The 114,901-nt window shown below is 63.4% G+C and carries 105 protein-coding genes; 59 read left to right on the top strand and 46 right to left on the bottom strand.

Annotated features, from left to right (window positions below):
* Positions 1 to 249: 249 nt before the first annotated feature.
* On the top strand, positions 250 to 624 hold the full coding sequence (locus K1177_RS11300) for a DUF779 domain-containing protein (protein WP_224703399.1): 375 nt from the start codon (positions 250 to 252) through the stop codon (positions 622 to 624).
* Between the two features lie 109 nt (positions 625 to 733).
* Positions 734 to 1,084 (top strand): carboxymuconolactone decarboxylase family protein, encoded by a 351-nt coding sequence (locus tag K1177_RS11295; RefSeq protein ID WP_224703398.1) that lies wholly within the window; start codon positions 734 to 736, stop codon positions 1,082 to 1,084.
* A 78-nt stretch (positions 1,085 to 1,162) separates the two neighbouring features.
* Here K1177_RS11295 and K1177_RS11290 read toward each other — a convergent pair whose 3' ends face one another.
* From K1177_RS11290 to K1177_RS11275, 4 genes are all read right to left on the bottom strand, one after another.
* Positions 1,163 to 1,651, bottom strand: coding sequence for a DUF2165 family protein (locus tag K1177_RS11290; RefSeq protein WP_224703397.1), 489 nt, complete (start codon positions 1,649 to 1,651; stop codon positions 1,163 to 1,165).
* A 96-nt stretch (positions 1,652 to 1,747) separates the two neighbouring features.
* Positions 1,748 to 2,398, bottom strand: a complete 651-nt coding sequence (locus K1177_RS11285) for a glutathione S-transferase family protein (RefSeq protein WP_224703396.1) — start codon at positions 2,396 to 2,398, stop codon at positions 1,748 to 1,750.
* A 3-nt stretch (positions 2,399 to 2,401) separates the two neighbouring features.
* Positions 2,402 to 4,120, bottom strand: coding sequence for a Rieske 2Fe-2S domain-containing protein (locus K1177_RS11280; RefSeq protein WP_224703395.1), 1,719 nt, complete (start codon positions 4,118 to 4,120; stop codon positions 2,402 to 2,404).
* 125 nt (positions 4,121 to 4,245) lie between these two features.
* Complete coding sequence (locus K1177_RS11275) at positions 4,246 to 5,148, bottom strand: aromatic ring-hydroxylating dioxygenase subunit alpha (RefSeq protein WP_396120155.1); 903 nt, start codon at positions 5,146 to 5,148, stop codon at positions 4,246 to 4,248.
* Positions 5,149 to 5,285: 137 nt separating this feature from the next.
* Between K1177_RS11275 and K1177_RS11270 the strand changes: the two genes are divergently transcribed.
* Positions 5,286 to 6,326, top strand: a complete 1,041-nt coding sequence (locus K1177_RS11270; protein ID WP_224703393.1) for an Ldh family oxidoreductase — start codon at positions 5,286 to 5,288, stop codon at positions 6,324 to 6,326.
* 6 nt (positions 6,327 to 6,332) lie between these two features.
* Here K1177_RS11270 and K1177_RS11265 read toward each other — a convergent pair whose 3' ends face one another.
* Positions 6,333 to 7,010 (bottom strand): hypothetical protein, encoded by a 678-nt coding sequence (locus K1177_RS11265; RefSeq protein WP_224703392.1) that lies wholly within the window; start codon positions 7,008 to 7,010, stop codon positions 6,333 to 6,335.
* 32 nt (positions 7,011 to 7,042) lie between these two features.
* The gene (locus K1177_RS11260) at positions 7,043 to 7,819 is read right to left on the bottom strand and encodes an SDR family NAD(P)-dependent oxidoreductase (protein WP_224703391.1); all 777 of its coding nucleotides are present in this window, start codon (positions 7,817 to 7,819) and stop codon (positions 7,043 to 7,045) included.
* A 185-nt stretch (positions 7,820 to 8,004) separates the two neighbouring features.
* On the opposite strand from K1177_RS11260, the gene K1177_RS11255 reads away from it, so the two are divergent.
* The 4 genes from K1177_RS11255 to K1177_RS11240 all read left to right on the top strand — a co-directional run bounded on the left by K1177_RS11255 (position 8,005) and on the right by K1177_RS11240 (position 17,604).
* Positions 8,005 to 9,207: an efflux RND transporter periplasmic adaptor subunit gene (locus tag K1177_RS11255; RefSeq protein ID WP_224703390.1), complete on the top strand. Its 1,203-nt coding sequence runs from the start codon at positions 8,005 to 8,007 to the stop codon at positions 9,205 to 9,207.
* Positions 9,204 to 11,153, top strand: a complete 1,950-nt coding sequence (locus K1177_RS11250; protein ID WP_224703389.1) for a MacB family efflux pump subunit — start codon at positions 9,204 to 9,206, stop codon at positions 11,151 to 11,153. The genes K1177_RS11255 and K1177_RS11250 overlap by 4 nt, the downstream gene beginning before the upstream one ends.
* A gap of 248 nt (positions 11,154 to 11,401) precedes the next feature.
* Complete coding sequence (locus tag K1177_RS11245; RefSeq protein ID WP_224703388.1) at positions 11,402 to 13,282, top strand: autotransporter assembly complex protein TamA; 1,881 nt, start codon at positions 11,402 to 11,404, stop codon at positions 13,280 to 13,282.
* On the top strand, positions 13,282 to 17,604 hold the full coding sequence (locus tag K1177_RS11240; protein ID WP_224703387.1) for a translocation/assembly module TamB domain-containing protein: 4,323 nt from the start codon (positions 13,282 to 13,284) through the stop codon (positions 17,602 to 17,604). Before K1177_RS11245 ends, K1177_RS11240 begins: the two co-directional genes overlap by 1 nt.
* Here the strand turns inward: K1177_RS11240 and K1177_RS11235 are convergent.
* Positions 17,601 to 18,296, bottom strand: coding sequence for a DUF1223 domain-containing protein (locus K1177_RS11235; RefSeq protein ID WP_224703386.1), 696 nt, complete (start codon positions 18,294 to 18,296; stop codon positions 17,601 to 17,603). The two genes, K1177_RS11240 and K1177_RS11235, sit on opposite strands and share 4 nt — an antisense overlap.
* A gap of 137 nt (positions 18,297 to 18,433) precedes the next feature.
* Between K1177_RS11235 and K1177_RS11230 the strand changes: the two genes are divergently transcribed.
* Positions 18,434 to 19,036, top strand: coding sequence for a class I SAM-dependent methyltransferase (locus K1177_RS11230; protein ID WP_224703385.1), 603 nt, complete (start codon positions 18,434 to 18,436; stop codon positions 19,034 to 19,036).
* 52 nt (positions 19,037 to 19,088) lie between these two features.
* On the opposite strand, the gene K1177_RS11225 is transcribed toward K1177_RS11230, so the two are convergent.
* From K1177_RS11225 to K1177_RS11210, 4 genes are read right to left on the bottom strand one after another with little or no spacing between them, the layout of a single operon-like run.
* A complete protein-coding gene (locus K1177_RS11225) occupies positions 19,089 to 20,936 on the bottom strand; it encodes an extracellular solute-binding protein (protein ID WP_224703384.1) in 1,848 nt (615 codons plus the stop codon).
* Positions 20,937 to 20,982: 46 nt separating this feature from the next.
* Positions 20,983 to 22,626 (bottom strand): ABC transporter ATP-binding protein, encoded by a 1,644-nt coding sequence (locus K1177_RS11220; RefSeq protein ID WP_224703383.1) that lies wholly within the window; start codon positions 22,624 to 22,626, stop codon positions 20,983 to 20,985.
* Positions 22,623 to 23,759: an ABC transporter permease gene (locus tag K1177_RS11215; protein ID WP_224703382.1), complete on the bottom strand. Its 1,137-nt coding sequence runs from the start codon at positions 23,757 to 23,759 to the stop codon at positions 22,623 to 22,625. The genes K1177_RS11220 and K1177_RS11215 overlap by 4 nt, the downstream gene beginning before the upstream one ends.
* On the bottom strand, positions 23,756 to 24,850 hold the full coding sequence (locus tag K1177_RS11210) for a microcin C ABC transporter permease YejB (RefSeq protein WP_224703381.1): 1,095 nt from the start codon (positions 24,848 to 24,850) through the stop codon (positions 23,756 to 23,758). Before K1177_RS11210 ends, K1177_RS11215 begins: the two co-directional genes overlap by 4 nt.
* A 230-nt stretch (positions 24,851 to 25,080) precedes the next feature.
* Between K1177_RS11210 and K1177_RS11205 the strand changes: the two genes are divergently transcribed.
* The 22 genes from K1177_RS11205 to K1177_RS11100 all read left to right on the top strand — a co-directional run bounded on the left by K1177_RS11205 (position 25,081) and on the right by K1177_RS11100 (position 46,290).
* Positions 25,081 to 25,314 (top strand): hypothetical protein, encoded by a 234-nt coding sequence (locus tag K1177_RS11205; protein ID WP_224703380.1) that lies wholly within the window; start codon positions 25,081 to 25,083, stop codon positions 25,312 to 25,314.
* A gap of 120 nt (positions 25,315 to 25,434) precedes the next feature.
* Entirely contained in the window at positions 25,435 to 26,037 is a 603-nt protein-coding gene (locus K1177_RS11200; protein WP_224703379.1) for an AprI/Inh family metalloprotease inhibitor, read from the top strand.
* A gap of 177 nt (positions 26,038 to 26,214) precedes the next feature.
* A complete protein-coding gene (zapE, locus tag K1177_RS11195; RefSeq protein ID WP_224703378.1) occupies positions 26,215 to 27,348 on the top strand; it encodes a cell division protein ZapE in 1,134 nt (377 codons plus the stop codon).
* A complete protein-coding gene (locus K1177_RS11190; protein ID WP_224703377.1) occupies positions 27,349 to 28,026 on the top strand; it encodes a hypothetical protein in 678 nt (225 codons plus the stop codon). It abuts the gene before it with no gap.
* A 151-nt stretch (positions 28,027 to 28,177) separates the two neighbouring features.
* Positions 28,178 to 29,140: a malate dehydrogenase gene (mdh, locus tag K1177_RS11185; protein ID WP_224703376.1), complete on the top strand. Its 963-nt coding sequence runs from the start codon at positions 28,178 to 28,180 to the stop codon at positions 29,138 to 29,140.
* A 99-nt stretch (positions 29,141 to 29,239) separates the two neighbouring features.
* Positions 29,240 to 30,433: an ADP-forming succinate--CoA ligase subunit beta gene (sucC, locus tag K1177_RS11180; protein WP_224703375.1), complete on the top strand. Its 1,194-nt coding sequence runs from the start codon at positions 29,240 to 29,242 to the stop codon at positions 30,431 to 30,433.
* A 25-nt stretch (positions 30,434 to 30,458) separates the two neighbouring features.
* Positions 30,459 to 30,962: a hypothetical protein gene (locus tag K1177_RS11175; RefSeq protein WP_224703374.1), complete on the top strand. Its 504-nt coding sequence runs from the start codon at positions 30,459 to 30,461 to the stop codon at positions 30,960 to 30,962.
* Between the two features lie 62 nt (positions 30,963 to 31,024).
* Positions 31,025 to 31,930, top strand: coding sequence for a succinate--CoA ligase subunit alpha (gene sucD, locus K1177_RS11170; RefSeq protein WP_224703373.1), 906 nt, complete (start codon positions 31,025 to 31,027; stop codon positions 31,928 to 31,930).
* Positions 31,931 to 32,163: 233 nt separating this feature from the next.
* Positions 32,164 to 35,166, top strand: coding sequence for a 2-oxoglutarate dehydrogenase E1 component (locus K1177_RS11165; RefSeq protein ID WP_224703372.1), 3,003 nt, complete (start codon positions 32,164 to 32,166; stop codon positions 35,164 to 35,166).
* 12 nt (positions 35,167 to 35,178) lie between these two features.
* Positions 35,179 to 36,462 carry a 2-oxoglutarate dehydrogenase complex dihydrolipoyllysine-residue succinyltransferase gene (gene odhB, locus K1177_RS11160; protein WP_224703371.1) on the top strand — a complete coding sequence of 428 codons (1,284 nt, stop codon included), beginning with the start codon at positions 35,179 to 35,181 and terminating at the stop codon, positions 36,460 to 36,462.
* Positions 36,463 to 36,513: 51 nt separating this feature from the next.
* Entirely contained in the window at positions 36,514 to 37,272 is a 759-nt protein-coding gene (locus tag K1177_RS11155; RefSeq protein ID WP_224703370.1) for an SDR family oxidoreductase, read from the top strand.
* A 122-nt stretch (positions 37,273 to 37,394) separates the two neighbouring features.
* A complete protein-coding gene (locus K1177_RS11150; RefSeq protein WP_224703369.1) occupies positions 37,395 to 37,832 on the top strand; it encodes a hypothetical protein in 438 nt (145 codons plus the stop codon).
* A gap of 72 nt (positions 37,833 to 37,904) precedes the next feature.
* On the top strand, positions 37,905 to 38,294 hold the full coding sequence (locus tag K1177_RS11145; protein ID WP_224703368.1) for an MAPEG family protein: 390 nt from the start codon (positions 37,905 to 37,907) through the stop codon (positions 38,292 to 38,294).
* Positions 38,295 to 38,366: 72 nt separating this feature from the next.
* Positions 38,367 to 38,999: a LysE family translocator gene (locus K1177_RS11140; RefSeq protein WP_224703367.1), complete on the top strand. Its 633-nt coding sequence runs from the start codon at positions 38,367 to 38,369 to the stop codon at positions 38,997 to 38,999.
* 18 nt (positions 39,000 to 39,017) lie between these two features.
* Complete coding sequence (lpdA, locus tag K1177_RS11135) at positions 39,018 to 40,427, top strand: dihydrolipoyl dehydrogenase (RefSeq protein WP_224703366.1); 1,410 nt, start codon at positions 39,018 to 39,020, stop codon at positions 40,425 to 40,427.
* 293 nt (positions 40,428 to 40,720) lie between these two features.
* Complete coding sequence (locus K1177_RS11130; RefSeq protein ID WP_396119997.1) at positions 40,721 to 41,701, top strand: TRAP transporter substrate-binding protein; 981 nt, start codon at positions 40,721 to 40,723, stop codon at positions 41,699 to 41,701.
* A 75-nt stretch (positions 41,702 to 41,776) separates the two neighbouring features.
* On the top strand, positions 41,777 to 42,304 hold the full coding sequence (locus K1177_RS11125) for a TRAP transporter small permease (protein WP_224703365.1): 528 nt from the start codon (positions 41,777 to 41,779) through the stop codon (positions 42,302 to 42,304).
* Positions 42,305 to 42,310: 6 nt separating this feature from the next.
* Entirely contained in the window at positions 42,311 to 43,597 is a 1,287-nt protein-coding gene (locus K1177_RS11120; protein ID WP_224703364.1) for a TRAP transporter large permease, read from the top strand.
* Positions 43,597 to 44,328: a FadR/GntR family transcriptional regulator gene (locus tag K1177_RS11115; RefSeq protein ID WP_224703363.1), complete on the top strand. Its 732-nt coding sequence runs from the start codon at positions 43,597 to 43,599 to the stop codon at positions 44,326 to 44,328. The genes K1177_RS11120 and K1177_RS11115 overlap by 1 nt, the downstream gene beginning before the upstream one ends.
* Positions 44,329 to 44,346: 18 nt before the next feature.
* The gene (gene kduI, locus K1177_RS11110; protein ID WP_224703362.1) at positions 44,347 to 45,189 is read left to right on the top strand and encodes a 5-dehydro-4-deoxy-D-glucuronate isomerase; all 843 of its coding nucleotides are present in this window, start codon (positions 44,347 to 44,349) and stop codon (positions 45,187 to 45,189) included.
* Positions 45,189 to 45,950, top strand: coding sequence for a 2-dehydro-3-deoxy-D-gluconate 5-dehydrogenase KduD (gene kduD / locus K1177_RS11105; RefSeq protein ID WP_224703361.1), 762 nt, complete (start codon positions 45,189 to 45,191; stop codon positions 45,948 to 45,950). Before kduI ends, kduD begins: the two co-directional genes overlap by 1 nt.
* Positions 45,951 to 45,954: 4 nt before the next feature.
* Positions 45,955 to 46,290, top strand: coding sequence for a cupin domain-containing protein (locus tag K1177_RS11100; RefSeq protein WP_224703360.1), 336 nt, complete (start codon positions 45,955 to 45,957; stop codon positions 46,288 to 46,290).
* Here the strand turns inward: K1177_RS11100 and K1177_RS11095 are convergent.
* On the bottom strand, positions 46,287 to 46,913 hold the full coding sequence (locus K1177_RS11095; RefSeq protein WP_224703359.1) for a hypothetical protein: 627 nt from the start codon (positions 46,911 to 46,913) through the stop codon (positions 46,287 to 46,289). The two genes, K1177_RS11100 and K1177_RS11095, sit on opposite strands and share 4 nt — an antisense overlap.
* Positions 46,914 to 46,993: 80 nt before the next feature.
* Between K1177_RS11095 and K1177_RS11090 the strand changes: the two genes are divergently transcribed.
* From K1177_RS11090 to K1177_RS11075, 4 genes are all read left to right on the top strand, one after another.
* Positions 46,994 to 47,608 carry a trimeric intracellular cation channel family protein gene (locus K1177_RS11090; protein ID WP_224703358.1) on the top strand — a complete coding sequence of 205 codons (615 nt, stop codon included), beginning with the start codon at positions 46,994 to 46,996 and terminating at the stop codon, positions 47,606 to 47,608.
* 83 nt (positions 47,609 to 47,691) lie between these two features.
* Positions 47,692 to 48,903, top strand: a complete 1,212-nt coding sequence (uxuA, locus tag K1177_RS11085) for a mannonate dehydratase (RefSeq protein ID WP_224703357.1) — start codon at positions 47,692 to 47,694, stop codon at positions 48,901 to 48,903.
* Positions 48,904 to 48,987: 84 nt separating this feature from the next.
* Complete coding sequence (locus K1177_RS11080; RefSeq protein WP_224703356.1) at positions 48,988 to 50,886, top strand: ATP-binding protein; 1,899 nt, start codon at positions 48,988 to 48,990, stop codon at positions 50,884 to 50,886.
* Positions 50,887 to 50,906: 20 nt separating this feature from the next.
* Entirely contained in the window at positions 50,907 to 51,302 is a 396-nt protein-coding gene (locus tag K1177_RS11075; protein WP_224703355.1) for a response regulator, read from the top strand.
* Positions 51,303 to 51,379: 77 nt separating this feature from the next.
* Here K1177_RS11075 and K1177_RS11070 read toward each other — a convergent pair whose 3' ends face one another.
* Complete coding sequence (locus tag K1177_RS11070; RefSeq protein WP_224703354.1) at positions 51,380 to 51,772, bottom strand: response regulator transcription factor; 393 nt, start codon at positions 51,770 to 51,772, stop codon at positions 51,380 to 51,382.
* 12 nt (positions 51,773 to 51,784) lie between these two features.
* Positions 51,785 to 53,134 carry an aminotransferase class I/II-fold pyridoxal phosphate-dependent enzyme gene (locus K1177_RS11065; protein WP_224703353.1) on the bottom strand — a complete coding sequence of 450 codons (1,350 nt, stop codon included), beginning with the start codon at positions 53,132 to 53,134 and terminating at the stop codon, positions 51,785 to 51,787.
* Between the two features lie 202 nt (positions 53,135 to 53,336).
* On the opposite strand from K1177_RS11065, the gene K1177_RS11060 reads away from it, so the two are divergent.
* Complete coding sequence (locus tag K1177_RS11060) at positions 53,337 to 55,736, top strand: putative bifunctional diguanylate cyclase/phosphodiesterase (RefSeq protein ID WP_224703352.1); 2,400 nt, start codon at positions 53,337 to 53,339, stop codon at positions 55,734 to 55,736.
* Here K1177_RS11060 and K1177_RS11055 read toward each other — a convergent pair.
* From K1177_RS11055 to K1177_RS11030, 6 genes are all read right to left on the bottom strand, one after another.
* The gene (locus K1177_RS11055; protein ID WP_224703351.1) at positions 55,733 to 56,875 is read right to left on the bottom strand and encodes a succinylglutamate desuccinylase/aspartoacylase family protein; all 1,143 of its coding nucleotides are present in this window, start codon (positions 56,873 to 56,875) and stop codon (positions 55,733 to 55,735) included. The two genes, K1177_RS11060 and K1177_RS11055, sit on opposite strands and share 4 nt — an antisense overlap.
* The gene (locus tag K1177_RS11050; protein ID WP_224703350.1) at positions 56,872 to 57,174 is read right to left on the bottom strand and encodes an MTH1187 family thiamine-binding protein; all 303 of its coding nucleotides are present in this window, start codon (positions 57,172 to 57,174) and stop codon (positions 56,872 to 56,874) included. Before K1177_RS11050 ends, K1177_RS11055 begins: the two co-directional genes overlap by 4 nt.
* A 5-nt stretch (positions 57,175 to 57,179) precedes the next feature.
* Complete coding sequence (locus K1177_RS11045; RefSeq protein ID WP_224703349.1) at positions 57,180 to 57,914, bottom strand: ABC transporter permease; 735 nt, start codon at positions 57,912 to 57,914, stop codon at positions 57,180 to 57,182.
* Positions 57,914 to 58,723 carry an ABC transporter permease gene (locus tag K1177_RS11040; protein ID WP_224703348.1) on the bottom strand — a complete coding sequence of 270 codons (810 nt, stop codon included), beginning with the start codon at positions 58,721 to 58,723 and terminating at the stop codon, positions 57,914 to 57,916. The genes K1177_RS11045 and K1177_RS11040 overlap by 1 nt, the downstream gene beginning before the upstream one ends.
* A 151-nt stretch (positions 58,724 to 58,874) precedes the next feature.
* Positions 58,875 to 59,627, bottom strand: coding sequence for a transporter substrate-binding domain-containing protein (locus K1177_RS11035; RefSeq protein ID WP_224703347.1), 753 nt, complete (start codon positions 59,625 to 59,627; stop codon positions 58,875 to 58,877).
* A gap of 53 nt (positions 59,628 to 59,680) precedes the next feature.
* Positions 59,681 to 60,478 (bottom strand): ABC transporter ATP-binding protein, encoded by a 798-nt coding sequence (locus K1177_RS11030; protein ID WP_224703346.1) that lies wholly within the window; start codon positions 60,476 to 60,478, stop codon positions 59,681 to 59,683.
* Between the two features lie 121 nt (positions 60,479 to 60,599).
* Between K1177_RS11030 and K1177_RS11025 the strand changes: the two genes are divergently transcribed.
* Positions 60,600 to 61,469, top strand: coding sequence for a YdcF family protein (locus K1177_RS11025; RefSeq protein ID WP_224703345.1), 870 nt, complete (start codon positions 60,600 to 60,602; stop codon positions 61,467 to 61,469).
* 51 nt (positions 61,470 to 61,520) lie between these two features.
* Here the strand turns inward: K1177_RS11025 and K1177_RS11020 are convergent, their stop codons facing one another.
* The 14 genes from K1177_RS11020 to K1177_RS10955 all read right to left on the bottom strand — a co-directional run bounded on the left by K1177_RS11020 (position 61,521) and on the right by K1177_RS10955 (position 79,136).
* Entirely contained in the window at positions 61,521 to 61,958 is a 438-nt protein-coding gene (locus K1177_RS11020) for a hypothetical protein (protein WP_224703344.1), read from the bottom strand.
* A gap of 8 nt (positions 61,959 to 61,966) precedes the next feature.
* Positions 61,967 to 62,320, bottom strand: coding sequence for a DUF883 family protein (locus tag K1177_RS11015; RefSeq protein ID WP_224703343.1), 354 nt, complete (start codon positions 62,318 to 62,320; stop codon positions 61,967 to 61,969).
* Between the two features lie 157 nt (positions 62,321 to 62,477).
* Positions 62,478 to 62,630: a DUF3309 family protein gene (locus K1177_RS11010; RefSeq protein ID WP_224703342.1), complete on the bottom strand. Its 153-nt coding sequence runs from the start codon at positions 62,628 to 62,630 to the stop codon at positions 62,478 to 62,480.
* Between the two features lie 336 nt (positions 62,631 to 62,966).
* Positions 62,967 to 63,845, bottom strand: coding sequence for a transglutaminase family protein (locus tag K1177_RS11005; protein WP_224703740.1), 879 nt, complete (start codon positions 63,843 to 63,845; stop codon positions 62,967 to 62,969).
* Between the two features lie 5 nt (positions 63,846 to 63,850).
* Positions 63,851 to 66,253, bottom strand: coding sequence for a circularly permuted type 2 ATP-grasp protein (locus tag K1177_RS11000; RefSeq protein WP_396119986.1), 2,403 nt, complete (start codon positions 66,251 to 66,253; stop codon positions 63,851 to 63,853).
* Positions 66,254 to 66,262: 9 nt separating this feature from the next.
* Positions 66,263 to 69,613 (bottom strand): transglutaminase family protein, encoded by a 3,351-nt coding sequence (locus tag K1177_RS10995; RefSeq protein WP_224703340.1) that lies wholly within the window; start codon positions 69,611 to 69,613, stop codon positions 66,263 to 66,265.
* 138 nt (positions 69,614 to 69,751) lie between these two features.
* Positions 69,752 to 71,338, bottom strand: coding sequence for an FGGY-family carbohydrate kinase (locus K1177_RS10990; protein WP_224703339.1), 1,587 nt, complete (start codon positions 71,336 to 71,338; stop codon positions 69,752 to 69,754).
* Positions 71,339 to 71,402: 64 nt separating this feature from the next.
* Positions 71,403 to 72,881 (bottom strand): mannitol dehydrogenase family protein, encoded by a 1,479-nt coding sequence (locus K1177_RS10985; RefSeq protein ID WP_224703338.1) that lies wholly within the window; start codon positions 72,879 to 72,881, stop codon positions 71,403 to 71,405.
* A 128-nt stretch (positions 72,882 to 73,009) separates the two neighbouring features.
* Complete coding sequence (locus K1177_RS10980) at positions 73,010 to 74,014, bottom strand: ABC transporter ATP-binding protein (protein ID WP_224703337.1); 1,005 nt, start codon at positions 74,012 to 74,014, stop codon at positions 73,010 to 73,012.
* Positions 74,015 to 74,025: 11 nt separating this feature from the next.
* Positions 74,026 to 74,856, bottom strand: a complete 831-nt coding sequence (locus tag K1177_RS10975) for a carbohydrate ABC transporter permease (protein WP_224703336.1) — start codon at positions 74,854 to 74,856, stop codon at positions 74,026 to 74,028.
* Positions 74,857 to 74,868: 12 nt separating this feature from the next.
* Positions 74,869 to 75,741 carry a carbohydrate ABC transporter permease gene (locus tag K1177_RS10970; RefSeq protein ID WP_224703335.1) on the bottom strand — a complete coding sequence of 291 codons (873 nt, stop codon included), beginning with the start codon at positions 75,739 to 75,741 and terminating at the stop codon, positions 74,869 to 74,871.
* A 134-nt stretch (positions 75,742 to 75,875) separates the two neighbouring features.
* Positions 75,876 to 77,186 (bottom strand): ABC transporter substrate-binding protein, encoded by a 1,311-nt coding sequence (locus K1177_RS10965; RefSeq protein WP_224703334.1) that lies wholly within the window; start codon positions 77,184 to 77,186, stop codon positions 75,876 to 75,878.
* Between the two features lie 157 nt (positions 77,187 to 77,343).
* A complete protein-coding gene (locus K1177_RS10960; protein ID WP_224703333.1) occupies positions 77,344 to 78,303 on the bottom strand; it encodes a sugar-binding transcriptional regulator in 960 nt (319 codons plus the stop codon).
* A 59-nt stretch (positions 78,304 to 78,362) separates the two neighbouring features.
* Entirely contained in the window at positions 78,363 to 79,136 is a 774-nt protein-coding gene (locus tag K1177_RS10955; protein ID WP_224703332.1) for a FadR/GntR family transcriptional regulator, read from the bottom strand.
* 389 nt (positions 79,137 to 79,525) lie between these two features.
* Here K1177_RS10955 and chvE point away from each other — a divergent pair, with 389 nt between their 5' ends.
* The 4 genes from chvE (at position 79,526) to K1177_RS10935 (ending at position 84,683) form a co-directional block, all read left to right on the top strand.
* Positions 79,526 to 80,602, top strand: coding sequence for a multiple monosaccharide ABC transporter substrate-binding protein (chvE, locus tag K1177_RS10950; RefSeq protein WP_318153290.1), 1,077 nt, complete (start codon positions 79,526 to 79,528; stop codon positions 80,600 to 80,602).
* 106 nt (positions 80,603 to 80,708) lie between these two features.
* Positions 80,709 to 82,241: a multiple monosaccharide ABC transporter ATP-binding protein gene (gene mmsA, locus K1177_RS10945; RefSeq protein ID WP_224703331.1), complete on the top strand. Its 1,533-nt coding sequence runs from the start codon at positions 80,709 to 80,711 to the stop codon at positions 82,239 to 82,241.
* A complete protein-coding gene (gene mmsB, locus K1177_RS10940; RefSeq protein ID WP_318153289.1) occupies positions 82,238 to 83,521 on the top strand; it encodes a multiple monosaccharide ABC transporter permease in 1,284 nt (427 codons plus the stop codon). Before mmsA ends, mmsB begins: the two co-directional genes overlap by 4 nt.
* A 334-nt stretch (positions 83,522 to 83,855) precedes the next feature.
* Positions 83,856 to 84,683 (top strand): hypothetical protein, encoded by an 828-nt coding sequence (locus tag K1177_RS10935; protein WP_224703330.1) that lies wholly within the window; start codon positions 83,856 to 83,858, stop codon positions 84,681 to 84,683.
* Here the strand turns inward: K1177_RS10935 and K1177_RS10930 are convergent.
* The 7 genes from K1177_RS10930 to K1177_RS10900 form a co-directional block, all read right to left on the bottom strand.
* Positions 84,680 to 85,216, bottom strand: a complete 537-nt coding sequence (locus tag K1177_RS10930; RefSeq protein ID WP_224703329.1) for a phosphoribosyltransferase — start codon at positions 85,214 to 85,216, stop codon at positions 84,680 to 84,682. The genes K1177_RS10935 and K1177_RS10930 overlap by 4 nt on opposite strands.
* 672 nt (positions 85,217 to 85,888) lie before the next feature.
* Positions 85,889 to 86,455 carry a GrpB family protein gene (locus K1177_RS10925; RefSeq protein ID WP_224703328.1) on the bottom strand — a complete coding sequence of 189 codons (567 nt, stop codon included), beginning with the start codon at positions 86,453 to 86,455 and terminating at the stop codon, positions 85,889 to 85,891.
* Positions 86,456 to 86,471: 16 nt separating this feature from the next.
* The gene (gene sseA / locus K1177_RS10920) at positions 86,472 to 87,305 is read right to left on the bottom strand and encodes a 3-mercaptopyruvate sulfurtransferase (protein ID WP_224703327.1); all 834 of its coding nucleotides are present in this window, start codon (positions 87,303 to 87,305) and stop codon (positions 86,472 to 86,474) included.
* Positions 87,306 to 87,363: 58 nt separating this feature from the next.
* A complete protein-coding gene (locus K1177_RS10915) occupies positions 87,364 to 88,425 on the bottom strand; it encodes an ABC transporter ATP-binding protein (protein ID WP_224703326.1) in 1,062 nt (353 codons plus the stop codon).
* A 12-nt stretch (positions 88,426 to 88,437) separates the two neighbouring features.
* Positions 88,438 to 89,229, bottom strand: a complete 792-nt coding sequence (locus K1177_RS10910; RefSeq protein ID WP_224703325.1) for an ABC transporter permease — start codon at positions 89,227 to 89,229, stop codon at positions 88,438 to 88,440.
* Entirely contained in the window at positions 89,226 to 90,104 is an 879-nt protein-coding gene (locus K1177_RS10905) for an ABC transporter permease (protein WP_224703324.1), read from the bottom strand. The genes K1177_RS10910 and K1177_RS10905 overlap by 4 nt, the downstream gene beginning before the upstream one ends.
* 213 nt (positions 90,105 to 90,317) lie before the next feature.
* Entirely contained in the window at positions 90,318 to 91,424 is a 1,107-nt protein-coding gene (locus K1177_RS10900) for an ABC transporter substrate-binding protein (protein WP_224703323.1), read from the bottom strand.
* A 418-nt stretch (positions 91,425 to 91,842) separates the two neighbouring features.
* On the opposite strand from K1177_RS10900, the gene K1177_RS10895 reads away from it, so the two are divergent.
* The 4 genes from K1177_RS10895 to K1177_RS10880 all read left to right on the top strand — a co-directional run bounded on the left by K1177_RS10895 (position 91,843) and on the right by K1177_RS10880 (position 96,864).
* Complete coding sequence (locus tag K1177_RS10895; RefSeq protein ID WP_396119976.1) at positions 91,843 to 93,108, top strand: imelysin family protein; 1,266 nt, start codon at positions 91,843 to 91,845, stop codon at positions 93,106 to 93,108.
* An 83-nt stretch (positions 93,109 to 93,191) separates the two neighbouring features.
* The gene (locus K1177_RS10890; protein ID WP_224703322.1) at positions 93,192 to 94,703 is read left to right on the top strand and encodes a di-heme oxidoreductase family protein; all 1,512 of its coding nucleotides are present in this window, start codon (positions 93,192 to 93,194) and stop codon (positions 94,701 to 94,703) included.
* The gene (locus tag K1177_RS10885; RefSeq protein WP_224703321.1) at positions 94,703 to 95,770 is read left to right on the top strand and encodes an imelysin family protein; all 1,068 of its coding nucleotides are present in this window, start codon (positions 94,703 to 94,705) and stop codon (positions 95,768 to 95,770) included. Before K1177_RS10890 ends, K1177_RS10885 begins: the two co-directional genes overlap by 1 nt.
* A 2-nt stretch (positions 95,771 to 95,772) precedes the next feature.
* Positions 95,773 to 96,864: a DUF1513 domain-containing protein gene (locus K1177_RS10880; RefSeq protein WP_224703320.1), complete on the top strand. Its 1,092-nt coding sequence runs from the start codon at positions 95,773 to 95,775 to the stop codon at positions 96,862 to 96,864.
* A gap of 15 nt (positions 96,865 to 96,879) precedes the next feature.
* Here the strand turns inward: K1177_RS10880 and K1177_RS10875 are convergent, their stop codons facing one another.
* On the bottom strand, positions 96,880 to 97,896 hold the full coding sequence (locus K1177_RS10875; protein WP_224703319.1) for a LacI family DNA-binding transcriptional regulator: 1,017 nt from the start codon (positions 97,894 to 97,896) through the stop codon (positions 96,880 to 96,882).
* 484 nt (positions 97,897 to 98,380) lie between these two features.
* On the opposite strand from K1177_RS10875, the gene K1177_RS10870 reads away from it, so the two are divergent.
* The 7 genes from K1177_RS10870 to K1177_RS10840 all read left to right on the top strand — a co-directional run bounded on the left by K1177_RS10870 (position 98,381) and on the right by K1177_RS10840 (position 105,213).
* A complete protein-coding gene (locus tag K1177_RS10870) occupies positions 98,381 to 99,649 on the top strand; it encodes an ABC transporter substrate-binding protein (protein ID WP_224703318.1) in 1,269 nt (422 codons plus the stop codon).
* A 91-nt stretch (positions 99,650 to 99,740) separates the two neighbouring features.
* On the top strand, positions 99,741 to 100,721 hold the full coding sequence (locus K1177_RS10865) for a carbohydrate ABC transporter permease (protein ID WP_224703317.1): 981 nt from the start codon (positions 99,741 to 99,743) through the stop codon (positions 100,719 to 100,721).
* Positions 100,721 to 101,566: a carbohydrate ABC transporter permease gene (locus K1177_RS10860; protein WP_224703316.1), complete on the top strand. Its 846-nt coding sequence runs from the start codon at positions 100,721 to 100,723 to the stop codon at positions 101,564 to 101,566. Before K1177_RS10865 ends, K1177_RS10860 begins: the two co-directional genes overlap by 1 nt.
* Before the next feature lie 12 nt (positions 101,567 to 101,578).
* Positions 101,579 to 102,586, top strand: a complete 1,008-nt coding sequence (locus tag K1177_RS10855) for an ABC transporter ATP-binding protein (RefSeq protein ID WP_224703315.1) — start codon at positions 101,579 to 101,581, stop codon at positions 102,584 to 102,586.
* A 240-nt stretch (positions 102,587 to 102,826) separates the two neighbouring features.
* Positions 102,827 to 103,609, top strand: coding sequence for a ThuA domain-containing protein (locus tag K1177_RS10850; RefSeq protein WP_224703314.1), 783 nt, complete (start codon positions 102,827 to 102,829; stop codon positions 103,607 to 103,609).
* Positions 103,610 to 103,759: 150 nt separating this feature from the next.
* Positions 103,760 to 104,803, top strand: a complete 1,044-nt coding sequence (locus tag K1177_RS10845; protein WP_224703313.1) for a Gfo/Idh/MocA family protein — start codon at positions 103,760 to 103,762, stop codon at positions 104,801 to 104,803.
* 158 nt (positions 104,804 to 104,961) lie between these two features.
* A complete protein-coding gene (locus K1177_RS10840) occupies positions 104,962 to 105,213 on the top strand; it encodes a GlsB/YeaQ/YmgE family stress response membrane protein (RefSeq protein WP_224703312.1) in 252 nt (83 codons plus the stop codon).
* A gap of 66 nt (positions 105,214 to 105,279) precedes the next feature.
* Here the strand turns inward: K1177_RS10840 and K1177_RS10835 are convergent, their stop codons facing one another.
* Positions 105,280 to 106,062, bottom strand: a complete 783-nt coding sequence (locus K1177_RS10835) for an SDR family NAD(P)-dependent oxidoreductase (protein ID WP_224703311.1) — start codon at positions 106,060 to 106,062, stop codon at positions 105,280 to 105,282.
* Between the two features lie 97 nt (positions 106,063 to 106,159).
* Here K1177_RS10835 and K1177_RS10830 point away from each other — a divergent pair, with 97 nt between their 5' ends.
* Positions 106,160 to 106,675 carry a MarR family winged helix-turn-helix transcriptional regulator gene (locus tag K1177_RS10830; protein WP_224703310.1) on the top strand — a complete coding sequence of 172 codons (516 nt, stop codon included), beginning with the start codon at positions 106,160 to 106,162 and terminating at the stop codon, positions 106,673 to 106,675.
* Between the two features lie 96 nt (positions 106,676 to 106,771).
* Here the strand turns inward: K1177_RS10830 and K1177_RS10825 are convergent, their stop codons facing one another.
* Complete coding sequence (locus K1177_RS10825; protein ID WP_224703309.1) at positions 106,772 to 108,379, bottom strand: bifunctional metallophosphatase/5'-nucleotidase; 1,608 nt, start codon at positions 108,377 to 108,379, stop codon at positions 106,772 to 106,774.
* Between the two features lie 310 nt (positions 108,380 to 108,689).
* Here K1177_RS10825 and K1177_RS10820 point away from each other — a divergent pair, with 310 nt between their 5' ends.
* From K1177_RS10820 to K1177_RS10810, 3 genes are all read left to right on the top strand, one after another.
* On the top strand, positions 108,690 to 109,151 hold the full coding sequence (locus tag K1177_RS10820; protein ID WP_224703308.1) for a GtrA family protein: 462 nt from the start codon (positions 108,690 to 108,692) through the stop codon (positions 109,149 to 109,151).
* Entirely contained in the window at positions 109,148 to 109,780 is a 633-nt protein-coding gene (locus tag K1177_RS10815; RefSeq protein ID WP_224703307.1) for a class I SAM-dependent methyltransferase, read from the top strand. The genes K1177_RS10820 and K1177_RS10815 overlap by 4 nt, the downstream gene beginning before the upstream one ends.
* 62 nt (positions 109,781 to 109,842) lie before the next feature.
* Positions 109,843 to 110,490 carry a ThuA domain-containing protein gene (locus K1177_RS10810; protein WP_224703306.1) on the top strand — a complete coding sequence of 216 codons (648 nt, stop codon included), beginning with the start codon at positions 109,843 to 109,845 and terminating at the stop codon, positions 110,488 to 110,490.
* Positions 110,491 to 110,508: 18 nt separating this feature from the next.
* Here the strand turns inward: K1177_RS10810 and K1177_RS10805 are convergent, their stop codons facing one another.
* Positions 110,509 to 111,147 carry a DUF1109 domain-containing protein gene (locus K1177_RS10805; protein ID WP_224703305.1) on the bottom strand — a complete coding sequence of 213 codons (639 nt, stop codon included), beginning with the start codon at positions 111,145 to 111,147 and terminating at the stop codon, positions 110,509 to 110,511.
* Positions 111,144 to 111,668, bottom strand: a complete 525-nt coding sequence (locus K1177_RS10800; protein WP_224703736.1) for a sigma-70 family RNA polymerase sigma factor — start codon at positions 111,666 to 111,668, stop codon at positions 111,144 to 111,146. Before K1177_RS10800 ends, K1177_RS10805 begins: the two co-directional genes overlap by 4 nt.
* Positions 111,669 to 111,863: 195 nt before the next feature.
* Here K1177_RS10800 and K1177_RS10795 point away from each other — a divergent pair, with 195 nt between their 5' ends.
* The 4 genes from K1177_RS10795 to K1177_RS10780 all read left to right on the top strand — a co-directional run bounded on the left by K1177_RS10795 (position 111,864) and on the right by K1177_RS10780 (position 114,857).
* On the top strand, positions 111,864 to 112,226 hold the full coding sequence (locus tag K1177_RS10795) for a pentapeptide MXKDX repeat protein (protein ID WP_224703304.1): 363 nt from the start codon (positions 111,864 to 111,866) through the stop codon (positions 112,224 to 112,226).
* 87 nt (positions 112,227 to 112,313) lie between these two features.
* Complete coding sequence (locus K1177_RS10790) at positions 112,314 to 113,162, top strand: cytochrome b/b6 domain-containing protein (RefSeq protein WP_224703303.1); 849 nt, start codon at positions 112,314 to 112,316, stop codon at positions 113,160 to 113,162.
* Positions 113,159 to 113,947, top strand: a complete 789-nt coding sequence (locus tag K1177_RS10785) for a molybdopterin-dependent oxidoreductase (RefSeq protein ID WP_224703302.1) — start codon at positions 113,159 to 113,161, stop codon at positions 113,945 to 113,947. Before K1177_RS10790 ends, K1177_RS10785 begins: the two co-directional genes overlap by 4 nt.
* Positions 113,948 to 113,975: 28 nt before the next feature.
* Positions 113,976 to 114,857 (top strand): hypothetical protein, encoded by an 882-nt coding sequence (locus K1177_RS10780; protein ID WP_224703301.1) that lies wholly within the window; start codon positions 113,976 to 113,978, stop codon positions 114,855 to 114,857.
* The last annotated feature ends 44 nt before the right edge of the window (positions 114,858 to 114,901 follow it).

Here is a 114,901-nt window from a genome sequence, read left to right as displayed (position 1 = left end):
GGGCTCTGCTCCGGCGACCATCTGGCGCCGTTTCCTGCGCTTCCGGTGCTCACGTAGCCTAAGCTACGCTGCGCTCCGGTTCTCGGGAACCACGCCATCTGGTTCGCCGGAGCGAGCCCCAGTGCGATTCCATCCGATCCTCGTCAGTAGGCGGGGACTTCAGTTCATTCCGGTGGGCGGCCTGACCTTCAACCCGTCTCTCCTCCTGCGGCGGGCGGCTCACCGGAATGGCGTTTTGGGAGACAAGCGATGGACGAGACTGTACCGCGTGTAGTGGCGACAGAGGCGGCCTTGGCGCTGATCGCCGAGATCGAGGCCCGGCACGGCAAGGTGATGTTTCACCAATCGGGCGGATGTTGCGATGGCTCGTCGCCGATGTGCTATCCGGTGGGCGATTTCATCGTGGGCGACCGCGACATCAAGATGGGCGAGATCGGCGGCGCGCCGTTCTATATGTCGCCCAGCCAGTTTGAATACTGGCAGCATACGCAGTTGATCATCGACGCCATCCCCGGCCGGGGCGGCATGTTCAGCCTCGACAATGGCACCGAGCGGCGTTTCCTGACGCGGTCGCGGCTGTTCAGCGACGAGGAGCATGCGCGGCGGGCGCCGATCGAGGCCTGACCGGCGGCGCGTTGATCTGCGTCAAGGCGCATCTCATATATATTAGATATTTCTAATGTTTGTGACAGGCCGCCACGGTGGTGGCGCGGTCAGGCATTGGAGAAGACGCATGCAAAGCTGGAACGACCACATCAAATCCCTCTCCCCGGCCCTCAAGGAATTGCGCATGGGACAGGGCGACGTGATGAAGGGATTTTCCAGCCTGGCGCAGGCTGCGCTCAAGCCGCAGGCGCTGGATACCAAGACCAAGGAGCTGATCGCCCTGGCCATATCGGTGGCAGTGCGCTGCGACGACTGCATCGGCTTTCATACTAAATCGGCGCTGGAGCAGGGGGCCTCGCGCGATGAAGTGCTGGAGACGCTGGGAACGGCCATCTATCTGGGGGCCGGGCCGGCGGTGATGTATGCCGCCCATGCCATCGAGGCCTTTGACGAGTTCGCCAAGCCGGCTGAGGCGTAAGAGGCCGAGTGAGGGGGGAGTGGTCCCTGGACGGTTCCGGGACCTCCCCTCCATCCCTCCCATATGGGGAGGAAGGCGCTAGCCGATGTAGAGCAGGACCAGGACCAGCGCGCCCCAGAGGGTGAGCTTGAGATGCGTGTGCTGGGCACCCTCGGCACCGGCCCAGTAATGCACCCATTGGCCGCCCACGAGGAAGGCCGACCAGATCATGCAGAAGCCCAGCATGCCAATGGCGGCGAGGACGCGGGCGGGTTCTAGACCGACAAGGCCCAGGGCTGCCAGCAGCAGGGCCAGCGTGCCGGCGACCATGACCAGCGCGACAATGGTCTCGGCGGTGACGATGGCGGCAAAGAGCAGGCGATGGAGACGCTGTGACTCGATGCGGTTGCGGCCGAGCACGGCATAGAGCTCGGGGAACTGGTCGCGCATGAGGCGCATGGCCAGCACATCGGCCACCATATTGCCATTGGCTGCGGGCGCGCGGATGTTTTCAAGCGCCCCCAGCACCAGCCAGAGCGTGGGCATGAGCACCATGAAAAGCTGAATCCACACCAAGAGTTGCGTCATCAAAATCACCCCGTTTTCATGAGGTTGGCATGGCGCTGGCGGGGATGAGAAGCGCGGCCAGCGGGGGCTGGCCATGCGCAATATGGGGCCAGGGCGTCAGGCTGCGGGTAGTGCCGGGCCGGCGGGGAAAATGCCGGACATGACGATAAATCCGGGGATGCGGCGAACGCGATCGGTCCAGCGGCGCAGGGCCGGATAGTCCTGGCGGGAAATGCCGCCTTCTTCGCTCAGCATCACATAGGGGAAGCAGGCGATATCGGCGGTGGTGGGATGGGCGGGGCTGGCCAGCCAATCGCGGCCGGACTTTTCGCCGAACCAGAGATGCTCGTCGATGATGCGGAAGATGCGATGGGCGCCAGCCTGGGTCTTTTCGAGATCGAAGGGATAGTCAAAGCCCAGGGCAAGGCGGGCGGCCGAGGCGGTGGCGGTGATGTCATCGGCCACGGCATGCCAGCGCAACACTTCGGCAGTGACGGCCGGATCGTCCGGGAACCATTGGCCCGAGGCGTCGTAGCGGCGGGCGAGATAGGCGAGGATCGCGCCAGAATCGGACAACGTCAGATCGCCATCCTGCAAGACCGGCAGTTGGCCGAAGGGATTGAGGCGCAGGAAGGCATCGGATTTGTGCTCGCGGCCGGGGAAGAAATCGACCGGGACGATGTCGTAGCGCAGCTGGAGGATGCTCATCAGCAGGCGCAGCTTGTAGCAATTGCCGGAGAGTTCGAAGTCGTGAAGGGTGATGGTCATGGCTCAGATATCCAGCACGAGGCGGGCCGACTTGGCGCGGGAGACGCAGGTCATCATGCAGGTGTTGGCGGCCTTTTCGCTGTCGTTGAGATAGACGTCCTGATGGTCGACCTCGCCCTCGATGACGGTGGTGAGGCAGGTGCCGCAGGCGCCCTGTTCGCAGGAACTGGGGACAGTCAGCCCGGCGTCGCGCATCACTTCGAGAATGGTCTTGCCGGCCGGGACATGCAGCGTCATGGCCGAACGCGCCAGTTCGACATCGAAGGCGGAGCTGTCGTCGATGGGCTTGTCGTTCTTGAAGTATTCGAAGTGGATGGCTTCATCGGGCCAGCCTTGCGCCGCCGCGGTGGTGCGGACGGATTCGAGCATGGCCGAGGGGCCGCAGACATAGACATGCTGGGCTTGGCTCCAGGCGCCCAGGGCGGTGGAGATGGTGGTGCCGATCTCGGCGCGCGGCAGGCCGGTGTGGATCAGCACGGTGCCATGCAGGGCTTCGAGGTCGCCGCGGAAGGCCACCTGCTCGCAGGCGCGGGTGAAGTAATGCAGCTCATAGGGCAGGCTCGACTTGTCGAGGAAGCGGGCCATGGAGAGCAGGGGGGTGATGCCGATACCGCCGGCGATGAGCACGGTGCGGGTGGCGTCGCGGCGCAGCGGGAAATTGTTGCGCGGCTCGGAAATGGCCAGCATGTCACCCTGGCGAACGGTCTCCACCAGCACCTTGGAGCCGCCCTTGGAGGCGCTCTCCTGCTTGACGCCGATGATGTAGCTCATCAGCTCGCCGGGGCCATTGGTGATGGAATATTGCCGGATGAGCCCATTGGGCAGGTGCACATCGATATGGGCGCCGGGCTGGAAGGTGGGCAGATGCCCCTCGCGCGCGGCGAGCTCAAAGCCAATGACGCCATCGGCGCTGGTCCATTTGCGCTTGACCACCACCGGGATGGTGTTGCCGCGCGGTATGGCAATGTCGGGCATGGTGGCCAGATCGGCCGAGACCTTGTCGAAGGCGGGCGCCAGCGGCTCCGGCGCCGGCTTCTTGGCGGCGGCGCGCTCGAGGCGGTCGCGCAACTTGGACAGCATTTCGTTGTAGTGGCGCAGGGCCTGGGTGGCGTCGGCGGGCGTGCTGGGCAGCAGGCCCCGGATCACGGCGCGGCCGGCATCGACCGGCTGGACGAAATAGACCACATCGCCCAGGCGCAGGGCGAGGCCCGGCAGGCTATCGGCCGGCCGATCGTCGGGCGCGAGGGTGGCCAGACCCGCCAGCACATCCTCGGGCGCGGCATTGACTGGCATGGGGCGCAGGGGGAACCACTGGCCAGACTCGGCGCCGGGGAAGGGTGCGAAGGGGCGCTCGATATTGTCGCTGTCCTGCGCGGCGGACCAAACTAGGCCAAAGGCCTCGGCGACCGGATAGATCTTGTTCTGGATGCGGCGAGCGGGGGCATCGGCGGGATGGGCCGGGATATAGGTGCAGCCGGCAGAGCGATTGGCATAGCGCCAGCCATGATACTGGCACTTGAGCTCTGCGCCCTCGTTGATGCCGATAGAGAGGCGCACGCCACGATGGAGGCACCGGTTTTCCCAGACGTTGACATTGCCATCATCGGCGCGCCAGACGGCCAGTTCGCGGCCGAGAAGCTGGCCCTGATAGACATGGCGGAAGGGCAGATCGTCACTGGACGCGATGGGATACCAGGCGGGGTCGGAAAGCGAGAGCGTCATGCGGTCATCCGAAGACTATTGGGATCGCGCCACGATCGGATGAGGTCGGTTCGACTGCCGCCCTGGCGTACGGGGCGACATGGTGGCCACGGCTCCAGGCGGGAGCGTGGCCACGGGCAAAGCCGTCAGGACGCCATTGGGATGACGCCATAGGTGATGCCCTTCTGGCTGAGCCAGCGGCGATAGGCGATGGCCGATTTGTCGGCGCGGATGGGGGTTTCGGCGCGCGGATCAAGCGGCAGGCGCTTGGGATACTGATTTTCCAGGATCGGCTTGTCCTGGCCGAAAATGGTCTGCTGGAAGCGGCGCAGGTCGGTGATGGTGGAGGTGCTATCAATCATGGACTGCAGCAGATGGGCGCGGCAGCGATCTTCGCTCACCGGCTGCAGGAAAATGGCGATGACATCGCGGCGGTTCTCGTCTTCGGGGCAGGATTTGTAGAGCACCGAGCAGAAGGGATGGGGCACGCGATAGACATACTCCACCTCCATGGCGTGGGTGGCCGATTTGGCGGCGCGCGGTTGCATGAAGCGGCAGCGCGTGGCCAGCACCTCGTCGCGCTCCTCGGAGACCTCGACGTCGTATTCCTTGACCTCGGTATGCGGCTCGGCACCCAGGATGTCGGTGTGGACATAGGGGAAATGGCCCATGTCGAGGAAGTTCTCGACGGCGCGCGGGGCCGAGACATGAATGCCGATGGAGCCACAGCTCATGTTCTTGCGGTCGGCCTCAGCATACTCCGGAATGGGGAACAGCGCTGCACTGGGCGTGCCCAGGCTGGTCCAGACAAAGCCATAGCCGGTGGTGACGGGCAGGCGATCGAGGATGTTTTCCGGATCGACATCGTCGCCGGCTTCCTCATCGCTGCGGCGCCAGACCACAGGCAGGCCGGCTGAGTCTCTGGTCATGGCCAGGGGGACGTCGAGCAGGGTGGTGCGCTGGATCTGCCCGACGGGCAGTTCGTCGGTAGCGGCAATAACCTGCCAGAGGTCGCGGGTGATGGGATCGATGTGATCGATGGGATCGATGGATGGCATGGATGGTCTCAACTTTGCGACCAGCATAATCCGCTCACCGATGAGTGCCAGAGCAAAGTTGCGTCTGGGGGTATGAGCGCGGGACATTGCTGCTAAAGTCCGGGCCCAGAGGCAGGGCAGGAGATGGCATGGCAATCGAAGGTGATGCACAACGCTTTGCAGCGGATCTGCTGGAGGACCGTGCGGCAGGCAGGTTGCGGGAGGCCGGCGCGAGCGAAGAGTCGCTGCAGGCCGCCGTGCGGGCCATGCTGCACGCCTCGCTGGTGGGTGTGGACAGCCATGGCGTGCGATTGACGGCGCATTACTGCGCCATGCTGGCGGGCGGGCGGATCAACAAGACGCCAAAGCTGGTCGTCGATATCCGCGGCGCGGGCAGCGCGATGATCAGTGGCGACGACGGCCTGGGCCATTATGCCGCCTACAAGGCCGTCGAGGTGGGGATCGACCTGGCGCGAGTTGCCGGCGTGGGCGCCGTGGGGATCAACCACTCGTCCCATCTGGGCGCGGCGGGCGCCTATGCGCTGGCGGGCGCGGAACAGGGCTTTGTCACCTTCGCCACCACCAACACCGATTCCATGGTGACGTTGTTCGACGGGGCGGCGAAATTCCACGGCACCAATCCGCTGGCCTTTGCTGCGCCGGTGCCAAACGCCGAGCCCTGGCTGCTGGACATGGCAACGTCTTCGATCCCGCTCAACCGCGTGCTGCTGCACCGGTCCCTCGACAAGGCATTGCCGCCGGGCGTGGCCGCCGATGCGCAGGGCGTGCCGACGCAGGACCCGCATGAGGCCGATCTGCTGCTGCCGCTGGGGGGCAGTGATTTCGGCTACAAGGGCGCGGGTCTTGCCGGGGTGGCAACGCTGTTCTCGGCGCTGCTCACCGGGGCAACGCTCGACCGCGACTTCATCCCCATGTTCGGCGGGGGTGATATCTCGACGCCGCGCAACATGGGCCATTTCGTTCTGGTCGTGGACCCCGACAAGTTCGTCGGCCGCGCGGCGTTCGGCGCGATGATCTCGACCTATCTCAGCCAGCTGCGACAGAGCCCGGTGCGTGCTGGTGCGGCGCCAGCAATGGCCCCGGGCGACAGAGAATGGGCCGAGCGCGCCCGACGGCTGGAGACGGGTATTCCGCTTGATCCGGATACGGCGCGGTTCCTGGGTCTCTAGGAGGCGCTATTCCGCAGACGGGTCAGGCGAGCTCAGGACAACATCGGTTGCGACCAGGACATGATCCTGAATTTCCAGCTTGATGGTTGCGACGCCGCCCGAGGGGCAGCAGTTGGCATCGTCGTCTTTCCAGAGGTTGGTGACCGCCTCGTAGCCGGCCCATGGGCGGGAAAAATCATAGGCGACGCCTTTCCAGATGCCCAGGCCCTGGGGCAGGCGGTCGCCAATGGTGTCTTTCCACTGATCCATGTCGACGGCGATGAAGTCGCCGGTGTCGGGGTCGCGCTGGTAGAGGCGGTCAGCATTGGCGACCCCCGTGCCCTGCCCATAGCCCGGCTGATGCAGCACGCCGTCATCGTTGAGGCGGGGCATGTCGAAATACCCGTCAAAGCCGGAATCCAACACGGTCCAGCCGTCCTTGTATTGCAGGAGGACAAAGCCACCGATGACGCCATCGTACTCGGTCGAGCCGGACTGGGTCTGCCAGGCCAGGAAGGGTTCGCCGTCATTGTCGCCGTAGTCGTGGCGATTGAGGAAGCCGGCGGTGATGACCTTGCAGGCCCCCAGATCGGACAGCATGCAGGCGGTGCCGATCTCCTTGGTGGAGACCGGGGTATCTTCCGCAGCCCAGACAGGTGCTGCAAGCGCGAACAGGGCGGTGGCGGCTAGGGCAAGGCGGTGCATGGGCGGGCTCCGGCGAAACAGGAAACGAAGGGTCAGGACTGGCGATAGATGTCAAAGGGACCAAAGGCCTGGGTGGTGGCCATGACCTGGAGCCGGTTGACGTTGACATGGGCCGGGAGCGTGGTGCTCCAGAAGATGGTCTCGGCAATGTCGTCGGCATTCATGGCCTTGGTGCCGGCATAGGGCTGTGCGGCCTTGGACTCGTCGCCCTTGAAGCGAACGAGGGAGAATTCGGTCTCGGTCAGGCCCGGCTCGATATTGGTGACGCGGATGTTCTTGCCTTGCACGTCCGAGCGGATGTTGAGGGCGAACTGCTTCACAAAGGCCTTGGTAGCGCCATAGACCGAACCACCGGGATAGGGGTAGTCGCCAGCAACCGAACCCAGGGTCACCACGTGGCCGCCGCCACGCGCAATCATGCCGGGAAGAAGGGCCCGTACGGTATAGGCGAGGCCGGTGACATTGGTCGCGATCATGGTTTCCCAATCGGTAATGTCGGTCTCGGCTGCCGGTTGCAGGCCCAGCGCCAGGCCGGCATTGGCCAGCACGATATTGATGGCGTCAAAAGGGCGCGGCAGATCGGCGATGACGGCTGCGATGGCGTCTCGATCCTGCACGTCGAGCTCGGCGATGTGGCAGTTTTCGGCGCCCAGCTCGATCTGCAGGTCAATCAGCCGGTCCCTGCGGCGACCGGTGGCGATGACCTTGCCGCCGGCGGCCACATAGCGGCGCGCCGCAGCAGCGCCAAAGCCCGACGTGGCGCCAGTGATGAAGACGACGAAGCGGCTGGGGTCGAGCATCTGATACATGATGGGTCCTGAGTGTTCGGCACGGCGGTGGCAGGGTGAACCGCGGTCACGAAGGCGTCAACCGCGCGAGGCCGCTCAAAGCTACGCGACCTTTCCAAATTGTAACGTGATTACCAAGTGATCACGTGATCGGTTCCGGCCAGGCCATTATATTGGCATGAAACGCAATTTGTGGATGGCATGGCTTGAGACGCGTCCTGAAGTGGCTGGTGATTCTGATCGTGCTGGGTGGCGCCGCCGGTGCAGCCTGGTGGTATTTCCTGGCTGAGCCGCAGGCCGCGACTGCGCCGACGACCGTGGCCGTAAAGCGCGGCAATATCGAAAAGACAGTGCTGGCCTCGGGCGTACTGGAGGCCAACTCACTCGTCAGCGTGGGCGCGGAAGTATCCGGCCGCATCGAAGCGCTGCATGTCTCGCTGGGGCAGTCGATCAAGAAGGGTGATCTGATCGCCGAGATCGACAGCCTCGACCAGGAGAATGCTGTCAAAACGGCGCAGGCGGTGCTGGCCGGTATCAAGGCACAAAAGCGCAGCCAGGAAGCGACGCTGGTCAAGGCCACTGCGGCCCTGGAGCGCAACAAGCAACTCAATGCCAATAGCCTTGTCTCACAGACCGACCTGGACACGGCACAGGCAGCGGTTGATTCAGCGGCGGCGCAGATCGACCAGCTCGATGCGCAGGTGGCGCAGGCCGAACTCAGTGTGGAATCGGCGGAGCTGAACCTGGCACGGACCAAGATCGTGGCGCCCAGCGACGGTACGGTGGTGGCGCTGCTGGTGGAGCAGGGACAGACCGTCAACGCCAACTCGACCATTCCGACCATCGTCAAGATCGCCGATCTCGACACCATGGTGATCAAGGCCGAAATCTCGGAGGCCGATGTGGTGCGCGTGGCAGCCGGGCAGCGGGTCTATTTCACCATCCTGGGGGAACCGGACGTGCAGATCGATGCCAAGCTGCGCGAGGTGGAGCCTGCGCCAACCTCGATCAATTCGGACAGCAGCAGCACGGATACGGCCGTGTACTACAACGGGTTGTTCGACGTGCCCAACCCGGACCACAAGCTGCGCATCTCGATGACTGCGCAGGTGACCATTGTGCTGGATGAGGCGCATGATGTGCTGACGCTGAGCTCGGCGCTGGTGACGCAGAAGAACCCCCGGGGCGAAACCATGGTGATGGTTTATGACCCGGCAACGCAGACCACGACGCCACGCAGGATCGAGGTGGGCCTGAACAACAATGTGATGGCCGAGATTACCAGTGGGCTGAACGAAGGCGACGAGGTTGTGTCGGGCGGCGGGGCGCGGGGCGCGGGCAATCGGGCCGGCGGCGCTGGCGGCAGCCGATTTGGCGGCGCAGGCGGGTTTATCGGCGGGCGGCCGTGAGCACGCCATTGATCTCGGTCCGCGGGCTGACGCGCAGGTTCCAGACGGGCGCGGAAGCGGTGACGGTGCTCGACAATGTCGATCTCGACATTGCCCAGGGCGAGCTGGTGGCGATCATCGGCCAGTCGGGTTCGGGCAAGTCGACGCTGATGAACATCCTGGGGTGCCTGGACCGGCCCACCAGCGGCACGTTCACCTTTGCCGGGCGCGATGTGAGCAAGCTGGCGCCCGATGCGCTGGCCGAGCTGCGGCGCGAGCATTTCGGCTTCATCTTCCAGCGATATCAGCTGCTGGCCGATCTGGACGCTGTCGAAAATGTGGAGATGCCGGCGATCTATGCGGGCATCGCGGGGGCGACACGCCGCAAGCGGGCAACGGCGCTGCTCACCCGGCTGGGGCTGGGCGAGCGGCTGACGCATCGGCCCAATGCGCTGTCGGGCGGCCAGCAACAGCGTGTCAGCGTGGCGCGCGCGCTGATGAACGGCGGCGAGGTGATCCTGGCCGACGAGCCGACCGGCGCGCTCGACAGCAAGAGCGGCAAGGAACTGCTGGCGCTGCTGGGTGAGTTGCACCGGGACGGGCACACCATCATCATCGTGACACATGACCCGGCCATTGCCGCGCAGGCCGAGCGGGTGATCGAGATTTCCGATGGCAGAATCATCGCCGACCGCCGCACCGGCGAGGCGCCTGTGGTCGCGCGACCCAAGGAGAGCATCCGCCGCATCGCGCGCTGGCGTGAGGGCATCGACCGCGGCACGGAAGCGCTCCGCATGGCCGTGCGCGCCATGGTGGCGCACAAGTTGCGTACGTTCCTGACCATGCTGGGCATCATCATCGGCATCGCTTCGGTGGTGAGCGTAGTGGCGCTGGGGCAAGGCAGCCAGCAGACCGTGCTGGCCAATATCGCCTCGATCGGTACCAACACGATCAATGTCTATCCCGGATCGGGGTTTGGCGATCGGCGCTCAAACCGCATCCAGACGCTGGTGCCCAGCGACGCGGCGGCGCTCGCGCAACAGCCCTATACCAATAGCGTCTCGCCGCAGGTGTCGACCAATGCGACGGTGCTCTTTCGCAATACCTCGTCCAATGCCACGGTCACCGGGGTGGGCGAGGGTTATTTCCAGGTCAATGGCCGCACTTTCGCAGCCGGCACGGGGTTCACTGCCCAGAGCATCAACCAGCGGACGCAGGATGCGGTGATCGACGGCAATGCGCGGGACGCCTTTTTCGTCAATGGCGAAGACCCCGTTGGACAGGTGATCCTGCTCGGCAAGGTGCCGGTCCGGGTGATCGGTGTCGTGGACACGGTCAGCGGATTCGGCCCGGGCGGCAATTCGGCCAATGTCTATGTGCCCTATACCACCGCCATGGACCGTATCCTGGGCCGATCCTATCTCAGCTCGATTTCGGTGCGGGTCAGCGACGATTATGACATGGCGCAGGCCGAGAGCGAGATCACCGAACTGGTAACGCGGCTGCATGGCGGCAAGAGCGACTTTTTCCTGCAGAACACCGCCACTATCCGCGACACCATCGAATCGACCTCGGCGACGCTGACGCTGCTGATTTCGACCATTGCCGTCATCTCGCTGGTAGTGGGCGGCATCGGGGTGATGAACATCATGCTGGTCAGCGTCTCCGAGCGCACCAAGGAGATCGGCATTCGCATGGCGGTGGGCGCCCGGCGCGGCGACATCCTGCGGCAATTCCTCATCGAGGCGGTGCTGGTGTGCTTCATCGGCGGCGCTGCCGGCGTGGGGTTGAGTTTTGGGCTGGGTGCCCTGCTGACCACCATGGTGCCGGGGGCCGTGCTGGCCTATTCGACGGAATCGATCATGCTGGCGATCCTGTCGGCCAGCGTGATCGGCGTGGTGTTCGGCTTCATGCCGGCCCGCTCGGCAGCGCGGCTCGACCCGGTAGAGGCACTGGCCCGCGAATAGTGGCTGGGCCAGTGTCGGGCTGTTGCCGGACGATCACAATTTCCCATTGCCGGAGCCAGCTTGCTTGTGTGGCAGGGCGCAAAGCCGGTACAGTAACGCCATCTCCCGTCTGCCCGGCAGGTGGGCGCACTGTTAATGGTCTGTTGCGACCAAGGGGCTAAATTGGCTTCAGCCTTTGTCTGGTTGAAGCGTAACGGGCGGGAATTGGTCCACTGCATATAGCGCGTCTGGTCACGAGTATTTGCGCGGTGTGCGTTGCGACAGCCGGATTCGGCCTGGGCGCGGCACCGGCCAGTGCGTTCGAAATTTTCGGCATCAGACTGTTCGAGGACGCCAATGCGGTCGATCCCGATGCCGTCATCGCCGACCCGCAGCCCTATAGTGTCGTTGTGACGGTCAATGCCGACAGCGCGCTCGAGAGCGTTGTGCGCAATGCCTCGGCGCTGGTGGCCGATGCGGGCGAACCGGCTTCGGGCGCAGCGGGCCTATTGGCCAAGGCGCGGGGTGACTACCGCCGCATCGTGGCTGCGCTCTACAATGAAGGCTATTACGGCGGCACGGTGAGCATCCGCGTGGGCGGGCAGGAGGCAGCCAAGCTGGCGCCGGACGTCAACCTGCCCGATCCGGTGGACGTGGCGCTGGTGGTGGACCCCGGTCCCCTGTTCCGCTTCAACAGCGTCAACATCATCAATCAGGCGCAGCCGACCAGTGACCCCTGGGATCAGGTGCCCCAGCCGATGACGGAAGGGTTTGGCACTGGCCAGATCGCGCGCTCAAGCGTCATCCTGAGGGCGGAAACGCTGGCGCTCGAGGCCTGGCGGCAGCAAGGCTATCCCAAGGCGGAAATCGCCACGCGCGATGTGGTGGCCGACCATCAGAGCACCACGGTCGATGTGACCATCACCGTTCAACCCGGCCCCAAGGCCGCCTTTGGCGACGTCACCGTGACCGGCACCGAACGCATGGACCCCGCGTTCGTGCGGCGGCAGACGGGCCTTGCTGTGGGCGAGGAATACGACCCGGATGCCCTGGTGCGGGCGCAGAAGCGGCTGGACCGGCTCGAAGTGTTCCGGGCGGCGCGGCTGGAAGCTGCCGACAAGGTGGGCGCAGACGGACTGCTGCCCTATACGCTGATCGTGCAGGAGCTACCCGGCGCGCGCTTCGGCTTTGGCGCCACCTATGCCTCTATCGACGGCCTGGGGCTGGAAGCCTATCATTTGTGGCGAAACCTGTTTGGCCAGGCCGAGCGGCTGCGGCTCGATGCGCGGGTGGCGAGCATTGCCTTCCCCATAGAGACGGACAAGTTCGACTATATGTTCGGCGGTACGTTCACCAAGCCGGGACTGCTGACACCGGACACCGATCTGGTGGCGGCAATTTCGGCGGAACGCACGGTCTATCCGAAATATACCGAGACGTCGGCCAGCGGAAAGCTGGGGCTCAGTCACTTCCTCTCTGACCAGATCACCGTCTCGGGTGGTCTGCAGTTCGAGCGCAACCGGTTCGACGACAGCTTCGGTACGCGCGATTTCGCGACGGCCGGGCTCTACAGCGAAGGCACGTTCGATTTCCGCAACGACAGCGTTGATGCGACGTCCGGGTTCTATGTTCAGGGCACGCTCGATCCGTTCTACGAGTTCCGCTACGGCAATGCCGGTGCGCGGGCGACGCTGGAAGCGCGCACCTATTTCGGCTTTGGCGACAATGACGCCTATGTGCTGGCGGGCCGGCTTAAGGCTGGCGTACTGCTCGGACCAAGCCTGGCGGAAATCCCGCCCGACAAGCTGTTCTTTGCCGGCGGCGGCGGCTCCGTGCGCGGCTATGGTTTCAAATCGATCGGCGTCGACAATGGCACCGGTACTGTGACGGGCGGCCGCTATTTGCTGGAAGGTTCGCTGGAAGCGCGGGCCAAGGTGACAGATACAATTGGCGTTGTCGGCTTTGTCGATGGCGGCTATGTGGCGGCCGATGTGTTCCCGGGCCTGTCGGACCTGCGCATTGGCGCGGGTGCCGGTGTGCGCTACTACACGGGCCTGGGGCCGCTGCGCCTCGACGTCGCCGTGCCACTCAACAAGAAGGCCGGTGACTCCGACTATGCGGTCTATGTCGGCATCGGGCAGGCGTTCTGATGCGGCGGTTGTGGCTTGTCTTGCTGGTGATCGTTGGCCTGGGTGCGCCGGCGGCGTTGTTTGCCCAGGACGTGCTGAGCATGAACGAGGATCAGCAGAAGGACTGGCTGACCAGCTTCGTGCAGGATCGTCTGTCCACGCCGGAGCGGCAGATCCGCATTTCCAATATCGATGGCGCGCTGGGATCGGACGTGTCGGTGCGCGAGATCACCATCTCGGACGAGCAGGGCGTCTGGCTGCGCGTGACCAATGCGCGGCTGAACTGGAACCAGGCGGCGCTGTTCACCGGTCGGCTTGACGTGCGGTCGCTGACTGCGGACTCCATCGAGTATCTGCGCAATGCGGTGCCCAGCGATGCTGTGGACCTGCCGCCGGCCGAAGCGGGCAGCTTCAGCGTGCCGGAGTTCCCGGTGGCCATTGTCCTGCAGCAGCTGAGCGTGCCGAAGGTGACGTTTGGCGAGAGCGTGTTCGGCCTGGGTTCGGAGATCTCAGTCGAGGGAGCATTTGCGCTTGAGGGCGGCAATCTCGACACCAAGGTCGATGTGGTCCGGCTCGATGGCCCGGGCGGCAATCTTGACCTGGATCTGGCCTATACGCGCGCCGACAATAGCGTCGACATCGCGCTATCGCTGGTGGAGCCGGAAAACGGCGTGCTGGCCAATTTGCTGAGCATCGAGAACAAGCCGGCGGTGACGCTGAACCTGACGGGCAAGGGTCCGGTGGCGGATCTGCAGACCACGCTGGAGCTCAAGGCCAATGGGCAGACCGCCTTGAGCGGCGCGGCTACAGTGCAGCAACAGGCCGACGGTTTCGCCGTATCGGCCGATCTGCACGGCCCACTGTCGACGCTTGTGGCGATGCCTTACCGGCCCTTCTTCGGTGAAGAGACGGCCCTGAGCGCCAATGCTCTGGTGCGCTCGGCCGGCGGGCTCGATATCAGCAGCCTGCGCCTGAGCGGCGGGCAGCTGTCGCTGCAGGCCTCGGCGCAGACCACGGCAGACAATTTCCTGCGCCAGCTGTCGCTGACAGCTCGCGTGGCCGATCCGGCGGGCGATCCAGTGGTGTTGCCGGTTGCTGGCGGCGCTACGCGGGTCGATGCGGCCGTGATCAATGTCAATTTCGGCGGGACGGCGGACGTTGGTCCGCAGGACTGGACCAGCGATCTGACGGTGAGCGGTTTCACGCAGCCGGGCTTCGCGGCCGAGAATCTGAGCTTCAAGGCCGGTGGGGTGGCCAGTGCACTCGACGATCCCGCGGCACGCATGGTGACGTTCAACGGCGACGGTACGCTGACTGGCATCGCGGCTAGCGACGCCATCGAAGCGGCGCTGGGGCAAAGCATCGGAATCGGGCTGGCTGGCCTATACGAGGCCGGCAAGCCGGTGCAATTGGCGCAATTGCGCGTGGTGGGCGGCGTGCTGACGGCGGCGCTGTCCGGCCAGCTCGATGGACTGGACTTTTCCGGGGATGTCGGCATCGAGACCTCGAGCATTGCCCCGTTTTCGGGACTGGCCGACCGGACGCTTGGCGGCGGACTGTCGCTGAAAGCCTCAGGTACGATTGCGCCGCTGACCGGCGGGTTCAACCTGACGCTGGATGGCACGGGGACCAACCTGACGATCGACGACGCCATTGCCGACGGCCTGCTGCAGGGCACGGTGAAGCTGAGCGGACGTGTGGCGCGCGACGAAACCGGCATCACGGCCGAGCAGTTCCGCATCGGCAATGACCAGCTGCAGGTGCTGGCAGACGGCACCTATTCCAATGCATTGGCCGATTTTGGCTTCACTCTGGATCTGAGCGACCTGGCGCTGCTGTCCCAACAGGCGCAGGGCGCCTTGGCCGTGGTGGGCACTGCCAAGGGACAGGATGGGCTGATCGATCTCAATCTCGACGCCAAGGTTGCCCAGGGTGCGCTCGCCGGGCGCGCACTGCGTGATGGTGCGCTGGGTTTTGCCGGGCAGTACAGCGACGCCGGGCTCGTGGGCAAGATTGATGGTGCGGCGGGCCTTGATGGGCACCGTACGAGTCTGGTTGCCGATGTCGCCGTGACACCGGCCGAGCAGACGTTGAGCAATATCGACTTCCAGGCCGCAGGGACGCAGATCAGTGGCGGGCTGGCGCGCGTGTCTCTGACCGGGCTGATCAATGGCGGGCTGACGATTGTGTCGCCGGATGTGTCGGTGGCGGCAGCGCTGGCGCTGGTCGACGCCGAGGGCGCGGTCAATGCCGACCTTCGGCTGGCGCCCGATGGCGAAAAGCAGAGTGCCACGATCCGCGCCGATGTGAGCGGTCTCAAGGTCAACGATATTGCCGTGGCCTCGGCTGATGTATCGGCCAGCATCGGCGATCTGTTCGGCGTGCCGATGGTGGACGGCGCGATCAATGCGCGCGGCGTGGCCGCGGCAGGGCTGGACATCGACACGTTGGCGGCCAAGGCCAGCCAGAGCGGTGACACAACGCGCTTTGATGCGCAGGCGGCGCTTGCGACCGGGACCAATGTGGATGTGGCCGGCGCGCTGACACCAACCCAGGATGGCTACCGACTGGCCCTGGACAGGGCGGCACTGCAACAAGGCCAGCTGGCGGCGCGGCTGGCGCAGCCGACAGTGGTGCAAGTCGCCGGATCGAGCGTGTCGCTGGATGCCGTGCGGTTCAACGTGGGCTCGGGTTCGATCACCGCCAGCGGGTCGGCTGGTGAACGGCTCAACATCGCGCTCGACGTGACGGCCCTGCCGCTGTCGATCGCCAATACGATCCTGCCGGAACTGGGGCTGGCGGGCACGCTCAACGCCCAGGCGCAGGTGACGGGGACGGGCAGCAATCCCCAGGTTCAGTTTTCGGCGCGGGCGGACGGTATCGGCGCTGCCGCGATCAATGGCTTTGGCATCACGCCGCTGAGCCTGTCTGCCAATGGCAGCTATGCCAACAACAGTGTGACGCTGGCCTCGCTGACTGCACAGGGCCAGGGTGGTCTGTCGGTGACCGGCTCGGGCACGGTGCCGCTGAGTGGTGGCGGCCTCAACGTGGCGCTGCGCGGTTCGGCGCCGCTGGCGCTGGGCAATCGTTTCGTGGCCGATCGTGGTGGCCAGTTGAGCGGGGTGGTCAATATCGAGGCGCAGGTCAGCGGCTCGCTGGCGGCACCGCAATATGGTGGGCGCGTCACCACAAACGGCGCCGGCTATGTCGACCCTGAGCTCAACCTGCGACTGGTCGGCATTGCTGCATCGGCGCGCCTTGACGGGCAGAGCCTGCGTATCGATAGCATCAGCGCCAATCTGGCGTCCGGCGGATCGGTGTCCGGCTCGGGCACGGTGGGACTGACGGGCGGCTTCCCGGCTGATGTGCGCGTCGGGCTCAATTCGGCCCGCTATGCTGACGGCAATCTGTTCGTGGCGACGGTGTCGGGCGATCTGGCGCTGACCGGCAATCTGGCGGGTTCGCCGCTGCTGTCGGGCGCCGTGCGGGTGGAAAAGGCCGATATCACGGTGCCGGAGAATTTCGGCGGCGGCGCAACACTGATCGATGTGGACCATGTGGCCGCACCCAGGGCGGTTGAGCAGACGCTGCAGCGGGCGCGGATCGATGACCGTACCGGTGCACCCATTCCGCAGACCCGACCCAAGGGCGTGGTGCTCGACATCACGGTCAGTGCGCCCAACCAGATCTTTATTCGCGGGCGCGGACTGGATGCCGAAGTGGGCGGATCGGTGCGCATCACTGGACCGATTGGCGATATCCAGCCCGTGGGCGCCTTCTCGCTCAATCGCGGACGTCTCTCGATCCTGGGCCAGCGGGTGACTTTTGAATCCGGAACGGTGACGCTGGTGGGCGATCTCGATCCGGTGCTCAACCTGGTGGCGCGGACGCAGGGCGAGGGCATCACCGTGTTCGTGACGGTGTCGGGCCGCGCCTCCAATATCGATGTGAGCTTCTCCTCAAGTCCCATGTTGCCGCAGGACGAAGTGTTGAGCCGGCTGATCTTCAAGCGCTCGATGGGCGAACTGTCGCCGCTGCAACTGGCCAAGCTGGCCGGGGCTGCGGCGGAGCTTGTGGGCGGCGGCGGCAATGGACTGGTGGACAGCCTGCGCGGCGCAGCTGGCCTCGCCGACCTCGACGTGGTGACCGACGACAAGGGCAATGTCGCCGTGCAGGCGGGCACGTATTTGCAGGACAATGTCTATCTTGGCGTGCAGGCCGGCGCCGGTGGGCAGAGCAAGGTGACGATCAACCTCGACGTCACCGACGACCTCAAGGTCACTGGCGCAGCCAATCAGAACGGCAACACCAGCCTGGGCGTGTTCTACGAGCGCGACTACTAGTCGGTCACGGCGGCGAGGATGGGGCCGCCGTTCATCTGTTGCACCAGAATGGCAGTGTGCAGGCCGTCAACCGCCGGCGTCAGGACTGTTTGCAGGGGCTGGCCGGTCCAGACTCCGACGTGTTCGAGCGTGTGGACCACATGGGTATGCGCGAGTGTGCGCCCGGCGTTCTCGCCGCGGGGTATTTCGACTTCGACGGTGTGGGGATCATAGCTGACACGCCAAATGTCGGCGCCATCGGCTGGGGCGTCGCCACCACCCAGGGCAAGGCTTTGGCCATCGAGCGAAAGGTCCGGACCGGCCAGGGGCGCTGTCTCGGCAATCAGCGTGTCGACCTCGGCGATACGGTTGCCAATAGCGGTGCTGGCACCATTGACGACCATCTGCGGCGTATAGGGCCCAAACTGGTCTAGCGCTGGTTCATAGACAACCTGGCGATCGGTGAATTCGGGCTTGCTGAAGGTATCTTTCCAGCCCAGCCGATCCCAATAGGTCACGGCATAGCTCAGGGTCAGCACGCCGGGACGCTGGCTGAGCGTGATCAAATTGGCATTGGCCGGCGGGCAGGACGAGCACCCCTGGCTGGTGAAGAGTTCGACCACCGTGACGGGGCGGGAGTCAGCCTGGGCGGACGGGACGGCGGCAAGGGTGGCGAGCAACATGGCAAGCGAAGCGGGCAGATGGTGCGACATGGCTTGGTCTCCATGAGGGTGGGTACTGGCTCATTCGACAGCGGGTCGCAAAAGGTTACGATCTAGACGCTGACGTGATGGCGAAGCGTGCGGCACGCGCGCTATGATCGGTGTTCCGCACGAGCAATGGGCAGGACATGAGCTTCTGGGACACGCGCTACAGTCAGGACGGCTATATCTTCGGGGAGGCGCCGAACCGGTTCGTCGCGGCCAATGCGGACCGGCTCAGGGGCTATCGCAATGCGCTGGCAGTGGCCGATGGCGAGGGGCGCAATGGCGTTTTCCTGGCCGAGCAGGGGCTGGACGTCTTGTCGATTGATGCATCGCCCGTGGGATTGGCCAAGGCGGAGAAGCTGGCCCGCAACCGGGGCGTGTCGCTCACCACGCAATGCGGCGATATTGGCGCCTACGATTGGCCCGAGGCGGCCTTTGACGTGGTGGCGGCGATCTTCATCCAGTTCGCGCCGCCTGCCATGCGCGATGCGATGTTCGCGGGCATGGTGCAGACGCTCAAGCCGGGCGGGATCTTGCTCCTCGAGGGTTACCGGCCCGAGCAACTTGGCTATGGGACCGGCGGGCCGTCGCAGCTGGAAAATCTCTACACCGAAGAGCTGCTGCGGGATCGCTTTGCCGCGCTCGAGATCATCAGCCTTGAAAGCTATGACGCTGAATTGAGTGAAGGGACTGCCCATGCCGGGCCGTCGGCGCTGATCGACCTGGTGGCGCGCAAGCCCGAATAGGGCCGGCCACACCCAATGGCCATGAGAGCGCTGCCCTCATGGCCGTCTGGCCCTACTGCGCTCCGCCGGTCCTGGCGGCCTTTTCGGCGTCATACCACCAGATGGTGGGGAAGCCCGAGGAGAATTCCGGCAGGGTTTCGGGGTGGCTGAAGCGATCCCAGCGGGCGGCACGCGTATTGCGCAGGGTATAGCTGGGCACCAGATAGTGATGGTGCAGCAACACGCGATCGAGCGCCTTGACCGCGGCTTCCTGGGTGGGACGGTCCTTGGCGGCGATGAGCTGTTCGATCAGGGCGTCGACGCCCTTGTCGGCGATGCCGGCGTAGTTCTGCGCGCCTTCCTTGTCGACGTTTTCGGAACCGAAGAAATAGCGCTGCTCATTGCCCGGCGAGAAGGACTGGCTCCAGCCGGTGTAGATGACGTCATAGTCAAAGCTGCGGACGCGGTTGATATACTGCGGGCTATCGACCGAGCGGACCTTGGCCTCGACGCCGATGAGGGCCAGATTGGCCACCAGATTGGCGGCCACCGGCTCGATGGTGGGGCCATTGAGCAGGATCTCAAAGCTGAGCTGGGTGCCGCTGGCATCGACCAGGCGCGTGCCGTCGAGCTTGTAGCCAGCCTCGGTCAGCAGGGTCAGCGCGGTGCGCAGGTTTTCGCGCAGCTTGGTGGAATCGCCACCTACGGGATTGGTATAGGGCTCGGTAAAGACCGAGGGCGGCACCAGATCCTTGACCGAATTGAGGATGTCGAGCTCCTGGCCCTCGGGCAGGCCGGAGGAGCGGAAGGGCAGGCCGAAGAAGTAGCTGTCGATGCGGTCATACTGGCCGAAGAACAGCGTGTTGCTCAGCTCCTCAAAATTGAAGGCATAGTTGAGGGCTTCGCGCACGCGCTCGTCCTTGAACTTGTCGCGCCGCATGTTGGGGACGAAGGCGACCATCACGCCGTTGCCGGCATAGTCCTGGGGGAAAAGCTCCTTGATGACGCGGCCATCGGCGACGGCAGGGAAATCATAGGCGGTGGCCCAGCGGCGCGCCTGGTTTTCGGTCCACCAGTCAAACTGGTCGCCTTTGAAGGCCTCGAACTGCACGGTCAGATCGAGGAAGTATTCGATGCGATATTCGTCGAAATTGTCAGTGCCGACCTGGGTGGGCTGGCTGGCCCCCCAATAGTCGGCGCGGCGCTTGTAGGTGATGGTGCGACCAGCGTCGAAGCTGGCCAGCTCATAGGCGCCCGAGCCCATGGGCTTTTCGAGCGTCGACTGGCCGATGTTGCGCTTGGCGCCCTTGGCATCGGTGCCCTCCCACCAATGCTTGGGCAACACGGTGAGCTGGCCCAGGATAAGGGGAAGCTCGCGGTTGTCGGTCTTGGAGAAGCTGAAGGTGACTTCGCCGGGCGCGGTGACCTCGGCCTTGGTGATATCAGCGTAGTATTGCGCCGAGTTGGGATTGAGCTCGCGTGACTTGTCGAACGACCAGACGACATCCTCGGCGCTGACGGGTTCGCCATCCTGCCATTTGGCGGCAGGGTCGATGCGGAAGGTGACGGCGCTGTAGTCAGGCGCGATCATCAGGCTCTTGGCGAGAAGTCCGTAATAGGTGTTGTTCTCATCCAGTGAAGGGGTGAGCAGGGTCTCGTAGACCAGACCCAGGCCACCGGCGGCCTCGCCCTTGGGCAGGATGGGGTTGAAGGTATCAAAGCCACCCATGTCGCCTATGCGGACAACGCCCGTCTTGGGGGCGTCCGGATTGACGTAGTCGAAATGGGCAAAGCCCTCGGCATATTTGGGTTCGCCCTGCATGGTGAAGGCGTGGGTCCAGACGCCGGGCTTGGTCTGCGCTAGGGCAGGTGCGGCGAGACCGAGCAGGAGGCCAAGGGCGAGGAGGGGGGCGAATTTCATCGGGCGGCTCCGGGCAGGCGCGAGTTTGAGATGAGACTAGGGGCAATCATGACGGTGCAACAGTGGGGGGCTGCTCAACTGTGCGTGGCAACCCGTCGGGCGCCAGCACCGCGACATTGAAAGCGGCGGCCATGAGCGTGCGGGTGTAGTCGGATTGGGGCGCGGAGAAGATGTCTGCGGCCTCGCCCTGTTCGACAATCTTGCCATTGCGCATGACGATGAGGCGATTGGCCAGGGCCCGCACGACCTTGAGATCGTGGCTGATGAACATATAGGTCAGGCCATGGCGGCGCTGCAGCTCCCGCAGCAGATCGACGACCTGGGCCTGGATGGAGACGTCCAGCGCCGAGGTGGGTTCATCGAGCACGACGAATTTGGGTTCGAGCACCATGGCGCGAGCGATGGCGATACGCTGGCGCTGGCCGCCGGAGAATTCGTGCGGATAGCGGTAACGGGACTCTGGCGGCAGGCCCACTTCGCCGAGGGCGGTGACGACGCGGGCGTCGCGTTCTGCAGCGGTGAGATGGGGGCGGTGGACTGCCAGACCCTCGCCGATAATCTGATCCACCGACAGGCGCGGGCTGAGCGAGCCGAAGGGGTCCTGAAAGACGATCTGGAGATCGGCGCGCAGGGCGCGCATGGCCTTCCAGGAGCGCTGTTGCAGGGCATTGCCCAGAACGACAATGGTGCCGGTCGATGGCACGAGGCGCAACAGGGCATAGCCAAGGGTGGATTTTCCGGAGCCGGATTCGCCGACTACGCCCAGTGTTTCGCCTTGGCGGATGGTGAGGTCGACACCATCGACGGCGCGGATATGGCCGGTGGTGCGGCGCAGGATGCCGCGTTTGATGGGGAACCACACCTTGAGATCATGCACATCAACGATGGTTGGTGCATCCGGGTTGCTGACTGGCGGGGTGCCCTTGGGTTCGGCGGCCAGAAGATGGCGCGTATAGGCGTGCTGGGGCGTGGCAAAAATGGTGCTGACCGGACCGGTCTCGACGATGTCGCCATTGGTCATGACGCACACGCGGTCGGCAATGGAGCGGACAATACCCAGGTCATGCGTAATGAAGAGCATGGCCATGCCCAGGCGCTGTTGCAGCGACTTGAGCAGGGTGAGGATCTGGGCCTGAACGGTGACATCAAGCGCGGTTGTCGGCTCGTCGGCGACCAGCAGGTCGGGTTCGTTGGCCAGGGCCATTGCGATCATGACGCGCTGGCGCTGCCCGCCCGAGAGCTGATGGGGATAGGCGGCCAGGCGGCTGCGCGGATCAGCGATGCCGACCGCGTCGAGCAGCTCCAGCGTGCGCGCGCGGGCAGCGTTGGGGCGAAGGCCGCGGTGAACCGCGAGAACTTCGCCAATCTGGCGCTCGATGGTGTGCACCGGATTGAGGGAGCTCATAGGCTCCTGGAAGATCATGGAGATGTCATTGCCGCGGACAGCGCGCAGTTCGGCTGGCGGGGCGGTGACGAGGTCCTGGCCCTTGAAGACGATTTCGCCGGTCAGCCGGGCTGACGGTGGCAGTAGGCGCAGGATGGAGAGGGCGGTCACCGACTTGCCCGAGCCGCTTTCCCCTACCAGCGCCAGGGTTTCGCCGGGGGCGATGTCAAAGCAGATATTGCGGGTGGCGGTGTTGGCGCCAAAGGTGATGGAGAGGTCGCGAACCGAGAGCAGGGGGACGGTCATGCGAAGGCCTTGCGCGGATCGAAGGCGTCGCGGACTGCTTCGCCGATGAACACCAGCAGCGTCATGATGATGGCAATGGCGAAAAAGCCGGTGAGGCCGAGCCATGGGGCCTGGAGGTTCTCCTTGCCCTGAAACAGCAGGTCCCCCAGCGAAGGCGTGCCGGCTTCCAAACCCAACCCAAGCAGATCGAGCGAGGTGAGGGTCACAACCGACCCCGACAGGATGAACGGCATGAAGGTGAGCGTGGCGACCATGGCATTGGGCAGAAGGTGGCGCAGCATGATGGTGGCGTTGGAGACGCCCAGCGCACGAGCTGCAGTAATGTACTCAAAATTGCGGCCGCGCAGGAATTCGGCCCGGACAATGCCGACCAGCGATACCCAGGAAAACAGCAGCAATATGCCCAGGAGCACCCAGAAGGTGGGGGCGATGACGCTGGAGATGATCAGGAGCAGGTAAAGCGCGGGAATGGAGGTCCAGATCTCGATGAAGCGCTGGAAGACCAGATCGACCCAGCCGCCGAAATAGCCCTGCACGGCACCAGCGACCAGGCCAACGACCGAGGACAGGATGGTGAGGGTGAAGCCGAACAGGATCGAGATGCGCATGCCATAAAGCAGGCGCGCCAAGACGTCATGCGCCTCGCCGTCCGTGCCCAGCCAGTGGAAATTGCTCCAATTGCAGTTCGGATCGTCGGCCTCAAGCGGATAGCGCGCGCAGGCCTCGTCGCGGCTGAGCAGCCAACTGGGCGGGGTAGCGCCCGAGCCGGGCTGGAGCCCATCGCGGGTGTTGTAGCTGAAATGGATGGGTGGCCAGATGGCCCAGCCATTGTCGGCGATTTCCTTGACCATGAAGTCGCTGGTGTAAATGGGCATGCCCAGGAAGCCGCCGAAACGCGTCTCGGGATAGTCCACGAATGCCGGGAACAGCAGTTCGCCCTTGTAGGACACCACGATGGGGCGATCGTTGGCGATGAGTTCGGATCCCAGGGTCAGAACGAACATGGCCAGGAATAGCCAGAGTGACCACCAGCCGCGACGATTGGCGCGGAAATTATCCCAGCGGCGGCGGTTGAGCGGGCTCAACCAGCCACGGCGCACGGGGGATTGGGCCGGGGCAGCGTGCGCGCTCATACTTCGCGGCTTTCGAAATCGAGCCGCGGATCGACCCACATATAGGCCAGATCCGAAATCAGCGAGACCACAAGGCCGAGCAGGGAAAAGATATAGAGCGTGGCAAAGACCACCGGGTAGTCGCGCGAAGCCACCGAGACAAAGCCCAAAAGGCCAAGGCCATCGAGAGAGAAGATGGTTTCGATCAGCAAAGAGCCGCCGAAGAAGGCGCCGACAAAGGCTGCGGGGAAGCTGGCGATGATCAGCATCATGGCATTGCGGAAAACGTGGCCATAGAGGATCTGGTTTTCCGTCAGGCCCTTGGCGCGGGCGGTCGTGACATATTGCTTGCCGATCTCGTCGATGAACGAATTCTTGGTCAGCAGCGTCGTGGTGGCGAAAGCACCCAGGCCCATGGCGATGATGGGCAGCACCAGATGCCAGAGGTAGTCGAGCACCCAGATGTGGAAGGGGAAGTTTGCCGAGCCGCTGGAATGGAGCCCTCGCAGGGGGAAGATGGACCAGAAGCTGCCGCCGGCGAACAGGATGATGAGCGCGATGGCAATCAGGAAGCCGGGCACGGCATAGCCAACGATGACCAGGGTTGAGGTCCAGACGTCAAAGCGCGAGCCATCACTGATGGCCTTGCGAATGCCCAGCGGAATGGAAATGCCATAGGACAGCAGTGTCATCCAGAGCCCCAAGGAGATCGAGACGGGCAGCTTTTCCTTGATGAGATCGATGACCGAGATGTCGCGATAATAGCTGTCGCCAAAGTCGAAGCGCAGATAGTTCCACAGCATCATGCCGAACCGCTCGAGCGGGGGCTTGTCGAAGCCAAACTGCTTTTCGATGCGGGCGACCAGTTCGGGCGAGAGACCCTGGCTGCCACGATAGGTCGAGCCGCCCTTCTGGGCCGGTTGGCCAGTGAAATCGCCGGCCTCGCTGCCAGAAAGCTGGGAGGACATGGACACATTCTGCCCCGACAGATTGGCCAGGGCCTGTTCCACGGGGCCCCCGGGGGCAAACTGGGTGATGAGAAATGAGATGGCCATGATGCCGAACACGGTCGGTATCATCAAAAGGAGACGGCGAACGATGTAGGCGCCCATCGGATCTCCAGGAGGACAGGGGTCAGGCAAGCTAAGCGCCGGCCAGGCGTGTCGGGCAAATCACCATGCAGTGAAAGGACCTAGCCGCAATTGCATCATTTTGATGACGGCAATGCAAGCCGGGGGCGCTGGTGAAGCGTTCGGCAAGCGGGCGGGTCCTGATCCCGACAGTTGGGCTTGCCCCGGTCGTCAATCGCCGTCAGGATCTGACAGCAAAGCGGAGCCCTGCCATGAGCTATGAGATTATTGCCACCGTCGACAATCCCAGTACGGCGCGTGTGCTGGTGGCAGCGCTGCGTGCGCACGGCTTCCACCCGCTCGAACAGGGTGAAGGTGGTCTGCCCGGCCTGCCAAACTTGTTCGGACCCGACGGTGTTCCAGTGCAGGTGCCCGAGGACGAGGCAGCCGATGGGCGGCTGCTGGCGGCGGACCTGCTGCGGGAAATGGCGGGTGAAGACCCCTAAAAGCGCCACATTGCTATGGGCTGGGTGGCGGTCTTATCAGGCGGTTGTACCAGTCACATGGTTTGGCTATAAGCCATCAACTTGTTAACAATAGTTAAGCCTTTGGGCAGGAGCGAACTCATGACGATTTGGATGCGCGGATCGTTGTCGGCCGTTGGGATCGTGGGCGTTGCACTGTTGATGGCCGGTTGTGCCTCCACTCAGTCCAATACGGCCGGGCTGAACACGATCGGCGCCCCGGCGCAGTTGCAGCCTGTGCAGAATTCGGTGGTGCAGCAGGGCAGCCTGCCGGCCATCGGTGCGACCGGTACGCCGGCGCCGGGCCTGTCGGGCCAGCCCGTTCTGGGTGGCGTTGCCGCCAACCCCACCATTGCCGGACAGACCACGCAAACTGCAGCCCTGGGGTCGGTGGTATCGCTGGATCCGCTGGCGCAGCCGGGTGCGGTATCGAGCGGGCCGGAAGGCGTGTGGAACGTGGTGGCCGGCGCGCAGCAGTGCCGCCTCAACCTGCCCATGACGGCCAAGACCGGCACGTCCTATTATCGCGCGTCGTCGCCAGGCTGCACCATTCCGGCGCTGGCTTCGGTGTCGGGTTGGCAGCAGGTTGGCAGCCAGCTGCAGCTCTATGATGAGAACGGCAATATTGCCGCCTTCCTCGCCCCCAGCAATGGTCGCTATATCGGCACCATGAGCGGTGGGCAGGCCATCTCGATGGCCCGCTAAGGATCGCCTGGCAAAGCCGGCCGGTCGCGGCCGGCTTTGTCTTGAGTGACTGCGCCTGAGCCCAGTCGACCGGATGGCGAGCCCTTGCCGAGCGGTCGCGCCGTCCATCGTGCCATGATCCTGCCGAGGTCTGGCCCATCGAGAGCGCCCCTGTTGTCTGCGCGTCCCCCCCAAGCCATGCCTGAGCCAACATCTGGCGCCGTCACTGCCGCCTATGCCGATCTGGTGGCGCGTGGTGCGCTGGTGGCGGATCCGGCCCAGCGCGAGGCAGCGCATCTGCTCGATGCTGTGCTGGAGGGGCTGGAAGCCGATAAGCCCAAGGGCCTGCTTGGCAGGCTTTTTGACCGCAAGCCGGAGCCGGTAGCCGGGCTCTACCTCTATGGCGAGGTCGGGCGCGGCAAGACCATGCTGATGGACCTGTTCTTTGCCGCTGCGCCGATCTCGGGCAAACGGCGGGTGCATTTCCATGCCTTCATGGACGAAGTGCATGCCGGCATGGCGGCGTTCCGCAAGAGCAAGAAGGGCAAGGATGCCGACCCGGTCGAGGCGGTGGTCAAGCCCATGGTTGCTTCGGGCCTGCGGCTGCTGTGCCTGGATGAATTCCACGTCCACGACATAACCAATGCCATGTTGCTGGACCGGCTGTTCGACAAGCTGTTCGCGCAGGGGGTGACGCTGGTGGCGACATCCAATGTCGCTCCGGATGACCTTTATCGCGACGGGTTGAACCGGCAACTTTTCCTGCCCTTCATCGCGCGGCTCAAGGCGCATGTCCGGGTGGCTGCGCTGCCGGCGGCGCAGGATTATCGTCGGCTCAAGTTTGCCGGACAGCATGTCTATGCCTTTGGCACGGGGCCAGAGGTGCGGGCGGAGATGGATCGGCTATGGCTGCGTATCACCGGTGGCGTTGCCGGCGAGCCCGGCGTGGTGGAAAGCATCGGACGCAAGATCGCGGTGCCAGCAACGGCCATGGGCGCGGCACGGTTTGACTTTGCCGACCTTTGCGAGAAGCCGCTGGGGTCGCGGGACTTCGTGCACATCGCACAGGTGTTCGATTCCATCATCATCGATGGCGTGCCACAGATGGACAAGACGATGTCGAGCGCGTCCAAGCGCTTCATCCTGCTGATCGACAGCCTATACGACAGGGGTGTCAAGCTGGGTGCCAGCTTCGCGGTGCCGCTTGAGCAGTTGGGTCAGGACGACAAGACCGCTTTCGAGTTCGAGCGGACGCTGTCGCGGCTGGTCGAGATGCAGTCGGAAGATTATCTGGCGCAGGGTCTGCGGGAGGCGCCGACCACGGAGAGCTGAATGGCCAAGCAAGAGCCGCCATTGGACCTGCTGGTGCAGGCGACAACCGCGCCTGACGAGATTGGGCACCCTTTGGTTCTGGGGCGCAGCACGCTGGACAGCGTGCTCGACATCACCAGAATCAAGCGAAAGTCTCTCATCGACCGGGGCGATCCATCACCGGGCTGGCATCTCTATGAGGCCGATCTGGTCTCGTTTCTGTTTGATGCCAACGGTGTCTGGCAAGGCTTCTGGTACGGCATTTCTGCCGATGAGCTGACCTGGCAGGTGCAAGGCGCGGTCAGCACCGAGCAGGGACTGATGAACATCTCCGGGACGGACGGTGTGCGTCAGGAGCCGTTTCCCTATCCGCAGATCACGGCAGGCAAGCTGCCGATCCATCTTGGCGGCAAGGATATCAGGACCTTCGGGACGCTTCCCGATTTCATCAACACAACCCAGTCTGTTACGCCCCGCGCCGGCGACCCCATGTTTCCGCCGCCCATCTCCTGGACCCTCAAAGCGCGGGAAAGGGACAAGTGGATCGCCCTTACCACTGTCCTCCCTCACGCCTACCTGAGCGCGGACTTTCTGCTCAAGGCGATCAAACCTGAGTATCAGAGCCGGTTCGTTGTGGACTATTGCCTCTATTCAATCGGCATCTACACGCAGGCCGCCGCGAGCCGTGCCCTCGATTGATGTCCGCTCTAGGTGATTGATGCCCCCTCGGCATGCCCCCTTCGCCTATCAGCAAGGGCCAAAATGGCTTTACGACGAAGGGTTCACTTGCCCCTGTTGGCCGACAGGGTTAAGACGTGCGCCAATTCAACGCAGTCTGGGATGAGGACTAATGGCGCGCAAAAAGATCGCTCTTATCGGCTCGGGTCAGATTGGCGGCACGCTCGCCCATCTCGCCGCTCTCAAGGACCTCGGCGACATCGTGTTGTTCGACATTGTCGATGGTGTTCCGCAGGGCAAGGCCCTGGACCTGTCGCAGTCGGCTCCGGTGGAAGGCTATGATGCCTCGATCACCGGCACGTCCAAGTACGAGGATCTCAAGGACGCCGATGTGGTGATCGTCACCGCCGGCGTGCCGCGCAAGCCGGGCATGAGCCGCGACGACCTGCTGGAAATCAACCTCAAGGTGATGGAGCAGGTGGGCGCGGGCATTGCAAAGTATTGCCCCAAGGCCTTCGTGATCTGCATCACCAACCCGCTCGACGCCATGGTGTGGGCGCTGCAGAAGTTCTCGGGCCTGCCCACCAACCAGGTGATCGGCATGGCCGGCGTGCTGGACAGCTCGCGCTTCGTGCATTTCATCGCCGACGAGCTCAAGGTGTCGGTGGAAGACATCAATGCCTTCGTGCTGGGCGGCCATGGCGACACCATGGTGCCGCTGGCCCGCTACTCCACCGTTGCCGGCATTCCGCTGACCGACATCGTCAAGATGGGGTGGATGAGCAAGGAAAAGCTCGACGCGATCATCCAGCGCACCCGCGATGGCGGCGCCGAGATCGTGGGTCTGCTCAAGACCGGTTCCGCCTTCTACGCGCCGGCCACGTCGGCCATCGCGATGGCTGAGAGCTATCTCAAGGACAAGAAGCGCGTGCTGCCCGCTGCCGCCTATCTGGACGGCCAGTATGGCGTGAAGGGCACCTATGTGGGTGTGCCAGTCGTGATTGGTGCCGGTGGCGCCGAGCGCGTCGTGGAGATTTCGCTCAACTCCGCAGAGCAGAAGGCCTTCGACAAGTCGGTCGCTGCCGTGGAAGGTCTGATCGACGCCTGCAAGAAGATCGCGCCCAAGCTGGCCTGATGGCGCTCTGACAGCCTCGCCGGTTCTCAAAATCCACGCCATCCGCTGCGGCGGATGGCTCCCAGAGCACCACCAGGTGCCTCACGAAGGGTCAAGACAATGAACATCCACGAACACCAGGCCAAAGAACTGCTGAAGTCGTATGGCGCGCCGGTTGCGGCGGGCGTGGCGATCTTTTCGGCTGACGAGGCCGAAGCTGCCGCCAAGTCGCTCCCGGGCCCGCTCTATGTGGTCAAGAGCCAGATCCACGCCGGTGGGCGCGGCAAGGGCAAGTTCAAGGAACTCGGTCCTGATGCCAAGGGCGGCGTGCGCCTGGCCAAGACCATCGACGACGTGGTGGCCTTCTCCAAGGAAATGCTGGGCAATACGCTGGTGACCAAGCAGACCGGCGACGCCGGCAAGCAGGTCAACCGCCTCTATATCGAAGACGGCGCCGACATTGCCCGCGAGCTCTATTGCTCGCTGCTGGTGAACCGCGAGAGCGGCCGCGTGTCCTTCGTGGTCTCCACCGAAGGCGGCATGGACATCGAGGCCGTTGCCGAACACACGCCCGAAAAGATCATCACCGTCGATATCGATCCGACCGCCGGCGTGACCGAGGCCGATGTGGCCAAGATCGTTTCGGCGCTGGCGCTTGAGGGCGATGCCAAGGCCGATGCGGCCAAGCTGTTCCCCATTCTCTACAAGGCATTCGTCGAAACCGACATGAGCCTGCTCGAGGTCAACCCGCTGATCGTGATGACCGACGGGCACCTGCGCGTGCTGGATGCCAAGGTCAGCTTTGACAACAACGCCGCCTTCCGCCACGAAGAGCTCAAGAGCCTGCGTGACCTCAGCGAAGAAGACGCCAAGGAAATCGAAGCGTCCAAGTTCGACCTGGCCTATGTGGCGCTCGACGGCAATATCGGCTGCATGGTCAATGGCGCCGGCCTGGCGATGTCGACCATGGACATCATCAAGCTCTATGGCGCAGAGCCGGCTAACTTCCTGGACGTCGGTGGCGGCGCTTCCAAGGAGAAGGTGACGGCAGCGTTCAAGATCATCACGGCCGATCCGGCGGTGAAGGGCATTCTGGTCAACATCTTTGGCGGCATCATGCGCTGCGACGTGATCGCCGAGGGTGTGATTGCCGCGGTCAAGGAAGTGGGTCTGCAGGTGCCGCTCGTGGTGCGTCTGGAAGGCACCAATGTGAAGGAAGGCAAGGCCATCCTAAACGAGTCCGGTCTCAACGTGATCTCCGCCGATGACCTGGACGACGCCGCCCAGAAGATCGTCAAGGCGGTGCAGGGCTAGCGGCATGCGCGCCGGCCTCGCTCTCATGATCGCACTTGCCTGCTGCGCCACGCCTGCCGTGGCGCAGGGCAAGGTCAAGAACGGGGGCGAGCCGCCGGCGGTGGCTGCACTGCACGTGTGCGAGAAGTTTGCCAGCGGCGATGTGCTGGCAGTCGAGAACGCCATGGCGCTGGGCTGGGAAGCCTATGCCCAGAATGCCGAAAGCCCCTATGTGCAGTCTTTTGGCGGCAGCCGGGAGTTCCCCAATCTGGGGCGGGCCGACATGTTTTCGCTGTTCGAGACCTATCCTGAAACCACATTCGGCTATTGCCGCATCGACATGATCGATGTGAGTGGCGATGGCCTGGCAGCGTTCCAGTCCATCCTCGACCTGGGGAGCTATGTGGGTGACACCACGACCACAGACGACAACCACTATGCCAGCCTGATGGGCAAGGACGATTCGTCCCGTCAGCTGCTGGCCCATTGGGCTGATGGCAGCCTCGTAATGCAGCTGTCCATCGTACGCCCCAGACCCAAGACCCCATAACCAACGGCGCCTGTGTTCAGGCGGATGACGGCGCCGAGCGCCCAACGACGAAAGAGAAATCCATGTCGATCCTCGTCAACAAAGACACCAAGGTTCTCGTGCAGGGCCTGACCGGCAAGACCGGTACGTTCCACACCGAACAGGCGCTGGCCTACTACGGCACCAAGATGGTGGGTGGCACCCATCCCAAGAAGGGCGGCGAGACCTGGTCTTCGGGCGTTGATGGCACCGAACTGCCGATCTTCACCTCGGTGGCTGAAGGCAAGGCCAAGACCGGCGCCAATGCCTCGGTGATCTATGTGCCGCCGGCGGGCGCCGCTGCGGCCATCGAAGAAGCCATCGACGCGGAAATCCCGCTGATCGTGTGCATCACCGAAGGCGTGCCGGTGCTCGACATGGTGCGCGTCAAGGCCAAGCTGGAAAAGAGCAAGTCGCGCCTGATCGGGCCAAACTGCCCGGGCGTGCTGACGCCGGAAGAATGCAAGATCGGCATCATGCCCGGTTCGATCTTCTCGAAGGGCTCGGTGGGCATTGTTTCCCGCTCGGGCACGCTTACCTATGAAGCTGTGTTCCAGACGACCAACGAAGGCCTTGGCCAGACGACAGCCGTCGGTATCGGCGGCGACCCGGTCAAGGGCACCGAATTCATCGACATGCTGGAAATGTTCCTGGCCGACGAAGCCACCAAGTCGATCATCATGATCGGCGAAATCGGCGGTTCGGCCGAGGAAGACGCCGCGCAGTTCCTGATCGACGAAGCCAAGCGCGGCCGCAAGAAGCCGATGGCTGGCTTCATTGCCGGTCTGACGGCGCCCAAGGGTCGCACCATGGGTCATGCTGGTGCCGTAATTTCGGGCGGTAAGGGCGGCGCGGAAGACAAGATTGCCGCGATGGAGGCAGCGGGCATCCGCATGTCGAAGTCGCCGGCACGGATCGGCCGCACGCTGGCCGAAGTTCTCAAGGGTTGAGGACATAGACCAAAGGCGGTCGCGCTTCGGACACAGAACGGTGATAAGTCGGCTGTGATTTGCGGCAGTAGAGTGTGAATGAGCCGCGGCGCCTTCTGGGGCGCCGCAAGTCTTAATAAGATGCAAAGGAAGAGCGGGCACTATTCTGCAACTTTGGTGACCGCGCATTTGACCGGCAATATGCCGGTCTGTTCAGAAGGATGGCGGGGCGTGGGCCTCGCGACATAAAAGCGATGACACGACAGGAAAAGAACGACCAGTTCTTGCTGACTTCCTTCCTCTATGGTGGGAACGCCGACTACATCGAACAGCTCTATTCCCGATACAAGACTGATCCGGCCAGCGTGGACGACACCTGGAAGAGCTTCTTTTCCAAGCTCGACGACGGCGAGGGCGTGGCCCAGAAGAACGCCGACGGTCCCAGCTGGGGCCGCAAGGACTGGCCGCAGAGCGCCAATGGCGAACTGGTCAGTGCGCTAGATGGCAATTGGGGCGAGATCGCCGTCAAGACCGAGAAGGCCGTTGCCAAGAAGGCCGAATCCCAGGGCGCTGCCCCGGCCAGCGCAGCCGATGTGCTGCAGGCCACGCGCGATTCCATCCGCGCCATCATGATGATTCGCGCCTATCGCATGCGCGGCCACCTGCATGCCGATCTCGATCCGCTCAAGATGAAGGCCGACGAGCCGGCGCCGGAACTGGATCCGCGCAGCTATGGCTTCACCGAAGCCGACTATGGCCGCAAGATCTTTATCGACAACTATCTGGGCCTGGAATACGCCACGATCCCCGAGATGCTGGCGATCCTGCAGCGCACCTATTGCGGCACCGTGGGCATTGAATTCATGCATATCTCCGATCCCGAGGCCAAGGCCTGGATCCAGGAGCGCATCGAAGGGCCGGACAAGGAAATCACCTTCACTGCCGAGGGCAAGAAGGCAATCCTGAACAAGCTGGTTGAGTCCGAGGGCTTCGAGAAGTTCATCGACGTCAAGTACACCGGCACCAAGCGCTTTGGTCTGGACGGCGCGGAAGCCACCATTCCGGCGCTCGAGCAGATCATCAAGCGCGGCGGTGCGCTGGGCATCAAGGACATCGTGCTGGGCATGGCCCACCGCGGGCGCCTGAACGTTTTGACCCAGGTGCTGGGCAAGCCGCATCGCGCGCTGTTCCACGAGTTCAAGGGCGGCGCGTTCTATCCGGACGACGTGGAAGGTTCGGGCGACGTGAAGTACCATCTGGGTGCTTCCTCGGACCGCGACTTCGACGGCAACAAGGTGCACCTGTCGCTGACGGCCAATCCGAGCCACCTGGAAATCGTTGATCCGGTGGTGCTGGGCAAGTCCCGCGCCAAGCAGGATCAGCACATCTCCCCTGACGGCCGCCTGGTCAACATGGTCACCGAGGGCAAGCCTGACCGCTCCATGGTCCTGCCGCTGCTGATCCATGGCGATGCGGCCTTTGCCGGGCAGGGCGTGATCGCCGAATGCCTTGGTCTGTCTGGTCTCAAGGGTCACCGCACGGGTGGCTCGATCCACTTCGTGATCAACAACCAGATCGGCTTCACCACGAGCCCGATGTATTCGCGCTCGTCTCCCTATCCCACCGATGTCGCCAAGATGATCGAGGCGCCGGTGCTGCATGTGAACGGCGACGATCCGGAAGCTGTGGTGTTCGCGGCCAAGGTGGCCGTGGAATATCGCCAGAAGTTCGGCAAGCCGGTCGTGATCGACATGTTCTGCTATCGCCGCTTCGGCCACAACGAAGGCGACGAGCCCAGCTTCACCCAGCCGCTGATGTATTCCAAGATCCGCGCGCACAAGACCACGCTCGAGATCTACTCGGAAAAGCTGGTGGCCGAAGGGCTGCTGACGGCTGCCGAAGTCGACAAGCTCAAGGCCGACTGGCGCGCCAAGCTCGAATCCGAGTTCGAAGCCGGGCAGGACTATCGCCCGAACAAGGCTGACTGGCTTGACGGTGCGTGGAAGGATTTCCGCCCCGCCGACCAGGAAGGTCCGCGTCGTGGCGAGACGGGTGTGCCCGTCGATCGCCTGAGCAAGATCGGCACGGCGCTGACGCGCATTCCAGAGGGCTTCAACGTCCACAAGACGGTCAAGCGCTTCATGGACAACCGCCTGGCGGCGATCGAATCGGGCGAGGGTATCGACTGGGCAACGGCCGAGGCGCTGGCGTTCGGTACGCTGGTGACCGAAGGCCATCCGGTGCGCCTGAGCGGCCAGGACTGCGAACGCGGCACATTCAGCCAGCGCCATTCGGTGCTCAATGACCAGGAAGTCGACGGCAAGACCTATACGCCGCTGAACAATCTGGAAGCGGACCAGAGCCGCTACGAGGTCATCAACTCGATGCTCTCCGAAGAGGCCGTGCTGGGCTTCGAGTATGGCTATTCGCTGGCCGAGCCCAAGGCGCTGACCATCTGGGAAGCCCAGTTCGGCGACTTCGTGAACGGCGCGCAGGTGGTGATCGACCAGTTCATCAGCTCGGGTGAACGCAAGTGGTTCCGCATGTCGGGCCTGGTGATGCTGCTGCCGCATGGCTATGAAGGCCAGGGCCCCGAGCATTCCTCGGCGCGTCCGGAGCGCTTCCTGCAGCTGTGCGCAGAAGACAACATGCAGGTTGCCAACTGCACGACGCCGGCGAACTATTTCCACGCCCTGCGCCGCCAGGTAACGCGCGACTTCCGCAAGCCGCTGATCCTGATGACGCCCAAGAGCCTGCTGCGCCACAAGCGCGCCACCTCGGGCCTGGTCGAAATGGGTCCGGACTCCTGCTTCCACCGTTTGCTGTGGGACGACGCAGAAGCCCCCGGCATGCCCAAGACCACGACCAAGCTGGTGCGTGACGAGCAGATCCGTCGCGTGATCCTGTGCACGGGCAAGGTCTATTATGACCTGCTGGAAGAGCGTGAGAAGAAGGGCATCAACGATGTTTATCTGCTGCGCATCGAACAGCTCTACCCGTTCCCGGCCAAGGCGCTGCTGGACGAGTTGAACCGCTTCAAGAATGCCGAAGTGATCTGGTGCCAGGAAGAACCTAAGAACATGGGTGCCTGGGCCTTCATTCAGCCTTATGTTGAGTGGGTATTTGACCAGATGGGCCGGACGGGCCAGCGCGTGCGCTACACCGGCCGCCCGGCTTCCGCATCCACGGCAACGGGCCTGATGCGGACGCATCTTGCCCAGCTGCAAGCCTTCCTCGACGAAGCGTTCGCGCAATAAAAGGACAGAACAATGTCGACTGAAATCCGCGTCCCCACCCTTGGCGAAAGCGTGACCGAGGCCACGATCGGCCAGTGGTTCAAGAAGGTCGGGGACACCGTTTCCGCCGATGAGCCCATCGTTGAGCTCGAAACCGACAAGGTGACCATCGAAGTGCCGGCGCCTGCCGCCGGCGTGCTGGAAGCCATTGCTGCCAAGCCCGGCGAGACCGTGGACGTCGGCGCCCTGCTGGGTGCCATTGCGGCCGGCGGTGCCGGTGCAGCGGCGGCCAAGCCTGCTGCCGAGCCAGCCAAGGCCGAGGTTCCGGCCGGCAATGCAGCAGGTCCCGAGCCGATCAAGCCGGAACCGGCTGCGGCACCTGCCGCCCCGACCAGCATGGCTCCGGCTCCGTCCGCCCAGAAGCTGGCCACCGAGAACGGCATCAATCCTGCCGAGGTCGAGGGCTCGGGCAAGCGCGGTCAGGTGCTCAAGGAAGACATCCTGTCGGCCATGAGCAAGCCGGCTGCGGCGCCTGCGCCGGCAGCACCGGCCGCCAAGCCGGCCGAGGCGTCCAAGCCTGCCGCTGCGCCGCGCGCGCCAGTATCGGCTGAAGAGGGTGCTCGCGAAGAGCGGGTCAAGATGACCCGTCTGCGCCAGACCATTGCCCGGCGCCTCAAGGACGCACAGAACACCGCCGCGATGCTCACCACCTTCAACGAGGTGGACATGCAGCCGGTAATGGACCTGCGGACCCAGTACAAGGAGCTGTTCGAGAAGAAGCACGGCGTCAAGCTGGGCTTCATGGGCTTCTTCACCAAGGCTGTGGTGCATGCGCTCAAGGAAATCCCGGCGGTCAATGCCGAGATCGACGGCGATGACCTGGTCTACAAGAGCTATGCGCATATCGGCGTGGCCGTGGGCACCGACAAGGGCCTGGTGGTTCCGGTGGTGCGTGACGCCGACCAGATGAGCATTGCCGAGATCGAGAAGTCGATCAATGTGCTGGGCAAGAAGGCACGCGACGGCCAGCTCTCGATGGCCGACATGCAGGGCGGCACCTTCACCATCTCCAATGGTGGCGTCTATGGCTCGCTGATGAGTACGCCGATCCTGAATGCCCCGCAGTCGGGCATTCTAGGCATGCACAAGATCCAGGAGCGTCCTGTGGTCGTGGGTGGGCAGATCGTCATCCGTCCGATGATGTATCTGGCGCTGAGCTATGACCACCGTATCGTGGACGGCAAGGAAGCGGTGACGTTCCTTGTGCGCGTCAAGGAAAGCCTTGAGGCGCCCGAGCGGCTCGTGCTCGACCTCTAATCATCAAGGGCCGGAGCGATGCTCCGGCCCTTTCCACTTGTGGGGGACAGGATGGAAAACGGCATCGTTTTGGTGACCGGCGGATCGCGCGGCATTGGCGCTGCAATTGCCCGGATGGCGGCCGCGCGCGGCCATGCAGTGCTGATCAATTACAACAGCAATGTTGCTGCTGCCGAGGCTGTCTGCGCCGAGATTGCGGCGGCGGGTGGCCGGGCGGAGGCAGTGGCCGGCGATGTGTCGGTGGAGGCCGATGTCGATGCGATGTTTGCCGCGGCCGACCGCATGGGCAGGCTGATCGGGTTAGTCAACAATGCCGGGGTCGTCGATGTGGCCGCCCGCGTGGAGGATTTTGACCTCGCGCGGTTGCAGCGCATGTTTGGCATCAATGTCTATGGCACGGTGCTGTGCTCGGGGCGTGCCGTGCGGCGCATGTCGAGCCGACATGGCGGGCAGGGTGGGTCGATTGTCAACATTACCTCCGTGGCGGCCAAGCTCGGGTCTCCCGGGGTTTTTGTGGACTATGCCGCTGCCAAGGGCGCGATCGACAGTTTCACCGTCGGGCTGGCGCTGGAGGTGGTGCGAGAGGGCATCCGCGTCAATGCCGTACGCCCGGGTATCATCGACACCGACATCCATGCCTCCGCCGGTGACCCCGATCGCGCGCACCGTCTTGGGCCGGACCTGCCGATGCCGCGGCCCGGCACGGCAGACGAGGTGGCCGAGGCCGTTATGTGGCTGATGTCGGATGCGGCGCGCTATTCGACCGGTACGGTGATCGACGTGACCGGCGGCCGGGGCATTGTGCCCTGAGGCCGGCATTGCGCATTAGGTGCCGTTCACGAAGGCGTGGGCGCAAGACGAATTAACACAATGGTAGCGCTTTGGACCGCTATGGAGGGTTGTCTCTGCACCGACCTGCCTGGAGCTGCCTGTTGAAGAAACTGTTTGCCATCGCCCTGCTGCTGGTTGCCCCGGCACAAGCGCAGGAGGCTGCCGACCCCGAACTGGTGGGCGAGCTGATGGCCTTCCAGGGCAGCAAGGCAATTGTTTCGGTGATGACCACCCATTGCTACGAAACCACCGGGCTGGATGCAGCCTATCAGACGGCCAATGAGAACTGGTATCTGCGCAATGTTGGCTTCCTCGACCTGGCCATGCGCGTGGCGGCCCGTGTGGGCGGAGTGAGCGAGGAAGAGATCGCCAAGGCCGAGACCTATGGCGGTAGCCAGATCATGAGCGCCTATAACAAGGCCGAGGACAAGGACGCGTTCTGCCAGGGCTTTCTCGAGCAGGTGAACAGCGGCGCGCTCGACATCGACAAGAGCCTGCCCGACACCTTGGCCAAAGCACAAAAGATCGCTGCACAGTAGGCCGGGCAGCTTGCCTGGCCGCCGGTGGAATGCTTGGTGAGGGCCTGGAAACTGTCCAGCGCGGAGTAGGCAATGAGCATCGAAATGACGTGCCTGGTGTGGAGCGCGGCTGTGGCTGCGGCCTATATCCTGGTGCAGTCGACCTTTTATCGCATGGACCATGGCATTCTGTTTGCCGGTTCGGCGCGCGACAACGAGCGGGCGCCCAGCCTGCTCAATGCCCGCGCCGAAAAGGCCCTGCGCAACTTTCTGGAAACATATGGCCTCTTCATTGCGCTGGCCGTGGCCACCGAATTGACCGGGCGCAGCGACGGGTTGACGCAATGGGGCGCCGAGATCTGGCTGGCCATGCGCATCGCCTATCTGCCGGCCTATATCTCGGGCATTCCTTTTCTGCGGTCCGGCATCTGGATGGTGTCGGCAGCGGGACTGGTGATGATGTTTGTTGGCGTTGCATTCTAGCCCTGCGCGCCACAACGCGATATGCAGGCAGTCGATCAACAGAGGGCGGTGAGCCCGGGCAACGGTGTGTAAGTGACGATTCCTTGGCTGGAGTTTGCGACGCTGATGCTGGCCTTCGGCATCAATGCAGTCATTCCGGGCGCCGATTTCGCCATGGTGCTGCGGCAGTCGATTGCCCACGATCGGCGCGCGGCGCTGTTTACCTCGGCAGGCATCGCTACCTCGATCCTGGTGCACGGCAGCTATACGCTGCTGGGTGTCGGCGTGATCGTCGGGCAGTCCCTGTTGCTGTTCAATATTCTCAAGTGGGCCGGCGCGGCCTATCTGGTCTACCTGGCGATCTCGGCACTGCGCAGTCCGCCGCCCAAGCCGCCGCAGGCGAGCGAACTGGCCGTGACGCGGCGCGGCGACATGGCTGCCTTTGCGCTGGGGTTCCTGACGAACCTGCTCAACCCAAAGGCCGTGTTGTTCTTCCTGGCGCTGTTCACGAGCCTGGTCTCCGCGCACACGGGCGGCGACGTGAAGGTTGTGTATGTCCTGTGCATGAGCATCATGCTTTTTGCCTGGTTCGCACTGGTCTCGGTTTTCTTTACTACGGCCTGGGTGCGGGAGGGTTTTTTCCGCTTCGGCCGATGGTTTAATCGAGTCACCGGCATTACGTTCATCCTGCTGGCCGTGCGCGTCGCACTGGCGCAGCAGCACTAGACAGTTTTGGGGCTTCCAATGGCAGACGTTTTCGACCTCACCATCATCGGCTCGGGTCCGGGCGGCTATGTTGCCGCGATCCGTGCGGCGCAACTGGGGATGAAGGTTGCAGTGGTGGAGAAGTGGCCAACGCTGGGCGGCACGTGCCTGAATATCGGCTGCATTCCGTCCAAGGCGCTGCTGCACGCTTCCGAACTGTTTGAAGAGGCCGGGCATGGCTTCAAGGCGCTGGGCATCGATATTCCGGCGCCGGTGCTGAACCTGCCGCAGATGATGAACCACAAGTCCGAGACCGTGGCGGCCAATGTCGGCGGCGTGGACTATCTGTTCAAGAAGAACAAGATCACCGTGTTCCGCGGCATTGGCACGATCGCTGCGCCGGGCAAGGTGCATGTGACGCCACAGAACGGCAGCGCCACCGAGATCGAGACCAAGAATATTGTGATCGCCACCGGCTCGGTGTCAGCCGGCCTGCCGGGTATCGATATCGATGAAAAGACGATCGTCAGTTCCACCGGTGCGCTCAACCTGAGCAAGGTGCCGAACAAGCTGCTGGTGATCGGCGCCGGCGTTATCGGGCTGGAGCTGGGCTCGGTCTGGGCGCGCCTTGGCGCGCAGGTGACGGTCGTTGAGTATCTCGACCGAATCCTGCCCGGCATGGACAGCGAAGTGGCTCGCCAGTTCCAGCGCATCCTCCAGAAGCAGGGCATGGAGTTCAAGCTCTCCAGCAAGGTCGCCGGCATCGACAAGCAGGAGGACGGCTCGCTCAAGGTGCGGGTTGAACCGGCCAAGGGCGGCGACATGGAAATCCTCGACGCCGACGTGGCGCTGGTGGCCATCGGTCGCAAGCCGTTCACCGAAGGGCTGGGCCTGGATATCGTTGGCGTGGCGCTGGATGAGCGCGGCCGGGTGCGCGTGGATGCACACTACAAGACCTCGATCGACGGCATCTATGCCATTGGCGATGTGATTGCCGGCCCGATGCTGGCGCACAAGGCCGAGGACGAGGGCATTGCCGTGGCCGAAACCCTCAGCGGTCAGGCCGGGCATGTGAACTATGCTGCCATCCCCGCCGTGGTCTATACCAATCCCGAAATCGCCTCGGTGGGCAAGACCGAGGACGAGCTCAAGGCCGAGGGCATCGACTACAAGATCGGCAAGTTCCCCTTCACCGCCAATGGCCGTGCCAAGGCCATGCTGGCCACGCAGGGCTTTGTGAAGATCCTGGCGGACGTGGAAACCGACCGCGTGCTCGGCGCCCATATCGTGGGCAAGAATGCCGGCGAGATGATCCACGAACTGGTGGTACTGATGGAGTTCTCGGGTGCCGCCGAAGATCTGGCGCGCTCGACTCACGCCCATCCGACCCTGTCGGAAGCAGTGCGCGAAGCAGCGCTGTCGCTGGGCGATGGTGCGATCCACATCTGATCGACGCCCATAGCAGTTGCAGATTACGCCGCCGGGACTTCCGGCGGCGTTTTTGTTTGCCGTCCATCGTCCCGGTGACGGCACAGTCATCATACAACATACAAGCGATTGTATGTTGACTTGTGTTTTGGACTTCCATACCAGTTTGAACATCGGGTTGTCCGCTAGCCTTGGAGGAGGGGCGGTGGCCTGAGTGGCGACAGGCCAGGCCTGCGCCCTAGGGGGAATGGCATCGGCCTTTCAGGCGCGGAGGACGAGCCTCGCCGATGTCACCAGTCAATTGGGAGGACTACATGTTTCATCTGCCTAGAGTGGCAGTGACGGCGCTTGCCGTTGCGAGCCTGATGGTTGCTACGGCCAGTGCCCAGACGGTGCTGCGCTCATCCGATACCCACCCCGACGGTTATCCGACTGTCGAGGCGGTGAAGTATTTCGGCGAGCTGGTGAAGGAAAAGACCGACGGCCGCTATTCGGTCGAGGTGTTCCACTCCGCCCAGCTGGGTGAAGAAAAGGACACGATCGAACAGACCCAGTTCGGCGTGATCGACCTCAACCGCATTTCCATCGGCGCCTTCGGCACGCAGGTGCCCGAAGCCACCGTGACCCAGCTGCCCTATATCTTCCGCTCGGCCGACCATTTCCACGCTGTACTGGATGGTCCGATCGGCGACGAGATCCTCGCCGCCTTTGAAGCGGTGGATCTGGTGGCCCTGGCCTTCTACGACGGCGGCGCGCGCTCGTTCTACAACAGCGAAAAGCCGATCAATTCGCCCGCCGACCTGACGGGCATGAAGCTGCGCGTGATGCAGTCCGACATCTTCGTGGACATGGTGGCGGCGCTGGGTGGCAATGCCACGCCGATGCCTTATGGCGAAGTCTATTCTGGCATCCAGACCGGCGTTATCGACGGCGCTGAAAACAACTACCCCAGCTATGACACGGCAGGCCATTCGGAAGTGGCCAAGTACTACTCGCTCGACGAGCACCTCATGGTGCCCGAAGTGCTGGTGATGTCCAAGCTGAGCTGGGACAAGCTGTCGGCCGAGGATCAGGCTGCGGTGCGCGCGGCGGCCAAGGAGTCGGTCAGCAAGCAGCGTGAGCTGTGGGCGGCCAAGGAAGTGGAATCCAAGGCCAAGGTGGAAGCCGGCGGCGCTGTGATCAACACGGTCGACAAGACCCCGTTCATCGACGCGATGAAGCCGGTCTACGCGAAATATGTCACCGATCCCAAGCTGCAGGACCTGGTTGCCCGCATCCAGGCGACGCAGGAGTAAGCCACTCGGGCCGGCACCCGATGCCGGCCCGTCTTCATCCATCCCGCGCAACGGCGCGCGATCGCGGAGGCTGACTTGAAAGCCCGGCTACTTGCGCTCAGCCGCATTCTTTCCCGACTGTCGCTCATCGTCATGTGGCTGGCGGGCCTGGGGCTGGTGGCGATGACCAGCGTGGTTGCCTACCAGGTGTTCATGCGGTTTGTGATCAATTCGTCGCCCGCCTGGACCGAGGCTGGCGCCATCATGATCATGAGCTGGTTCATCTTCCTGGGCGCGGCTGTCGGCGTGCGTGAAAAGTTCCACATGGGCTTTGACGTGTTGCTCTATGTGCTGCCCGACAGTGCATTGCCCTGGCTGCGCAGCATCAGCGACATTTTCATCTTCATCTTTGCCGCCGGCATGGTGTTCTACGGCTCCGAACTGGCGATCCGGTTCTGGTCAACGCAGATCCCGGTCGTGGGCCTGTCCACCGCATTCACCTATTTTCCGATCATCGTTTCGGGCGCGCTGATGTGCCTGTTCATCATCGAACGCATGGCGCTGCGCCTGGCTGGCGAACCGGTGGATTCGGCCAGCGTTGCCAGCGAAATCACCGAGGTCTGAACCACCATGGAATATGCAATCCTGTTCGGTGTGTTCACCACGCTGATGCTGCTGGGGACGCCGATTGCCTTCTGCCTGGGCCTGGCCAGCTTCGCCACGGTGGTCTATCTCGGCCTGCCGCCGGTAGTGGTGTTCCAGCGGCTCAACTCCGGCGTGTCCCTCTTCACGCTCATGGCAATTCCTTTCTTCATCTTCGCCGGCGACCTGATGATGCGCGGTGGCATTGCCGCGCGGATCATCGCCTTTGCCGGCTCGCTGATCGGGCATGTGCGCGGCGGGTTGGGGCAGGTGAATATCCTGGCTTCAACCCTGTTCGGTGGCATTTCCGGTTCGGCCGTTGCCGAAGCGGCTGCCGTGGGCGGGATCATGGTGCCGCAGATGAAGGCGCGCGGCTATGGCGCCGACTATGCGGTGAACGTCACCTCCATGGCAGCGTTGATTGCGCTGTTGCTGCCGCCCAGCCACAACATGATCATCTATTCGATCTCGGGCGGCGGGCGTATCTCGATTGCGGACCTGTTCACGGCGGGTGTCATTCCCGGTTTGCTGCTGGCGCTGGCCCTGATGATCACCGCCTATATCGTGGCGCGGCGGCGCGGCTATCCCACCGAGCCTTTCCCGGGCTTCCGCAAGGCTGGGCATTACCTGGTGGTGGCGGTGCCGGGCCTGCTGCTGATTGTGATCATATTCGGCGGCGTGCGCTCGGGCGTCTTCACGGCCACCGAAAGCTCATGCATCGCGGTTCTCTATGCGCTGCTTGTGACACTGCTGGTCTATCGATCGCTGACCTGGTCGGAGTTTGTGCATTCCACGCTTGGCGCGGTCAAAACGACGGCCATGGTGCTGTTCATCATCGGCTCGGCGGCAGCCTTTGGCTGGCTGATGGCCTATCTCAAGATTGCCACGCTGATGATCGATTTCATGAGCGGTATTTCCAGCGATCCGCTGGTGATCCTGCTGATGATCAATGTGATCCTGCTGGTGCTGGGCACCTTCATGGATATGGGACCGCTGATCATCATCACGACGCCGATTTTCCTGCCGGTGGTGACATCGTTCGGTGTGGACCCCGTGCATTTCGGGGTGATCATGATCCTCAATCTGGGTATTGGATTGAACACGCCGCCGCTGGGGCCGGTGCAATTCGTGGCAGCGGCCGTGGGCAAGATATCGATCTGGGAAGCCATGCGCTCGATCTGGCCCTTCTATGGCGCGGGGATCGTCGTGCTGGGCCTGGTGACCTATGTTCCCGCATTGTCGCTGTGGTTGCCGGCGCTGTTCCGGGGGAATTGATGAGCCTGAATGACGAAGCACTGGCGCTGGGGCGCAAGCCCAAGCTGGCCGATCTGGTGATCGGCAATTTGCGCAAGCGGATCAGTGCGGGCGAATACAGCGCCGGCAGCAAGCTGCCGACCGAAAGCCAGATGACCAGTATCTTCGGGGTCAGCCGGACGGTGGTGCGCGAAGCGATTGCGGCGCTGGCGGCGGACGGGCTGGTGCAGCCGCGCCAGGGCGCGGGTGTGTTTGTCGTCGCCAATGCGGCAAGCGCCTTCACCGCCATTGGTGCCGAGAGCTCGAACAAGATCTCGGTGGCGCTCAATGTGCTGGAAGTGCGCATGGGCATCGAGATCGAGTCCGCGGGGCTTGCTGCACTGCGGCGCAGCTCGAGCCAGGACGCTGCCATCCAAGAGGCCTGGAACGAGTTCGAGCGGCAGATCAAGGCCGGCACGCCCACAGGCAAGACCGACTTTGCCTTTCACCGGGCTATCGCGGCAGCGACCAATAATCCGTTCTATATCGAGGTGCTCGACGGGTTGGGCAGCCGCACCATTCCCTGCGATGTGGCGTCGCCCTGGGGCACCGACAGCGTGCTGACGCTGGAATACCAGCAGGGGCTGCAACAGGAGCACCTCGCCATTCTCAAGGCCATTTCGGCGCAGGATGCCACAGGCGCACGCGAGGCGATGCGGCAGCATCTCTGGCGCAGCCAGGAACGTTATCGCCAACGCCTGCGCGAACAATAAGCAGAACAGGACCATGCCATGAGCACCGATTTCGACATTCGCTTTGCCATCGATCCGGTGAGCGCGGCCACGATGAACACCGACGAGTTGCGCGAGCATTTCCTGATCGAGACCTTGTTCACGCCAGGTGCGGTGAACTGGACTTATACGCACTACGACCGCATGGCGGTGGGCGGCGCGATGCCGATGGGCAGTGCGTTGACGCTTGAGGCCATCAAGCCGACGGGTACGGGTTCGTTCCTTGATCGACGTGAACTGATCGCGGCCAATGTGGGCGGGGCAGGGACCATCAAGGTCGATGGTGTCGATCACATCGTCGGTCCCAGGGACATGCTCTATATCGGCATGGGCAACACGGATGTCCGCTTTGCCTCGGCCAATAGCGACAGCCCGGCCAAGTTCTACCTGCTCAGCGCGCCGGCCCACGCCAGCCATCCTACGCGACTATTGCGCCAGTCCGACGCCAAGCGGCTCGACCTGGGCAGCAGGGAGGCTGCCAATGAGCGCAGCATCTTCCAGTATGTGAATGCCGACAGCGTCAAGACCTGCCAGTTGGTGGTGGGGCTGACCAGCTTTGCGCCGGGATCGGTGTGGAACACCATGCCGGCGCATGTGCATGACCGCCGCATGGAGGCCTATCTCTATTTCGATCTCGACCCCGCGGCACTGGTTGTGCATCTGATGGGTGAGCCCGACGAGACGCGCCATCTGATCGTGCGCAATGAACAGGCGGTGATCTCGCCACCCTGGTCGATCCATTCGGGCGTGGGCACTGGCGCCTATACCTTCATCTGGGCGATGGCGGGCGACAATGTCGACTATACCGACGTCGACAAGGTCGGCATGGACGAGTTGCGCTGATGGATCTGTCTGCGTTCAGCCTGGCTGGGCAGACCATCATGGTCACCGGCGCCAATACCGGCATCGGCCAGGGCATTGCGCTGAGCATCGGCCAGGCCGGCGGTCGCGTGATCGGCGTGGGCCGTTCGTCCATGGATGAGACGACTGAACTGATGCAGGCGGTGGATGCGCCGTTCGTCGCCGTACAGGCTGATCTGGGCGACAGTGCTGCATCACAATCCATGTTGGACGCGACCTGGGCGGAGCACGGGCCCATCGACGGGCTCGTCAACAATGCCGGCATTATCCGGCGCGCCGATGCCATCGACTTCACCGAGGCAGACTGGGACGCGGTGATGGATGTGAACCTCAAGTCCATGTTCTTTCTCTGCCAGGCCTTTGGCCGGCAAGCGCTGGCGGCCGAACGCGGCGGGCGGATCGTCAATGTGGCCTCGATGTTGAGCTTCCAGGGCGGCATCCGGGTGGCCAGCTATACCGCGTCCAAGAGCGGGGTACTGGGGATTACGCGGCTTCTGGCCAATGAATGGGCGGCGCGGGGCATCAATGTGAATGCCATCGCGCCGGGCTATATCGAGACCAACAATACCGAGGCGCTGCGGGCTGATCCGGAGCGGTCTGCGGCGATCCTGGGACGCATTCCGGCAGGGCGCTGGGGTGTGCCATCCGATATCGGCGATGCGGCAGTGTTTCTGCTGTCGCGTGCGTCCAACTATATGCATGGCGCCACCATTGCGGTGGATGGCGGCTGGCTGGCGAGGTGAAGTGATGAGCGAACAGGTTTTCTTTGCGCAGGCTGAGGCCAGCCAATGGGTCGAGGTCGCGCCGGGCAATCGTCGGCGCGTGCTGATCCATACGCCCGAGCTCATGCAGGTTGAGTTCGGCTTCGACAAGGGCGGCGTTGGGGCGCTGCATAGCCACCCGCATGTGCAGGTGAGCTATGTCGCCGAAGGGCGATTCGAGGTGACTATTGGCGGCAAGACCGAAGTGGTCGGCGCTGGCGGCAGCTTCATCGTGCCGGGCGGGGTGGTGCATGGCGTGGTGGCGCTGGAAGCCGGGCGGTTGGTGGATGTTTTCACGCCCATGCGGCAGGACTTCACTTAACGCTGAGGCTGGCCGGCGATCAGGTCTGCATAGGCTTGAGCGTGGTTGCCCGACCAATTGGCCATGCCGGGCCGGGTGAGTTGGCCGCGCCGCGGCGGAATATAGCTATAGATGCTGCGCACGGGGCTTTCGCGCCAGGTGAGATTAAAGGCGGCATAGCGGGGAAAGAACTGCATGTCGTGATAGGGCAGGTGATCATGCACCCACCAGGCAATGGCCTCCCAATCACCAGTGCGTTCGTAATGGGGAACAAAGCTCGGCACGACGATGCAGGCGGTGGCGCCCATATGCCCCGCGGCATCGCGGCGATCCCAGATGTGGCCGGCGTAGTTGGCTTCATTGCGAGCGCAGTTGAAACCATGCGCGTTGCCAAAGGCATTGACCGCAGGCGAGCGATAGGACGAGCGAATGGCGAGGCGCCCGAAGCGGGCCTGCAACGGCTCAAGCAGGTGTTGGCAGAGCGCTGTTCCCGCAGCAATGGCCAGTTCGGGATCGTCGGGGACATTGGGCAGGCCGGCAATGGCGGCGATTTCGGAATAAAGGAAATCACGCATGAAGAAGCTGTCCGAGAGGCGGACGCGGCCGAGCGTTTCAAGCGCTCTGACGGTCTGGGGCGAACGCATGGCGACCTCCGATGGCTGGACGGCGGCAGATTGATCTATAGCTTGGGCGGCGCAACCCGGATTTGACCACAAGGACCAGCATGCTGACCGTAATCTTCTATATCGCCGTGACGGTGGAAGCGATGACGGCGGCGCTGGCAGCCGGGCGGCGCCGGATGGACTGGTTTGGTGTCTGCGTGCTGGCCTGCGTGACGGCGCTGGGCGGCGGTTCGGCGCGCGACATCATCCTGGGGCATTACCCGCTGACCTGGGTGGCCAATCCCTGGCTGCTGGTGCTGGCGTGTGGCGCCGCGATCTTCACCATTGCCATTGCGCGGGTGGTGCACCGGCTGCGCTGGCCGTTCCTGCTGCTCGACGCGCTGGGCCTGGTGGTGTTCTCCATCATCGGCTGCAATGTGGCGCTGGAGATGGGGCAGCATCCAGTGATTGTCATTGTGGCCGGGATGATCACCGGCATCGTGGGCGGTATCCTGCGCGACGTGCTGTGCAATGACGTGCCGCTTGTGTTCAGCGGGGAGCTCTATGCCACCGTGGCGGCCGTAACCGGCACGCTCTACTTCGTCGGGCTGAGCTGGGGCTGGCCGCATGACCTGGTGATCGCCGGTGCCGTGGCAGTGGGGTTCAGCCTGCGCGTGGCGGCTATCCTGCTCAAGTGGGAAATGCCGCGCTTTGTCTATGACAAGGACCTGCGCTAGGGCCGGTCAGGTGCGCAGAATGGGGCTTTTCCGCCAGCCGCCAGTGTGGCATGGCACTACCATACAAGAATCGGAGTGTTGACGTGCGACAGACCTGGCGTTGGTTCGGACCCAAAGACCTGTGCAGCATTGACGACATCACCCAGGTGGGCGCCGCCGGGGTGGTGAGCGCACTGCATCATGTGCCCAATGGCGTAGTCTGGACACCCGAGGAAATCGCCAAGCGCCACGCCGAGATCGGCACGCGCAAGGATGGCACGCCGTCCGGCCTGACCTGGGACGTGGTGGAAAGCCTGCCCGTGACCGAGGACATGAAGAAGCAGAAGAACGCCTGGCGCGAGCACATCGCCAACTACAAGGTGTCCATGCGGAACCTGGCCGACAGCGGCATCGAGGTGATCTGCTACAATTTCATGCCGGTGCTGGACTGGACGCGCACCGATCTGCGCTGGGAAGTGGCCAATGGCGGCTCCTGCATGCGCTTCGACATCAATGATTTTGCCACGTTCGACATCCACATTCTTGAGCGCCCGGGCGCAGCGGCAGACTATACCAATGCCATAGCGGACGAGGCCGCGCGCCGTTTTGCCGACATGGACGAGCCCGCAAAGAAGGCGCTGGCGCGCAATGTGACCATGGGCCTGCCGGGGTCGACGGAATCGATGACCCTCGACGATGTGCGCGGCCATCTGGCCGAGTATGATGGGATCAGCCGCGAGCGGCTGCGCGCCAACTTCGTTGATTTCCTCGACGAAGTGGTGCCGGTGGCCGAGGACCTGGGGTTGCGGCTGTGCTGCCACCCCGATGACCCGCCGTTCGCGCTGCTCGGCCTGCCGCGGGTGATGTCGACCGAGGACGACTACCGCTACATTCTGGAGGCCGTCGACAGTCCGGCCAATGGCATGACGCTGTGCTCGGGCTCACTGGGCGCGCGGCCGGACAATGACCTGCCGGGCATGATGGACCGGCTCGGCGACAAGGTGCATTTCCTGCACCTGCGCAACGTCAAACGCGACAATGATGATCTCATCGGCTCGTTCTATGAGGCCGAACACCTGGGTGGTGATACCGACATGGTGGCCCTGATTGCCGCCATCGTGCGGGAAGAGAACCGCCGCAAGGCGGCAGGACGCCCTGACCACACCATTCCGATGCGCCCTGACCATGGCCAGGATATCCTGGATGACCTGGGGCGTCGGTCGCAGCCGGGCTATCCCACCATTGGCCGCATGAAGGGGCTGGCGGAACTGCGCGGTGTGATCGCGGCGTTCGAGCATCCGAAACTGGGCCTATAGGCGGCAAAACGCCGATAGATCGGGGTTCTCAGGCCAAATTTACCTCTTTTCAAAGGGTTGCGTCCACTCTCGCGGGATCACATCGTGCGAGGCATCGTCGTGGATATTCCGTCTGGCTTCCAGGCTTTCGTGAACTGGTTCATTCCGGTGCACATGGCCAGCGACCTGCACACGCGCAAGCGTGTGCAGATGTTCATCATCAGCCATATCTTCGGCCCCATCATCGCCTCGCCGATTCCGCTGTTTCTGTGGTTTGCCGACCCGCAGCCCTGGCCACATGTGCTGATCCTGGCCGCCTCGATCTATGGCTTCTGGCCGTTCCTGGCGCTGGTCAAGATGTTCCCGCGCGCTTACACGCCACTGGCCATGGCCTCGGTGGTGAACCTGACATTCTGCGTGATGTGGGGCACCTACAACTACGGTGGCGCGAGCTCGCCGTTCCTGGTGTGGCTGGTGCTCGTGCCGCTGCTGGCCTTCATGTATCTGGGCTCGACGTGGTCGGCGCGCGTGTTCGTGATCAGCCTGATCACCGGCGGGCTGGCGGCCCTTTATGGCCTTTATCTGTTTGCCGAATTTCCCGAGAACATCCCGGTCAGCGAGATGGTCGTTGCGGGGCTCCTCTCGGCTCTGGGTGCCAATATCTATGTGTTCATGATGGCCGCCTACTACGCCACCGTCGTCGACAGCCAGTCTGAACTGATCAAGGAAATCGATCGCCACCAGTTCACCCTCAAGGCACTGACCAGCGCCAAGGACGAGGCTGAGCGTGCCAACGGCGCCAAGTCGGAATTCCTGGCCAAGATGAGCCACGAGCTGCGCACCCCGCTCAATGCCGTGCTGGGCTATTCGGAAATCCTGCTCGAGGATGCCGAACTGGATGGTCGTGGGGAGCAGATCGCCGACCTGCAGAAGATCAGTGCCGCCGGCAAGCACCTGCTGGCGATGGTCAACGACATCCTCGACATCTCCAAGATCGAGGCCGGCAAGATGACGCTGCATGTCGAGAACATCGACATGGACCAGCTGCTCAATGAGGTGGAGGCCACGGCACGCCCCCTGGCTGCCAAGAACACCAACAATCTGGTGGTGGAGCGCGGCGACGACATCGGCATGGTCCGTCTTGATGCCACCAAGCTGCGTCAGACCATTTTCAACCTGCTGTCCAATGCCACCAAATTTACCCAAAACGGCACCATTACGTTGAGTGCCAAGCGGGATGGGCAATGGGTGGAGGTGTCGGTCAAGGACACCGGCATCGGCATTTCCAAGGAGCAGCAGCGGGCGCTGTTCTCCAATTTTACCCAGGCGAGCTCCAAGATCGCGGCCGTCTATGGCGGCACCGGTCTGGGCCTTTCGCTCAGCCAGAACCTGTGCCGGCTGATGGGCGGCGAGATCAGCGTCGACAGCGAACTGGGCAAGGGCAGCTGTTTCACCATGCGGCTGCCGGTCCAACCCGAGCCCGTCAAATCCGAGCCAGTGCCGATCCATGTGGTGCGGCGCCGCGCACATGAGGACGATGCCCTGCTCGATGAGAGCGAGGCCGACGTGGGCCAGCGCAAGGCAGGCTATGCGGGCATGAGCGGCCATGTGCCGGGCCATGACCGGCAGGAGCGCCTGCTGGTGGTGGACGATGACCGCAATTTCCTTGAACTGGCCGAGCGTCTGTTCAGCAAGGAAAACTACACCCCGATCTGCACCGATGCGCCGCAGTCGGCGCTGCAGATCGCCCGGACAGTCAAGCCGGCGGCAATCTTCCTCGATATCCTGATGCCCGGCTTTGACGGCTGGGACGTGCTGGCCGCGCTCAAGGCCGATCCTATCACCGCTAGCATCCCGGTGTTCATGATCTCGATCCTGACCGAACGCAGCAAAGCCCTGGCGGCCGGCGCGGACGGCGTGGTGATGAAACCTCTCGACGCCTCCAAGGTCAAAGCTGCGCTGGCGGCTGTGCGGGCAACCCGCGGCCGCGCCAAGGCCGTCTGACGAAAGAACGGAACGATACAATGGCTCTGGTGCTGATTGTCGAAGACAACCCGATCAACCGCGACGTGCTGGGGCGGCGGCTGGAACGCCGCGGCTTTTCCATTCGTTTTGCCGAAGACGGGCCAAAGGGGATTGCCGCGGCCAAGGCACTGATGCCTGACGTGATCCTGATGGATATCGGGCTGGGCGAAATGGATGGTTGCGAAGCCACCCGCCGCATCCACGCCGATCCGGAAACGGCAGCATTGCCAATCATCGCGCTGACGGCGAGCGCCTTCGAATCCGACCGGGCCAATGCCCTGGCGGCCGGCTGCATCGACTTTGACACCAAGCCGGTGGATCTGCCGCGCCTGCTTGGCAAGATGCAGGCTGTGCTCGGCCCCAAGACGCCGGCTGCCGCCATGGTGCAGCTCTAGTCTCTGCCACACGCATGAATGACAAAGCCCCCGCCATGTCTGGCGGGGGCTTTGTCATTCATGCGTGTGGCGCTTGTCTAGTTGGCGCGGGCGAGGCGATTGGCGTTCAGCGTCTTGCGCAGGAAGGCAAAATCGACCGGCTTCTGCTGAACGGACGGCTGGCGCAGCCCCAGGGCTTCGGCGGCGCGCTGGGCGATGAGCAGGGTCTGCTCATCGCGGCCGCTGATGATGACGATCTCGCCGTCAAAGTGCTGTTGTGCCAGCATGCCGAACAGCTCGATGGCGTCGATGTGGGGCATGGTAATGTCCACAGTGATGACATCGGGCTGCAGGGCAGCCACCAGATTGATGAACCCGCGGGGATCGGAGGTCGCGAAACCTTCGTACCCGCAGCGTTCAGCAACACGGACGATCAGTTCAGCCGACGGCGCATCGTCGTCGACGGCCAGCAATTTCAGGGCACGACCCATGGGAAGTTCCGATCAGGCGGCCGCTGTTGCGCCGGAGACTGCATCCGACTGACCTTCATGGCCCAGCCGGTACTCGATGTCGGCGTTGTGCATGGCCTCGGCCAACACGCGCACGACCTGGTCGATGTCCGCGCGGGTGTGGGAAGCCATGACCTGGAAGCGGAACCGTGCCCCGCCCTGCGGCACAGCCGGATATTCCACCAGATTGGCAATGCCGCCCAGGGCCATCAGGTTGCGCGAGGCAAAGCGGCCAACGCCTTCCAGCCCCAGGCGCACCGGCACGATGGGCGAGGGATCGCCCAGGGTTTCGAGCCCGGCTTTGGCCATCTGGGCGCGCAGGTAAAGGATGTTGTCCATCAGCTTGCGGCGCAGCGTGCGACCTTCTTCGGAGCGCACGATGTTGAGGGCGGCCAGAACCGAGGCAGCCTGCACCGGCGAGAGCGCGTTGGAGAAGGTGTGGGTGGCGCTATAGTACTTGAGATACTCCGCAGCGGCCTTGGTCTTGACGGCGATGAAGCCACCATTGGAGCCAAAGGTCTTGGAGAAGCTGCCGATAATGATGTCGGCGGCGTCCATCATGTTCTGCAGACCCAGGTGGCCCAGGCCGTCGTCACCGATCGAGCCCAGATCATGGGCACAGTCCACCAGCAGGGTCGCACCGAACTGGTCGCACAGCGCGCGCATGGCGCCGATATCGGGCGTATCGGAGTGCATCGAGAACAGGCTCTCGGTGACGACCATGATGCCATTGTCCGGATCGGCGCTGCGGATGCGCTCGAGTTTGCGGGCCAGGGCGTCGAGATTGAGATGGCCATGGTAATGAATGTTCTGCGTGGCAGCCTTGGCGCCTTCCTGGAGGCAGGAATGGGCCAGGATATCCATCACCACATGGTCGTTGGCGCGGACGAAGCCCTGCACCGAACCGTAGCCCGCAGCCCAGCCAGTGGGGTAGAGCACGACTTCGCGGCCGCCGAGGAACTCGGAGAGGCCCTGTTCGAGCAGCAGCGAATTGGCGGTGTTGCCCAGCAGGGCGGCGGAACCGGCGCTGTGCACGCCATATTCGCCGATGGCCTTGATGGCAGCCTCTTTCAGTGCGGGATGGGAGGACAGGCTCAGATAGTCCTGGCTGCCGAAATTGATGCCGGAGAAAGCCTCGCCAATGTCGCTGCGCGCTTCGCAATGGGCGGTCGGCGCTGTGCTGGTGGAACGGGCATAGGGCCAGAGCTGATGCTCACGGCGCAGGTTCTGCCAATCATAGAAGCCGGTAATGCGGCTCATCAGGTCTGGGCCTTCTGGCGAACGGAAGTCGCGCAGGCTCCCGGTCAGTGCAGCTTCCGGCACGGATTCGAAATGTGAACTCATCAACGCTCTCCAAGCGGACCTTTCTGGTCCTTTCACACGGAATTTAGAGAGCGTCCTTGAAAGTCCGCTTAAGCCCTAGAGTTTATTTTCCGTGTAACAGAAGAGTTTCGATAACGATTAACAAGACGTTTCCGGAAACTGATGATCTGCGGCCGCGCACGAGCATACGCAATATTAAGTGCTCCCGGGCGATATAGTGGTCATGATCCGCATACCGGGCAGTGGCCTGTTTTCAGTGGTGAACCGTTTTGTCGACCGCGCCATCGGCGCGGACGGACTTTCGCCACTTGTCCGCCAGAAGCTGCTGCATCAGCAGTTGCGCTCAGTGGCAGAAATGACGCCTGCCATGCTGGCTGCCTCCGTGGCTGTGGCCGCAGTATTCCTGATGCTGAGCTGGGGATCGCCACGGTTCATCTGGGTGGCTGTGGCCGTCGGCGTGATTGTGGCGATGCAACTGCACTCTGTTTATCTCGCCTTCCGGCATGCACAGGCAACGGCCCATTCAGTTCCCAACACCACCGGGCGGCGCACGATCATCTATGCGCTGTTGCTCGGGGTTGCGTGGGCTCTGGTGCTCAACCTGTTGCCCAGCGCCGACAGCGCCACCATTCGCGGCGCCGCTGTCATCGGCGCGGGCGGGCTGGCCTGTGTGGCCATGATGGCGTTGGTCAACTATCCGCAAGCGCTGGCAGCCTTTATCATCCCGCTGATCGACGGCGCGCTGGGGCTGGTGACCGCCTTCGACAATGGGCCCGAGTTCTGGGCGCAAGGCGCGCTGCTGCTGATCTTCATCTTCATCCTGGTGACAATCAGCTTCTACCACGCCTCGGCGTTTGTGGCGCATCGCGCCTCGGAAACGCTGGTCGAGGAAAAGGGCGAGATCATCGGCCTGTTGCTGCGTGAATTCGAACAGAGCATTTCCGACTGGATCTGGGGCACGGATGCCGATGGCGCGATCAATCGAGTATCGGCCGGGCTGACAGCAGCGACAGGCGTGCCAGAAGATGCGCTGATGGGCGCCGACTTCGTCCATTTTCTGCGCTGCATCACGCCGCCCGGCGACCCGATGTTTGCGCATCTAGAGGCCGATATCGCGAACCGGGAGACGTTCCAGGACGTCAACCTCCTGGTGGTGGCGGACGGGACGGAATGCTGGTGGAGCCTGACAGGCAAGCCGGCCTTTGACGAGGTGGGAACCTATCTGGGCTATATCGGCACCGGCTCGGACATCACTGAACGCAAGCTGGCCGAGCGGCGCATCACCATGCTTGCGCATCATGACTCCATGACGGGCCTGCTCAACCGCACCAAGTTTACCGAAAACCTCAACAGCTGCGTTGCGCGGCTGGAGCGCTATGGCACGCCATTCGCGCTGATGTTCCTGGACCTGGATCACTTCAAGTCCGTCAACGATAGCCGCGGCCATATGACGGGCGACAAGCTGCTGGTGCAGGTGTCGCGACGGATTGCCAATGTCGTGCGCGACGCCGACATGGCGGCCCGCCTGGGCGGTGACGAATTTGCCCTGCTGTTGCCGAGCGAATGCGAAGTGGCCGATGTGGTGGCGCTGGCCGAGCGGCTGATCCACGACATCAAGCAGCCCTATGTCATCGATGACGAGCAGGTCAACGTCGGGGTGAGCATCGGCATCGCCATGGCGCCGCTCAACGGCACGCGTCCGGACCAGATCCTGCGCAATGCCGACCTGGCGCTCTATCGCGCCAAGGCCGATGGCCGTTCGATATATCGCCTGTTCGAAAGCGAAATGGATTCGGAGGCGCGCGAACGGCGGCTGCTGGAGGGTGACCTGCGCGAAGCCATCGGCAATGACGAACTGGTGCTTTACTACCAGCCGCTGGTGTCAGCCCACGACGAAAAGCCTGTCGGTTTCGAGGCGCTGATCCGGTGGAACCATCCGATCCGGGGGCTGGTGGCGCCAGCCGAGTTCATTCCGATTGCCGAGCATTCCAATCTGATCGTCGACATCGGCGACTGGACCATCTTTGAGGCCTGCAAGGCTGCCGTCACCTGGCCGGAGCACCTGACGGTGGCGGTAAACCTGTCCGCCAAGCATTTCCGGCGTTCGGACATTTCGCAGGTGGTGCAGCGGGCTCTGGCGGTGTCCGGTCTGGCCCCGGAGCGGCTCGAGATCGAGATCACCGAAGGGCTGCTGATGGAAAACCCAGAGCAGGTGGTGGAAAAGCTCGCTGAAATTCGCGCCCTGGGCGTCAGCATCGCGATGGACGACTTCGGCACCGGCTATTCGAGCCTGAGCTATCTGCAGAAGTTCTCGTTCGACAAGATCAAGATTGATCGCTCCTTCGTTCATGCATCGAGCGACAATGAGGTGTCGCGCGACATTCTCAAGGCCATTGCCTCGCTGGGCAAGACGCTCAAGCTCAAGATCACTGCAGAGGGCGTCGAGACGCGCGAACAGGCCGACTTCCTGGCTGGGATCGCCTGCAACCAGCTGCAGGGGTTCCTGTTCTCGCGGCCGCTGGACAGTATCGACCTGCCGCTCTACCTGCTCAAGAACGTGCCCGGCCGTGCCGCCGAGGTGAAGGCCGAAGCCGAGCGCGCTTTGGGCCGGCTGGCCAGCTAGTCTTCCAACAGATAGCCGCCGGCCCGCGTGGGCAAGACGGCCGTGCCAACGATCTTGGCGATGCTGTCGCCACGGCGCACATATTTGCCCATGACACGGGAGAGCACGAAGCCGTCGGTGCCCGCGAGAATGGGCGTGCGCTGCAGGAAGGCCTCGGGGCCATCCATGGCAATGAGATCGGCGACGGGCTGTCCGGCAGTGACGCGGTCGCCCAAGGCAACGCGGTAGGCCAGAAGGCCCGGCGCATCGACGCGCAACACTTCGGTGGCTTCAAAGGGCGTGGGCTGCGGCGCCGGCTGTGGGCGTGGGCCGGGGTCGGCCGCAATCAGGCCACGCGATGCCAGAAAGCCGAACAGGCCTGCCGCATCGGCCTGCCCCAGATCGTCAAAACTGTCGGCCCGTCCGCGATACTCAAGCGTTGCCGTTTCCGCGCCAATAGGGACGGGATGGTCAGGATGGGCCAAGCGCGCCTTGCGATAGAGCGTGGGCAGAACTTCATCGAAGGAGCCGCCGCCGCTGTCCTCGGCGGTCAGCGTTGCCGCCACGCCCATCCAGTCCGCCAGATCCTGCAGGCCCGGCATCAGCTCGGGCGAGGTAAAGATGTGCTTGAGGCTGTCGTCATCGCAATGAAGATCCAGCACAATATCGGCGGCGGCAGCCGAGCGCAGGACCAGCAATCGCAGGCGCTGTATGGCGGTGACCGGCGTCTGGCTGTCGATCCAGTCTAGCACAGCGGCACGAATGGTGCGGAGATTGGTCGCGCCGTCTGGCCCGAGGCGGCCCTGCAGATCGGCGGCGATGAGCGGATAGAGGTCAGGCCAGCGTCGATTGTAGTTGATGCCGGTCTGGGTGTCGTAGCGGCCGATATGATGGCGCAGGCTGGATGTCGCCAGGCCCAACGGATTGACCGAGGGGAAGACGGTGATTTGCGCCCGCAGCTGGCCCGCACTATCGGCGTCGCGCAGTCGCGGCAGCAAATGGTGCAGCGCCATGGTGCCGGGCTGTTCGTCCGCGTGGAGTGCCGCCTGGATATGCACGCGGGTCGCGGCGTCCTCGGGCCCCATGGTGTAGTAACAGAGCGTTGTGGCGGCACCGGGCGTGTCACCGGCCAGGACGGTCTGGTGCAATGTGAAGGTCATGGACGGCCCTCGGGCGCAAGACTGGCCAGTTTGTCGGCCATGGTCTGAGGTTTGTCGATGCGGGTGGAAAATACCATTGTGCAGAACACCCGCTCGACGCCGCGCTGGTTGAGATGGGCGCAGCATGCCTCGACCACCGCGGTGACCTCGCTCATCTCGCCCTCGATATTGGTGCCATTGGCATGCATGACATGGGTAAGGCCGGAGCGCGCGATGATATCGGCAACGTCGCGGATATAGCTGGAGACGGATGGGCCTACGCCCATCGGGACGATGCAGAGGTCGGCGATGATCTTCATTTTGGCTACCGGATCCACTTGGGCGCAAAGCGCATGCCGGGCGTTGCCGGCAAATGACGCATGAGCCGCTGATAGACCAGTCCGAACAGGAAGAACACCACCAGCGATACAGCCAGGAAATAGAGTGCGGCCACTGAGAAATGCAGGAAGGCATTGTAGTCGCGCTCGAACAGCTCCTTGGCGGTGATCATCAGATCCTTCTGCTGCCCGATCACCGGCAGCGCGAAATAGACGATGGCTGTGGCGTGGAAGAGGAAGACAACCTCATTGGTATAGGCCGGCCAGGCCAGGCGGATGAGGTTGGGCCAGATGACATGGCGGAATTGCTGGCGCCGGCTCATGCCATAGGCACGGGCCGCCTCGACCTCGCCGCGCGGCACGGCGCGCAGGGCGCCATAGAAGATCTCGGCGGTGTAGGCAGCCGTGTTCAGCACCAGCACCAGCGGACCGATGAACAGCGGATGCAGCACGAACCACGAAATCCCCAGCGGCTTCCACACGCCGACGTTGAACGACAGCGCCAGGGAATAGACCATGAAGAACTGGATGAAGAGCGGTGAGCCGCGGAAGGCGTAGATGTAGCCCCGGCTAAGGCGCGAGATCAGCGGATTGGTCGAATTCTTGCCCAGTGCCAGGAACACGGCCATGACGAATCCCAGCGGGATCGAGGCCGCGGCGAAATAGATGTTGAACACGACAGCCGGGGCGAACAGGCCGATTTCGGTGAGGAGGCGATCCATCAGCGTGCCTCCACCAGAATGCCGCGCCCGGCACGCCGCATCAGCGCAGCAAAGGCGCGTTCGGACACCAGTGTGACGAGAATGTAGAAGACAAACAGCACCAGGTAATAGCGCCAGCGCCAGTCTTCATGCACCAGGCCCACGGCGGGCAGGAAGTTTGGCGCGCCCAGGCGGTCGGCCCAGAGCACTATGTCGGCGATCTGCAGCAGCGAGAGCAGGGAGGTTGCCTTGACGATGAGCATCCAGACATTGGAGAGGCCGGGCAGCGCGTAGATCCACATCTGGCGGATATGGATGCGCCAGAGTACCTGGCGGGCCGTCATGCCATAGGCCCGGGCGGCCTCGAGCTGGCCGCGCGGCACCGAGCGCATGGCGCCATGGATGACGTTGGTGGCGAAGGCGCCATAGACCAGGCCCAGCGAGACAGAGGCCAGGATGAGGTATTCGGGTGTGCCGAGGAACCAGTTGGCCTCCTTGCAGGGCGGCCAGGCGGCGGACTGCGCGGCGATGGTGTCGGGCGTGCAGACCTGGGAGGCCATGACCCATTCCACGCCCTGCTCGAAGGCGAGCGGAAAGAACAGGAAAAACAGGACGTCCGGCACGCCACGCACGATGGACGAATAGGTCGAGCCGATCAGGCGCAATGGCCAGAAGCGGGAGTTCTTGAGGGTGGCGCCAATCAGGCCGAAGACAACAGCCAGTGAGCCGCCGACCACGGCCGCGAAAATGGTGAACTGGAAGCTGGCATACCAGGTGAGGTGCTTGCCGTTGGTGAGGTAGCCCAGCCAGAAATTGACATCGTCCATCATGGGCTGGTCCGGCCGAGGGCGTGCTGAACGGACGCGCGAGGTCGACTGGATGTGGTTTGGATCGGCAAAGGCAATGCCTGCTCCCTCGTCCGCCTGGCGCGGTGCCCGGTCGCGCCACCCTTCACAGGGTCGCGTGACCGGGCGGGTTGAATTATTCGGTGAAGTACGGGCCGCGGCCGTCGAACCACTTGGCGATCAGGCCGTCCAGCGTGCCGTCCTTCTTGAGGGCGGTCAGGGCGTCGTCGAACTTGGTCTTGAGTTCGGCTTCATCCTTGCGCAGGCCGGCGCCGACGCCATTGCCGATCATCACGTCTTCGCCCACCAGTTCAAAGGCACCGCCGGAGGCAGCCACGACGGGCTCAAGATAGGCCCCGTCGGCCAGGATGGTATCAAGATTGCCGGCGCCCAGATCAGCCATGGCCTGATCGGCGGTGCCGAAGGACACGACGGTGTTCTTGCCGGCAAGGTTGGCTTCCGCATAGGCCGCCTGGATGGTGCCGCCCTGGACGCCGACGCGCTTGCCTTCTAGATTGGCAATGTCGAGGCCGGCACCGCTCGGCGCGATGAAGCGCGACGGATCGGGTGGGAAGTAGTTCTGGGTGAAGTCGATGGTTTCCATGCGCTCGTCGGTGATCGACATGCCCGCCATGATGACATCGTAGTTGCCGGCCAGCAGGTTGGGGATGATGGAATCCCAGTCGTTGGTGATGACTTCGCAGGTCACCTCGGCCTTGGCACAGATCGCGGCCGCCAGATCGATTTCGAACCCGGCCGGCTTGCCTGCGTCATCAAGGAAGTTCCAGGGCGCATAGGCGCCCTCGGTGGCAATGCGCACCGTCTCCTGGGCCTGGGCGGAGGCGCCCAGCGCCAGGAGCGCAGCAGCGGTGAGAATGAGTTTTTTCATCAGTATCTCCTTTGGGTCTTCTAGCGTCGCCGGTTGATCGGCGACGGGTCGGCTTATTGGTGGTTTGCGGCGTTGAGGAACTGGCGGAGCCGGGGCGACTGGGTGTTGCCGAACACGGCCTCGGGCGATCCTTCCTCTTCGATCATGCCCAGATGCAGGAAAATGACGCGATCGGACACGGAGCGGGCGAACTCCATGTCATGGGTGACCAGCACCATGGTGCGGCCTTCGTCGGCCAGGACCTTGATGACGCGCAGCACCTCCACTTCCAGCTCGGGGTCGAGCGCAGAGGTGGGTTCGTCAAACAGCATGACGCGGGGATTGATGCAGAGGGCGCGGGCAATTGCAGCGCGTTGCTGCTGGCCACCGGATAGCTGGGCCGGATAGGCATCTGCTTTCTCGCGGATGCCAACCTTGCCCAGCATGGCCAGGGCTTCCTGCTCGACTTCAGCCCGGTTCCTGCGCTGAACCACCAGTGGCGCTTCCATGACATTTTCCAGAATGGTCATGTGCGCCCAAAGGTTGAAGCTCTGGAACACCATGCCCAGTTCGGACCGGATGCGGCGGATCTGGTTTTCGTCCGCGATCTGGCGCTGCTGGGCTGCGCCGCGCAGGCGAATCTCCTCGCCATCGATGCTGACGGTGCCGCTATCGGGCACTTCGAGCATGTTGATGCAGCGCAAGAGCGTGGACTTGCCGGAGCCTGACGAGCCGATCAGCGAGACGACTTCACCTTCGCGGGCGGAAAAGGATATGCCCTTGAGAACCTCAAGCGCGCCGAAGGACTTATGCAGGTCGCGCACGGCGACGACTGGGATCTGCTGCTCACCGGATGCCGTCGCAATCGCCATGCTCACCCAGACCTGCGCGTGGCAGGCACCTTCCTGTTGGTGGTTGCCTTTTTATGAGGCTGACAACCTTCTCCGCCTGCAACAAAAGCAGAAGCCGGGGAGATAGCAAGCAGAATTCGTCATGGTCAGCATCGCCTGGACGCGCTATCGCGTCGGGGACGTGCCTAAGGGAGTCCCGGCCATGTTCTTCGTGCTGTCAAAGATCTTCTGGCTGGTGGTGCAGCCGCTGAGCCTGATTTTCCTGCTCGCCCTAGCCGGTGGCGTGCTTGTGGCCCGACGCAGGGTACGCGCGGGCTTGATCGTGGCCGGCGTGGGCGTGTTGCTGCTCGGGGTGAGCAGCTTCACCACACTGGGCTTTGTGATGATCAGGCCACTGGAGGATCGCTTCGCCCGGCCGGCGGAGATGCCGCAAGGCGTGTCGACCATCATCATGCTGGGCGGGGCGACCGTGGGGCGGGTGAGTGCGGTGCGCGGCATCACTGAGCTCAATGATGCCGGGGACCGGCTAATGGAGACACTGCGGCTGGCCCGGCTTTACCCTGATGCCAGGGTGCTTGTCAGTGGCGGCTCGGGGGCGCTTGAGGGCGAGGTGCTGCCCGAGGCTGAAATCGCGGCGCGACTGTTCATCGACATGGGCATCGATCGCGACCGGCTGATGCTGGAAGACCAGTCGCGCAATACCGATGAAAACGCCGATCTGACCCGCGACCTGCTGGGTGCGGTGGATGGACAGGTGCTGCTGGTAACGTCGGCCTTCCACATGCCCCGATCCGTGGGCCTGTTCCGCAAGGCAGGTCTGTCGGTGATCCCCTGGCCCACGGACTATCGTAGCACGGGGCAGGAGGGCATCGGCGTTGATATCGTCAATCCGGTGCTCAACTTTGTCACCACGGGCGTGGCGTTAAAGGAATGGATCGGCCTTCTGGCCTATTGGGCGACTGGCCGGATCGATAGTGCGCTGCCGGGACCCGAAGCTCCCAACGGGGATTGATGTGGCGGCTTGAAATGCAGGAAGGGGCCGCAGCGTGCGGCCCCTTCTGATTTACTCGTCGTCTTTTTCGCCACTGTTGCTGGCCACCAGCAGGGCGGCAATGGCAGCGGCCGGAATGCCGAGCGTCCTGAGCCATGGCGACTTGAGCATCACGGGAAGCGCCGTCAGCGCTGCCGTGGTCAGGAAGGCGCCTGTCTGGCTGGAGCGGCGGCGCTCCACGGCCTCGCGCTGGCGCTTGGCTTCACCGATGCGCGTGCCAAGATAGACAGCCAAGGTCAGCACCAGGAAGCCACCACCGAAGATCAGCGCGGCAATCACAGGACCCAGCTGTTCGGACAGGGCAATGTAGCCGGCAATCACCAGGAAGATCACCCCGGCCATGCCCAGCATTGCCATCAGTACACCGGCGATAAGCTTGCGCTTGACCTGTTCAGAGATGGTCTCAAGCTCGAAGCCCAGCAGGCTCGCCAGCGAGGTCAACAGATACATAGGACCTGTTACCGCGACAGCAGGGCCAGAATGAAGCCGATGCCGACCGCCGCTGCCACGGCGGTCAGCGGCTTTTCCCGGATGGTGTCCTTGAGCTGCTTTTCCACGACGCTGGCCTGGTCCTGCACATCATCGATGACATGCTGGCCCTGGCGTCTGATCTGGCGGAACTCAGTCTTGGCAACGTCGCGTGCCTCATTGACCTTTTCACCGGTGAGCTTGGACAGCGTTGCGGCGATGGATTTGAGGTCGTTCTGCAGCTGGCCGATCTGGTCTTCGAGCTGCTCTTCACGCGCCTTGGCGGTGGCGCGGCTGGCAGCCGCCTTGCGGCGGCCGGGTGCGAGGTCGGAAGTGGTTGCCATGTGAGGCTCCTGTTTGATGCTGTTGCCTGCGGCCCAATGAACCGCCGGTCGTTCAGATGGGCCAGCGCGACACTGTCTGCCTTGGCCCACCACATTTCACTTTGGCGTCAATACTATAGGTGTCGGTGCCGATGCCGCCGTCAAGCGGCAATGATCATCAAAGGCGACCGGTCAGTGCCAGGATGAGGACAACGACAAGGATCACGCCGACAATGCCGGACGGGAAATAGCCGAAGCCGCGCGAATAGCCCCAATTGGGCAGCGCGCCGATCAGCAGCAGGATCAGAATAATGATCAGAATGGTACTCATGGGAAATCTCCGGACAATGAAGTTGTGCAGGCGAGGCTTAAAGTATTGAAGCCATGATAACGCCCGCCGTGGCCAAAATGAGGAGAGCAGGGCCAAAGGCGGTCAATACGCGACCAAAATGTGCCTGCCCGGTGCGGCCGATCCACATGTCGGACAGTCGGCTGACGCGGGTTGCTGATTTAATGTTCAAAGTAGTCATTTCATCCCCCTGAAAGAATGCGGGTGCCGCAAGCGAAAGGCACCAGGCATCTGCAGATGACGCCGACGAGCGTCACACAGCTTAAACGGGGGGAGAGGCCGTTTGGTTCCCTAAAAAGTGAAGAAAGTGTTTACGCGCTATTCGACGCGCAGCACGTCTACCGATTGCTTGGTTTCGTGCGAGCCATGCGTCTTGAGGACGCCCACGATCGGGGAAATGTCGGAATAGTCCCTGCCATGGCCGATGGAGATGTGGTCGGCGCCGGCGATCATGGCGTTGGTGGGGTCGAATTCGACCCAGCCCAGATGCTGGCCACACCACGCCCTCACCCAGGCGTGCATGGCGTCTGCCCCTTCAAGGCGCGGCTTGCCGGGCGGGGGATTGGTGCGCAGAAATCCAGAGACATAACCGGCCGGGATGCCAAGGCCGCGCAGACCGGCAATCATGACATGGGCAAAGTCCTGACAGACGCCCTTGCGCAGGGCAAATACGGTCGAGGGCAGCGTCTGCACGTCCGTGGCCTTGGGGTCGTAGGCGAAATCGCGATGGATCGCCAGGCACAGGGCATTGGCCGCGGTGAAGACCGAGGGCGCTGTCGCCGTGGCCTGGGCAGCATAGGCCGTGATGGCCGTGTCGAGCGGGACCCGTGGTGAACTGGCCAGGAAATGGTGCGGACTGTCGGGTTCGACGGACCAATAGCGCGCAATCGCTTCGTGCAATTCCGGCATTGTCGGCGACAGGTCGGCCGGCGGGGGGACATCCTCGACCTGAACGCGAGCCGTCAGTCGGATCTCCAGGCTGTCGTGCGGGTCGATATAGGTGACGGTCGTGGCCAGATTGCCGAAGAAATCGGTGAAGCTGCTTTCGCGCTGCGGGCGGGGTTCGAAGCTCAGACTTGAAGCAACGACGCGCTGCACGCCCGGCACGGATATAGGCGACACGCGCACCAGGTGGCGACCGCCATGCACCGTGGCCTTGTAGTCGTAGTTCAGGCTGAGGCGGATATCGTAGAGCATGATGGTCACACGAAGTACGCCGCAGCCACGAGGCTGGACAGGATGCCGATGTCCGCGGCCAGACGATCAAGCCGCTCCGGCGTCATTTCGGAGGGTTCGACGATGCGCAGGTCGGTGTGCAGGCGAAGCGCTGCCTTGCCGGCTTCTGACAGCTGGCCGTCTTCGACGCCGCCGGGGAGCTTGGCGATCTGAGCGCGCAACTCGGTGAGCTGGAACAGAACCGAGCGCGGATTGAGCGGATCGAGCACCAGAAGATCGATCGCGCTCTGGGACCCGGCGGCCACGGAATAGCGCCGACGGTGGGTCATGACACTATCGCCGATCTCGAGCAGCATTTCCACCGAACCATCGGGGGCGTCGGGCCGGGTCAGCCAGGACGTGGTGCGGGCAATCTGCACCGCACGCTCCAGACGGCGGCCCAGCTCAAGGAAACGCCAACCGGCGAAGCGATACATGTTTTCGTGCACCAGGCCCGAAAAGCCGGCCAGCTTGCGCAGCAGCACCGTCATGGCGCGGGTGGAGTCGTCACCCGGCTGGACGCGCCGCGCAAAGCGAAGGGCCGTCTTTTGCAGGTCATTGAGCGCAAGCCAGCCATCGGGGGAGAAACGGTCGCGAATCTGGCCGGCGCTGCGAACAGCGCTGTCGATGGCCGACAGCAGGCCCTCCGGCATCCCCTCGGCGGCATCGACGTCGATCGTCTCGAGGAAGGCCGCGCAATGCTTCAGCAAGGGCATTTCGGGCCGCGACAATTCCGCAAGACGGGCGTTGTAGGCGCGCAGAATGCGCACGGTGGCTTCGCAGCGCTCGGCATAGCGCCCCAGCCAGATCAGATTGTCGGCGGCGCGGCTGGGCAGGCTTCCGGGTGAGTTGCGGACCAGCTTCTGGCCATCCTGCGGTAGCAGGGAAATGCGCTCGACCGGGCTTGATGACATGACCCAGACGTCGGCGGCCTGGCCGCCGCGCTGCATGGCAATGGCGGAGGCATCGGCGCCGGAGCCAACGCGGGCGAAGCCACCCGGCATGATGGTCCAGCCGTCGCGGGTGCGGGCCGCATAGACGCGCAGGCTGATCGGACGCGGCTGCAGCTGGCCGTTGACATAGACCGGCGCGGTGGAGAGCTGCACGCGCTCCTGCCCGACAAAGTTGACGCCATCGGCAAGGATGCGCTCGCGCACGGCGCTTTTCTCATCATCCGAATAGTCTGATCCCAGCCGGGTGCTCTGCTGGTCTTCAAAGGGCAGGTTGGTCGCAAACGCCGGACCGATCATCATGCTGTCGAGATTGTCGAGCACATGGCGCTGCTCCCCAGGCTGGCCGCACCACCAGGTGGCGATCTCGGGCAGCAGCAGGTCGGCGTCGAGCAGTTTGCGGGCGATGCGCGGCAGGAAGGCTGCCAGGGCGCGGGTTTCCAGAAGCCCGGTACCGAGGGCATTGATCATCGAGATGGAGCCATGGCGCAGGGCGTCCACCATGCCGGGCGTGCCGATGCGGCTATCATAGCGCAATTCCAGCGGATCGACGAAGGAAGCGTCCATGCGCCGCCAAAGCGCGCTGATCGGTTTCAGGCCAGAGACGGTGCGAACCATCACCTTGCCGTCCTCGACGACCAAGTCCTCGCCTTCAAGCAGCATGAGGCCAAGGTAGCGGGCGATATAGGCGTGCTCGAAATAGGTCTCGTTGAGCTGGCCGGGGCTGAGGATGCCAACGCGGCCGCCGTCACGTTTGGCGTCCTCAAACAGGGTGTCGCGGAAGCTGCGGAAGAACCCCGCGAGCCGCTGCACATTCATGTCGGAATAGATGTCGCTGAGGGCGCGGGTGGTGGCGACGCGGTTTTCCAGCGCAAAGCCGGCGCCAGACGGTGCCTGGGTACGATCGCCCAGAACCCACCAAGCGCCATCCGGGCCGCGGCCCAGCTCAAAGGCGCAGAAATGCAGGAAGTGCCCACTCGTGGGGCGGATGCCAACCAGGGGGCGCAGGAACTCGCTGTTGCGCGCCACCAGCTCTGGCGGCAGCAGGCCCTGTTGTACAAGCGTGTTGTCTCCGTAGATGTCGGAGACCACGGTTTCGAGCAGTTCAGCGCGCTGGATCAGACCGGCACTGATGCGGGCCCAGTCTGCCTCCGAGATCAGCAGTGGCACATGGGCGAGCGGCCAATCGCGCTCCTTGCTCTCGGCGCCATCATAGGTGCGATAAAACACGCCGGCGTCGCGCAGATATTGATCGGCCCGCTCAAATCGTGCCGCCAGTTCGCTGGGTCCGAGCGTGTCGAAGGCAGCCATGAGCTTGGTCCAGCCCGGGCGCACTGCGCCCTGGGCATCGATCATCTCGTCGGGGACGCCGGGAAGCAGGCGGTAGCCTGCCACGATGCTGGGTCCGGCCGGGGGCTTGCCGCGCTTTTGATTCCGCATTTCCATGGCCTACCAGAAGCGCGGCGGCCGACGCAGGTCAAGGGTCAGCGGGAATTCGTCCGCCGGCTTTTCCGCCCGCAGGTCATAGCCACCAGCCGTGTAGTTGTGGGGCACGAAGCGGGCGAGGCGGCGCGCCTCGGCCTCGTTGCCATTGACCGGGAAGGTCTCGTAATTGCGGCCGCCCGGGTGGGCAACATGATAGACGCAGCCGCCAACCGGGCGCTGGGTCCAGCGGTCGTAGATGTCAAAGACCAGTGGCGTGTTCACCGGCAGGGCCGGGTGCATGCCCGAAGCGGGCTGCCAGGCCTTGTAGCGGACGCCAGCGACGGCCGTGCCCGCCTGGTCGGTGGTGCGCAGGGGCACATTGCGCTGGTTGCAGGTGACGGCATAGCGCTCGGGATTGATACCGTCGAGCCGGACCTGGAGGCGCTCGACGGAGCTGTCAACGAAGCGCACCGTGCCGCCAATGGCGCCCTGTTCACCCATGACATGCCAGGGTTCAAGCGCCTGGCGTAGCTCGAGGCGGACGCCGTCGTACTCGACCTCGCCGCAGAAGGGGAAGCGGAACTCGAGCTGTGCGTTGAACCAGGCGGGATCGACGGCAAAGCCATGCCGTTCGAGATCGGCGATGACGTCGAGGAAATCCTGCCAGACGTAGTGGGGCAGCATGAAGCGATCATGCAGGCTGGTGCCCCAGCGGGTGAAACTGCCATCGAGCGGATCGGTCCAGTAGCGGGCGATCAGGGCTCGGACCAGCACCTGCTGGGCCAGCGACATGCGGGCGTTGGGCGGCATCTCGAAGCCGCGGAATTCCACCAGGCCCAGCCGACCTGTGGGGCCATCGGGCGAGAACAGCTTGTCGATGCAGATCTCGGAGCGATGGGTGTTGCCGGTGACGTCGACCAGCAGGTTGCGGAATAGGCGATCGACCAGCCAGGGCAGCGGGGCGGGTTGGCCCGACTGCGGATGGGGCACCTGCGCCATGGCGATTTCAAGTTCGTAGAGGCTGTCGTGCCGGGCTTCATCGAAGCGCGGCGCCTGGCTGGTGGGGCCGATGAACAGGCCCGAGAACAGATAGGACATCGACGGATGGCGCTGCCAGTGCAGCACCAGCGACTTGAGCAGGTCGGGGCGGCGCAGGAAGGGGCTGTCGTGCGGGGTGGCGCCACCGACAACGACGTGGTTGCCACCGCCGGTGCCCGTGTGGCGCCCGTCGATCATGAATTTGTCGGCGCCCAGGCGCGAGAGCCGAGCCTCCTCATAGATGGCGGTGGTGGTGGCCACGCAATCGTCCCAGCTTGAGGCCGGGTGGATATTGACTTCGATGACGCCGGGATCGGGCGCCACGCGAATGACGTTGAGACGCGGATCGTGCGGGGGGGCATAGCCCTCGACGTGAACCGGCTGGCCGACCGATTTGGCGGCAGCTTCGACAGCAGCCATCAGCTCGAGATAATCCTCCAGCCGCTCGACTGGGGGCAGGAAGATGCAGAGGCGGTGATCGCGGATCTCGGCGGTGACGGCGGTACGCACCACGCCTTCGATCTCGCTGATCTCCTGCTCGGTGCGGTCCTGCTGTTCGCTGGAGGCGGTGAAGGACGATGTGGTCTGGGCGCGCGGATCGGCTTCCAACCCAGTCTTCTGGCGGGCCAGCAGTTCAACCGGATCGGGCAGGGGACCGCGCGGCGCGCCAGGGTCCTGCTGGACGACATGGGGATAGTCGACCGGCTTGATGTGGCGCAGCGAGCTCAGTGGCAGGCGATAGCCTGCGGGGCTGTCGCCGGGCGCGAGGAAGAGCTTGCCGCGCCGGGTCTTCCACACTTCGGTGAGCCAGGGGCTCGACGCTGCCGCGTTCCAACGCTGCACGGGCAGTACATAGCCGGTGGGCTTGGTCAGGCCGCGCTCGAAGACCTTGGCGATACGCGACCGCGCCTCGGGGTCGGCCAGTTCGGAATTGGCGGGGTCGACGTTGTCGGGCAGCTTGGCTTCCTTGAGCAGCCATTCGCCCGGGTCTTCGTAGGCCTCGGCGATGGTCTCTCCGGTCAACCCCAGATTGGTGGCGAAGGCATTTAGGAAGCGCCGGGCATCCTCGTGGGTGGCCGTGGTCTTGACGCCTTCGCGCGCGATCAGCTTGTCGTCGGACCAGATCGGCTTGCCGTCAAGGCGCCAATAGAGTGAGAAGGTCCAGCGCGGCAGGGTTTCGCCGGGATACCACTTGCCCTGGCCATAGTGCAGCATGCCATTGGGCGCGAAGCGCGTGCGCAGGCGGCGAATGAGATCATCGGCGAGGGTGCGCTTGGTCGGGCCGACTGCGCCGGTGTTCCACTCGTCAGACTCGAAATCGTCGATGGAGACGAAGGTGGGCTCGCCACCCATGGTCAGGCGCACGTCGTTGTCGGCCAGCACTTTGTCGACCTGGTGGCCCAGGGCGTCGAGCTTGTCCCAACTGGCGTCCGAGAAGGGCTTGGTGATGCGGGGGTGTTCGGCAACGCGATCGACGCGCATCTCGAAGTTGAAATCAACTTCGGCGAAGGAGGCAAAGCCGGAGATGGGCGCAGCATTGCGATAATGCGGCGTCGCGGCCAGCGGCACATGGCTCTCGCCGGTCAGAAGTCCCGAAGTGGGATCCAGACCCACCCAGCCTGCACCGGGCAGGTAGACTTCGCACCAGGCGTGCAGATCGGTAAAGTCATGGTCGGTGCCGGCCGGGCCATCGAGCGAGACCAGGTCGGGCTTGAGCTGTATGAGATAGCCCGAGACAAAGCGGGCGGCAAAGCCGAGATGGCGCAGGGTCTGCACCAGCAGCCAGCTGGAATCGCGGCAACTGCCGCGGCCATTGGCCAGGGTTTCATCGGGTGCCCAGACGCCGGGCTCCATGCGCACGACATAGTCGAGGCGGCGCTGGATGGAGGCGTTGATGGCGGTGACGAAGTTCACCGTGTTCATCGGGGTCTTGTCGATGCCGTCAAGGAACTGCTGCATCTGCGGGCCGATTGGCTCGGGCTGCATGTAGATCGACAGATCGGGCCGGATGTCGTCGGGATATTGGAACGGCCAGGTCTCGGCGCTCTCCTCGACGAAGAAGTCGAAGGGATTGTAGACTGTCATGTCGGCAACGAGATCGACCTCGATCTTGAGCTCGGTCACCGGTTCGGGAAAAACGAAGCGCGTCAGGAAGTTGCCGTAGGGGTCCTGCTGCACATTCACGAAATGCAGCGCCGGAGATACCTTGAGCGAGTGGCTCAGCACCTTGGTCTTGGAATGGGGCGCCGGCTGCAGCCGAATGATCTGGGGCTGCAAATAGACCGGACGGTCATATTTGTAGTGCGTGAGATGATAGACGGCGGCTTTGATCGACATGCGTTCGCATTGCTCGTTTCAGGCCACGAAATTTGGCTTCCCGAGCATCAGCTTAAACAGTGTTGACCGACACCGCCAGCGCGCATCGTGCAAATCAGACCATCGTGTCGCTGATCTCAGATCATCGTGCTGATGATCTCAGACCATCGTGTCGATGATCTGCCGGTGGCGCAGCATCTCGAGGAAGATGGCGTAGTCTCTTTCATATTGCGGGCGGGCGGACAGGTCCGGCGCGCGCGAGCGTCCGCCTTGCTGCATGGCGACACAGGCGGCGTCCAGGCTCGCATAAAGGCCAGCGGCTGTGGCGGCGACCATGGCCATGCCGAGAAGAGTTGCGTCCTTGGCTGCAGATTCGACCACCGTGCAGCCCGTGGCGTCGGCATAAAGCTCCATCAGTACGGCATTCTTGGTGTGGCCGCCGGTGACATGAAGGGTGTCGATGGCGTAGCCGCGGGTGTTGAGTGTTTCAAGGATGTGGCGGACGCCCAGGGCGATGGAGACGCAGGTGCGCCAGTAGAGGCGGCAGAGCGAGTCGAAGTCGCTGTCCAGCGTCAGGCCCGAGATCACGCCCAGGGCAAAAGGGTCGCCGAGCGGCGAGCGGTTGCCATGGAAGTCGGGCAGTACATGCAAGCGGTTGGCCAGAGCCAGGCCCTCATGTTCGCGCAGTTCCATGATGCGCCTGGCAATGTCGCGATGCATCTGCGTGGTTGGCTCGCCACCGGCGCTGTGCAGGCGGATGAGATGGTCGAGCAGGGCGCCGGTTGCGGACTGTCCGCCCTCATTGAGCCAGACGCCGGGCAGCACTGCGCCAAAATAGGGGCCCCAGACGCCGGGCGTGGGGCGGTCTTCGGCGGAGAGGGCCATGACGCAGCTGGACGTCCCGGCGATCAGGGCCAGATGCCGGTCGATGGTGGCCACATCGTGGGTGAAGGCTCCCAGGACACCCAAGGCGCCAGCATGGGCATCGATCAGGCCGGCACCAACGCGGCAGGCTGTCGTCAGGCCCAGATCGGCTGCGGCCGACGGCGTGAGACTGCCGACAAAGTCGCCAATCGGGGTGGCCGTTGCGGGCAGGGCGGCCTTGTCGAGCAGATCGGCCAGGCCAACGGTCTCCAGAAAATCGGCCTGCCAGGCAGGCGCCTGGTGGGCGAGATAGGTCCATTTGCAGGTGAGCGTCGACTGCGAGCGGGCCAGCGAGCCTGTTGCCTTCCAGGACAGGAAATCGGCTAGGTCGAACATCATGCCGGCCCGGGCCCAGCTGTCTGGCAGGTTGCGCTTGAGCCACATCAGCTTGGGCACTTCCATTTCCGGCGACATCACGCCGCCGGCATACTGCAACACATGGTGGCCCGTGCGGTTGCACTCGTCGGCCTGGCCAAGGGCACGATGGTCGAGCCAGACGATCGTGTCCCAGCGGTCCTCGCCAGTTGTCGAGACGGTGAGGGGACGGCCATCCCTGTCACGCACCACCAGCGAACAGGTGGCGTCAAAACCCAGTCCTGCAACCTGCTCGGGCTGTGCGCCGGCGATGGACATGGCCTCGCGCACGGCGCCACAGACTGCGGACCAGATCTGCTCACTGTTGTGTTCGGCGTGATTGGCATCGGGCCGATGCATATCGATCAGATGCTCAGCCCGGCCCAGCAGGTCGCCCTGGGGCGTCAGCACGCCGGCCCGGGCACTGGTGGTTCCCACATCCACTGCAACCAGAAGGGTTGTCGTCAAGCCTTGCGCCCTTTGTTCGGTTCGGGCCGGACGGTATCGCAAGGCGGACGGGTTGGCTACATGGCTAGAGCGTGTCGTTGAGATAGAGGTCGAGCGTGTGGCGGGTACCGTGCGCCCACAAGGCGTTAAGTGCCGTGGCGAAGGCCGCCGCAAAGGCCGCGTTCTGGGCTAGATCGCCATAGATATCGGCCATCGCCAACCATTGGGACGGGTTGTCCTTGGCTAGGCGCGACTGGGCCGTCAGGCGATCCCAACTCGGATCGTTGGGCTCAATGACGGCGCCGGAGTCGGTGGTACCATAGCAATAGCGACACCAGAGCGCTGAAACCAGCGCCAGGCCAGTGACGGACTGGCCGGCCTTTGCGCGGTCAAGCGCCGACGGCACGATGAATTTGGGCTGCCGGTTCGAGCCGTCCAGGGCGAGGCGGCGGATGGTGTCCCCGATCTTGGGATTGGCGAAACGGGTTTCGCACAGGGCGAAGTATTCATCCAGATTGGTATCGGGCACAGGCGGCACGACGGGAATGATCTCCTCGCGCTCGACCTTGGCGAGGAAGGCGCGGACCTGCGCGTCCTCCATGGCCTCATGCACGAAGTGAATGTCCAGCAGGCCTGCAGGATAGGCGATGGTCGCGTGGCCGCCGTTGAGAATGCGGATCTTCATGTGCTCGTAGGGAGCAACGTCGGGCACGAACTGAACGCCAACCTTTTCCAGAGCGGGGCGGCCGGAGGGGAAATTGTCTTCCAGCACCCATTGGCGGAAGCGTTCGCAGAACACCGGCCAATTGTCCTCGATGCCAAAGCTGTTGGCCAAAAGCGTCCGCTCCCGGTCCGACGTCGCCGGCGTGATGCGGTCGACCATGCCATTGGGGAAGGCGACATTGGCATTGACCCAATCGGCCAACGCCGGATCGAGCAGGGCAGCCAGGCCCGCGACAGCGTTCTGCGTCACATGGCCATTGCCGGGGATGTTGTCGCAACTCATGACCGTGAATGGCGCGATACCGAGGGCGCGGCGGGCCAGCAGGCCGGCAAGGATCAGACCGAAGGCCGTGCGCGGTGCCGCGATGTGCTCTGCGTCGTAAACAATGTCGGGGTGTTTGGGGTCAAAGGCCTGGCTGGCGGGATTGATGTAGTAGCCGCCTTCGGTGATGGTCAGCGAGACAATGCGGACGGCCGGATCGGTGAGGCTGGCAATGACGGCGGCGCTGTCGCCGGGTTGGAGATAGTCGATCATCACCCCGGTGACCCGGGCACTGCTGGATTCGGCTTCCTGCTCGACCACGGTGGTGAGCCAGTTCTGTTCCATCAGCTTGAGCCGCATGGCTTCGTCAGCCTCACGGACCCCAGCGCCGACAATGGCCCAATCGTGCCCTTCGCCAGTGGCGAACAGGTCATCGAGATAGACGGCCTGGTGCGCACGGTGGAAGTTGCCGACGCCGAAATGCACGATACCGGCAGTCAGGCCGGCGCGATCATAGCCCGGCGTGGTCGCGGTGGCGGCAATAGCGGGCAGGGCAGCGGTGGAGAGCTTGATGGTCATTGTGGTCGTCCTATTGTGCCCCCGTGGGACCTCACGGTGAGCGTGTCGAACCCTGACGGCGGGTTCGCCGAATTCCTGGTACCACGACCTCGCCCTTTGGCAGGCTCAGGATGAGGTCCGCGCAGACGCTACAGCGCCAGGCCAGCAGCATCGAAGCGATAGATGCGGGCCGGGTCGGGCGTGAGATAGACATCGTCACCATGGCTGAAGGTCTGGTCGCCGTCGGTTCTGATTGTCATCAGGCCCAGGCCGTCGACATGAACGTGCAGGAAGGTGTCGCTGCCCAGCTGTTCGGCAACGCCGACCTTTCCCTTCCAGGTTCCGGCCGCCGGCGAGGTGGCCAGGGTGAAATGCTCCGGGCGGACGCCAATGGAACTGGCGTTGTAGCGGGCGGCCTCGGGGCCATCGACGAAGTTCATGCGCGGGCTGCCGATGAAGCCGGCAACAAAGCGGTTGGCCGGCTTCTTGTAGAGATCGAGCGGGCTGCCAAACTGTTCGACGCGGCCGGCGTTGAGCACCACGATGCGGTCGGCCATGGTCATGGCTTCCACCTGGTCATGGGTCACATAGATCATGGTGGTCTTGAGCTGCTGGTGCAGTTCGGTGATCTCCAGGCGCATGTTGACGCGCAGGGCGGCATCCAGGTTGGACAGCGGCTCGTCAAACAGGAAGGCCTTGGGTTCGCGCACGATGGCGCGGCCAATGGCCACGCGCTGGCGCTGACCGCCGGACAGGGCGCGCGGGCGCCGGTCGAGATAGGACGACAGGTTGAGCGTGCGGGCAGCGTACTCGACCTTTTGGTCGATGACCTCCTTGGGCGCCTTGGCCATCTTGAGCGGGAAGGCAATATTGTCGCGCACGGTCATGTGCGGGTAGAGCGCGTAGGACTGGAACACCATGGCCAGCCCCCGGCGGGCCGGCGGCGCCTTGGTCATGTCGACGCCATCAAGCAGGATGGTGCCCGAGGTTGTGTCTTCCAGCCCAGCGATGAGGCGCAGCAGGGTGGACTTGCCACAGCCCGAGGGGCCGACGAAGACGACGAATTCGCCTTCCTTGATGTCGAGCGAGATGTCCGGAATGATCTGGACTTCGCCGAAGGACTTCTTGACGTGCGAAAGGGAAATGGAGCCCATTTTTCTAGTCCTTACTTTACAGCGCCGAAGGTGAGACCACGGACGAGTTGTTTCTGGCTGAACCAGCCCATGAGCAGGATCGGCGCGATGGCCAGCAGCGAGGCGGCCGAGAGCTTGGCGAGGAAGAGGCCCTGGGGGCTCGAGAAGGACGAGATGAAGGCGGTGAGCGTGCCCGCCTTGCCCGAGGTCAGGGTGATGGTCCAGAACGCTTCATTCCAGGCCAGGATCACGTTGAGCAATAGCGTCGAGGCGATGCCGGGAACAGCCATGGGCACGAGGACATGGACGATCTCGTTGTAGAGCTCGGCGCCATCCATGCGCGCGGCCTCAAGGATGTCGACCGGGATTTCCTTGAAATAGGTGTAGAGCATCCAGATGATGATGGGCAGGTTGATCAACGTCATGATCAGGGTCAGCCCGTGCAGCGTGTCCAGCAGGCGCAGGTCGCGGAAGATCAGGTAGATCGGGATCAGCACGCCCACCGCTGGCATCATCTTGGTTGAGAGCATCCACATCAGCACGTCCTTGGTGCGCTTGGTGGGAGCAAAGGCCATGGCCCAGGCGGCCGGAATGCCGATGGCCAGGCCGAGCAACGTCGATCCGAGCGACACGACAATGGAATTGAAGGCGTGCTTGAAATAGTCCGAGCGATCCTGGACGGCGCCGAAGTTTTCCAGCGTGAATTGCTGCGGCAGGAAAGTGGGGCTCGAGGCGATGGCCTCGGCCTCGGTCTTGAAGGCCGTCAGGATTGTCCACAGGATGGGCGCGAATAGCAGGAGGGCGATGCCCCAGGCCAGAGCAGTAAAGCCGATGCGGGTCTGAATGGATGCGGCGCGGGCCATGATCGAACTCCCCTATGCGTCTAGGTTTTTGCCGACCGCGCGCATCAGGAAGATGGCGACGATATTGGCGATGACGACGGCGACCACACCGCCGGCAGAGCCAGCGCCGATGTCGTTGCTCAGGATGCCCGTCCGGAACACCAGGAAAGCGATATTGGTGGAGGCATAGCCGGGGCCACCGCCGGTGGTGACCCGAATTTCCGCGAAAATGCCGAGCAGGAAGATGGTCTGGATCAGGATCACAATGGTGATGGCCCGGGCCATGTGCGGCATGATGATATAGTAGAAGCGGTTGATCGCGTTGGCGCCGTCCATTTCGGCGGCCTCGCGCTGCTCTTCGGACAAAGACTGCAGCGCTGTCAGCAGGATCAGCGTCGCAAACGGCAGCCACTGCCAGGCGACGATGACGATAACCGAGAACAGCGGATACTGGTTGAACCAGTCGATGGGCTGCAGGCCAAAGAACTCCCACAGATGCGCCAGCATGCCGTAGCCGGGATGCATGAAGCCGTTTTTCCAGATGAGAGCGGCCACCGGTGGCATCACGAAGAAGGGCGAGATGACGATGATGCGCAGCACGCCCTGGCCCCAGATGGGTTGATCGAGCAACAGCGCGAGCATAGTGCCACCAATGATGGTGATCAGCAGCACGCCGCCCACCAGGATCAGCGTATTGACCAGCGACTGGATGAAGCTGGGGTCGCCGATGACATAGACGTAGTTCGCCCAGCCAGCAAAGCCGGTCATCATGGGATTGATCAGGCTGTAGTTTTGGAAGCTGAACCACAGGGTCATCACCAGCGGGACGATCATCCAGATCAGCAGCACGATAACGGCCGGGGCCATCATGATGCGCGAGAGCGTGCGGGTCTGTGCGGTTGCCATCTGATGATCCGTTGGTGAACTGAGGTCAGGGCCGTCGTCCGGTTTCATCCCTGACACGAGGGTGCGGACAGGCGGGTGTCTGGCATTTGAACCGCCCGATCGGAGGGATCGGACGGTTCAGCTTCGGGGGAGGACTACTTGATATAGCCAGCGCGGGTCATGTCGCGGGTGGTGGCGTCCTGGGCCTGAGCCAGGGCGTCATCAGCCGACATCTGACCGGCAAGAGCGGCCGAGAAGAGCTGGCCGACGTTGGTGGCAATGCCGGCGAACTCCGGAATGGCCACAAACTGCACGCCCGTGTAGGGCACCGGCTTGACCGTCGGATTGGTCGGATCGGCCGCGTTGATGGAGTCCAGGGTCATCTTGGCGAAGGGCGCAGCGGCCTGGTACTCGGCGTTCTCATACAGAGACGTACGGGTACCCGGCGGCACGTTGGCCCAGCCTTCCTTGGCTGCCACAGTTGCCAGATAGTCCTTGTTGGTTGCCCAGTTGATGAACTTCTCGGCAGCTTCGGCGTTCTGCGTGCTCTTGGGGATAGCCAGCGACCAGGCCCAGAGCCAGTTGCCGCGCTTGCCCAGGCCGTTGTCGGGCGCCAGGGCAAAGCCAACCTTGTCGGCAACGGTGGAGTCATTGGGATTGGTGACAAAGGATGCCGCCACGGTGGCGTCGATCCACATGCCGCACTTGCCCTGTTGGAACAGCGTCAGGTTTTCGTTGAAGCCGTTCGAGGAGGCACCGGCCGGGCCGGCGTCAGCCATCAGCGACAGATAGGTGTCCAGGGTCTGCTTCCACTCGGGCTGATCGAACTGGGCATGCCAGGATTCGTCAAACCAGCGGGCGCCGAAGGAGTTGGACATGGCGGTGAGGAAGGCCATGTTCTCGCCCCAACCGGCCTTGCCGCGCAGGCAGATGCCGTTGATGTCATTGGCGCGATCGGTCATGGCGCGCGCGGCCTGGCCGATGAACTCCCAGGTGGGAGCGTCGGGCATGGTCAGCCCGGCCTTTTCCATCAGGTCCTTGCGGTACATGACCATCGAGCTTTCGCCATAGAAGGGCGCTGCATAGAGCTTGCCATCCATGGACAGGCCGCCGCGGATCGCGGGCAACAGGTCGTCGACGTCATAGGCCGCATCGGCGCTCAGGCCGTCCAGCGGCACCAGCCAGCCCTGCTTGGCCCAGATGGGGGCCTCGTAGGTGCCGATGGTCATCACGTCATACTGGCCGCCATTGGTCGCAATGTCGGTGGTGACGTTCTGGCGCAGCGTGTTTTCTTCAAGCACGACCCAGTTCAGCGCAATGCCGGTTTCGGCGGTGAACGCTTCGGACAGACCCTGCATGCGGATCATATCGCCATTGTTCACAGTGGCGATGGTGAGCGTCTGCGCAGAGGCGGAGGCCGCCAGCGCAAGGCTGAATGCGCCCACGAGAATGGGTGTCAGTTTCATTGATATCCTCCCAGGAACCGAAACGGGCATTTGTCTCGGCAATGGGCAAATACTCACCTTTCATGCGCAGGAGTCAAGTGTGCCATGCACAAATTCGTGGTGAACCTGTGCAAGAAACACGCAGCAGTAGATGGATTATACCTATTAAATCATAGGTTTAAGGCAGTCGCAGCAAGCCTTCTGCGGTGCGCTCGTCCGTGATGATGCCATTGACCAGTCGCCGGTTGAGCGTGGCGCGGATGCCGGGCAATTTCCTCTCGCCCATGGCGATTGCCACAACCAGAGAGTTCTCACGCGACGGCATGGGCGCGGACGCGACGCGGTCATTGGTGAGGCCTTCGATGAGCCGGCCCTCGGCGTCAAAGCTCCAGCCGCAGATTTCGCCGACGGCGCCGGCCTTCTGCAGGGCCTTGAGTTCTGCGTCCGAGATGAAGCCGTCGAGATAGAGCGGGGCTTCGGGGCCAATGTCGCCAACGCCCACGAACGTGACGTTGGCCTGGGCGGCCAGGGCGAGGGTTTCGCGAATCATGGGCTGGCCATGCAGCAGCTCCCGCTCGCGGGCAGACGAGGCGATGACCGGCAGCGGCATGGGAAAGCTGCGCGACTTGACGGTATCAGCCATGTTGAAGATCACGTTGTAGAACGCTGCCGAGCCGTCCGGTGCAATATTGCCGGTCAGTGAGACGACCTTGTGCTGCGGACACTCCATGGGCGTGAGCTGGGCGACGGCCGCCTTGAGGGTGCGGCCAGTGCCGATGGCCATGACGATGGGGTCGCTGCGCTTCAGCCAGCGCTCGATCTCGGTGGCGGCCGCCTCGGCGATGCCGAGTGTGGATGATTGGCTGGCGGGATCGGATGGTACGATCTCGACCAGGTCGAGGCCAAAGCGGGATTTCAGGCGACTTGCCAGGTCCATGCAGCGGCCGATCGGGTGGTCAAGCCGAACCTTCACCAGCCCTTCGCTCACCGAAAGCGACACCAGGCGCTGGGCCGACTGGCGGGAAATACCCAGCTTCGCCGCGATTTCTTCCTGGGTATTGCCAGCCACATAGTAGAGCCAGCCGGCGCGCGCGGCATCGTCCAATCGATTGGTAGAGCTATCTGGTCGCTGCGCCATGGTCCGTCCTGAAATCCGCGGCGGATTATTCTGCCATGCCAGCCTGGGCTGCAAGCCGTTTATGTGCCGTCTGCACCCGGAAGCGAGAGTTGGTTGAGCGCTGCGCGGATGTCGCGCTCGGTATCCTTGAGGTGCGCACGCATCGCTTCGGCAGCCTGGCGACCGTCGCCGGCCTTGATGCAATCAAGGATGCGCTGGTGGGCCGCCAGCGTGTCCTGCATGGTGTGGCCGCGCTGTTCGTGACCGCGCCGGCTGATGAAAAACGCCTGCCGCAAGGGCTTGGCCATGGCTTCGAACAGAAAGCCCAGCACACGGTTGCCGCTGGCCAGTGCCACCGCTTCATGAAAGCCGACATCATGGATATGAAATCTCAGCTCCTGCTCGTGGCTGAGCGGAATGCCGGTGTCGCCGGCGCAGTCGCGCATGCCCTGCAGTTCGCTTTCGATGGCGGTGATGCCGGCGCGGGTGGCGCGCTTGGCAGCCTGCGTGGCTGATTGCACCTCAAGCGACAGGCGCACCTCGATCAGGTCAAACAGGCCCTTTGGGTCAAATCGGATGACCGACGTGAGGAAATCAGCGAAGGCGGTGCCATCCGGCTCGCGGACCACCGCCTTGCGACCGCGCGCAATGGTCAGCAGGCCACGCCCCTCGAGCAGCTTGACGGCTTCGCGGATGGTGAGGCGGCTGACGGCATAGCGCTCTGCCAGAACAGCCTCGCTGGGCAGGCTGGTGCCCGGGGGCATTTCAGCCAGGATCAGGGCAGCAAGTTCTTCGGCAACATGCCCGGCAGCTGTTGGCTGTCCGGCCTGTGCTGGCGCGGTCAATATCGGCATAACCCCTCCCGGTTATCAGATACCTTGATGAGCGTCCGCGCCGCTTCGCGGTCTTGATGGACAGAATCTCTCCAAAGCGGCGGCACGATATCGATACAAGTGCCGATCCGCAATCGCCCCAAAACATGCCAAATCGCTAAAATTTGACTGTCGAAAAAAATGCGCGAAAGCGCCGAAGCTGCTTTACATCGGGTATCTGATCATCCTAATTTCCCCCGCGATGGCTTGGGAGGGCCCGGGCGGCGCGTGCCGCCATGCTGGAGGACTCTATGCAGTACTGTCACGCCTGCTCGCGAGGGCAGTGGTTGGCGCGCCTGCAGGTTTCCGCAACACCTCCCCGGATAATCACAGGCTGCTTCTGAACTCGAAAAATATAAGGGAGTCGAGACGTGAAGATTTTCAAGACGCTTGCCACCGTACTGGCAGTCGGCGCCATGGCGCTGACCGCATCCACGGCCGTTTTCGCGCAGGACAAGGGCGCCATCGGCATTGCCATGCCGACCCAGTCCTCGCTGCGCTGGATCTCGGACGGCAACGAACTTAAGGCCGCGCTGGAAGCCAAGGGCTATTCGGTCGATCTGCAGTACGCAGAAGACGACATCCCGAACCAGCTCGCCCAGATCGAAAACATGGTCACCAAGGGCGTGAAGGCTCTTGTGGTTGCTTCGATCGACGGCACCACGCTGTCGGCCGTGCTGCAGCAGGCTGCTGACGCCGGCATCAAGGTTGTCGCCTATGACCGCCTGATCCGCGACACCGCCAATGTCGATCTCTACACCACCTTCGACAACTTCCAGGTGGGCGTGCTCCAGGCCAATTCGCTGGTCAAGGGTCTCAAGGAACGCTTCCCCGACACCAAGCCGTGGAACGTTGAGCTGTTCGGCGGTTCGCCGGACGACAACAACGCGTTCTTCTTCTATGACGGCGCCATGAGCGTCCTGCAGCCGATGATCGACTCGGGCGACATCGTGATCAAGTCCGGCCAGATGGGCATGGACACTGTTGGTACCCTGCGTTGGGACGGTGCTGTTGCACAGGCCCGCATGGACAACATCCTGTCGGCCAACTACTCGGACGGCACTCGTGTTGACGGCGTTCTGGCTCCCTATGACGGCCTGAGCCGCGGCATCATCTCTTCGCTGCGCGGCGTTGGTTATGGCTCTGCCGACCTGGCATGGCCGATCATCACCGGTCAGGATGCCGAAGCACCGTCCGTCAAGGCGATCATCGCCGGCGAACAGTATTCGACCGTCTACAAGGACACCCGCGAGCTGGCCAAGACCACTGCCGATCTGGTTGACACCATCGTCAGCGGCGGTACGCCCGAGGGCCTGGACACCACCACCTACGACAATGGCGTCAAGGTTGTGCCCTCGATCCTGCTGACCCCCTATGAAGTTGACCTGAACAACTACCAGGCCCTGGTTGTTGACTCGGGCTACATCAAGGCCGAAGACCTGCAGTAAGCCTCTGGCTTGACGCAATTGGGGCCCCGCGGCAACGCGGGGCCCTTTCCCGTAACCGGGCGCCACCAGTGGTGCTGCTGCCCGTGTGCCTACGAGAAAGCTGGCGATGACCAATACCATTCTGGAGATGCGCGGCATCACCAAGACGTTCCCCGGCGTCAAGGCGCTGTCGGACGTCAATCTGGACGTGCGGGAGGCCGAGATTCACGCCATTGTGGGCGAGAACGGCGCCGGCAAATCCACCCTGATGAAAGTGCTCAGCGGCGTGTATCCCGCGGGCAGCTATGACGGCCAGATCGTCTACAAGGGTGAAGAACAGCATTTCAAGACGATCGCGGACAGCGAGGCCAAGGGCATCGTGATCATCCATCAGGAGCTGGCACTTGTGCCGCTGCTGTCGATCGCAGAGAACATCTTCCTGGGCAATGAGCAGGCCCGCGGCGGCGTGATCGACTGGGATGAGACCCGCGATGGCGCCCGCAAGCTGCTGGGCATGGTGGGCCTGACCGAAGACCCCGATACGCTGGTGACCAATATCGGCGTCGGCAAACAGCAGCTGGTGGAAATCGCCAAGGCGCTGAGCAAGGAAGTCCGGCTGCTGATCCTGGACGAGCCGACCGCCAGCCTGTCGGAAAAAGACAGTGCGGCGCTGCTCGAACTGCTGATGGAATTCCGCAAGCAGGGCATCACCTCGATCCTGATCAGCCACAAGCTGAACGAGATCTCGCGCGTGGCCGACCGCATCACGGTGATCCGTGACGGGCGCACCATCGAGACCATGAACAAGGACCAGATCTCGGAAGACCGGATCATCACCTCCATGGTGGGCCGTGCCCTTGATGACCGCTATCCGCCGCGTTCGCCGAAGATTGGTGACGTGGTGTTCGAGGTCAAGAACTGGAACGTGTTCCACCCTCTGCATCGCGACCGGCAGATCATCCGCAACATCAACCTCAATATCCGCAAGGGTGAGGTGGTGGGTATTGCCGGGCTGATGGGGTCGGGGCGCACCGAGTTCGCCATGAGCCTGTTTGGCCGCTCCTATGGCCAGAAGATCAGCGGCGAGGTGTTCCTGCACGGCAAGAAGATCGATACCTCGACGGTGGAAAAGGCCGTGGCGCAGGGCATTGCCTATGCCACCGAGGATCGCAAGACCTATGGCCTGAACCTGATCGACCATATCAAGCACAATACGACGCTGGCCAATCTGGGCGGCATTTCGCGCATGGGCGTCATCGACGACATGACCGAAATGGACGTCGCCAACGAGTATCGCAAGAAGACCAATATCCGCTCTTCGAGCGTGTACCAGGTGACTGGCAACCTCAGCGGTGGCAACCAGCAGAAGGTGGTGCTCAGCAAATGGCTGTTCGCCAATCCGGAAGTGCTGATCCTGGACGAGCCGACCCGCGGCATCGACGTGGGCGCGAAATATGAAATCTACACCATCATCAACCAACTGGCAGCACAGGGCAAAGCCGTGCTGGTGATCTCCTCGGAGATGCCGGAACTGCTGGGTATCACCGACCGGCTCTATGTCGTTAATGAAGGCCAGGTCGTGGGCGAAATGCCGACGGCCGAAGCCAGCCAGGAAAAAATCATGCGTGCGATTGTTCGTGCGGAAGGGAAGGCATCATGACCACCGAAACTGCGCCATCGGGCGTCACGTCGACCACCGAACAGGGCAAGGCCCCGCAGATGAGCGTCTGGGGCGCGCTGAAAGCGAACATGCGCGATTACGGCCTGCTGGCTGCGCTGATCCTGATCATGCTGTTTTTCCAGTATTTCACGGGTGGCGTGCTGTTCAAGCCGCTGAACCTGACCAACATCATCCTGCAGAACAGCTACATCATCGTGATGGCGCTGGGCATGCTGCTGATCATTGTGGCGGGCCACATCGACCTGTCGGTCGGCTCGGTTTCGGGGTTCATCGGCGCTCTGGCGGCCATGCTGATGGTGGGCTGGAAGTTCCCGCCCGAGCTGGCATTCCTGGCCAATCCGTTCGTCGCGGGCGCAATCTGCATTCTCGTGGGCGCGATGATCGGCGCGGCACAGGGCTATCTGATCGCCTATCACCAGATCCCCAGCTTCATCGTGACGCTGGCCGGCATGCTGATCTTCAAGGGCCTGTCGCTGGCCATTCTGGCTGGCAAGTCGGTCGGTCCGTTCCCTGCCGAGTTCCAGCTGCTGTCGGCCGGCTTCATCCCGGATTTCTTCGGGCCGACGACGCTGGTGGCTGCAGCCGAGGGCGTGCAACCGCTGGTGCTGCACACGACCACGGTGGTGATCGGCGTCGTGACCGTGCTGGCCATGCTGGTCCTGGCGCTGCGGTCGCGTTCCCGCCGCAAGGCCCGTGGCTATGAGAGCGAGCCCCTGGGGCTGTTCGTGGCCAAGAATGTGGTGATCGCGGCGCTGGTGCTGTTCTTCACCTATATGCTGGCGTCCTATCGCGGCCTGCCCAATGTGCTGGTGGTGATGGCGGTGCTGATTGCGCTGTTCGTGTTCGTGACCAAGCGCATGACCTTCGGCCGCCGCATCTATGCGCTGGGTGGCAATCTCAAGGCGGCCGCCCTCTCGGGCATCAAGACCGAGCGCATGACCTTTTATGTGTTCGCCATCATGGGGGCGCTGGCTGCGCTGGCCGGCATGATCTATGCCGCCCGCCTCAACTCGGCGACGCCCAAGGCTGGCCAGGGTCTGGAACTGGACGTGATCGCGGCCGTGTTCATCGGCGGCGCCTCGGCGCTGGGCGGCGTTGGCGCCGTGGCCGGCGCGGTGATCGGTGCGTTCATCATGGGCGTGATGAACAATGGCATGTCCATCATGGGCATCAACATCGACCTGCAGCAGATGATCAAGGGCGTGGTGCTGCTGGCTGCCGTGTTCTTCGATCTCTACAACAAGAAGCGCGCCGGCTAAGCTCGCCGACAACAACTCTATCAACTAAGGCCGCCGGGCAAACCCGGCGGCCTTAGTTGCTTTTGATCGAGCGCTTGCGGCAGCCATGGGGTGGGAAGCGGACTGCCCGCTTTGGTTAAGCAGATCGCAAAAGCAGCCATGTTCGGCGAGTATAAAGCATGGAAGCACCGCCAGCTGGCGTGCGAGAAGTACGGCTGCGACTCTGTGCTGAACAGATTCGGATGTTGGGGCGGAGTGATCTGCGATGGGTCAATGCGATGTATGCGGCAGCAGCGCCGAAACCGGCGGGCACAAAGGGACGCGGCAATTTCGATGCGACCGATGTGGACCCTTCATGATCACCGGCACTGCTGTGGCAGTGCTCAACGGCCGTACTCACAAGTCGAACGGCGCCGTCGATGAACTCGTCGTCGCCAAGGTCAGTCATTACATCCGTACCCATTCTTCGGAGGATCAGTGGCTGGAAATCCATTCGGATATGATCGACGAAATGGTGGCACAGAAGCTGCCATCGCCGAGCCAGCAGCAGGAGAACCTCTTGCGTTGGATGGCAGAACAGGCCGGTGAGGATCACTTCAAGGCCCTGGAATTCTCGGAGACCGATGTCTGCTCCATCATGGGCGCTGCATCCCCAGATGCGGCGAGCGAACTGATAGAGGACGCCGACAACAACGGTTTGATTGAGTTCGTGCCCGACGACAGCTATCAACTGACGAGGTTGGCTTGGGATCGCTTGGAGGCGACGGCGCGCCCGGCAGCACACCGCCATTCAGGTGATGACTTCGTCGATGCAGAGAGGATTGCGCAGCTCCGCGCCATCGAGAGCGATCAGTTCGATTTATCTCGTCTTTTGAGAATGTGCGAAGAGCTCAACAATGCTTGGCGTTCAGGCAGCACCATTTCCGTCGCCATGCTTTCCCGGGCAATCCTCGACCACGTGCCACCCATCTTTGGTCGCGATAATTTCGGTCAGGTTGCGAGCAACAGCTCCAAATCGATAAAGGGCTCGCTCCAGCACATCGACACGTCGCTCCGCCACATCGCGGATGGTGCACTGCACACGCATATCCGTGCGAGGGAGAGCATCCCCACGCCGACGCAGGTCGACTTCAAGCAAAGCTTCGATGTGCTGCTGAGCGAAGTGGCTCGAAGCCTCGCCTAGGTCATCTTCGAGCAGACGGCGATGGACACCTGCGCATCGGCGGGCATCCCCGCGCGTCGCAGCAACTCGATCATCGCCGCTGCGGACTTTCCCGTGGCTATGGCCTCGTCGATGATGAGTATCGACTTGATCGAGTGTTCGTTGCCGTTCGGCGCATGGACGAACTCGCAGTTGACCAGATCATCGACGGTTGTCTCAAGCCTCTGTGCCTTCATCTTACCCACGCGGGTGAACGTGTCGGTGAGGTCGATAACGGGCCATCTGCTCAGGATCGCCTCACGATATGGTTGCGCGTCATTGCCGGAGCTTGGCGGGCAGACGATCGTATCGAATTGGACGCCACTCTCCTCGATCTGTTGCACGAGAGCGTTCTGCAGCTTCGGCAGCACTGCGCGGTATAGCTGCAGGGTCGTCGGCATCGTTATGCCCAGACGCTTGCCGTTGAAGTATGACCCCGCGATGCCATTCTTGTCCGTGGCATGGAAGACGGTAATGGTCTCTGCGGTTGGCAGTGTGATCGAGCTGATTGTCATGTTTTTCTCCCCGGACCTTCTAACGCCGCAGGCACCCTCCGCATACGCGCATTGCCTATTCGTCGGACCGCGCGGCGGAGTTCGCTGACACCCCTATCGACGCGATCAGCTAATTCCGCCTAGGCCGATCTGACGAAGGAACGCGGCGCTTAGTCGCCATCGGCGTGATCGAGCGAATGGCAGCATTCGGGATCATAGGGTGCGACCGCGAACGTCAGAAATGGGGTCGATAGCCGCCGTCGCCATCCTTCACCTTCAGCGCCCCAGAAAACTTATCCCCGCCCCCATTCGCTGCCCCATACTGGGGCCATCCCTGCCGGTCACGCGGTGCCGACGAAGCGCCGGGCGGGGGGACTGGCTGCATGGGGTCGCCCAGGCCGATGCGTGTATGCTGACCACCGGTCGGGCAGGCGGGGCGGAGTGGGTGCCGGACGAGCGGGCACAGCTGCCAGAACCGGAATTGTCCACCTCGAAAGGGGGACCGCTCGATGCGTGCGCAGGAATACCAGTTCGTGTGAAGCGGCTTTCGCCTCTTCAAAAATCAATCAGGCGGCGAAAGCCGTCCGGGGCGAAAGCCGCTTCATACCGTGCAACCGCAGGCGCGAACGCCGTGCGGCACTTGGTGCTGTGCGCTGGCGCCGGAACCGGGCCAACAGCCATCAGGTCTCCACCTCAGTCGCCGGGCGGCGGTACCCAGCCTGTCCGGTCGGCCCAATCCTCGGCACCAGCCATGATGATGTCAAAGACCGGGTCCTTGATGTCGTAATAGGCGTCGACATCGTCGGGAAAGCGGCGCGCCAGCTCCTGCTTGACGACAGCATAGGCCTGCGCCGCGCCGACGTGGCTGCGCAGATAGTCACGGCAGAGCAGGGGATAGCGCTGGTTGAAACGGCCAATCTGGCGCAGGTGCAGGTTGGCGGGGCGTCCGGTGCTCTTGAAGAAGAGCTTGGACAATTGCTCGGGCGGCAGATCGAGCCCTGGCGGGCAGTGATCGGTGCGCGGCGCGCCGGGCCGGGTGGCAAAACCCGCTGCTGTGATGGCCTCAACATCGGCCTGATCCAGAGCCGGGACGCTGACCTGGATATCGATGACGTCTTTTGCGGCCAGGCCAGGCACAGCCGTCGAGCCGATGTGGTGGATCACGGCCTGTGCCGGCAGCACGGGCAGCAAGCGCGCCTTGAACGCCTGGAACTGATCAGGCCAGGACGGGTCATAGGGGTGGATCTCGATCAGGCTCATTGGCGGGACGGATTGGTCAGGTCTCGACGTCGGCGTCGGGCCGGCTGCCCCATTCAGCCCACGATCCATCATAGACTGCCACCTGGTCGGCACCCGCCAGTTCGGCAGCCAGCGCCAGGGTCGAGGCCGTGATGCCAGAGCCGCAGGTGGTGATCAGGGGCTTGTCGAGGTCAATGCCTCGCTCTGCAAACAGGGCTGCCAGCTGTTCGGGCGGACGCATCTGACCAGCCTCGGTCAGCAGGCTCACCGGCAGGTTATGGCTCCCCGGCACGTGACCAGCCTTGAGGCCCGGACGAGGTTCGGGCACCTCGGCGTGAAACCGGGGCGCCGGGCGGGCGTCGGCGATCTGGGCATTCCCCTTTTCGCTGGCGCTGCGCACTGCCGCGAAATCGGCGACGCGATCGGGGTTGAAGCGGGCGTGGAAGGTCTGCTTCGGTCGGGCCACAAGCCCGACTTCCGTTGGGCGTTTTTCGGCGCGCCACTTGGGGCCACCACCGGCCAGGATGCGCACGTCGCGGGCGCCCATGGTCTTGAAGGTCCACCAGACGCGTGGGGCCGAGAACAGGCCAATCTCGTCATAGACGACGATGGTCATGGTCTCCGAGATGCCGAGGGCACCGACCATGTGGGCGAAGTCGCTTGGGGCGGGCAGCATATGCGGCAGGTTGCTGTCGGTGTCGGCGACGCCGTCGATATCGAAGAAGACCGCGCCCGGGATATGGCCGGCCAGATAGTCGGCCTGGGCGTTGCGCGCGGCATTTGGCATGTGCCAGCTGCCGTCGAGCACCACCACATTGGGATCACTGAGGTGCGCTGCCAGCCATTCGGTTGTGACAAAGGGACTATCCACGGCAAGACTCCTCGGGTTCGGAGGCGAAGATGACGCTGGATGAGTGGGAGGTCAAATCCTAGTTGGCCAAAACCAGCAGGTCCTTGCCGGCCAGGGTGATCTCGATGGGGGCGCCGCGCTGCGGTGGCGCCGCGCGCTGGTCGTTGAAGGTATCCAGGCTCACCACATTGCGGCCCAGCGCCACGCGGATACGGATGACCGAGCCCAGGAAAGTGACATCCTCAACCGTGCCATGGAGGGCCAATTCGTTACCTTGACGTTGACCAATGCTCAGCACTTCGGGCCGAACGGTGAGTACGATAGCGGCCCCGGCGGTGCTGGAGGCCGGAAGATTGGGCACAGTGATCACCTGGCCGTCCAGTGACACCGTTTGTGCGGCCGGGTCGACGACCGTCGCATCAAGATTGTTGAGCTGGCCGACGAAGGTCGCCACGAAGCGTGTGCGGGGCATGTTGTAGATGTCGTGCGGCGCACCGAGCTGCTCGATATTGCCTGCGTTCATCACCACGATCCGATCAGAGATGGACAGGGCCTCTTCCTGGTCGTGGGTGACGAAGACGGTAGTGATGCCCAGCTCGCGCTGAATGGCGCGGATTTCCTCGCGCAGCGAGACGCGGATCTTGGCGTCCAGCGCCGAGAGCGGTTCATCGAGCAGCAGCATGCGCGGGCGCGGGGCAATGGCGCGGGCCAGGGCAACACGCTGCTGCTGGCCGCCGCTCATCTCATAGGGATAGCGCTTCTCGAAGCCGGGCAGGCCGATGAGCTTGAGCATGTCGGCGACGCGGGCGCGGCGTTCCTCGGCCGGCACGCCCGAGATCTTGAGGCCGAAGCCGATGTTGTCGCCGACATTGAGATTGGGAAACAGCGCATAGGCCTGGAACACCATGCCGAGCTTGCGCTGGTTGGGCTTGAGGCCGGTGATGTCCTGTCCGTCGACCATGATGGTGCCCGAGGACGGCGTCTCGAAGCCGGCGATCATGCGCAGGATGGTGGTCTTGCCGCAGCCGGAAGGGCCAAGCAGGGAGATGAATTCGCCCTTGTCGAAGGCAAAGCTGACGCCCTTGACCACCGTGTTGGCACCATAGGACTTGGTGAGGTTGCTGACATCCAGGAAGGCCATGGTCAATCGGTCTCAGTCTGTTCTGGCGGAGGTGCGGGGGGCGAAGTGACCGAGCACGTTGATCATGCCCATGGCGCCCCAGGTGATGATGAAGGAGATGATGGCCAGGGCCGCCGGCTCATAGGCGCGGTTGGCGCCGATGTTCTGCAGATAGGGGCCGAAGGCCGGGCGATTGAGCAGGCTGGCGATGGTGAACTCGCCGATGACAATGGCAAAGGTCAGGAAGGCGCCCGAGAGCACGGCCACCAGAATATTGGGCAGGATGATCGCGGTGATGATCTGAACGGTGTTGGCACCGGCGATCTGGGCGGCTTCGGTCAGGGTCTGCACATCGATGGTGCGCATGCCAGTGTCGACGGCCCGGTAGGTATAGGGCAGGGCCAGCGTGACATAGGCAAAGACCAGCAGGATGTCCGTGCCCAGCGCGCTGCCGGTGAAGGGGATGATCGAGCTCGAGTTGTAGAGCCGGATGTAGCCATAGACCAGGATGATGGCCGGTATGATCAGCGGCAGCAGGGTGATGAACTCCATCACCGGGCGCAGCCATGGCATGCGCAGGCGCACGAAATAGACGGCCGGGACAACCACCACGATGCCGACGATGATGGCCAGAATGCCGATGACCACAGAGTAGCCAAAGGTGGTCTGGAAGTTGGGGTCGGAGAAGACCGAGGCATAGCTGTCGAAGCTGTAGTAGCCGCGGCGCATGCGCAGCGAGAACTCAAAGGTGGCCACCAGGGGAACGATGAAATAGGCGGCGCCGGCGAGGAAGACCACCCAGGCCCAGAAGCGGTTCTGCTTCATTTCATCCACCTTTCGGCCCGGGCGGAAATGACGAGATAGATGATGTTGGCGCAGGCGGTGATCAGCACCATGCCCAGCGCCAGGGCCGCGCCGAGGCCGGGGTTCTGCAGCGCATCGCCGCGGATTTGGGCATAAAGCAGGATGGGCACGATGTTGAGCGAGGAGCCGGTGAGGCCATAGGCCGTGGCGATGGCACCAAAGGCATTGGCGAACAGCAGGCTGAGCGTGCCCAGCACGCTGGGCCACAAAATGGGCAGGCCGATATAGCGCCAGAACTGCCAGGGGCTCGCCCCCAGGATCTGGGCGGCTTCGCTCCACTCCTTCTTCAGTCCATCGATGGCCGGCGCGATGATCAGCAGCATCAGCGGGATCTGGAAATAGAGATAGGTGAGCGTCAGGCCCCAGAAACTGAGAAGGTTGAAGCCGGCGCGATAGAGGTCAAAACCGAACACGGTCTTGAGGATGATGGTGACGAGGCCCAGCCGGCCAAGGGTGGCGATGAAGGCGAAGGCCAGCGGCACGCCGGCGAAATTGGAGGCGACGCCGGAAAAGGTCATGACGGCCGCGCGGAGCGGCGCCGGCAGGCGGCCGCGAATAATGGCCAGCGCCATGGCCAGGCCAATGGCGGCTCCTAGGATCGCCGAGGCGCCCGAGATGCGGATCGAGATCCAGTAGGCAGCGATGATCTGGTCGGTGAACAGCGCGGCAATATTGTCGAAGGTGAACTGGCCGTCGCGGCCGATGAAGGCGCCAGCGAGCAGATAGAGCGTCGGGAAGGCCAGGAACATCAGCGCAAAGACGATGAAGGGCGCAACGCCAAGCCACTCAAAAGAGAGACGGCGGCGCGGGGATGCGGCGGCGGCTGGCTGGGTCATCGTCACTCTTTGTGGCTCGCACCTGGCTCCGGCAGTGTCCCTGGCACGTGCGGACGCGCCAGCGGCTTTGTTGTCGTTGGGGTGGGGCAGCTACCGCACTTGCATGCTGCGGCAGGCCGCTCCCACCCAACTTTGTGCGAGACCCGGCTAAGGCCAGGTCTCGCCTATTTGCGCATCCGCGAGGGACGCAAGATCGTCGGTTCGTGCCGTTGTTTACTGCACGTTGGCGCCGACAACGGCGTCCCACTGGCTGGTGATGGTGGCCTTGGCAGCGTTCTGCTCGTCGATGGTGGGGAACACGGCCTTGGCATAGGCCTCGGCCGGCGGCAGCGCGTCGAGCATGTCCTGCGGGATCGCACCCTTGGCAGCCAGATCGTTGAAGCGGATCGGGTGGCAATAGCCCTTGAGCCAACCGAGCTGACCTTCGTCGGAATAGAGGTATTCCATCCAGAGCTTGGCAGCATTGGGGTGGGGCGCATAGGCCGAGATGGCCTGGATGTAGACGCCAGCCACAACGCCGGTGGCGGGGACGACGATCTCGGCAGCCGGGTTGCCCTGGAAGCCATCGCGCCAAGCCAGCAGGTTGTAGTCCCAGGCGATGACGATGGGCGTGGTGCCCTGGGCCAGCGATGCGGACTTGCCGATGACGGGAACGAAGTTGCCGGCCGCGTTGACTTCCTTGAAGAAGTTCAGGCCGGCTTCAGCCGCGCCGGCAGCATCGGCACCGGTGGATAGGCCAGCCGCATAGACGGACTGGATGGCCTGGGCCGAGGCGCGCGGGTCACCAGCGAGGGCGACGGCGTTGGCATATTCCGGCTTGGTCAGGTCGGCCCAATCGGCGGGGAGGGTCGAAACCAGATCGGTGTTCACCAGCATGGCCATCACGCCGTAATAGTCACCGTACCAATAGCCCTCGGCATCCTTGGCGTCGTCCGGAATGGAATCCCAGGTGGACACTTTGTAGGGCTGGATCAGGCCATCGGCCTTGGCCTGGGGGCCGAAGGCCAGACCAACGTCGATCACGTCGGGAGCCTGCGGGCCGGTGTTGCCCTTGTTGGCCTTGATCGCCTCGATTTCGTCGGCCGAGCCGGCATCGGGGTTCAGTTCGTTGACGGTGATGCCAGGATACTTGGCCTTGAAGCCCTCGATCACGGCACCATAGCCACACCAGTCGTGCGGCAGGGCAATGGTGGTCAGCTGGCCTTCAGCCTTGGCCGCTTCATAAAGCGCGGTCAGATCGGTCTGGGCGAAGGCGGGCGCAGTCACGGCGAGCACGGCAAGCATCGAAACGGATGCGCCGAAGGACGTCTTGATGGACATGTTCAGTCTCCCTGAAAGTCGTTCGCCAGCGACCGCGTTGGGGCGTGGCGGCGAACTAAGCTGGGACTTAGTGAGGCTGTGTGACAGTGCGATGACGTCTCAAGACGGCAGCAGGACCGACCCGTTGTCGGCCACGCCGTCCCAGCCATCATCAGCCTTGCCGACCACCCCTCATGCTGCATGCGTCCCCTCAGTCGCCCGGGCAGATTGCTCCTTTGTGACAGTTTCGTCCAGATGGTCAAAAATTCCCCCGAACAGGACACCGCAGGGGGCAGTTCTTGGTGGAGAACGCGATGCCGTTGACAAGCAAATCGGGTTTTCGCTGCAGTTTAGATTTCTTCTAAACTATTGCATTGCCATTGCATTTTTATCCTGACCGGCGTAGTCCGGTTTCAAATTTGCACTCTTGGAGGTCACCATGATCCAGTCTGGTTCGCGCGTTCTGCGTCGCCTGGCCGTCATACTTTGCCTGTCTGCCATGCCGGTTGCGGCCTATGCCGCTGCGCCGGCAGAAGCGGATGTGTTGAGCACCTATGCGGACATCGCCCTTGCTGGCTATGAAGACTCCCTGGCGACCGCCAAGGCGTTGGACGCCGCCATTGATGCGCTGATTGCGGCGCCGAGCGAAGAGACGCTCGCGGCAGCCCGCGCAGCCTGGAAGGCATCGCGCATTCCGTACCAGCAGACCGAGGCCTATCGGTTCGGCAATCCGATCGTTGACGACTGGGAAGGGCGGGTGAATGCCTGGCCGCTCGATGAGGGGCTAATCGACTATGTCGACCCCAGCTATGGCAGCGAGAGCGACAGCAATCCCCTGTATGTCGCCAATGTCATTGCCAATCCCAAGCTCAGCATCGGTGGCGCAGAGGTCGATGCCAGCCAGATTACCCCTGAGCTGCTGCAGGACAGGCTGCAAGAGGCCGATGGCGTCGAGGCCAATGTTGCCACCGGCTACCATGCGATCGAGTTCCTGCTGTGGGGGCAGGACCTGAACGGCACCGGGCCGGGCGCCGGCGTGCGCCCCTATACCGACTATTCGACGGCCGAACATGCTGACCGCCGCGCGGCATATCTCAAGGCTGCGTCGACCTTGCTGGTGCGCGATCTCGAGGAAATGGTGGCCAACTGGACCGCCGATGGTGCCGCGCGTGCGGCACTGCCGGAGATGGGCCTGTCCGCGATCCTGACCGGCATGGGCTCGCTCAGCTTTGGCGAAGTGGCTGGCCAGCGCATGAAGCTTGGCCTGCTGCTGCACGATCCGGAGGAGGAGCATGACTGCTTCTCGGACAATACGCATATCTCGCACTATTATGACGCCGTTGGCGTGCAGAATGTCTATCTGGGCCGCTATGTGCGTCTGGACGGCTCGGTGGTGGAAGGCCCCTCGCTGGCGCAGGTGATCGCCGACAAGGATGCGGCGCTGGACGGCGAGATCCAGGCGCAACTGGCCGATACCGTGGACAAGATGCAGGCAATCGTTGCCCGCGCCGAGGGCGGGGAAGCCTATGACCAGCAGATCGGCGAAGGCAATGACGAGGGCAATGCGGTGGTGCAGGCCGCCATCGATGGGCTGATTGCCCAGACCCGCGGCATCGAGCGCGCCGTGGCACTGCTGAACCTGGCCGACAAGGTGACCATCGAGGATAGCGACAGCCTCAGCAATCCCGACGCCGTGTTCGAGTAAGGACCAGGCTGGTGGCCACGCTCGGCGCGGGCGTGGCCATCGGCATTGTGGAACTGCCGCGCACAAGCCGATAAAGCAGAACCATGAAAACCCGCCTCACCATTGCCCTTACCCTGGTTCTCGCCAGTGGCCTGGCCTTTGCCGAAGACCGGCCAGTGCGTACCGATCTGGACGCCAAGGATCTGGCGCGGGTGCTGGCGGTCACGCAGCCGACGACCGATTTCAGCCGTCCTGAAGCATCCGAGAACAAGTCGGCCGGCAAGGGCACGACCACTTTTCCGGTCAATCTGAGTTCGTTCAGCCATTTCCTGTCCAACCTCAGCTTTGAGCAGCAGGAGCAGTTCAACCTGGGTGACGGGTTGTTCCGCAAGATCTGGGTGAGCTCCCCCAGCTCGACCCAGGCGTCGGACGGGCTGGGGCCGCTGTTCAACGCGCGCAGTTGCCAGAGCTGTCACATCAAGGATGGGCGCGGTCACCCGCCGCTGCCGGGCGAGACAGACAGCGCCTCGATGTTCCTGCGCCTGTCGGTCCCGCCGGGTACGGAGGATCCGCGGCCGCGCCAGGGCGTGGTGGTGGCTGGCGTGGTGGGCGACCCCACCTATGGCGGCCAGTTGCAGGATATCGGCGTGCCCGGGCTCAAGGGCGAAGGCCGCATGGTCATCGACTATGCCGATGTTCCGGTGACCCTGGATGATGGCACCGTGGTGACGCTGCGCGAGCCAAAGTACTCCGTGGCGGACCTCGCCTATGGGCCAATGGCGGACGATGTGATGCTCAGCCCGCGCATGGCCAATCCCATGATCGGGCTCGGGCTGGTGGAACAAATCCCGGTCGAGGACATTGTCGCCAATGAAGACCCCGAGGACGCCGATGGTGACGGCGTGTCGGGACGCGCGAGCTGGACGATCATGCCCGAGACCGGGCAGGTGGCGCTGGGCCGCTTCGGCTGGAAGGCGGGGATGGCGAGCATTCGCAGCCAGTCCGCCAATGCATTTGCCGGCGACATCGGCATCTCGACGCCGCTGGTCAACAAGCCCTTTGGCGACTGCACGGCCAACCAGGCCGCGTGCCTCGCCCTGCCGACCGGCGAGCAGGCGCGGCTGGGCGCGACCGAGGCGCCCGACCCGGTGCTCGATCTGGTGACCTTTTATGCCCAGACGCTGGGCGTGCCGGAACGGCGCAATGTGGGCGATGCCCATGTGCTGGCCGGCAAGCAGGCGTTCTATGCGGCCGGTTGCGCCAGCTGCCACACGCCCAAATTCGTCACCAGCCGTGATGCCGACAATCCGGCGCTGCGGTTCCAGCTGATCTGGCCCTATGGCGACTTCCTGTTGCATGACATGGGCGAGGGGCTGGCGGATCACCGGCCGGAGGGTGGTGCGGATGGCTATGAGTGGCGCACGCAGCCGCTGTGGGGCATTGGCCTGACCGAAGCCGTATCGGGCCACACGTTTTTCCTCCATGATGGCCGGGCGCGGAACCTGACCGAGGCCATCTTGTGGCACGGTGGCGAGGCGCAGGCGGCGCGCGATGCCTTCGCGGCCATGTCCAAGACAACCCGCGACGATCTGGTCGCCTTTCTGGAATCGCTCTGATGCGTCATCTGCTGGTGCTGATCATGCTGTGCTGGGCCGGTAGCGCCCAGGCCGAAGCCATCAAGCCATCGCAGGTGTTGCAGGCGGCCGTGGTCAATGTGATCCGTCCCAATGTGTTGCGGTTCGACGCCGCCAGCCGCGGGCTGCACAGCGCCATGCAGGCGCTATGCACCGCGCCGTCGGCGCATGGCAAAGCGATTGCCGATGTCCAGTTCGGGTTGGTGGTGGCCAGCTATGGCCAGATTGGCTTTCTCAGGCTCGGGCCGATGATGGAGGCCAATCGCGCCGATCGCCTGCTGTTCTGGCCGGACCGGCGCGGCATTGGCCTCAAGCAGGTGCAGGCCATCCTGAGCGGCCAGGACAGTGCAGCCACCGAGGTGGCGGGTCTGCAGGGCAAGAGCGTTGCCGTGCAGGGGCTGGGGGCCCTCGACTATGTGCTGTCGGGTACCGGCGCGGAGGATCTGACCGGACCGGAGGGCGCATTTCGCTGTGCCTATGGACTGGCGATCTCCGCAAACATCGCCGAAATCGCCGGCGACCTGGTGGAAGGCTGGTTCGCGCCCGATGGCATTGCCGATCACCTGCAGATGCCGCAGGAAGCCAATGCGGACTATCGCAACGAGACCGAAGCGCTCGAGGCACTGGTGGGCCTGGTGTCGCATGGCCTGGAAGCGATGCGGGACCAGCAGCTCAATCCCTTCATTGCCAGTGGCGAGAGCCCGGCCAAGCCCAAGCAGGCGCCATTCTGGCGCTCGGGCCAGACCATGACGCTGCTGCGCGGCACTGTCCTGGGCATGCGCAGCCTGATTGGCGACTCGCAGCTGGCCACGGCGGTGTCCGAAAAGGACAAGGGGCTCGCCAATTCGATCGACTTCGAATTCCGCAATGCGCTGCGGGCGATCGACCTGGTGACGCTGCCGGTTGATCAGGCGGTTGCCGATGGCAAACAGGCGGCGGCGCTGGGCTATCTGGCGCTGGTGACCAGTTCGCTGCAAACCATGGTGGGCGAGCAGCTGTCGGCAGCCCTGGGGCTGAGCGTGGGATTTTCCGCCCTGGACGGCGACTGAGCATGTGGCAGCGCCGCGCATTTCTTCGGGCCGCGGGCGCCGGCTTTGCCGCGAGCCTGTTGCCGCGGCAGGTCGCGGCACTGGAACGCAATGAGCTGGTGTTCGCCAGTGCCGTGCAGACGGCTAATGGAAGTTATGGCGCGGTGCTGCTTGGCGAGGCCGGCGATGTCATTGCGCAGGTGGCCCTGCCGGACCGCGGCCATGACGTGACCATCAGTGCGCAAGCGGGGCGCGGTGTGGTCTTTGCCCGCCAGCCCGGGACCTTTGCGGTGGTGTTCGATCCTGCCGGACAGGCCGCGCCGGTGACGCTGACCAGCCCTGCCGGGCGGCACTTCTTCGGCCATGGCGTCTTCTCCCCCGACGGCAGGCTGCTCTACGCCACCGAGAGTGATTTCGAGGCGGCGCAGGGTGTGGTGGGCATCTATGACGCCACCGACGGCTATCGGCGGATGGGCGAATTCCCCACCTATGGCACCGGGCCGCATGAAATGCTGCTGATGCCCGATGGCGTGACGCTGGTGGTGGCCAATGGGGGCATCGAGACCCATCCCGACTATGGCCGGGCTGAGCTGAACCTCGACACCATGGACCCTTCGGTGGTGTTCATCGACCGCCGCGACGGGGCGCTGGTGGGGCAGCTGCGGCTCGATGCCGGGCTGCACCAGCTGTCGATCCGGCACATGGCCATCGATGCGCGCGGGCGGGTGTGGTTCGGTTGCCAGTACAAGGGCGCGCCGAGCGACAGTCCGCAACTGGTGGGTCACGCGAGCATGGACGGCGAAATCACCCTGTTGGAGCTACCAGTCGAGACGCTGGCAGGCCTGCGCAACTATGTGGGGTCGGTGGCCGCGTCCAGCGACGGGGCGGCGATCGCGGTGTCCTCGCCCGAGGGCAATCTACTGGTGACCATTGATGCCGAGGGCCGGCGTCCGGTGCTGGTGGACAATCTGCGCAGTGGATGTGGCCTGGCAGCGGATGGTGCGGGCTTTGTCGCCAGCAGCGGATTGGGGGCGCTGGTGGGGATAGCCGGTGCCGACCGCGCGGCCCGGCAGTTCGACTTTCAGTTCGACAATCACCTGTTGCGCATTGCCTGAGCGCCCGGTTGCCGGTCAGAACGGCGGGGGCCCAGAGCTCTCGCGCAGCACCAGTTCCACCGGCCAGAGTTCATGCACATCTTCGGGCGGCTTGCCCGCCAGGATGGACAGGATCAGTTCGGCGATGCGCACGCCGGCCGCGCGGATGGACGAGCGCGTGGTGGACATGGACGGGTACATGTTGTCGGCGTTGAGATAGGGAAAGACGTCGTCATGGGCAATCATGGAGACATCCTTGCCCAGCACCAGGCCCGCCTGCCGAATGGCACGGAACACGCCCAGAGCCGTCATCATCGAGCCGGCCAGGAAGGCCGTTGGACGCGGGCGCAGCTCCAGCATGGACTGGGCAATGCGGAAGGCCACTTCGTCGGTGAAGACGGAATTGCCGACCAGGGCCGGATCGGGCGTCACGCCGCGCGCGGCGAGCGCCGTGCGATAGCCCAGTTCGCGATGTTCGGCGAAGGTGCGGCCCTTGAGGCCATTGAGAATGGCGATGCGGCGATGGCCCAGATCGAGCAGGTGGCTGGTGGCGCGCTCGACCGCCGCGCGATTGTCGATGTCGAGCCAGGGGACAGTGGTGCCGATGTCGGTGCGGCCATGCAGGATGAACGGCATCTTGAGCTCGAGCAACAGTTCAGCACGCTGATCCTTGAGCGTTGGCGAATGCAGCACGACCGCATCGACTTTCTGGCTGGCGGCCAGACGGCGGTAGGCGGCCATTTCCTCCTGGAAATTATCCACAGTGATGAGCAGGATATCGATCTCTTCGGCGCCCATGCGGCCACTCATGCCGGCGACAAATTCGCTCATATGCGGACCCAGTTCGCCCACGCCGCGCAGGACCAGGCCAACGGCGCCCGAGCGTCCCGTGGCCAGGCGCAGCGCGCTGGCATTGGGGCGATAGCCCAGACGGGCGGCCGTCTCGGCGACGCGCAGGCGCGTGGTCTCGCTGACTTCGGGATAGCCATTGAGCGCGCGGCTGACAGTGGTCTGCGAGAGGCCGAGATGCTCGGCCAGATCCTTCAGTCTCATTGCTGTAAATGGCCCTCGGCAAGGTGTGCGCACAGCTGGTCTGATGCACACAGCTGCAGTCGCGCCCATGCCAATAGGACACACAGGGCGCCTTGAACAGCGCTTCCTGTCTCCTCCTCCGTAGCGCATTCAAAGCGATTTCAAATTTTGGCGCAAGCCCCCAGTTTTATGCGCCCTGCCATGAGGTGCGTACATCAAGCCATATCCGCGGAAATTAACCAGTTCCGACCAAGCAAATTTGTAACGTATTGATTTTCAATTCATAATTTCTCTGCATCGATGCAGTTGTGAAGATTTCGCAATGCGGGCGCTTGACAGGAAATCGGCGCTCTGGTTCTTTTTCGTTCAAAGCGCTTTGAAATGACGGCGATAAAGCCCGTCGGTAAGGGCGCTTTGAGGGAGGAGATACGGAGTTCGGCCTGCGCGCGGCGCTGGCCATGCTGCCGTGCCTTCCCGAGATCAGGTTCATTCGGGAGGATATCTAATGAAATTGAACAAGCTTCTGGTCGGTCTTCTGGCCAGCGTGACGCTGGTTGTGGGTTCTGCCCAGGCCGCCGAGCTGTCGATCGTGTCGGGCGACACCGGCAACGGGCTTGCGTTCCTGCGCAGCCAGCTCGACAAGTTCGAGGCCGAGACCGGCAACAAGGTCACCATCGTGCCGATGCCGTCGTCGACCTCCGACCAGTTCGGCCAGTACAAGCTGTGGCTTGCTGCCGGCAACACCGACATCGACGTCTACCAGACCGACGTGATCTGGGCTCCGCAGCTGGCAGACCAGTTCCTGGACCTGACCGAAGCCGCCAAGGATGTGGCGGGCAGCCACTTCCCCTCGATCATCGAGTCGCAGACTGTGGACGGCAAGCTGGTCGCCATTCCGGCCTTCACCGACGCGCCGGCCCTGTTCTACCGCAAGGACCTGCTTGAGAAGTACAACAAGCCCGTCCCGGCCACCTGGGACGAGATGGCTGCCACCGCTCAGGAAATCATGGATGGCGAACGTGCAGCCGGCAATGCCGAGATGTACGGCTTTGTGTTCCAGGGCAATGCCTATGAAGGCCTGACCTGCGACGCCCTGGAATGGGTGAAGTCCAATGGCGGCGGCCAGATCGTGGAAGCCGATGGCACCATTTCGATCAACAACCCGCAGGCTGCAGCGGCTATTGACCGTGCGGCCAGCTGGATCGGCACCATCTCGCCGGAAGGCAATCTTGCCTACCAGGAAGAAGAGAGCCGTGGCGTCTGGCAGCTGGGCAACTCGGTGTTCATGCGCAACTGGCCCTACGCCTACGCCCTGGGCAACAGCGACGACTCTGCCGTGAAGGGCAAGTTCGATGTGGCGCCGCTGCCGGCCGGTGACGGCGAAGGCGCACGCTCGGCTGCAACCCTTGGCGGCTGGAACGTGGCTGTCTCCAAGTACTCGCAGGATCCGGAAGAAGCGATCAAGCTCGCTCTGTTCCTGGGTTCTGAGGAAGTGCAGAAGGAACGCGCCATCAACCAGTCCAACCTGCCCACCATCCCGGCACTTTATGAAGATGCCGACGTGCTGGCAGCCTCGCCCTTCATGGCGAACTGGAAGGCCATCTTCGAGCAGGCCGTGCCGCGTCCGTCCGCTCCCACCAAGATCAAGTACAACGAGGTCTCCTCGCTGTTCTGGAGTGCCGTGCACAACACCCTGTCGGGCAATGGCACTGCCGCCGAGAACCTGGAAGGCCTCGAGGCTGACCTGACCGATCTCAAGGGCGACGCCTGGTAAGTCCTCCCGGCAGCCCAAGGCAAGGCGGGCGGCCCGGAGACCCCGGACCGTCCGCTTTGCATAATGATCGACACTAGGGGAGGAGGCCAAGATGGCCACAGAAGCGATGGCTGCGCCGGGGGCGGTAACTGGCGGCAAGATCAAATCGGAACTGATGCAGCAGCGCGTGCGTGCCGCGCGGTGGTTCCTGCTGCCGATGCTCATTGCGCTGGCCGTGGTGGCCGGATGGCCGCTGCTTCGGTCCATCTATTTCTCGTTCACTGACGCCTCACTGAACAATATCGACGGCGCCGAATGGGTGGGGTTCAGCAACTATCTGCGCGTCCAGGTGCTCGACAGTGGTGCGGTGCGCTACCGCGGCCTGCTCGTGGATCCCTCCTGGTGGAATGCGGTGTGGAACACGCTGCGGTTCGCCGTGGTATCGGTGAGCCTTGAGGCTGTGCTGGGCATGCTGGTGGCGCTGGTGCTCAATGCCGAATTCAAGGGCCGCGGCATTGTCCGCGCCGCCATCCTGATCCCGTGGGCGATCCCGACGATCGTTTCGGCCAAGATGTGGAGCTGGATGCTCAATGACCAGTTCGGCATTCTCAACGATCTGGGCTTGCGGCTGGGCCTGCTGAGCCAGAAGGTGGCCTGGACCGCGACCGCCGACACGGCGATGACGGCGGTGCTGATCGTGGACATCTGGAAAACCACGCCCTTCATGGCCCTGCTGATCCTGGCGGGTCTGCAGATGGTGCCAAAGGATATCTATGAGGCCGCCGAGATCGACGGCGTGCATCCGGTCAAGCAGTTCTTCCGGATCACCCTGCCGCTGGTGCGTCCCGCGCTGATGGTGGCCATCATCTTCCGCCTGCTCGATGCCCTGCGCATCTTCGACCTGATCTATGTGCTCACGCCCAATAGCTCGGCCACCAAGACCATGAGCGTGCTGGCGCGCGAAAACCTTTTCGACTTTGACAAGTTTGCCTATGGGTCGGCGATGTCGACCCTGCTGTTCCTGATCATCGCGCTGCTGACCATCCTCTATATCTGGCTGGGCAAGGTGCGGTTCGACGGGGGAGATCGCTGATGCCTGCAACGCTCAATCTGTGGAAGATCGTCAAGACCACGCTGTTCTACGCAGCAGTCGTCTTCATCGTGGTGGTCTCGGTGTTCCCGTTCTACTACGCGATCCTGACCAGCTTCAAACAAGGCACGGACATCTTCCGCGTCAGCTACTGGCCGACCTCGTTCAGCTTCGAGAACTATCAGGCGGTGCTGAGCCAGGGCAGTTTCCCGCGCAATCTGCTCAACTCGATCTTCGTCGCGTCGCTGACGGTGGTCATCGCGCTCTTCCTGGCTGTGACAGCTGCGTTTGCGCTCAGCCGCGTGCGGTTCCGCGGGCGCGGGTTCCTGCTGATGGTGATCCTGGCGGTGTCGATGTTCCCGCAGATCGCCGTGCTGTCGGGCCTGTTCGAGTTGATCCGCGCGCTGGGCATCTACAATACGCCCTGGGCCCTGATCTTCTCGTACACGATCTTCACGCTGCCGTTCACCGTGTGGGTGTTGACCACCTTCATGCGCGACCTGCCGGTGGAAATCGAGGAAGCCGCCATCGTGGATGGCGCCAGCCCCTGGGTCATCATCACGCGGGTGTTCATGCCGCTGATGTGGCCGGCGCTGGTGACGACGGGCCTGCTGGCCTTCATCGGGGCGTGGAACGAGTTCCTGTTTGCGCTCACCTTCACCTCGTCGAACGATACCCGCACCGTGCCGGTGGCCATCGCCTTGCTGTCGGGTGGCTCGCAGTATGAAATTCCATGGGGGATCATCATGGCAGCCTCGGTCATCGTGACCGTGCCGCTGGTGGCCCTGGTGCTGGTGTTCCAGCGCAAGATCGTGTCCGGCCTCACCGCCGGCGGCGTCAAAGGTTAGGGAGAACAAGACATGGCAAGCATCGAGCTTCGCAACATTCGCAAGGCCTTTGGCGTTGTCGAGGTGATCAAGGGCGTCAACCTGGAAGTCCGCAAGGGCGAGTTCATGGTGTTCGTGGGGCCCTCGGGCTGTGGCAAGTCCACCCTGCTGCGCCTGATCTCGGGCCTGGAGGACATTACCTCGGGCGAAATGCTGTTCGACGGCAAGGTGGTCAATGCCCTGGCCCCGTCCAAGCGCGGCATCGCCATGGTGTTCCAGTCCTATGCGCTTTATCCGCATATGACGGTCTATGAGAACATGGCGTTCGGGCTGACCCTGGAGAAGGGTCATGACAAGAGCGAGATCCGTCGCCGGGTGGAGAAGGCGGCCGACATGCTGCAGATCCGGCAGTATCTTGACCGCCTGCCCAAGCAGTTGTCGGGTGGCCAGCGCCAGCGCGTGGCCATCGGCCGGGCCATCACTCGCGATCCCAAGGTGTTTCTGTTCGACGAGCCGCTCAGCAATCTCGATGCGGCGCTGCGCGTGGCCACCCGCATCGAGATCGCCAAGCTGCATGAGAGCATGGACAATGTGACCATGATCTATGTGACGCACGATCAGGTGGAAGCCATGACGCTGGCCGATCGCATCTGCGTGCTGCGCGATGGCCACATCGAGCAGGTGGGCACGCCCATGGAGCTCTATGAGTCGCCCAATTCGGTGTTCGTGGCCGGCTTCATCGGCTCGCCGAAGATGAACTTCATCGGGGGTGATCTGGCGCAGAAGCTGGATGCGCACACTGTCGGCATCCGTGGCGAGCACATCACCATCACGCCCGGCGAGGGGATGTGGCAGGGCACGGTGATCCACACCGAGAACCTGGGCGCAGATTCCTATGTGTACCTGGAAATGGGCACCGAGGAGCCCGTGGTGGTGCGGCTGGATGGCGTGAACAGCTACAAGAGCGGCGAAGTGGTCCACATCACGCCCATGTTGGACAATATCCACCGCTTCGACACCGCAGGAAAACCCATTCGCTAAGCGCATTGCGCTGGGGTTGCCGGGCCTGTCAGAAGTGAGCTGGCCCGGCAATGATGCGAGTCTGCCGCGTTGCGTGCGCGGCATGACATTTTGCTGGGGGCGCAGCATGTGCCGGCGCGCGGGGCGCACCGGCCAGATTGAGATCCGTGCTGGCGCCACCGCCAGCACTTCACGTTGCCGCGGCGGCATGGCTCCCTTCCATGATACCCGGCGTTCATCAGACGATGCAGGAGACTACCAATGCCGATCCGTACCCTGATCTGGGGCGAAAACGTTCACGAGCAGAAGAACAAGATCGTTGCCAAGAATTACCCGCTGGGCATGCATAACCACATTGCCAAGCTGCTCGAGAGCGACAGCAATATCGTCACCAAGACCACCACGCTGCAGGAACCAGAGCATGGCTGCACGGTGGAGGCGCTGGCCAATACCGATGTGCTGGTGTGGTGGGGCCACGCCGCCCATGGCCAGGTGGAAGACGAGATCGTCGAGCGCATTGCCAAGCGCGTGTGGGAAGGCATGGGCCTGATCGTGCTGCACTCGGGGCATTTCTCCAAGATCTTCAAGCGCCTGATGGGCAGCCCCTGCGCGCTGCACTGGCGCGAGGCGGGCGAGCGCGAGCGCCTGTGGGTCACCGCACCCGGCCATCCGATCGCCAAGGGCCTGCCGGCCTATTTCGAGCTCGAGATGGAAGAAATGTATGGCGAACCCTTCAGCGTGCCCGAGCCGCTGGAAACGGTGTTCGTCAGCTGGTTCCAGGGTGGCGAAGTGTTCCGCAGCGGCCTGACCTATCGCCGTGGTGCGGGCAATATCTTCTATTTCCGCCCGGGTCACGAAACCTATCCCACCTACCACGACTCCACGGTTGGACTGGTGCTGCGCAATGCGGTGAACTGGGCCTATAACCCCGACCAGCACCCCGAAATTCACGACGCCCCCAATACGCCGGTGGAAAAATCCATCGAGCCACTGGTGGAACGCGGCCCCAAACTGCACCACGATGGCGAAGAAGGTTTCAAGTAAGGCACAGCCTTGGACGCCAAAGCGCCGCGAGCACGTCGCGTTTTGGCGCCAAGCGCCACGCAGTCTGTGATCCGGACGGAGGCATCCGTCCGGTCGAGACCGAAAACGAGTTGGTAGACACTATTGGGCTGGGCCCGAGGGAATAACATCATGCGGTTGCTCATTCTGGGTACCGGTGGCATGGCCAATACCCATGCCAAGGCCTTTGCAGGCATTGAGGGCGTCGAGCTGGTGGGCGGCGTGGACGTCGATCCGGCGCGCGTGGAGGCCTTCAACAAGGTGCATGGCATCGAACGCGGCTTCGGGTCGCTGGACGCGGCGATCGCCTGGGGCCAGTTCGACGCGGTGGCCAATGTCACGCCCGATTCGATCCACCATCCGACCACCATGGCGGCACTGCAGGCCGGCAAGCATGTCTTCTGCGAAAAGCCACTGGCCACGGACCACACCAAGGCGATGGAAATGACCGAGCTGGCCGAGCGGCTGGGCCTGGTCAACATGGTCAACCTGACCTATCGCAATGTGGCGCAGCTGCAGAAGGCCCGCGCCATCGTGCAGTCGGGCGCGGTGGGCAAGGTCAAGCATTTCGAGGCGAGCTATCTGCAGAGCTGGCTGGTCAGCAAGGCCTGGGGCGACTGGCGCACGGAAAGCCAGTGGCTGTGGCGGCTGAGCAAGAAGCATGGCTCGAACGGCGTGCTGGGTGACATCGGCGTGCATATCCTGGACTTCGCCGCCTATGGCGCGGGCAGCGATTTCTCCAAGGTGTTCTGCCGGCTCGAGACCTTCGACAAGGCCGAGAACAATCGCATCGGGGAATATGACCTGGACGCCAATGACAGCTTTGCCATGACGGCGCAGCTGGAGAACGGCGCGCTGGGCGTGATCCATGCCACCCGCTGGGCAACCGGGCATTTCAACGAGCTGCGCCTGCGCATCTATGGCGAGCTGGGCTCGGTGGAAGTGCAGCACCGCCACGACTGGAGCAAGCTGTTCACCTGCCTGGGCGACGACGCGGAAACCGGTACCTGGACCGAGGTGGCCGTTGACCCCGTGCCGACCAATTACATGCGCTTTGTCGAGGCGGTGCGGACCGGCAAGAATCTTGAGCCGAGCTTCCGCCATGCCACGGGCATCCAGAAGGTGCTGGACATGGCGACGACTACTGATCGCGACCGCAGCGAATTGACGGTCTGATCCATCAGCAGTGGGACTTGGCGAGGGCCCGCAGGCATGCGGGCCCTTTTGCTTTGGGCGGCCGGCGGGCCGTCGTCATCTTGAAATCGCCATGGTGTGCGACAATTTATCACCCTCAAGAAGGGGAAAGCGAACACGCACCCTCAAAGGAGACCAAAATGGGTATCATCTGGGCGATCATCATCGGCTTTCTGGCAGGCCTTGTGGCCAAGATCATTACGCCGGGCGACAACAAGCCGAGCGGCTTCATTCTGACCACTGTGCTGGGCATTGTGGGTTCCGTGGTCGCGACCTTCCTGGGCCAGGCGATCGGCTGGTACTCTGCCGGTGATGGTGCGGGCTTTATCGCCTCGGTGATCGGTGCCGTCATCGTGCTGCTGGTCTGGGGCCAGCTGGCGCGTCGCCGCTAAAGGACTCCTGGCAAACGAGAAGATGGGTGCCGTTGGCACCCATTTTTTTTGCGCTGAATTCGATGTTCAGATGTATCGTGACGCGGGCTGGCTGCTCTGCGTGCCGGCAAAGAGATTTGCCCGGGCTTCGTCATAACGTGCCCAAAGTGTCTCGTCCTGAACTGAGGGCAGGGTTACCAGTTCGCCGCGATCCATGCCGACCAGGCCGGCATCTACAAGCTGCTCGGCTGTCATGAATACGGATCGGTCAAAATTATCGATCGACACGCCGGCGGTCTCATAAAAGTCAGTCACAGTGCCGGCCGGCAGCACGGCCTGTACCAGCACGCCGTCTTCCCTGGCTTCCTCGGCCACGCCGCGGCTGAAGGTCAGCACGAAGGACTTGGTGGCGCTGTAAAGAGCGCTCATGGGCCCGGGGAAAAACGCCATCACCGAGCCGACATTGACAATCGTGCCAGTCTTGCGCACCCGCATTCCGGGCAGGGCAGCGCGGGTCAGGCGCATCAGCGCAGTGACGTTCAGCGTCAGGGTGGCGATGGCGTCCGCATCGGTCATTGTTGCCGTGTTGGCGAAGGGCCCCATTCCGGCATTGTTGACCAGGACGGTAATGTTCTCGTCGCGCAGGACTTGCTCGATGCTGGCGATGCCGGAGTCGGACGTGAGGTCGGCGGTAAGGGTGCGCACGGACACGCCACTGGACTGGTCGAGTTCGGCGGCAAGGGCTGTGAGTTTATCAGTGCGGCGGGCGACCAGGATGAGGTCGTAGCCGCGGGCGGCAAGGCGCCGGGCGTAGATCGCGCCAATGCCTGATGAAGCGCCAGTGATGAGGGCGGTCTTGAGTGAGGACATCAAATGCTCCTTTGGTTGAGTGCTCAACTAATTGGAGCGGGAGGTCGTTCTTGTCAATGGTGATGTGCTCAACTATTTTTCGGAAAGGAGATGAGCCATGACCAGACCTGCGCCCGCCGATGTCGCCAGCGTCGAACCGTTTGATGTGTTGCATTGCACGCACACAGCTGTGCGGCAGGCATCGCGGCAACTGACGCAGGTTTACGACCTCGCCATTGCACCCGCCGGGTTGACCTCGGCGCAGGCCATGTTGGTCAGCCGGCTCGATGAGCTCGGTGGTGCCCCTGGGGGCGAGGGCCCATCCCTTCAGGCCCTGGCCAAGCGGCTCTCCATCCAGGTTTCGGCGCTGACCCATGCGCTCCGCCCGTTGGTACGGGATGGGGTGGTCGAGTTACATACAGATGCCAAGGATGGCCGGATCAAGCGCGCAGTTCTGACCGAGAAAGGCATGAGGCAGACCCGGCAGATGTACGAGCTCTGGCTGGCGGTCAACCGGCGCATGGATGACGTGCTGGGGACAGGTGCAGGCTCCGAATTGCGAGCGCTGGCGACAAAGGTGGCTTCACCGGAGTTTCTGGCGGCGATGACCAAGGGTCCAGCGCCCGACGTCTGACTGCGCGCCGACGCAGGTGCTGCGCCGTCATACGTGCCTTTGGCACAAAAAAAAGGGCGCCCGGTGGGGCGCCCTTCGTGTTTCTGGGGACGGCGATTACTGCAGGACAGTGATGCGGCCGTCGGTATAGGGGGTGTAGTCGCCGCCCAGCTTGGCGATGTAGTCGGCCAGGACCTGCTCCAGCGGCGGGCCAAAGTCGTAGGGGTTGTCGCCTTCGGCAAAGGTGCCATAGCCGTCGCCGCCGCCACGCACATAGTTGTTGGTGGCGATGATGTAGCTGGCCTCTTCGTCGATGGGCATCCAGCTATCGCCGTCGCCCTTGACCATCACATCGCTGACGCGCTCACCGGCCGGCTTGGCCAGGGTGTAGCTGTACTTCAGGCCAGCGACCTGCGGGAAGCGACCGGCGCCATTCTCGATGTCGGAGACGCCGTTCTCGAGAGCCTCGATCACGTCGGCACCGCTGACCTGGACGGTGGCCAGGGTGTTGGAGAAGGGCAGAACGGTGATGACTTCACCCACGGTGATGTCACCGGCGTCGATGGACGCGCGCACGCCGCCGCCATTCTGGATGGCGATGGTCGCGCCCTGGTCGGCAGCGCGATCGAGCATGGCGTCTGCAACCAGATTGCCCATCTGGCACTCGACAACACGGCAGGATTCACGCGCACCGTCGATGTCGGCGGTGGCATTGCCGATCACCTTGCCGGTGGCTTCCGCGATGGGCGCAGCCAGGCTGGCGAGCTGGGTCTTGAAGTCATCGTTGGCGGTAACCGAGGCGTCGATCAGGAAGGGCGCGCCTTCGGCCTTGATGACCTTGCCATCGTCATCCCAGGTGATGGCGATGTCGCCCAGGTACTTGCCATACTGGTTGGCCTGCACGACCGGCACTTCGACACCTTCGGGATTGGTGACCATGGTCGGGTAGGGACCGGCCGCCTTTTCGTCGGTGTTGGACAGCAGCGTATGGCTGTGGCCGCCGACGATCACGTCGACCAGCGGGAGTGCTGCGGCGACATCCTGGTCGACGGTGTAGCCGATGTGGCTGAGCAGGATGATCTTCTTGACGCCAGCGGCGTCCAACGCCTCGGAGGCGCCGCGGACATACTGGATAACGTCGGTGAACTCGACATTGTCGCCGGGCGAGGAAATGTCAGGGGTGTCTTCGGTGGTGGCGCCGATGATGCCGATCTTCTCGCCGCCGACATCGAGCACGATCGAGCCCTTGATCTTGCCGGCAAGGCTGGGATCGCGCGTCACGTCGAAATTGCCGCCGATGATGGGGAACTGTGCCGCCTCGATGAACTTGACGAACTCTTCCGGGCCGTCGTCGAACTCGTGGTTGCCGGTGGCAACGACGTCAAAGCCCATCTGGTTGAAGAAGTCCGAGACCACCTTGGACTTGTAGGTGGTGTAGTAGAGCGAGCCTTGGAAATTGTCGCCCGCAGAGAGCAGCAGCGTGTTGCCATCGGCATATTTTGCGCGGGTGTCGTCGATGATGGTCTTGAGGCGGGCGATGCCGCCAAAGCATTCGCCAGCAGCATCATCCTCGGCGTTGCAGTTGGAATCACTGCCGGTGATGGGATCAAAGCGCGAGTGAAAGTCGTTGATGTGCAGGATATTGAGTGTGAAGTCGGCGTGAGCGGCGCCGGAGAAGCCGACGAAAAGGGTGAGCGCTGTTGCGCAAAGAAGTCTATTTTTCATCCCTGTTTTCCTTGGTTTGCCAAACGGCAGTTCAGTCCCGCGGCCGCGCAGCAACGCTCGACAAATGGCGAACGGGCCGCCCCAGGCGGCACCCCAACGTCACGGCCAAAACAGAGTTAATCAGCGTTTTGTGACAGTGAATAGTGGACCTTTTGGTCAAAATCGTCGGCTGACGCGGTTTCGCCCGATTCACCTTGTCTCAACCATGCCGGAAAACTGTCCTTGCCCGGACTGCTGGCCGTAAGGGGCTGGCAAGGGACGGGGGCGCATTAAGCGGTTGATATCGCAGAAATAGCCAAGGATCGCCGCCATGAGCGCTGCCCTCGAAAGCCTGATGCCCAATGTGTCGGCGCAGCCGCCTCAGCGCCCTGCGTTCGCTGGCATCCTGAGCTTTCTCGCAATCGGCGCCGCCGGTGCCCTGGGTTTCCTGCTGCTGAGCAATGTGATGATCGCGCTGCCCACCGGCCTGGACAAATGGGTGGTCAACAGCCTTTGCTATGGCGTGTTCATCCTGCCCATCTACCTGCTGCACCGCCGCTTCAGCTTCCAGTCCGACGCGCCCCATGTCGAGGCGCTGCCGCGCTATCTGGCTGTGCAGGCCAGCGCCTTGCTGCTGGCGACACTGTTCGGCTTCGTGCTCTACCGGGTCTTTGCCATGTCGACACCCGTGGCCTCGGGTCTGGTGATTGTGCTGACCTCGGGCGTGAACTATCTGGTGCTGCGCGGCTGGGCCTTTGCCCGGCACCAGCTGGGTGCTTTCGTTCCGGCATGATCGGGCAGGCCCCCAAGACCCTTCTCAACAGCGTGCATGGCCGGTTGATCCTGGCGCGCCGCGTGCAGGTGCTGGCGCAGGCACTGGCGCAGGCCATTCCCACCGGTGGGCGCGTGCTCGACCTGGGCTGCGGGGACGGGCAGGTGGCGCTGGGCGTGATGCGGTTGCGGCCGGACATTGCGGTCGAGGGTGTCGATGTGCTGGTGCGGCCCGTGACCCATATTCCAGTGACGGCCTATGACGGGGTGACGCTGCCCTTTGCCGACAAGAGCTTTGACTATGTGACCATCGTGGATGTGCTGCACCACACCGACGACCCCGCCAGCGTGCTGGCAGAGGCGGCGCGCGTGGCGCGGCAGGGCGTGGTGGTCAAGGATCATCTGCGCGAGGGCTGGCTGGCCGGGCCGGTATTGCGGCTGATGGACTGGGTGGGCAATCGCGGCCACGATGTGCGGCTGCCCTATAATTATCTCGACAGCGCGCAGTGGGCGGCCGCCGAGGATCGCGCCGGACTCAGCGTTGCCGAGCGGCATGCCAGACTGGGCCTTTATCCGGCGCCGCTGAGCTGGGTGTTCGAGCGCAAGCTGCATTTCGTTGCCCGGCTGGTGCCGCAGCGCCAGAGCGCGTAGCGGGGTTTCAATACCGGTTCAGTCGGCTATTGTCCGCGGCGGTGATTTGCGGAGTACGCGGCATGAAGAGTGCGTTGATTGTCTATGGTGGCTGGTCGGGGCACGACCCGGAAGAATGCGCGGCAATCTATCGCCGCTGGCTGCACGAGGACGGATTCTCGGTGCGCATGGCCACCGAAACCAGCGCATTTGCCGACCCCTCGATCCACGACCTGAGCCTGATCGTGCCGATCTTCACCATGAGCAAGATCGAAAAGGAAGAGGTCGCGAACCTGACCAAGGCCGTCGAGGGCGGCGTCGGGCTGGCCGGCCATCATGGCGGCATGAGCGACGCCTTCCGCGATGCGGTGGACTATCAGTTCATGGTGGGCGGACAGTGGGTTGCCCATCCGGGCAATATCATCGACTACACGGTGGACGTGGAAGACGCCGAAGACCCGATCATGGCCGGGATCAAGTCGTTCCCCTACACATCCGAGCAGTATTACATGCATGTGGACCCGTCCAACCATGTGCTGGCGACGACGACCTTTTCGGGCGAACACGCGCCCTGGATCGCGGGCGTGAAGATGCCGGTGGTGTGGAAGCGCCTGCACGGCAAGGGGCGGGTGTTCCATTCCACGCTTGGCCACCAGGCCAAGGAGTTCGAGAACGCAGAGATGGCGACCATCCTGCGGCGCGGCATCAACTGGGCGGCGCGCGAGGAATAGGGGCAGGCCGCGAGCGGCCTACCAGCGCAGCAGGAAGCGACCGAGCACGGCGCCAATGGCGCCGACCATGACAATGCCCAGCGTATAGAACAGCGCCAGGAACATCATGCCGTTCTCGTCGCAGGCAAAGGAATAGACCCAAGCGCCTATGCCGCCAGCCATGATGCCGGCGGCAAAGCCGGCCAGCGTCGGATTGGACGGAGCCATGCGGCGCAGCGCGACAATGGCCGCCAGCAGCATGGGCAGGCCCAGCACCACGATGCGCCAGGGGCAGATCAGGGACGTGCTGCCCACGACCAGAGGCATCATCTCCTCGGGTTCGGCGCGCACGAGCTGGACGATGGCCACCACCAGCAGCGCCGCCAGAATGGCAATGGCGGCCCGCCAGGGCCAGGTGGTGCGACCGTCGGGGCGCGCCAGGATGAGCGTTGCCACGCCGCCCAGGGCGCCGATGATCAGCGTGTAGCCGAACTTGGTCCAGAAGCTCATGGTCGAGACGGCGACGGGCATGTCGGGGCGCATGCCCAGCCACATCAGCATGGCGACCACGGCAACAATGGTGCTCAGGATCGTCGCGCCGATCAAGAGGCGCTGCATGGCCATGGGGCGGACAGGCTTGAGATCGGTGGCAAGGCGCTCGATGAGATCGTCGGTCATTTCTGGCCTCCCGCAAAGCGTGCAGCGAGGGATTTGAGGCCGCGGTGGATCGACACCTTGGCGGCCGTTTCGGTCATGCCATGGGCGGCAGCTGCCTCGGCGACCGAAGCGCCATCGATACGGGTGCGGCGAATGAGGTCGCTGGTGCGCTCGGGCACCGTGTCGAGGACGACATCGAGGTCACGCCGGGCGATGGCGTCGGCCTGGTCGTCGGGCGCGAAAATGGGCGCGTCATCGTCAAGCGGCACCGTCAGGCGAATGGATTGGCGGCGGACATGGTCGACGAATTTGTGGTGCGCGACGGCGTGCAGCCAGGCCGTGAAGGGGCGGGTGCGATCATAGGTCATGCGTCGGGTATGAACAGCCAGCAGAGTATCCTGCACGAGGTCCTCCGCGTGCGATGCAAAGGCGGGGGTGAGCCGCCGGGTGAAATAGGGTCGCAGATGGCGGCCGAGTTCGGCGAGCAGCGTGCGATAGGCCGCAGCGTCGCCGTCGAGCGCAGCGAGCATCAGTCCGCGCAGTCGCGTCTCGGTGGGATCAGTCTGCATTGATCATCCATTCGTCGCCAATGCCGGCATGGTTACATGCTGGGGCAAAAGTTTGGAACCGACAAATCCCGGTCACGTCGGCGTGATCGCGTAACCGGTGGGGCAGGGGCGGCGAATGGCTGGGCATCACCGCGCCACTGGGGCGTGGTCCGATCAATGGAGACTGATATGACCTTTGCCCTGCGCAGTGTTTCGCTGGCCGCCGCCACCGTTCTGGCCCTGGCCCTTGCCCCCGCCGCCTTCGCCCAGGATGCGATGAAATCGGACGCCATGGCCCCCGATGCGATGGCCACCGATGCCATGGCGATGGACGCCATGGCGCCCATGAGCGACGATGATCTCAAGATGTGCCTGGACCAGGCGGCGATGATCACCTTTCCGCATGTGATGGAAGTGGCGACGGCGGCGTGTCATGACATGCACAACGGCATGATGGGCGACGCCATGGGTGGTGATGCCATGGGCGGCGACGCGATGAAGGCCGATGCCATGGCACCGGCTGCCGATGCCATGGCGCCTGCCACGAAGTAACATTTGCGTGTTGTCGACGCCTTGCCCTGCCGCCAGCCGTTACTGCTGGGGTGGGGCAGGGCACACAGCGGCCCGATAGGGGGAATGATGAGCGAAGCAGCAGATACCGTGGCGAGCAAGGGCCCGCTGATCTACCGCCAGTCCATCTGGACACGGGTGACGCACTGGATCTGGGCGATCTGCCTGTTCTTCCTGCTGCTGACGGGGCTGCAGATCTTCAACGCGCATCCTGCCCTCTATATCGGGCAGCAGTCCGGCTTCGAGTTCGAGAATGCCATTCTGGAGATCGGCGCCTTCAATACGCCCAACGGGCCGGTGGGCCGCACGACGGTGTTCGGGCAGACGTTTGACACCACCGGCGTGCTGGGCATGAGCGGCCCGGCGGAGCGGCCGGTGTTCACCGCTTTCCCGGGCGCCGTGACCATTCCCTCGTTCCGTGACCTGGGGACGGGACGAGTGATCCACTTCTTCTTCGGCTGGATCTTTGTGGCGACCATGCTGGTGTGGTTTGTCGCCAGCTTCATCAATGGCCATATTCGCCGCGACATCGTGGTGCGGCCGACCGACATCAAGGGCGTGCCGGGCGATGTGGTCGATCACGCCACCTTCCGCTTCAAGCACGGCCGCACCTATGGGCCGCTGCAGCGCATTGCCTATTTCACAGTGTTCTTCATCCTGTTCCCGCTGATCATCCTGACCGGGCTGACGATGAGCCCGGGGATGAATGCGGCCTGGCCCTGGCTGCTGGACCTGTTTGGCGGGCGGCAGACGGCGCGGACCATCCATTTCATCGTCATGCTGTCCCTGGTCGCGTTTTTCATCATCCACATTCTCATGGTCGTGGCGGCAGGGCCGCTCAACGAGCTGCGCTCGATGATCACCGGCTGGTATCGCGCCAGCCCCGGCACCCCGACCGTTGAAGGAGACAAGCCATGAGCGGGCTGATCACACGTCGCAATTTCCTGCGCAGTTCGGTGCTGGCCGGCTCGAGCCTGGTGCTGGCGGGATGCAACCAGTTCGACTTTCTCGCCGACAAGACGGGGCCGGGCCGGCAGATCATGGAACGGGCCAATGTGCTGACCTATCAGGCCCAGCGCGCCCTGATCGGCGACCAGGCCCTGGCGCGGGAATATTCGGCCAGCGAAATTCGCCAGGGCCAGCGACCCAATGGCTCGACCGATCCGTCGACGCCGGAATATCTGTTCCTCAAGGCTGAGAATTTTGCCAGCTACACGCTCAAGGTGACGGGGCTGGTGGACCGGCCGCAGTCCTTCACGCTCGATCAGCTGCGCAACATGCCGGCGCGCAGCCAGATCACGCGGCATGACTGCGTGGAAGGCTGGAGCTGCATCGCCAAATGGACGGGGACGCAATTGGGGCCGATCCTGGATATGGCCGGGGTGAAGCCGCAGGCGCGCTATTGCGTCTATCACTGCTTCGACAATATCCAGCGCACGCTGACCGGCGACATCCTTTACTACACCAGCTCGGACCTGATCGACGCCTATCACCCGCAGACCATCCTCAGCTATGGGCTGAATGATCAGGTGTTGCCGGTGAGCAATGGGGCGCCGATCCGCCTGCGCATCGAGCGGGCGCTGGGCTACAAGCAGCCGAAATATCTGCACACCATCGAGCTGGTCGACAGTCTCGAGGGTTTCGGCAAGGGCCGCGGCGGCTATTGGGAAGACACCGGCTATGACTGGTACGGTGGGATATGAGTAACAACGCGTACAGTATTCTTGAGCGTTGAATGCTGACGAAGAAGCGCCAAGACTGACGGTGGCTGGGGCTATACCGTTGGGGGCTTCTATGACACCCGTTTCTGCAATCGAGAAGTTGCTGTCCGTCAATCGCGACGCTGCGGTCTTGCTCCTCACGGGCATTGCTGTTTTTGCTGCGATCAGCATTGTCGGTGCCTATAAGATCGACAGTGAAACGGCGATCCGGGTGGGCGGTTTCCTTTTTGCCTTCGCTGTGGCTGCCACAGTTCTGTCGGTGGTTGTGAGCGACCTGCGCGTCCGGGCCGTGCTCGGTTGGTTCCTGGTCACAATGTTCATCGGCTGGTCGGTGGTGCTGTCGATCGCGATCCTGTTCCAGCCCGGTCCGTTCCCGCCGGTCTATTGCCTGATCGCGGTGGGAGAGAGCTGTCCGGACGTGGGCGAGCGGATTGCCCTGAGCCAGACGCGCGGTGTTCCGGTTGCGCCGGAACCGGCGGTGAGCGTGGGGTCAACGGATGCCACCCCAGTCGGGCAGCAGGCCGGCACGAGTGTGCAGCCCGGTGACACGATCACCATCGCAACGGTCGGCGTTGAGACCGCTGATGCCAACTTGCCCAAGCAGATGGTGTTTGTGCAGTGGGGCGGGGTGATGACGCGCGACAGTGTGCGGGCCATGATGCAGGCGCTGGCCGCCCAAGGGTGGAACATGCAGGGCGCGGATGGCGGTGGCGAGCGCACCGAGAAGGCGTTCGGCTATAACGAGGTGCGGTATGCGCCGGGCGCCAAGGCTGACGCCGAGCGGCTTGCCGCAGAACTGCAACGCTTCAACCTGACGGGGAAACCCATCGTTGCAGTGGAATCCCCGGCTGTGGATGCCGGTGCGCTCGAGGTGTGGCTCAGCGTCGTCTAGGTTCAACCCGGCGCGCGACCAGGAACAAGCAGGCCAGAGCCTGG

The sequence above is a fragment of the Devosia aquimaris genome, assembly GCF_020169335.1.
GTDB lineage: Bacteria > Pseudomonadota > Alphaproteobacteria > Rhizobiales > Devosiaceae > Devosia > Devosia aquimaris.
The sequence above is the reverse complement of the archived record's forward strand: the minus strand, read 5'-3'. Positions and strand labels throughout refer to the sequence as shown.

Coding starts and splice junctions, on each gene's coding strand:
- K1177_RS11225 (WP_224703384.1), bottom strand. CDS start 20,936: ATGAAATTCGCCCCCCTCCTCGCCCTTGGCCTCCTGCTCGGTCTCGCC.
- K1177_RS11280 (WP_224703395.1), bottom strand. CDS start 4,120: ATGACGCTCTCGCTTTCCGACCCCGCCTGGTATCCCATCGCGTCCAGT.
- K1177_RS11010 (WP_224703342.1), bottom strand. CDS start 62,630: ATGAGTACCATTCTGATCATTATTCTGATCCTGCTGCTGATCGGCGCG.
- K1177_RS10860 (WP_224703316.1), top strand. CDS start 100,721: ATGCCTGCAACGCTCAATCTGTGGAAGATCGTCAAGACCACGCTGTTC.
- K1177_RS11070 (WP_224703354.1), bottom strand. CDS start 51,772: ATGGGTCGTGCCCTGAAATTGCTGGCCGTCGACGACGATGCGCCGTCG.
- K1177_RS10855 (WP_224703315.1), top strand. CDS start 101,579: ATGGCAAGCATCGAGCTTCGCAACATTCGCAAGGCCTTTGGCGTTGTC.
- K1177_RS11155 (WP_224703370.1), top strand. CDS start 36,514: ATGGAAAACGGCATCGTTTTGGTGACCGGCGGATCGCGCGGCATTGGC.
- K1177_RS10830 (WP_224703310.1), top strand. CDS start 106,160: ATGACCAGACCTGCGCCCGCCGATGTCGCCAGCGTCGAACCGTTTGAT.
- lpdA (WP_224703366.1), top strand. CDS start 39,018: ATGGCAGACGTTTTCGACCTCACCATCATCGGCTCGGGTCCGGGCGGC.
- K1177_RS11030 (WP_224703346.1), bottom strand. CDS start 60,478: ATGGCGATTGCGACGGCATCCGGTGAGCAGCAGATCCCAGTCGTCGCC.
- mmsA (WP_224703331.1), top strand. CDS start 80,709: ATGACCAATACCATTCTGGAGATGCGCGGCATCACCAAGACGTTCCCC.
- K1177_RS11190 (WP_224703377.1), top strand. CDS start 27,349: ATGGCCAAGCAAGAGCCGCCATTGGACCTGCTGGTGCAGGCGACAACC.
- K1177_RS10810 (WP_224703306.1), top strand. CDS start 109,843: ATGAAGAGTGCGTTGATTGTCTATGGTGGCTGGTCGGGGCACGACCCG.
- K1177_RS11035 (WP_224703347.1), bottom strand. CDS start 59,627: ATGAAAAAACTCATTCTCACCGCTGCTGCGCTCCTGGCGCTGGGCGCC.
- K1177_RS10805 (WP_224703305.1), bottom strand. CDS start 111,147: ATGACCGACGATCTCATCGAGCGCCTTGCCACCGATCTCAAGCCTGTC.
- zapE (WP_224703378.1), top strand. CDS start 26,215: ATGCCTGAGCCAACATCTGGCGCCGTCACTGCCGCCTATGCCGATCTG.
- sucC (WP_224703375.1), top strand. CDS start 29,240: ATGAACATCCACGAACACCAGGCCAAAGAACTGCTGAAGTCGTATGGC.
- K1177_RS10965 (WP_224703334.1), bottom strand. CDS start 77,186: ATGAAACTGACACCCATTCTCGTGGGCGCATTCAGCCTTGCGCTGGCG.
- K1177_RS11290 (WP_224703397.1), bottom strand. CDS start 1,651: ATGACGCAACTCTTGGTGTGGATTCAGCTTTTCATGGTGCTCATGCCC.
- K1177_RS10785 (WP_224703302.1), top strand. CDS start 113,159: ATGAGCGGGCTGATCACACGTCGCAATTTCCTGCGCAGTTCGGTGCTG.
- K1177_RS11175 (WP_224703374.1), top strand. CDS start 30,459: ATGATCGCACTTGCCTGCTGCGCCACGCCTGCCGTGGCGCAGGGCAAG.
- K1177_RS11075 (WP_224703355.1), top strand. CDS start 50,907: ATGGCTCTGGTGCTGATTGTCGAAGACAACCCGATCAACCGCGACGTG.
- K1177_RS11055 (WP_224703351.1), bottom strand. CDS start 56,875: ATGACCTTCACATTGCACCAGACCGTCCTGGCCGGTGACACGCCCGGT.
- K1177_RS10955 (WP_224703332.1), bottom strand. CDS start 79,136: ATGCCGATATTGACCGCGCCAGCACAGGCCGGACAGCCAACAGCTGCC.
- K1177_RS10885 (WP_224703321.1), top strand. CDS start 94,703: ATGCGTCATCTGCTGGTGCTGATCATGCTGTGCTGGGCCGGTAGCGCC.
- K1177_RS11240 (WP_224703387.1), top strand. CDS start 13,282: ATGCGGCGGTTGTGGCTTGTCTTGCTGGTGATCGTTGGCCTGGGTGCG.
- K1177_RS11095 (WP_224703359.1), bottom strand. CDS start 46,913: ATGCGTTCGCCCCAGACCGTCAGAGCGCTTGAAACGCTCGGCCGCGTC.
- K1177_RS11210 (WP_224703381.1), bottom strand. CDS start 24,850: ATGGGCGCCTACATCGTTCGCCGTCTCCTTTTGATGATACCGACCGTG.
- K1177_RS11100 (WP_224703360.1), top strand. CDS start 45,955: ATGAGCGAACAGGTTTTCTTTGCGCAGGCTGAGGCCAGCCAATGGGTC.
- K1177_RS11205 (WP_224703380.1), top strand. CDS start 25,081: ATGAGCTATGAGATTATTGCCACCGTCGACAATCCCAGTACGGCGCGT.
- K1177_RS11015 (WP_224703343.1), bottom strand. CDS start 62,320: ATGGCAACCACTTCCGACCTCGCACCCGGCCGCCGCAAGGCGGCTGCC.
- K1177_RS11230 (WP_224703385.1), top strand. CDS start 18,434: ATGAGCTTCTGGGACACGCGCTACAGTCAGGACGGCTATATCTTCGGG.
- mmsB (WP_318153289.1), top strand. CDS start 82,238: ATGACCACCGAAACTGCGCCATCGGGCGTCACGTCGACCACCGAACAG.
- K1177_RS11005 (WP_224703740.1), bottom strand. CDS start 63,845: ATGCTCTACGATATCCGCCTCAGCCTGAACTACGACTACAAGGCCACG.
- K1177_RS11285 (WP_224703396.1), bottom strand. CDS start 2,398: ATGACCATCACCCTTCACGACTTCGAACTCTCCGGCAATTGCTACAAG.
- K1177_RS10975 (WP_224703336.1), bottom strand. CDS start 74,856: ATGGCCCGCGCCGCATCCATTCAGACCCGCATCGGCTTTACTGCTCTG.
- K1177_RS11215 (WP_224703382.1), bottom strand. CDS start 23,759: ATGAGCGCGCACGCTGCCCCGGCCCAATCCCCCGTGCGCCGTGGCTGG.
- K1177_RS11165 (WP_224703372.1), top strand. CDS start 32,164: ATGACACGACAGGAAAAGAACGACCAGTTCTTGCTGACTTCCTTCCTC.
- K1177_RS10820 (WP_224703308.1), top strand. CDS start 108,690: ATGAGCGCTGCCCTCGAAAGCCTGATGCCCAATGTGTCGGCGCAGCCG.
- K1177_RS10790 (WP_224703303.1), top strand. CDS start 112,314: ATGAGCGAAGCAGCAGATACCGTGGCGAGCAAGGGCCCGCTGATCTAC.
- K1177_RS10825 (WP_224703309.1), bottom strand. CDS start 108,379: ATGAAAAATAGACTTCTTTGCGCAACAGCGCTCACCCTTTTCGTCGGC.
- K1177_RS10865 (WP_224703317.1), top strand. CDS start 99,741: ATGGCCACAGAAGCGATGGCTGCGCCGGGGGCGGTAACTGGCGGCAAG.
- K1177_RS10795 (WP_224703304.1), top strand. CDS start 111,864: ATGACCTTTGCCCTGCGCAGTGTTTCGCTGGCCGCCGCCACCGTTCTG.
- K1177_RS10870 (WP_224703318.1), top strand. CDS start 98,381: ATGAAATTGAACAAGCTTCTGGTCGGTCTTCTGGCCAGCGTGACGCTG.
- K1177_RS11295 (WP_224703398.1), top strand. CDS start 734: ATGCAAAGCTGGAACGACCACATCAAATCCCTCTCCCCGGCCCTCAAG.
- K1177_RS11300 (WP_224703399.1), top strand. CDS start 250: ATGGACGAGACTGTACCGCGTGTAGTGGCGACAGAGGCGGCCTTGGCG.
- K1177_RS11060 (WP_224703352.1), top strand. CDS start 53,337: ATGATCCGCATACCGGGCAGTGGCCTGTTTTCAGTGGTGAACCGTTTT.
- K1177_RS11120 (WP_224703364.1), top strand. CDS start 42,311: ATGGAATATGCAATCCTGTTCGGTGTGTTCACCACGCTGATGCTGCTG.
- K1177_RS10840 (WP_224703312.1), top strand. CDS start 104,962: ATGGGTATCATCTGGGCGATCATCATCGGCTTTCTGGCAGGCCTTGTG.
- K1177_RS10845 (WP_224703313.1), top strand. CDS start 103,760: ATGCGGTTGCTCATTCTGGGTACCGGTGGCATGGCCAATACCCATGCC.
- K1177_RS11020 (WP_224703344.1), bottom strand. CDS start 61,958: ATGTATCTGTTGACCTCGCTGGCGAGCCTGCTGGGCTTCGAGCTTGAG.
- K1177_RS10835 (WP_224703311.1), bottom strand. CDS start 106,062: ATGTCCTCACTCAAGACCGCCCTCATCACTGGCGCTTCATCAGGCATT.
- K1177_RS11270 (WP_224703393.1), top strand. CDS start 5,286: ATGGCAATCGAAGGTGATGCACAACGCTTTGCAGCGGATCTGCTGGAG.
- K1177_RS11040 (WP_224703348.1), bottom strand. CDS start 58,723: ATGATGGACGATGTCAATTTCTGGCTGGGCTACCTCACCAACGGCAAG.
- K1177_RS10930 (WP_224703329.1), bottom strand. CDS start 85,216: ATGACAATCAGCTCGATCACACTGCCAACCGCAGAGACCATTACCGTC.
- odhB (WP_224703371.1), top strand. CDS start 35,179: ATGTCGACTGAAATCCGCGTCCCCACCCTTGGCGAAAGCGTGACCGAG.
- K1177_RS11050 (WP_224703350.1), bottom strand. CDS start 57,174: ATGAAGATCATCGCCGACCTCTGCATCGTCCCGATGGGCGTAGGCCCA.
- K1177_RS10995 (WP_224703340.1), bottom strand. CDS start 69,613: ATGTCGATCAAAGCCGCCGTCTATCATCTCACGCACTACAAATATGAC.
- K1177_RS10925 (WP_224703328.1), bottom strand. CDS start 86,455: ATGAGCCTGATCGAGATCCACCCCTATGACCCGTCCTGGCCTGATCAG.
- K1177_RS10915 (WP_224703326.1), bottom strand. CDS start 88,425: ATGGCCTTCCTGGATGTCAGCAACCTCACCAAGTCCTATGGTGCCAAC.
- K1177_RS10980 (WP_224703337.1), bottom strand. CDS start 74,014: ATGGGCTCCATTTCCCTTTCGCACGTCAAGAAGTCCTTCGGCGAAGTC.
- K1177_RS10880 (WP_224703320.1), top strand. CDS start 95,773: ATGTGGCAGCGCCGCGCATTTCTTCGGGCCGCGGGCGCCGGCTTTGCC.
- K1177_RS11000 (WP_396119986.1), bottom strand. CDS start 66,253: ATGCGGAATCAAAAGCGCGGCAAGCCCCCGGCCGGACCCAGCATCGTG.
- mdh (WP_224703376.1), top strand. CDS start 28,178: ATGGCGCGCAAAAAGATCGCTCTTATCGGCTCGGGTCAGATTGGCGGC.
- K1177_RS10905 (WP_224703324.1), bottom strand. CDS start 90,104: ATGACCCAGCCAGCCGCCGCCGCATCCCCGCGCCGCCGTCTCTCTTTT.
- K1177_RS11220 (WP_224703383.1), bottom strand. CDS start 22,626: ATGACCGTCCCCCTGCTCTCGGTTCGCGACCTCTCCATCACCTTTGGC.
- K1177_RS11065 (WP_224703353.1), bottom strand. CDS start 53,134: ATGAGTTCACATTTCGAATCCGTGCCGGAAGCTGCACTGACCGGGAGC.
- K1177_RS10895 (WP_396119976.1), top strand. CDS start 91,843: ATGATCCAGTCTGGTTCGCGCGTTCTGCGTCGCCTGGCCGTCATACTT.
- K1177_RS10890 (WP_224703322.1), top strand. CDS start 93,192: ATGAAAACCCGCCTCACCATTGCCCTTACCCTGGTTCTCGCCAGTGGC.
- K1177_RS11090 (WP_224703358.1), top strand. CDS start 46,994: ATGCTGACCGTAATCTTCTATATCGCCGTGACGGTGGAAGCGATGACG.
- K1177_RS11200 (WP_224703379.1), top strand. CDS start 25,435: ATGACGATTTGGATGCGCGGATCGTTGTCGGCCGTTGGGATCGTGGGC.
- K1177_RS11115 (WP_224703363.1), top strand. CDS start 43,597: ATGAGCCTGAATGACGAAGCACTGGCGCTGGGGCGCAAGCCCAAGCTG.
- K1177_RS11145 (WP_224703368.1), top strand. CDS start 37,905: ATGAGCATCGAAATGACGTGCCTGGTGTGGAGCGCGGCTGTGGCTGCG.
- K1177_RS11235 (WP_224703386.1), bottom strand. CDS start 18,296: ATGTCGCACCATCTGCCCGCTTCGCTTGCCATGTTGCTCGCCACCCTT.
- K1177_RS11265 (WP_224703392.1), bottom strand. CDS start 7,010: ATGCACCGCCTTGCCCTAGCCGCCACCGCCCTGTTCGCGCTTGCAGCA.
- K1177_RS10875 (WP_224703319.1), bottom strand. CDS start 97,896: ATGAGACTGAAGGATCTGGCCGAGCATCTCGGCCTCTCGCAGACCACT.
- K1177_RS10815 (WP_224703307.1), top strand. CDS start 109,148: ATGATCGGGCAGGCCCCCAAGACCCTTCTCAACAGCGTGCATGGCCGG.
- kduD (WP_224703361.1), top strand. CDS start 45,189: ATGGATCTGTCTGCGTTCAGCCTGGCTGGGCAGACCATCATGGTCACC.
- kduI (WP_224703362.1), top strand. CDS start 44,347: ATGAGCACCGATTTCGACATTCGCTTTGCCATCGATCCGGTGAGCGCG.
- K1177_RS11130 (WP_396119997.1), top strand. CDS start 40,721: ATGTTTCATCTGCCTAGAGTGGCAGTGACGGCGCTTGCCGTTGCGAGC.
- K1177_RS10910 (WP_224703325.1), bottom strand. CDS start 89,229: ATGAAGCAGAACCGCTTCTGGGCCTGGGTGGTCTTCCTCGCCGGCGCC.
- K1177_RS10850 (WP_224703314.1), top strand. CDS start 102,827: ATGCCGATCCGTACCCTGATCTGGGGCGAAAACGTTCACGAGCAGAAG.
- K1177_RS11045 (WP_224703349.1), bottom strand. CDS start 57,914: ATGGATCGCCTCCTCACCGAAATCGGCCTGTTCGCCCCGGCTGTCGTG.
- sucD (WP_224703373.1), top strand. CDS start 31,025: ATGTCGATCCTCGTCAACAAAGACACCAAGGTTCTCGTGCAGGGCCTG.
- K1177_RS10900 (WP_224703323.1), bottom strand. CDS start 91,424: ATGTCCATCAAGACGTCCTTCGGCGCATCCGTTTCGATGCTTGCCGTG.
- K1177_RS11025 (WP_224703345.1), top strand. CDS start 60,600: ATGGTCAGCATCGCCTGGACGCGCTATCGCGTCGGGGACGTGCCTAAG.
- K1177_RS10970 (WP_224703335.1), bottom strand. CDS start 75,741: ATGGCAACCGCACAGACCCGCACGCTCTCGCGCATCATGATGGCCCCG.
- K1177_RS10935 (WP_224703330.1), top strand. CDS start 83,856: ATGATCACCGGCACTGCTGTGGCAGTGCTCAACGGCCGTACTCACAAG.
- K1177_RS10985 (WP_224703338.1), bottom strand. CDS start 72,881: ATGACCATCAAGCTCTCCACCGCTGCCCTGCCCGCTATTGCCGCCACC.
- K1177_RS11260 (WP_224703391.1), bottom strand. CDS start 7,819: ATGTATCAGATGCTCGACCCCAGCCGCTTCGTCGTCTTCATCACTGGC.
- K1177_RS10960 (WP_224703333.1), bottom strand. CDS start 78,303: ATGGCGCAGCGACCAGATAGCTCTACCAATCGATTGGACGATGCCGCG.